Source organism: Neorhizobium sp. DAR64872/K0K18 (assembly GCF_050500175.1).
GTDB classification, from domain to species: domain Bacteria; phylum Pseudomonadota; class Alphaproteobacteria; order Rhizobiales; family Rhizobiaceae; genus Neorhizobium; species Neorhizobium soli.
The window spans coordinates 116903-232245 of record NZ_CP191445.1 but is presented as its reverse complement, the minus strand read 5'-3'; the positions used below and the strand labels follow the sequence as shown (position 1 = coordinate 232245).

Below are 115343 nucleotides of genomic sequence, written 5' to 3'. Positions count from 1 at the left end.
GTGATGATGATCGGCGATGGCGTGAATGACGCGCCTGCCCTTGCTGCAGCGAATATCGGACTTGCCATGGGTGCGCATGGCTCAGCTGCCGCCATCGAGTCGGCCGATGCGGTTCTGTTGGTCGAGAGGCTCGACAGGATTGTGGAGGGCATCGCGATTGCGCACGCCTGTCGACGGATCGCGCTACAGAGTGTTTTTGCGGGCATCGGTCTATCGGTAGGCGCGATGATCCTCGCCGCAGCGGGGTATTTGACGCCGGTGCAAGGAGCACTGTTTCAGGAAATCATCGATATCGCCGTCATCCTCAACGCCCTGCGTGCCCTAAGAATCCGACCTTCCGCCTCGCGTCTGTCATAACGCGATTGGCGTCGCGCCTGTCTATTCTACCGCCACTGCTTGGTTTGGCTTGGATCGACGACCCGATCTACAGAGGCGGCAGTTCTCAGCTGCTCTCACCTTCAATCAGGTCCATGGGCCATACCAAACGTTTGACGGCATCAGGGTAGTGCAGCTTGTATTCCGGCATGACAGATAACAGACCCTCGGCAAGGCTTATGCCGAGATCGCGAAGAGAAAGACTGAAGCAGGTCAGGCTTGGTTTGAGAAACTGGGCCTGCGGGCTCTGCCGACCGATGATGGCGATGTCCTTGCCGGGCATCAGCCCGACCTCTTCCAGCCCACGGTAGAGCCCGGTCACCAACGTCTCGTTGACAAGGACAACAGCCGTCGGACGGGTTTCGCAGTCCATGATCTGACGAGCCACGCCATAGCCACCCGTTTCGCTCGGCGTGGCACGAAAAATGTGCTCCGGCGAAAGCGACAGATTGTGTCGGGCAAGAACCTCCTGGGATCGGTGAACGAACAGATGGCCGAGGTTCAGATCACCATTCGGCCAGATCAGGCCGATGTGCCGGTGACCGCTTTTCACAAGCCGCTCGATGGCGACCTCCGCCATGCCCTCGAAATCCAGATCGATCCAAGGCTGGCCGACATCGGTCTGGCTTCGCCCCAAGGTGATGAAGGGAATATTGTGGCGAGCGAGCAGTTCAAAACGCGCATCGTGGAGACGGGTGGCAGAGAGAATGACAGCATCCGCGAAGCCACGCGCGACGACGCGCTGAAGATAGGCGTCCGGGTCTTGGTCGGATGAACACAGCAGCGCGACGAGATCGAGCTTGTGACGGGCAAGGACGGTTTGCACGCCGTCAAAGACACTCATAAAGAACGTGTCGCCCTGGCCGGTAATTTCGGGTCCCGTCTGCATCATGAAGCCGATGACGCCTGTCGACCCCTTGCGCAGAGAACGCCCCGACTGGTTGGCGACATAGCCCAGTCTAGTGGCCGCTTCGAGAACCCGGCGCCGCGTCTCTTCATTCACGTCCGCCTTTCCGTTCAAGGCGCGGGACACAGTTCCTATTGATATATCTAGATAATTTGCCAGCTGGCGAATGCCCTTCATGAACTGCCTTTCCGCGGACCCGAATGCGTCGCCCAAAACAATATTGACAAATTCTGGCTCCTGTCCATACTACCGTAAACGTTTACGGAAAATCGGAAGAGGAGTTTCGATTTCCGTAAGGAGGAGGATACCAGTGACATACAATGCTGTTTTGTGTGGATGCGGAGCTATGGCCAAAGGCTGGCTCCGGGCGGTGCGGGACACGCCCCACATCAAAGATGCCATAGAAATCGTTGGCCTCGTTGATCTCGACCGAGCGACAGCTGAGGCGCTTGCAACCGAATTCAACCTTCAACAAGCGGTTATCGGGACGGATCTGGAAGTTGTTCTCGCGGAGACCAGGCCAGACATCCTGTTGGATGTCGTCATCCCCAACGCTCGCCATTCGGTGGTCAGCGCCGGCCTCGCCCATGGCTGCCACGTCTTAAGCGAAAAGCCGATGGCAACCTCCATGGAGGAAGCGCAGGATCTGCGCCGTGCCGCCAGCGCAGCGGGTCGTATTCATGCCGTCGTTCAGAACCGACGTTTCATTGCAGGCGTCCGCCGCATGCGTCGTCTGGTCGAAAGCGGCGCGATCGGCGAGGTCACGGGCATTCATTCCGATTTCTTCCTCGGCCCACATTTCGGTGGCTTTCGAGAAGAGATGGAGAATGTCCTGCTCCTCGACATGGCGATCCATACGTTTGATGCAGCGCGTTTCGTGTCCGGCAAGGCGCCCCTCTCGGTCTATTGCGTTGAAACCAATCCGACCGGCTCATGGTACGCCCATGGCGCTGCGGCCAATGCGATTTTCCGTTTCTCGGACGATGTGGTCTTTACCTATCGAGGTTCCTGGTGTGCCGAAGGCGAGCGCACCAGCTGGGAAAGCGCGTGGCGCATTGTCGGCTCGAAAGGCATGCTGACCTGGGATGGCGAAGATACGTTTAGGGCTGCCGTTGCCGGGAACGATCCCGGCCTCCTCCCGGGCTTTACGTCAATCGACGTCCCTGCCCCTGCCAGAGACGAGGAAACCCACGGCCACGCCAGCGTGATCGCCGATTTCCTCGATGCCATCAGCACCGGGCGCGAACCCGAAACAGTCAACCACGACAATATCAAAAGTCTGGCCATGGTGCTTGGCGCCATCGAAAGCGCCAAGTCGGGCCAATCCGTCGACATTTCAGCATAGGGACCGTGACATTGATCAACCAGCAGGAAAAATCCATTCGCATCGGCACCATGGTCAGCGCCTCGAAGGGGCAGGCTGCAGAACGCATTTCGCAGATCGCCGACATGGGGTTTGAAAGTTTCGAGCCCTTTTTCTGGCAGACGACCAATGGTCAGGACATTGCCGAGCTCGGCAAGCGCTGCCGCGAGGCGATTGGAGATCGCGACATTACGATGTCGACACTTGGCATGTTCGGTAACCCGCTCGAAGAGACCGACATGGACCTTCAGACGTTGCAGGGTTGGAAGGATTGCATCGACAACGCCCACCATTTTGGAGCGACGTGCGTTGCCGGCTTTACCGGCCGCATCCGCAACAAGCCCCTGCCCGACAGCCTTCCACGTTACAAGCAGATTTGGAGTGAGCTGGCCAAGCGGGCGGCGGACAAGGGTGTGAAAATCGCTTTTGAGAACTGCGCCATGGACGGCAACTGGGCGACGGGCGACTGGAATATCGCTCACAATCCGGATGCCTGGGAGCTGATGTTCAACGAGACCCCCGATGACAATATCGGGCTTGAGTGGGAACCCTGCCATCAGATGGTCTACCTCATCGACCCACTGCCGCAGATCCGCAAATGGGCTTCGAAGATCTTTCACGTCCACGGCAAGGATGCGACCATTCGGTGGGACGTCATTCGCGAACATGGCATTTTCGGCAAACATCCGTTCGTTTTGATGCGCACACCCGGTTTCGGCGACAGCAACTGGACGGACATCATCTCCGAGCTGCGACTGGCGGGCTGGTCCGGCTCCATCGACATCGAAGGCTGGCACGACCCGGTCTATCGGGATGGGCTGGAGATGACCGGACAGGTTCACGGTCTCAATCACCTGAAACAGGCGCGCGGCGGCGATTTCGTCGTCGACCCGGTTTAGATCGTTCAATGTTGGCGCGGCAAGGAGGAGGCCGCGCCGCGCGAAAGTGCATTCCGGAGAACCACAAAGGAGGACAAATTGGGTATCCGAACATATACGATCGCCATCGCTACGGCGTTTGCAGCAACTGCATCGCTCTTTGCGCTCAGCGCTCAGGCAGAAGACGTCAAGCTGACGCTATGGTCGCTCGACCGAGACATTCAGCCCGCCCCCAATCTCATCAAGGAATTCAACGCGCAGAAGAACGGCATCCTGATCGAATATCGCCAGATTCAGTTCGACGATGTGGTCAGCGAGGCGATGCGAGCCTATTCGACCGGTAAAGCACCTGACATTATCGCAATCGACAATCCAAATCATGCCATGTTTGCGTCCCGCAAGGCATTTCTGGACCTCACCGACATGATTGCCGGTTCAAGCACGATCAAGCCGGAAAACTACTTTCCCGGCCCGCTCGCCTCCGCCACCTGGGACGGAAAATATTACGGCGTGCCGAAAGCGACCAATACGATCGCGCTTTATTACAACAAGGACCTGTTCAAGGCCGCTGGTCTGGATCCGGAAAAGCCGCCGCAGACCTGGGACGAGTTGCTCGAGACCGCCAAGAAGCTGACCGACCCATCCAAGAATGTTTACGGCATCACCTTCTCGGCCAAAGCCAATGAGGAAGGCACGTTCCAGTTCCTGCCCTGGGCACAGATGGGCGGCGCCACCTACAAGTCCATCAACAGTGATGGGGCTGTCCGGGCGCTGACGATCTGGAAGCAATTGCTCGACGGCAAAATGACATCTCCGGACACGTTGACGCGCAGCCAGTGGGATTCCACGGCAACCTTCAATGCGGGCAATGCGGCGATGGCGATATCCGGACCTTGGGAAATCGACCGCATGGTGACCGATGCCAAGTTTGACTGGGGAACCGCGCTCTTGCCGGTGCCGCAGGAAGGTGCCGAGCGCTCTTCCGCTATGGGCGACTACAACTGGGCGATTTTCTCCAATACCAAACATCCGGAAGAGGCGTTCAAGGCGCTTGAGTTTTTCGCCTCCAAAGACGTCACCATGTACAAGGATTTCGGCCAGATCCCTGCCCGTTCCGACCTGCCGATCCCGCCGACCGGAAATGCGCTCAAGGATGCGGCCCTCAAGACCTTCGTGGAACAGCTGAAATATGCCAAGCCACGCGGCCCTTCGCCAGAATGGCCGAAGATTTCCAAGGCAATTCAGGATGCCGTCCAGGCGGCGCTGACCGGACAGATGGAGCCTAAGGCCGCGCTCGATCAGGCTGCAGAGAAGATCAAGCTTATCGAAGGCTGAGGCAGGACTGCCTTTCTCAGGAGCCGATGGCACTCGTGCCATCCACCTTTTCCTCCCGGAAGGAGCTGTCTCGTTCGTCAAGAGCGGACAGCTCCACACCGGATCTTATGGGGTTTCCATGAAAAGGATACTTTCCAGCATCACGGACGGCCGCGGCTTCGACATTGGCCTGGTCGGAGTTCCCTTTGCCTTCCTGTTCATTCTTGCGGGCTTGCCCCTGCTCTACAATATCCTGATGAGCTTTCAGGAAGTGGACATGTTCAGCCTGGGAAGCATCATCAGGCCATTCGTCGGCTTCAAGAACTACATCGATCTGTTCAAGCAGCCCGAAACCCTGCCCATTCTCTTCAACACCGTCATTTTCGTGGTCGGCTCGATCGCTGGCCAGTTTCTCATCGGGTTTGGCCTTGCACTGTTTTTCTGGGTCAACTTTCCGGGATCATCGTGGCTTCGTGGATTGTTTCTGGTCTCTTGGGTCATGCCGGGTCTGGTCGTCGGTGCGATCTGGAACTGGATACTCTCGGGGGACTTTGGCGTCCTGAACTTCTTTCTGCGTGAAAGCGGCCTGATCGACAGCAATATCTTCTGGCGCTCAGACCCCAATTTCTCGCTCTGGGCGGTCGTGCTCGCCAATATCTGGCTTGGTACATCGTTCAATATGATCCTTCTGTCCGTCGGTCTTTCCGCCATACCCGGCGATCTCTATGAAGCAGCCGAGCTGGACGGTGCAAACGCCTGGCAGCGCTTCTGGACCATCACATTGCCCATGATGCGCTCCACCATCGGTGCGATCATTTCGCTCGGGCTTATCTTCACACTGCAACAGTTCGATCTGTTCGCGGCAATCACGGATGGCGGGCCGAACAACTCATCCAATGTCGCCCAATACTGGGCCTGGGACCTCTCCTTCCGGCAATACGACTTTGGCAAAGGCGCGACGATCTCGGTCATCATGACTGTGTTCGTGATGTTTGCGGCTATCGTCTATGTGCGCTCGACCCGTCATGAGGTGCGCGGATGACTGAAACCAACCGAAACCGCCTGATGCTCGCCATCGCCATCATCATGGCGGCGATCTACCTGTTTCCGCTCTACTGGATGTACGTCACGGCTCTCAAAACGGGCTCTGAGATGTTTGCCACCCCGCCCAGCTTCTGGCCATCGACAGCGCAGTGGAGCACCTTCGCGTATGTCTGGGAAAGCCGGAACATGGGGCGCTACCTTTGGAACTCAACGCTGATCGCCTTTGGATCGGTGGCGCTCATCGCCGTTCTCGGTACCGGCTGTGCCTATGTACTGGCGCGGTACCGTAACCGCTGGGTGGATGTGGGCCTGTTCCTCATTCTGATGCTGCAGGTTCTGCCCGCATCGCTGATGATCACGCCGATCTTCGTCGGGTTCTCCCAAGTCGGCTTGCTGGACTACCCGCGCTTTGCCGTCATCCTGGCGATAGCGGCAAAGAGCATGCCGTTCTTCGTGGTCCTCGTGCGGGCGACATTCATGGCTGTGCCGATGGAGCTTGAGGAGGCCGCATTGGTCGATGGCAACTCGCGCATCGGTGCCTTCTTCAACATCGTGCTCCCGCTTGCCCGCAACGGTATTCTTGTCAGCGCCATCCTCATCTTCATGCAGGCATTCGGCGAGTTCGTCTATTCGAAGTCGATGATCCAGAACATCGAATTGCAGCCCGCAAGTGTCGGTCTCAACTCGTTCATGGGCCCAAACACCAGCGAATGGAACAACATCATGGCGTACGCAACGATGTACGTAACCCCGATCCTTGCCATCTTCGTCCTTCTGCAGCGCCGCATCGTTTCCGGCCTCACATCGGGAGCTCTCAAATGACCAATCAAATCGAATTGTCGGGTGTCAACAAATATTACGGTGCCTATCACGCGCTGAAGAACATCGACCTCACTATTCGCAAAGGCGCTTTCGTCGCCCTGGTGGGACCGTCCGGATGTGGCAAATCAACGCTTCTGCGCGCCCTCGCAGGGCTTGAATCGATTTCCGAAGGAAACCTGGTTATTGCCGGCGACCGCATGAACAACGTACCACCCCGCAAGCGGGATCTGGCCATGGTGTTCCAGTCCTATGCGCTTTACCCGCATATGACGGTTGAGGAAAACCTCACTTATAGCCTGCGCATTCGCGGCACCAAGAAGGCAGAAGCGAAGAAGGCGGCAGACGACGTGGCCGCCATTACCGGCCTGTCGGACCTGCTGCATCGCTATCCCCGCGAACTCTCGGGCGGACAGCGACAGCGTGTCGCGATGAGCCGGGCCATTATCCGCAATCCCAAGGCCTTTCTGTTTGATGAGCCACTGTCCAACCTCGACGCCGCCCTGCGTGTCCATATGCGCAAGGAAATCAGGGCACTGCATGACCGGCTTGGCGCGACCTCGGTCTATGTCACGCACGACCAGATCGAAGCGATGACAATGGCTGATCACGTCGTGGTCATGCGCCAGGGCGTGATCGAGCAACAGGGCCAGCCGCTTGAACTCTATGACCGACCGGTCAACCGTTTCGTTGCCGGATTTATAGGATCGCCGGCCATGAATTTCATTCCGGCAACGACAGGACCGGATGGAAGAAGCCTCATCCTGGATCTTGGCCGGCCACAGACGATCGGTCTCGACAGAACCATTCCGGCCAATCGAAATCTTGTCGTCGGTCTGCGGCCCGAACATCTTACCATCGCCGAAGACGGCAAGGGTTTGTTGGAAGCACCAGTGGCCTTGGTCGAGTCGACAGGGTCAACGACCTTCGTCACAACGGCAACGACGCCCGCATGTGTCGTCGTCGTAAACGGACGCGTTCCAATAACCGGCGGTCAAACCGTCGGATTGAATTTCCTGCAGGAACACATTCATCTGTTCGATGCGGAAACGGACAGTCGGATTGAATGATTGATGCCTATGGCGACAAGCGTAACCACGCTCTTGAGCCGGGTGGCCGCGTCCGACGGCTTGCAGAAATCGTTCTGGCCGGTTTTGCTGAGCGCAGCTGGCACCGTTGTTTTTCCGCTGCGGCTTTCTTCTCCGCATTTTCCCCTTGCGGTCCGCCAATTCTGACCCGCCACACCCCCATGTTCATGGCTGGCGCGGTTTGGGAATTTGCTCAATAATCCTTTCTGGCCAAGCCGAGGCCTGAAAGCGAGTGTTATCTTGAACACCCAAACGGAGAGAGCCGGACCTATATCCGTTGTCATCGTCGAGGACGATGGACCAACACGTCAGCGTATCGCTGACGGCCTGTCCGACGCTTCCGCATTTTCGGTTCTTCAGGCGGGAACGCTCTCGGAGGCGCGCCAAGTGCTGGGGTCTGGTTATCCTGATGTGCTTCTGACTGACCTCCAGCTACCCGATGGCCATGGCATGGACCTGATCCGCGACGTCCGGCAGCATAGCCAGACCACCGAGATCTTGGTCATCTCCATCCTGGGCGATGAAGAAAGCGTCATTTCGGCTATTTTACTCGGTGCCAACGGCTATCTGCTGAAGGACGCTCTGCTGACCGACATCGCCGACACGGTGCGCGATCTTATGCGGGGCCACTCGCCAATCTCGGCCTCGATTGCCCGTTTCATCGTCAAACGGACGCAAGGCGTCAAGGATCCCGTCGTCGGGACGGACTTGAATACCGCCAAGCTGACAGCGCGCGAAATCGACATTCTGTGGGGCATCGCAAAGGGTTTCAGCTACGCCGACATCGCGGATTATCTGGGTATTTCACGCCAGACCGTTCCCGGCTACATAAAGAACATCTATCGCAAGCTCGAGGTGAATACCCGCGGTGAGGCCGTATTCGAAGCCTTGCAGCAGGGCTTGATAAAGCTTTAGGATGAAAGCTGCCGCTCACCAAGTTAGAAGGATGGCTCGACCGCGTGGCAGGATCGGCTGGCTGCTGCTGTACCTGGCGCTTCAACCTGTCATCATCGTCCTTTGCATTCTGGCCCGCCAAATCGGCCCGCCCTTGCCTCCTGCGGTCTATAAACTGAGCGGCGTTGAGCTCCAGGACGCGACAGACCAATTCCGTTCTGTGGACCTCCCGGACTTTCGCCCCGTCTCCGAAGATGCGACCTCCTCTGCGATTTATCGCGTCTCACTCGAACGACCGACCACGCAGAAAGATGTGGCATGGAGCATTTTCGTGCCGCGCTTTACCACGGGCGTACAATTCGAGGTTAACGGCTCAATGATCCACGATACGCACCGGAATGTTATGAGCCGCAGACCCGACCGCAATACGTCCGCCATAGCGACGATTCCGGAAAGCCTGCTGCATGAGGGGCGCAATGAGCTGATCATTCACCTCGTCACATGGGGGCCGGTCGGCGGCTATCTGGACAGCGTTTATGCCGGTCCGGACAAGGTCCTCAGACCGGTTCACGATCAGCGGTCAATCATGTTCGAGACCCTGCCCCTCATCCTCGTTGCCGGACAGGCGACATTAGGAGCGATCCTCGGCCTGATCTGGATCAACCGCCGGAACGATCGCAGCTATGGGCTGCTTGCGCTCGCCATGCTGATCGGTTTTTTTCAGTATTTCGTCTCGATGCCAGCATCACCACAGACGCTCGGCCTCGTCGGCGCTGCCGTTGTTACGCAAGCGCCGCTGGTTCTGCACTTCATCGTACGCTTCATCGACATGCCGCCACCGCGTTGGCTTCATCTCACATTCGTACCCGGCATTATCATTGCCTTGGCGGGCCTTACGGGACAGCATGATTTACTTCACGCAATCTTCCTGCCGCTAGGGCCACCAACGATTGCTCTCTGCGCCGCCGTTGCTTGCGTGCTCTTGGGCAACGCAGCTCTGCGCGGAAACCGAAAGGCGCTGATAATGGCGCCTGTATTCTCAGTCATGCTGGGATGCGCCATGAACGATATCCTGACGGTCAGCCGGCTCCTTCCGGGTGAACGGATCTTTATCGGCTGGTTCGGTTATTCGATCGTCCTGATCGTCATCGGAGTCTGGCTGACCTGGCGTTTCGTCCAAGCTTTGAATGATGCCGACAGTTTCGCCGACCGGTTGGTGAAGCAAGTGTCGGAGGCCGAGGTCAAGCTCAGGGCAAGTTTTTCCCGCGAAGAAGAACGCGCAAGGGCGGCGGCTTTGGCCTCGGAGCGGACGCGATTGATGCGGGACCTGCATGACGGGTTGGGCGGGCAACTCGTCAGCATCGTCGCTCTTGCCGAACAGCCGAGAGATACAACGAATACAATCGGAGATGCCGCTCGCGCTGCGCTGCGCGATCTTCGTCTGGTCATCAACGCAATGGAAGAGATCGATGGCGACCTCATGCTTGCCCTTGGTTCTTGGAGGGAGCGGATATCAGGCCAGTTGCGCGCCCACGACATGCAGCTCGTTTGGAGCGTACAGTCGTCACACGGACTTCCCGTCTATCCAGGCCTGCGTCCAAGGCACGTTATCCAGGTTATCAGGCTGCTTGACGAAGCTGTCACCAATGCGATCAAACACTCGGGCGCATCGATCGTGACGATCATGATCGAGACCATAGCTGGCCCCGACGGCGACGCGAGGGGCCAGATCTCCGTCAGGGACAACGGTTGCGGCTTTGCGGTCGATGCGGTGAATGGGGCGGGGACGGTGCAGGGCCGGGGCTTGCTCAACATGAAAAAGCGCGCAGCCCTCTGCGATGTGACCCTGTCCGTTACAAGCGCACCGCTCGGCACGACGGTCTCGCTGCTGCTACCCGCCGACTTCCCCGAAGCCGCCCTAGGGGGCTGATGCCAGCGGGGAGCGCGCGGATAAGGTCATAGGAACCGAGCGCGGAGACACTTCCATCGCCTGGACTATCTGATGCCGAGACGGTTCCTCGGGCCACCACGATTGACCGGCGCTACACCGAGACCGGGTGCGCGAACGCCCGGCCTGCGGACACAGCCAACCGGCAAGCCCGGAGCAGTACAATAGATCGCGGTCCTTGCCACGGGACGCGCCACGCAACCAAGCGGAACCCCCGGCGCCGTGCAGTAGACGACCACCGCGGCCGGGGGGCGCACCACGCAGCCTTTTGGGACGCCGACGGCGTTGCAATACACGACGGCCGCCGCCGGCGCGGCCGTGAAAATTGGCGCTGCCAGCACGGCAAGATAGGTAAGGGCCAATGCGGCCTTGAAACCATTTGGGCGATGTTTCATGGCGAATGTCTCCCGGATTCTAAACTGCGCCGACGGATACCGGCTTGCCCCCATCATGCCCGTTTCCGGTGCCGCGAATACGCCATGAACATGGGGTGGATGCGCATCTTAAACGCACCTAATGGTTGAAACTATCGGTTGCTCGCCAGGCCGGTTTGCCCGGCGAGCCGTAGTTTCTCTGCAAGTGCGAACGGGACTGGCACGATGGACGTCTCCGCGACTGCAACAGGCCCGTCCCCGGCCCCCGATCAGTCTGTCGTCAACGTCGCGGACTGGATCGTCAGTGCAGAGCAGGTCGTCGATCGTCTCGAGACGGCGTTGGTGGACACGGCGCTCGCCCTGCCACATCTTGATCGGGAACTGTTATGGGCGGGCACGGTGTCCATGACCTCGGCGCCCAGGGTTCTCGCCCTCAGCCTTGGCGCCGGCGGTGTCGTCATGCTGATTTTTCTGCTGAGCAGTTACGGGCTGAGAGGCCGACGCGAGGCTGCCGCGCGCGAACGCGTCCCATTCCTCGCCGTCTTGAAACGGACGGCCTGGAGCCTTGTGCCGTTGCTGGCCGCCATCGCGGTGGGGCGCGCAATAGCCGTTCGACTGCTGAGCGCCGATCCGCTCGGGGATGGTTTTGCCAGGGAGTTTCTCGTTTCCGTCATCTACTGGCTGTCTGCCATTACCTTTCTCGGCATTGTCTTTTCGCCCCGCACTCCTCAATTGCGGCTTCTGCCGCTGGACGAGAGCGGCGCGGAAAAAGGACTTAGGCGAAGCGCCGTGATCCTGGCGTGCGGATACCTGATGGTGTGCCTTCTGGCAGCAGCCGCCCGCGTCGGCATGCCGCCGAACTCGGTGCGGCTGCTGGCGATACTCGGCGCGTTTGCCATGACGGCGGCGGCTCTTCGATTGCTGCATCTTCTGCGCCGGCACGGCCTGACGCCGCGGCTACACATGGTCGCCGCCTGGATGATCCTGCTGGTGTCAGGCTTGTGGATATGGGGCTGGCTGATGCAGCAGTTTGACCTGTACCAGGGGATCAAGGGAACAACGATCGCCCTTATGCTGGCGCTGGCCTTCGATCGCTCGATCGCCCTCTCGATCCAGCTGTCGCGCAAGCCCGAGGTGATGCGTCGACTGTTCGTGGTGCGGGTGGTGATCGATGCCTTGGCGGCAGCTGTCATCCTCAGGCTGATCGTCGAGTACTGGCTGGTCGGCACGCTTGCGGTCATCCCGCAACAGGATTGGCCGCGATACTCTCGGCAGATCAATTTTTCGCTTATGGTGCTGGTGCTCGCTGCCGTGCTCGCCGCGGTTACCCACGCATGGGTAGAGTCGCGCATGATGCCGAAGGAGGCTCTCACCTCGCTGGAAGACGCGGAGTTGCACCTTGCGCGTATGACAACGGTTCTGCCGATCCTTCGTGTGGTCTTGCTGGGGCTCATCGGATCGATTTTCTCGCTGGTGACCCTGTCGGTTTTAGGGGTCGACACCACTCCCATCATAGCCGGCGCCGGCATTTTGGGTCTAGCCATCAGTCTCGGGTCCCAGGCGTTGGTGAAGGACGTAATATCGGGCATTTTCTGGATGCTGGACGATGCTTTCCGGCTCGGCGAAGAGATTGAGATCGACTCCACTCCCGGCAGGGTGGAGCAGATACTGATCCGCAGTCTCAGACTGCGCGGCTTGGATGACAGGCTGCATACAATTCCCTACGGCCAGATCGAGACCGTTGTCAGCCGCAGTCGCGGACTCGTCCTCGCTCGGGTGAGCCAGAGACTGGAGAACGAAACGGACGCCGTCGGGCACGCGCGGTTACTGCGGTTGGCGGCGTCGACCCTTCGAAGCGAAACCAGGCTTCAGGCCGATATCGTCGGCAAGATCGCCATCAGCCCGCCTGAAGCCCATCTGCAGACCAGGGAGCTGGTGTTGAGCTTCAATTTGGCGCGTGCCGCAGCGGTGACCGCCATTCCCCTGATCCGCTCTCTGCTGCTTGAAGTGATCGAAGCCTCCGGCTTCGATCTCGCGCCAGATGGCGTCCATGTCTCCCTTGCTGAAAGGCGCGCCACGGCAGCCCCGGTGGCTGGCACACTGGACGAGGTGCAGACCCCATGAACATGGGATGGCTTCACTGCAGCCTTTGGTTGATCGTGCCGTCCAGCATCGCAGGGACATTGACCAGTCCCTTGGAGCAGGTCCTGCGGCCTCGTCGCGAAGAATTGGTCCGGATTAGTTGATGCTGGCAGTTCCGCAACTGAAGAATGGACTGCTGACCGCGTCCGCCCGGCAGGAGGCTCCCGACACAGGGATCAACCTGGCGGATATCGCAACACTCAAAGGAGATCGAAATGGCAAACGTTAAGCTGATCACCCCTGTTCTGATCGTCTTCGGGGGGCTCGCCGTCGCTTCGAGCGGCTATGCGCAACAGGAGGCCTTCATGACCGCAGACAAGAACGCCGACACGATGCTGGACCAACCCGAATTCAAGGTTTTCATCGACACGATGGCCGCGTCCGGAAAGCCGATAGCCCTCAAGGTCAAGCAGGCCGGTCGCTACAACCTGGCGTTTGGCCGGATCGACAAGGACAAGAACGGACTCCTGACGCCGAACGAGTTGCAGTCGCTGAAATAGCTGCCGCTCCCTGAGCAGGCCTGCCACGACATGCGCAAGGGAAGGATCTTTCCATGAAACATGCACTGTTGCCCCTGGTGGCCGCAGCTCTGCTGATTGGCTGGGTCGGGCAGACCTGCGCCCAGGCCGAGAAGCGGAAAGTCATGGTCGAGGCACCTACCCTCGTCGAGGTGACGCTGTACCTGGAGACGACAGGAACGTTCCGCGCGGTCAACCAGGTTGACCTCGTCGCCCGAGTCTCCGGTACGCTCGAGAAAGTGAACTTCAATGACGGCGACACCGTGCGAAAAGGTGACGTCGTCTTTCTCATAGAGCCCGAACCCTATCGCATCAGCCTCGCAGCTGCCGAGGCAGAACTGCGTCAGCAACAGGCCAACCTGCAACAGGCCGTCTCAAACGCGGCCCGGCAGGAAGGACTTTCTGCCAAGCAGGTCGTATCACAAAGCGCAAATGAATCGGCCGTGGCACAGCGACTGGCAGCCGAGGCACAGGTCGAAGCAGCCAAGACCAAGGTGCGAAGTGCTGACATTAACCTCAGCTACACGGAAGTGAAGGCGCCCTTCGCCGGTATCCTATCCGCACGCGCGGCCGATCTCGGCGCCTTTATCAATCCCGCATCGGCTCCGAAGCTCGCATCGCTGGTCGTACCGGACCCGCTCCACGTAATCTTTTCGGCCGATGAGCGGCAGGTAATCGCCATTCGCCGCGCGATGGCTGAGCGCCATATAGACCTGAGGAGCCTCGGGGCGATCCGAGTTGAAGCCGGTCTTCAGGGTGACGCGACCTACCCTTACAGTGGATATCTCGACTACATCGCCCCCGAGCTGGACAGCGCGACTGGAACCATGACCCTTCGCGGCGTCATTGCCAACACGCAACGCCTGCTATCGCCGGGCATGTTTGCCCGCGTCCGAGTCCCGATCGTCACGCGCAAGGCATTGACCGTGCCGGAAGCCGCGATCGGCAATTCCCAGTTGGGCCGAACGCTTCAAATCGTCGATGCCGAAGGCAGGGTCGCAACCGTCAAGGTCGCGCTCGGAGAAAAAACCGCCGGTGGCCGACGGGAAGTTGTCCACGGCGTAAGGGAGGGCGACCGCGTGATCGTCAAGGGCGGGGCTGGGTTGCGTGCCAGAGAAGTCGTCGAAGTCGTGACGGCACTCGATTGATCTGCTTACAGAAACAGGGAATGCCCCAGGATGGCCAGGTTCTTTATCGATAGACCGGTGCTTGCGAACGTGATCGCGCTCCTGACCGTCATACTCGGTCTGGTGGCGCTGGTCGGCCTGCCTGTCGCACAATATCCGAATGTCGTACCGCCCTCGGTGCAGGTGACGGCACGCTATCCCGGCGCCAACGCCGAGACGATCGTCCAGGATGTGGCATTGCCGATCGAGCAAAAGGTCAATGGAGTTGAGGGCATGCTCTACATGCAATCGACCTCCACCAGTGACGGCACCTACGCACTCACCGTGACCTTTGCGATCGGCACCGATCCCGACGCGGCGCAGATCCTGGTGCAGAACCGTGTGGCGAGTGCGACGCCTTCCCTTCCGGATGCCGTACAGGCACAAGGCGTGCAGACGGCCAAGCGCTCGACGGCTATTCTGGCGATTGTAGCACTCACCTCCGACAACCCGGATCATGACAGCCTGTTCATGACCAATTATGCAACCATCAACCTGATCGATCAGATCGCTCGCATCCCCGGCGTCGGTAGTGTTTCGGTTTTCGGCGCCGGCAACTATGCGGTGCGCATCTGGATGGATCCGGACCTGATGGCGGCACGCGGTCTCATGCCGTCAGATGTGAACAACGCGATCCGTCAGCAAAGCCGCACATCGTCCGCCGGCCAGCTTGGCCTTCCACCAGTGCCGGAGGGACGCGATTTCCAGTACACGCTGAAGCTCGACTCCAAGCTCGCCAATGTAGCGGCCTTCGAAGACATCGTCCTGCGCGCAAATGACAATGGTGATCTTGTGCGCCTGCGCGACGTGGCACGGGTAGAGCTGGGTGCTCAGCAATACAGCCAGGATTTCAGTCTCGATGGAAAGCCGGCGGCAGGCCTCGCACTCTTTCTGTTGCCCGAGGCCAATGCGCTCGACGTCGTAGCGGCGGTCAAGGCAAAACTGGAGGTCATGTCGACCGACTTCCCCGAAGGGCTTCGCCACTCCGTGCCGTTCGACACGACGCTGTTCGTCAAGGCCGCCATCGATGATGTCTACCACACCCTGGTGGAAGCCGCGTTCCTCGTGCTGGTTGTCATCCTCATCTTCCTGCAGGATTGGCGCGCGATGCTGGTGCCTGCCACCACGGTGCCTGTCACCATCATCGGCGCCTTCGGCGCATTGGCCTTGTTCGGTTTCTCCATCAATCTTTCCACCCTGTTCGCCATCATCCTTGCCATCGGCATCGTGGTTGACGATGCAATCATCGTGGTCGAGGCCGCTGCTCGCCATCTCGATGATGGAAAAACGCCAAGGGAGGCGGCGGCGCTTGCCATGGACGAGTTGATGGGCCCGATCATCGGCATCACACTTGTGCTGCTTGCCGTGTTCCTCCCGGCCTCCTTTCTGCCTGGCCTCAGTGGCGAAATGTATCGCCAGTTCTCGCTGGTCATTGCCGCCACGGCCCTGATCAGCGCGGTCAACGCCGTGACCCTGAAGCCGACCCAATGCGCCCTATGGCTGAAACCACATGCCCTGAAGCCGCGCAAGAACATCGTCTACCGCGGTTTCAACGCAAGTTACGACGCCGTCGAACGGGTCTATGCAGTGCTGGTGAGGATCATGGCCCGTTTCAGTGTGACAGTCTCGCTGGTGGCACTGCTGTTGGTCGCGCTCTCGCTCTCCCTGCTGACACAGGTGCCGACGGCCTTCCTGCCGATCGAGGATCAGGGGTATTTTCTGGTATCTGTCCAGTTGCCCGAGGGCGCGTCGCTCGAGCGCACCCGCCGCGCAATCGAAAACCTACGCGGGCGGGTCGAGAAGCTGGATGCCGTTGAAACGGCGGTCGCAATCAGCGGCATTTCCGCCCTCAACAACAATGCCAGCATTTCCAACGCGGGTGTCCTCTACTTGATCCTCAAGGACTGGAGCCTTCGACAACAGGGAGATGACCTGTTGTCGCTCTACACATCCCTGCGGAGCCTGACTGCCGATCTCCCGGACGGACAGGCGCTCGTGCTTCCGCCGCCTCCGATCCAGGGTATCGGCAACGCGGCGGGCTTCACCATGCAGGTAGAGGCCCGTGACGGCGCCTTCGACTATGCGGCTTTGGAAGAAGTGGCGGCCAGCATCGCCCGTGCAGCAGGGTCTGATCCGACATTCCGCGAAGCCTTCAGTCCGTTCCGTGCCGACGCCCCCCAATTTGCCGTCTCGATTGACCGAAGCAAGGCTCAGCGCGCCGAGATCGATGTCGGCGGGGCCTACGACGCTGTCAGCCAGTACATCGGATCGTCCTATTCCGGCCAGATCAACCTCTTCGGCCGCATTTTCCAGGTTTACCTGCAGGCAGACGCCTCGAGGCGCGCCGAAGTCGCCGACCTGGAGCGGATCAGGCTGCGCGGCGCCTCCGGCCAGATGGTGCCCCTGGGTTCGATCGGAGATGTGAAGCTGGCCACCGGGCCTGCGCTGATCAGCCTCTACAATCTCTATCCATCCGCTCAAATCATCGGCTCGCAGGCGCAAGGCTATTCGACCGGCCAGGCGCTCGATGCACTCGACGGGATCGCAAAGTCGCTGCTGCCTCACAGTTTCGAACGGGAATGGACGGCTGTGTCCTACCAGGAACGAGAACTCGGCGGACAGATTTATCTGGTCTACGGCCTGAGCCTGCTTCTAGTCTATTTCGTTCTGGCTGGCCAATATGAGAGCTGGTACGCACCAATCAGCGTCATCGCGACCGTCCCGCTCGCGCTGATCGGAACGGCTACGACGCTGCTGTCGCTCAATGCCGCCGTCAACCTCTACACGCAGATCGGTCTGGTGTTGCTGGTGGCACTGTCGGCCAAAAACGCGATCCTGATCGTTGAAACCGCGCGGCATCTGCGGCTGCATGACGGCGCAGAGACCGTGGATGCGGCCATAAGGGCTGCGATCACGCGGCTTCGACCGATCCTGATGACGTCGATCGCCTTCATCCTCGGCGTCGTGCCGCTCGTGCTGCAGACCGGGCCGGGAGCGAGCGCGCAAAAGTCGATCGGGCTCGCGGTTCTGACCGGCATGATGGGCTCAACCTGCCTGACCGTCGTTTTCGTACCGTCGCTCTTCGTCGTCATGCAGAGAATGGAAGAGCGCTTCAAACGTCGCGTTCCAGTTTCAAGCTAACTCCGGTGCTCGTTGCGCTTAGGACAAAGTCACATACTGAATTCGCCTTTGACTATTTTTAGCGACGACAGAAGACAAACGACCGGAAGCCCTCCACCGGTACGGCGAAGAACTAAAGATCACCCCTTCTGAATGCCAGAATGTGGAAGGAATGCTTGAATGCCCGGCCCTGATAGCACCAAGGTTTAGAAAATGGCCGGTTCGACGGGAGACGGACCTTGGCCTAAGCAATCGTAAGAGAAGCATGTTAGCCCTCGTACGCACGAGCGTTTTCAGAAATCGGCCACCTCGCGAATGATGGTCATTACTTCGTCTATCAAGCGTGGCGCATGGTCGCGCTTGTAGAACGCGAAATACTGGACCGGCGGCAGCTTTGGCCAGACATCGACGATCTTCAGTTCTCCGGCGCTGAGCATTGGGGTAAAGTAGTTTTTCGGCAGGTGGCTGAGACCCAGGCCATAGGTCGTCAGCTTGGCGACCATCCCGAGGCTGTTGCATGACAGGACCTTCTGGATGTTGAAGCCGTTTTCGGCAAACCAGTCGCGGTAGAGCAACGTCAGAGCGGAATTGTCCGGCTGACCGATGAATGGCAGTTCCGAAACATCCTGGGCTGAAAGCGTGCCCTCCTTCACGACGAAGCCCGGTGCCGCCATCCAGACATTCTCGACTTGGCCGATCTGGCGCGATTCGATTGTCGGGCTGGAAAACGGACCGGGCATCAAGGCGATGTCAATCTCGTTGCGGTCAAGCCGTTCATACAGCCGAACGCCGCCGTCGATTTCCGGCTCGATCTTCACCTTCGGGAAATGCGTCCTGACCGACTGTATCAATGCGGGAAGCCAGGTGAGGCCAATAATGTCCGTCGCACCGATCCGCAGGCGTCCGTCGAACTGAGAGACGTCCGTCAGCGTCTTGGTGATGCGCTCGTGCAGCGCCATCATCTCCTGCGCCTGCGTCAAAAGCCGCTCGCCGATTTGCGTCAGATGCAGCGATTTTCCGTCCCGGTGAAAAAGACGGGTACCGACGCTGCTTTCCAGTTCGCCCACGCGCTTGGCAATCGTCGACTGGGTGAGGATCAGGCGCTTGGACGCCTCGGTGAAGCTTCCGCAGGCAGCCGTTGCGCAGAAGGCTTCAAGCTGCTTCAGAGTATACACGCCGCGGCCTCCCCGGTTCAGACGGGCTGCCTAGTGTTGCCCCTTTATGTCGGAGAGGAAGCGCTGTACCCGTGGATGTTCGCGATTATTAAAGAACATCTCGGGTGTCGTATCAACGACGGTCCGACCCTGGTCCATGAAAATCACGCGATCGCCGACATCTCTTGCGAAACCCATTTCGTGCGTGACACAGACCATAGTCATGCCTTCGCTTGCAAGCGACTTCATCACCGCCAGCACCTCGCCGACCATTTCCGGATCGAGCGCACTTGTTGGTTCGTCAAACAGGATTACCGGAGGGCGAAGCGCCAAAGCACGAGCAATGGCGACGCGCTGCTGTTGTCCGCCTGACAGAAAGCCGGGGAAGCTTCCCGCCTTTTCGGAGAGCCCGACGCGGTCGAGAAGCTTACGAGCGAACTCCTCCGCCTCGGCGCGCGGCCGCTTCTGGATCTTGATCGGCGCGAAGGTAATGTTGTCCAGAACGCTCATATGCGGGAAGAGGTTAAACTGCTGGAAAACGAAGCCCACGCGCTGGCGCAACTGGTTGAGATCCGTCTTTGGGCCATGGACGTCCACCCCGTCGAGGAGAATGCGTCCATCCTGGATCGGCTCCAGACTGTTGATCGTGCGTATCAGCGTCGACTTGCCTGAACCCGAGGGACCACAGACCACGACAACCTGGCCTTTCGGTATCTGGAAAGAAACGTCGGTCAGCACTTGATGAGTGCCGTACCATTTGTTGACCTTGTCGAACGAGACCATGGCAGTGCTGATATCGATGTCGCTCATGCGAGGCCTCTCCTGCGGCGGATGGATGTTTCAAGCGCCGTCAGCCCGCGGGTGAGCAGGAAGCAGACGATGAAGTAAGTAATAGCGAGAATGGTGAAGACTTGCAGCGGCTTCGTCAGAAGCAGACCGTTCACCTGGTTGGCCGCAAAGGTCAGTTCGTTGACAGCGATGACATAGCCGAGCGACGTTTCCTTGATGGTGGAGATGAACTGGCTGGTCATGCTTGGCAATACGTTGAACAGCGCCTGAGGCAGCACAATGCTGCGGATAGTCAGGCCATAGCCCGCTCCCAGCGATCGGGATGCCTCGAACTGCCCCTTGGGAAGAGCAGCGATCCCCGAACGCACGACCTCGGACAGATAGGCGGCTTCGTAGATGGTTAGCGCGCAGACCATGGTCCAAAATCCGCTGGCCGCATAACCGGTCGCGATCGGAATGACGAAGTAGCACCAGAAAATGAGCATCAACAGTGGGATGCCGCGCACGATGTTGACGACGAATGCGCTCATCAGGCGCAGCCAGCGGAAGGCTGACAGGCGTGACAGTGCCAGGCCGATGGCGAGCGGGAAGGACAGGAGAATGCTGATGACCGCCACAATCAGCGTCATCGCTAGACCGCCGAGCGGCCCGTTCGGATACTGCCCGACCAGGAAGCTCAGCCAGTACTCGCGGATGATATCAAGCATGGGAAGCGTCCTTCTCACCGATGCGGGTCCGCTTTTCCAGCCACGAGCCGAAAGCCATGATCAACAGGGTTCCGATAAGGTAGAGGAGGGTGGCAATACCGAAGACGGTGAATGTCTTGAAGGTCAGGTTTTCGATCTCGCGCGTCTTGTACGTGAGTTCGGCCACGCCAATAGCCATGGCGACGCTGGTGTTTTTGAACAGCAGCAGGGCGCGTCCGACGAGCGGCGGCAGCGAAATGCGCAATGCCTGTGGTACGACGATGTAGCGCATGGTCTGCATGTAGCTGCAGCCGAGCGACCGTGCCGCCTCGAATTGGGTGTGCGGAATGGCGCGGAGGCCGCTTCGAATGTCCTCGGCGAGATAGGCGGAATTGCCGAGTGCCAGCGCAATGGCTGCGAAACAAAATTCGGCATTGTGGTCGTAGAGCCAGTAGCGCAGGCCCTCCGGCAACAATTCCGGCATGCCGAAATACCAGAACATGACCTGCACGAGCAGCGGCACATTGCGATGATAGGCGACAAACGCATCAACGATCCATCGGCAGGTCGCGATCTCGGTTGCTCTGACCAGCACGAGTGCGAGCCCAATGGTGAAAGCCATCAACCAGCACACCGCAAACAGCAGGATGGTGGTCTTCAGCCCCCAAAGCAGTTGCTGGATCTGATCAGCCGTAAGTAGGTCCATTCTCGCCTCACGCAAAGCCAGGTCGCGTTCCTTGCCAAAGGAGCGCAACCTGCCGGTTGACCTCGATTATTCGGCGGCGATCGGGCCGATGGTGAAGGAGCGCTTCAGCTTGTAGTCCGTCGCGTCGCCGAACCACTTGTCGTAGATCTTTTGTCCCTCGCCAGAGGATTCGGCCTCGTCGAGGGCGCTGTTCACTGCCTTCAGGAGGCCGAGTTCACCCTTCTTGATCCCGAGACCCCATGGCTCATCGACAACGGCCTTGTCGAGGATGCGGGTCGGCGAACCGTCCGGGCTCTGGTTGACGAGGCGTACCAGCACCAGTTCCGAAGCGAACTGCGCATCGACCTTGCGTTGCTGCAGCGACAGGAAGGCGGCCGGGCTATCGGCGTAGCCGATGACGCGGGCATTCGGCAGGCGCTCCTGGATCACCCTTTCGGAGCTGGACCCCTTGGTTGCGCCGATCCTCTTTTCGGCGAGATCCTCGATTGTTTTGATGTCGCTGTCTGCTCGTACCAGAAGCTTCTGCGGCGTCGTGTAGTAGCGATGGCTGAACTCGATTTGTTCGGCGCGATCCTTCGACCAGCCGAGGTTGGCGGCAACGATATCCACGCGACCGCTCTGCAGTTCCGGGATGCGGGCTGCGACGGCGAGTAGCTTGTACTCGACCTTTACCCCCAGCTTGTCGGCGACATACTTGCAGACGTCGACGTCGTAGCCGACCAGCGTGCGTGTCGCGTTGTCCTGAAAGCTGAACGGCTGCGAGGTGCCAAGCGTCCCGCACACCATCGTTCCGCGTGCTTTGATGTCTTCGAGTTGGTCCGCCTTCGCGGCAACTGCCGAAAAAGCAATGGGCAGAGCGATCGCAAGGCTGGCAAGAATTTTCATTGTCATTATTCCCTCTCTTTTTATTTTTAGAGCCGACTTTTTGGGCCGGGTGGTTGGTCTTTCGTCATTCAGACAGTGCAGAGCACACCGCCCTGATAGCTTCACACCCCTCGCGCACGTCGTCGATGGCAGAGGCGAAGGAGAGGCGAAATGTGCCGGGCACGCCGTAGGAGCCCCCGTCGAGCAGAGCAACCCCGGTTTCCTTTAGAATATACTGAACAAGTTCGGCATCGCTGTTGATCACGGTGCCGTCGGGTGCGGTCTTGCCGATCAACGCCGTACAATCCGGAAAGATATAGAAGCCGCCATCTGGCGAGACGGCTTGAAGGCCAGGCGCGGTCGATAGAATTGCCAGAGCGGCATCGCGACGCTTTTGGAACGAAGTCGCGAAAGCGGCGACGCAGTCCTGCGGGCCGGTCAATGCTGCGAGAGCGGCGGCCTGGCTGATCGAGCAGGCCCCCGATGTGCTCTGCGACTGGACCACGGCCATCGCCTTGATCAGATCCTTCGGACCTGCGCCGTAGCCGATGCGCCATCCAGTCATGGCATAGGCTTTGGAAACCCCGTTCACCACCAGGATGCGCTCGGCGAGATCCGGGGCCACCTGGAGAATGTGCGGCGCAGGGCGGCCGTTGAAGGTGAGCCGCGCATAGATATCATCGGTCATCACCCAGACATTCGGGTTGGCGCGCAGGACCTCTGCCAAGGCCAGCAGTTCCGCCTCGTCGTAGACGGCACCCGACGGATTGCTCGGGGCATTCATCATCAGCCACTTCGTCTTGGGCGTGATTGCTCTCGCCAGGGCTTGCGGATCGATCTTGTACCGGCGGGTTGCATCGGTCGACAGGACAACGGGCGTGCCGCCGGCAAGTTCGACCATGTCCGGATAGGAGACCCAGTAAGGGGCCGGGATGATGACCTCGTCACCGGTCTCCAGCGATGACATCAGCGCATTGTAGAGAACCTGCTTGGCACCGGTGCTGACGATAATCTGGTCGACGGGGTAGCTGACGCCAGTGTCGAGGATCAGGCGATCGGCGACTGCCTGGCGGAGCGGCATCGTTCCCTGCGACAGCGGATACCTGGTCTCACCACATTCCATGGCCTCGACCGCAGCCCTACGGATATGGGCCGGGGTATCAAAATCGGGCTCGCCGATCGTCAGGTCGATAATGCGACGTCCCTCTTCGCGCAGGCGATTGAGGACAATGCGGGCGGCGACGCTGGGCGACAGCTTCACCTGCCGCATCCGCTGAGCAACAATGGTCATGCGTAGTCCTCGGCAAGCTTTGCAAGTGCCGGGACAAGCCACGGCTTTTGATAGGTCCCGGCGGCAATCATTGTCATCCGTTTCTGTTCGCTGGCCTCCGTCGCTTGGGCCATCGCCAGCACCTCGGCTGCATGGCTTGCCGGTATGGACAGCAGACCATCCAGATCGCCTATGATCACGTCACCTGCCTGCACCACGAGACCACCGACTGCGACTGGAACATTCAACTCGCCGGGGCCGTCCTTGAACGGGCCGCGATGAGAAAGTCCGCGCGCAAAGCACGGGAATTTCTCGCGCTCGAATGCTTCCGCGTCGCGAACCATGCCATCGATGACAAAGCCGGCAATTCCGCGCGCCTGCGCCTGCTTCAGCATCAGTTCTCCGACTAGAGCATTGGCTGTGCAGCCGCCACCGTCCACGACGATGATATCGCCCGGCTGCGCGGAGGCGATTGCCTGGTGAATGAGGAGATTGTCACCAGGGCGTGTTTTTACCGTCAGCGCTGTGCCCGCCATGCGCTGATTTGTACCGTGGATGGCAGTGAGTTCTCGGGAGCCGTAGAGACGACCCATGCAATCACTCGCCTGAGCCACGCCGATACTAAGAAAGGCGTCGATGACGTTGCGGGGTACGGGAGCGCCTGTGCGCTCCAGCATTCTGAATCCGATTTTGGTCAAAGCATCCTCGTCTTGTTGAGAATGCCAAGGAACTAATTTCCTGAAAGATCGTCAAACGATATGATTTCGCGAATAAGCACGAAGGAAATTCGCGCAGACGAGCATGAGACGTAATGAAGATGGATTTTCAAGAGTTATGCCATGCAGACGACTGATGTTGCGACGTCGGAGCAGTTACGGGGTAACGGTTCATGTAATTCCTCTGAACGCAGTTGCGCTGCAGGCTTTCCTAAAGACGTTACCCTGTTTTGGCGTGTGGCCGGCCATACCCACCCTTGGTGGGGTCCGAACCTACTCGCATCTGGTCTACAACTTGTCCTGTAGAACTTCCTGCTGACCGGACAAGGCTAGCCCTTCGCTGCTTTCTAACACCGGATGAGCGCTTCTTGTTGGTTGCAATTTGAAACTCACACACCCACGGATCACGTATCCTCACAACGAAATATCCTGGAAATCCTGGATAGCTCCGCAAGCGCCTTCTCCAGAGGTCTTGGCCTACCGTCACCCTGGACCCCGACCTCCATCCCCTCACCGACCATTCGCCTTTCTCCATTCGGCGAAGATCGACAAATTGTTCTCGTCCGTGGCGGGATACAGGCCGATGATCGTGTGGCCGGCCTTGACCCGTTCGGCGACAAAATCCTCGTAGGCCGTCATCTCGACCGCCTCGTCTGCGATGTCATCGGCGATTTCCAGCGGGATGATGATGACACTGTCGTCGTCGCCGACCACGATATCGCCCGGGAATACGGCGACGTCGCCGCAGCCGATCGGCACGTTGATGTCGATCGCTTCGTGCAGGGTGAGGTTTGTCGGGCTGGAGGGTCGGTGATGATAGGCGGGGATGTCCAGTTCGCCGATTACCATCGCGTCACGAAAGCCGCCATCGGTCACGACCCCTGCCCCGCCGCGCACCATCAGCCGGGTGATCAGGATATCGCCGGCCGACGCTGCACGGGCGTCCTTTCGGCTGTCCATCACAAGCACGTGGCCCTGCGGGCAGGTCTCGATCGCGTGGCGCTGCGGATGCTGAGGGTTGCGAAACACCGTCATCGGATTGCGGTCCTCGCGCGCCGGCATGTAGCGTAACGTGAAGGCGGGCCCGACCATATTTCGACCCTTCGGCTTAACCGGCCGCACGTCCTGAATTGTCTGGTTCCTGAGGCCACGCTTGTAGAGCGCCGAGCAGAGCGTCGCGACGGAGACGCCAATCAGTTTGTCACGGGTTGCGGGGTTCATAGTCTCTCCTTGATGCTTGCTCAATTGATCGCCGGCTCGGTCACCTTGGCGCCGAAGTCCGTCTTCAGGAAGTCGAAGTCGCAGCCCTTGTCGGCCTGCTCGATATGTTTGGTGAACATGAAGCCGTAGCCCCGTTCATAGCGCGGTTCCGGCGCCACCCAGGCGGCGCGACGAGCGTCGAGCTCGTCGCCGGAGACCAGCATGTTGAGGCTGCGCTCCGGAATATCGAGTTCCACCATGTCACCGGTTTTCAGCAGTGCCAGCGGACCGCCGACAAAGGCTTCAGGCGAAGCATGCAACACGCAGGCGCCGAAACTCGTGCCCGACATGCGGGCATCGGAAATGCGGACCATATCGCGCAGTCCAAGCTTCAGAAGCGCCTTCGGCATCGGGATCATGCCCCATTCCGGCATGCCCGGCCCGCCTTGAGGCCCGGCATTGCGCAGGACCAGCACGGTTTCCGGCGTCAGCGGATAATCCGGGTCGTCGATGATCGTCTTCAGTTCGGCATAGCTGTCCGCCACCAGTGCCGGGCCACGGTGCTTGTGGAATTTCGGATCGCAGGCGGCGGGCTTGATCACCGCTCCATCCGGGCAAAGGTTGCCCTTCAGCACGGCGAGAGACCCTTCATGATAGACCGGATTGTCGAGCGGCCGAATGACGTCCTCGTTGTAGATCTTCACCTGATCCAGCCCTTCGGTCAGCGGCAGGCCGGTGACGGTGATCGCCGTCGGATCGAGCTTGTCGCCCAGTTGCTTCATCAGTGCCCTCAGGCCGCCGGCATAAAAGAAGTCTTCCATCAGATAGGTGCTGCCGGATGGGCGGATATTGGCAATGACGGGCGTGGTGCGGCCGATCCGGTCAAGGTCGTCGAGTTCGAGCGGAATGCCGGCCCGGCGCGCCATGGCGATCAGGTGAATGATCGCATTGGTCGAACACCCCGTCGCCATCGCGATCGTCACGGCATTGTTCACGGCAGCCGGCGTGATCACCTTGTCCGGCGTCAGATCCTCCCACACCATCTCGACGATGCGACGCCCGCAGGTGGCCGACATGCGCTGGTGGTTGGCATCTGCAGCCGGAATGGAAGAGGCGTTCGGCAGCGTCAGCCCCATGCCTTCGGCAATCGCCGTCATCGTGGAGGCCGTGCCCATCGTCATGCAGTGCCCATAGCTTCGGGCGATACCGCCCTCGATCCCCTGCCATTCCTCCTTGGAAATCGTGCCTGCCCGTCGCTCGTCCCAGTATTTGAACCCGTCCGTGCCGGAGCCCAGCGCCTTGCCGGCATAATTGCCGCGCAGCATCGGTCCGGCCGGCAGATAGATAAAGGGAACGCCCATCGATACCGCGCCCATCACCAGGCCGGGCGTGGTCTTGTCACAGCCACCCATCAGCACGGCGCCGTCGACGGGGTGCGAGCGGAGTAGCTCTTCCGTCTCCATGGCCAGCATGTTGCGATAAAGCATCGTGGTCGGCTTGACGAAATTTTCAGACAGCGACAGCGCAGGCAGCTCCATCGGGAAACCGCCCGCCTGCAGCACGCCGCGCTTTACCCATTCCACACGCTCGCGAAAATGCATGTGGCAGGGCTGCGCATCCGACCAGGTGTTAATGATCGCGATGATCGGCCGGCCTTCCCAGTCCTCCGGGGCATAGCCCATCTGCATCGTTCGCGACCGATGTCCGAACGACCGCTGGTCATCGGGCATCATCCAGCGCGCCGAGCGTAGTTCTTCGTAAGTCTTCCTGCCTGCCATTCCAAACTCCCGTGCCGCGAGGGCACTCTCCAAGATCAAGATGATCGCTTATTCGGTAAACGCCTCTTCGCGTTTGCGGCTGATGCTCGGCGCCAGAACGAGCGCGAGAACGGCGACGGCGAAGATCAGCAGCGACAGGCTGAGCGGGCTGCGCACGAAGATCGACGGATCGCCCTGGCTGATCAGCATCGCGCGACGCAGGTTTTCCTCCAGCATCGGTCCGAGAATGAAACCGAGAAGCAGCGGCGCCGGCTCGAAGCGCATCTTGCTGAGCGCGAAACCGATGACGGTGAAGCCTGCCATGACGAAGACGTCGAACACGCTGTTGTTGATGCTGTAGGCGCCGATGCAGCAGAAGCCGATGATGGCCGGAAACAGCAAATGATAGGGGACCGTCAGCATCCGCACCCAGAGCCCGATCAGGGGCAGGTTGAGGATCACAAGCATCAGATTGCCCGACCACATCGAGACGATCATGCCCCAGAACAGTTCCGGCTCGTCGGAGATCACGTTCGGGCCGGGTGTAATGCCCTGGATGATCATTGCGCCCACCATCAGCGCCATCACCGGGTTGCCGGGAATGCCGAGCGTCAACATGGGGATGAACGAGGTTTGCGCGCCGGCATTGTTGGCCGCTTCCGGCGCAGCCACACCCTCGATCGCCCCTTTGCCGAATTCGGCGCGGTTCGGAGAGATCCGTTTTTCCACCGCGTAAGAGGCAAACGACGCAAGCATCGCCCCGCCACCCGGCAGCACGCCAAGGAAGGAGCCGAGTGCCGTGCCGCGCAGGACCGGCGCGATGATGCGCTTGAAATCCTCCTTGGTCAGCATCAGGCCGGTTACCTTCTTGATGCCTACCGAGCGTTCCTGCTCGCTTTCCAGATTGCGCAGGATTTCGCAGATGCCGAATATACCCATGCTGACGGCGACGAAATTCAGTCCGTCATAGAGTTCCGGAATGTCGAAGACATAGCGCGGCGTTCCGCTCTCGACGTCTGTCCCGACCGTGCCGAGGATAAGTCCGAACACGATCATCGCGAATGCCTTGAGCAGCGATCCGCTGGCAAGCGCCACGGACGCGACGAGGCCGAGAACCATCAGCGAGAAATATTCCGCCGGCCCGAAATTGAGGGCGACTGCGGCAAGCGGCGGTGCTGCGACCGCAAGCAGGATCGTCGCGACCGTGCCGGCGAAGAAGGATCCGAGAGCTGCGGTCGCAAGCGCTGCTCCGGCGCGACCGTTTCGGGCCATTTGGTAACCGTCGATCGCGGTGACGACGGACGAGCTTTCGCCCGGAAGGTTGATGAGCACCGCCGTCGTCGAGCCGCCATACTGGGCGCCGTAGAAAATACCGGCGAGCATAATGAGGGCGGATTCGGGCGGCAGTCCGAAGGTGATCGGCAAAAGCATGGCGATCGTGGCCGTTGGCCCGAGCCCGGGCAGCACGCCGATTGCGGTGCCCAAGAGACAGCCGACAAACCCATAGAACAGGTTCATCGGCATGAAGGCGGTCGAGGCGCCGAGCCAGAGGTTAGAAAAGAGATCCATATGCAATCCAATCCGGTTTCGTCGGCTGCCCTAAGGCATCAGATGCGAGCGTCAGATGAGTTCGCCGATGAAGGGAACCCATGGGCCGAAGGCGCTGACAGGAAGCGAAAGGAGTTTTGTGAAAAGCAGAGAGGAACAGACCGCGAGAAACAGCCCCAGCAGGATCGAGTGCCGCCAGTTTGCGTATCGGCTTGCGGTCGCGACCCCGACGATCATGAGGGACATCGTAGGCGCAAGACCAAGGCCCGAGAGCAACAGGCCGAAGCCGACCGGCGCCGCAATCACCAGGGCATAGGCCTTCCAGTTCCAGACCTCCGGCTCGCTCGCCTCGACGCCGACCATCAGTGCCTGCACGATGATCAGCCCACCGATCCCGATCAGGAGCAGGCTCAGCATGATCGGGAAATAGCCGGGGCCCATCTGAAACGAGGTGCCGACTGCGAGCTCGCGGCCGAACCAGATGAACAGAAGTCCGGCGCAAATCATCGTCACGCCGCCGACGAAGTCGCGGCCGTTTCTAATTTTCAGCATGGCTTGATACTCAGGTGTGAAAGATGTGCCGGCCGGAGACTAGACCCGGCCGGCAGATTGTCTCACTGCAGCGGCACGTTGGCGGCCTTGATGACTTCGGCCCACTTCGCCGTTTCCTTGTCGATGAAGGCCTGGAACTCGGCCGACGTATTGCCGACAGGTGTCACGCCCATCGCTTCGAGCTTTGCCTTCATCGCGGGATCGGCAACGATCGCCTGCACTTCCTTGCTGAGCTTTTCGACGATTTCCGGCGGCGTGCCGGGAGGAGCAAAGAGCCCGTGCCAGGAGGTCGCCTCAAAGCCTGGGATGACGCTTGCCATGGTCGGCACGTCAGCGAGCAGATTGGCCTTTTCCAGGCTGGTGACGGCCAGCGCCTTCACCTTGCCGGCCTTTACCTGCTGGGCGGCAGTGGGAATATTGTCGAACATCATATCCACATGTCCGGCGACAACGTCCAGGATGGCCTGGCTGCTACCCTTGTAGGGGACATGCGTGATCTTGATGCCGGTCTTTGTCGCGAGCAGCTCACCTGCAAGGTGAATCGATGTGCCGACACCTGACGAAGCGTAGGTATGTTTGCCCGGCTCCGTTTTCAGGAACGCGACGAGTTCCTCGACAGTGTTCGCCTTGATCTTGTCCGGGTTGACGACGAGCACGTTCGGCAGGCTGGCGATCAGCGAAATCGGCGCAAAGCCCTTTTCCCGGTCGTAAGGGAGGTTTTTGTAAAGTGTCTGGTTGATCGCGTTCGAGCTGACTGTGCCCATGCCGATCGTGTAGCCATCCGGCTTGGAGCGGGCGAGATCGCCAAGGCCGATATTGCCGCCGGCGCCTGGCTTGTTCTCAACAATGAAACGCTGGCCCAACCGCTTGTCGAGTTCTTCCGCGACGAGGCGGCCGAATGTGTCGGTATTGCCGCCGGCCGCAAAGGGAACGACGACGGTCACGGTCTTGGTCGGATAGTCCTGCGCACGGCCAGCCGTCATGCCGACTGCTGAAATCACGGCCGTAGCGGCCGCCAACGTCATGAAACGCTTGAGGTTCATAGTACTTCCTCCACTTATCCGGCATCTAGCCGGTCCCATTTAACCACTCTTCGAAACCCTCCTCCCGAAGAAATGGTAGCGCTTTCATTCTATCGCCAAAATCCACGACCGCAACCTCCAAGGCAAATTTTTAAAGTTCTTTAAATCAATGCTTTGTGCTTCTAGCAGCAGGATTTTCTCCACGCCCACTTGATTAGTTCTGAAATGAAAGCGTAACTCATTTTGACGGGGACACTCACGATGACAGACGATTTCAATATCAAGCGCATGACGAGCAACAGCCCGGTGACACTTGCCGATATCGCGAAGCTCGCAGGGGTCTCGCCTGTCACCGTGTCGCGTGCTATCAACACGCCCGCTCTGGTCAAACCGCGGACGCTGGAGGCGATCGAGAAAGTCATTGCGAGGACGGGCTATGTGCCCAATCTTCTCGCGGGCGGCCTCGCCTCCCGAAGGACAAGGCTCATCGCCGCGATCGTTCCCTCTGTTGCCAGCACCATCTTTGCCGAAACAATCGAGGGCCTCAATGCCGAACTGGTCTCTGCCGGTTATCAGCTGCTGCTCGGCCTTTCCGGCTATGAGCCAGCGCGCGAACTGGAACTGACCCGCGCCATTCTTGCCCGCCGGCCCGATGGCGTGATCCTTACCGGCATCACACATCTCAAGGAAACCCGCGCGATGCTGACGGGCGCCGGCCTGCCAATCGTCGAGATCTGGGATTCGACACCTTCGCCACTCGATACCGCCGTCGGGTTTTCGCATGCCGCCGTCGGTGCACTGGTTGCCGACCATCTTCTCATCCGGGGATATGACCGTTACGCACAGGTTGGCGCCAACGATCCGCGCGCCGTCCAGCGCCGCGACGGTTTCGTCAGCCGCCTGAGAGGCGTCGCCGATGTCGAACTGCCGGACCTGGAAATGAATTCGCCCTCCACCTTCCGCGACGGAAGGCTGGCGATGGCACAACTTCTCGATCGCGGAAAGGGAACTCTCGGGGTATTCTGCTCGTCGGACGTGGTTGCCCATGGAGCACTGGCGGAAGCTTACGCCCGCGGATGCCGCATGCCGGACGAACTTGCCATCGTCGGGTTCGGTGATTTCGACTTTGCGCCTCACACCCACCCGCCGCTGACCACCGTGCGCATCGATCGCCGCGATATCGGAACCAAAGCAGCCCAGTCGATCCTTAGAAAAATTGCTGGCGACAAGAATGTGGAAGCGATGATCAATATCGATTTCCACATCGTCGTCCGAGGAACCGCCTGAGCCTCAGGCCCGCTTGCCGAACTCCGCCGTGCCGCGTGTCCAGTGGGCAGCCTGTTCCGAAAGCGTGATCCCGAGGCCCGGACGGTTTGGTACCAGCATGCGCCCATCTCGGATCTCGAGCCGTTCGTTGAACAGCGGATCGAGCCAGTCGAAATGCTCTACCCACGGCTCCAGCTCATAGGCTGCGGCAAGATGCAGGTGAATTTCCATAGCGAAATGCGGGGCGAGCTGGAGTTTTTTCGCCTCCGCCAGCGCGCAGATCTTCAGAAACGGCGTGATGCCACCCACTCTCGGGGCGTCCGGCTGGATGAAATCGACCGAATTGTTCTGGATCAGCGCCACATGCTCCAGCACACTCGTCAGCATCTCACCGGTCGCGATGGGCGTATCAAGCTGGGCTGCAAGTGCCGCATGCCCCTCGACGTCATAGGCATCCAGCGGCTCCTCGATCCAGGTCAGGTGATAGGGCTCCATCAGGCGGCCGAAGCGCATGGCGGTCGGGCGGTCCCATTGCTGGTTGGCATCGACCATCATCGCCGCCCGCTCGCCGATACGCTCGTGCACGGCCGCCACACGTTTCAGATCGTTCGCCATATCCGGCTGGCCGACCTTGATCTTGATACCGCCGATACCCGCCGCGATCGACTGCTCGACATTCTCGAGAACCTCCTCGATCGGAGAAGAGAGAAATCCACCGGACGTATTGTAACACTGCACGCTATCGCGATGCGCACCCAGCAGCTTTGCGAGGGGCAGCCCGGCGCGCTTGGCCTTAAGGTCCCACAGCGCCACGTCGAAGGCCGCGATCGCCTGCACCGCAAGCCCGCTGCGCCCAACCGATGCCCCCGCCCAGCACAGCTTATTCCACAGCTTGCCTATATCGTTCGGATCCTCGCCGATCAGCACATTGGCGATTTCCTTGGCATGCTCGTACTGGCCAGGACCTCCGGCGCGCTTGGAATAGCTGAAGCCTATACCGGAATGGCCATGCTTCGTCTCGATCTCGGCAAACAGGAACGCCACTTCGGTGAGCGGGCGTTGCCGCCCGGTCAGCACCTTCGCGTCGCTGATCGGCGTCTTCAGCGGCAGGAAGACCGAAGACAGCTTGATCCAGGCAATGCTATCCGCCTCAACAACGGCTTGCGATACAGTCTTCTTTTCCATTTGCGCGTCCATGTCTCCGAACCCTCCTGTCCTGCGCCCGCAAGGAGCGTCCTTCTTGACGAATACGCGTCCGATCAATTTAAGTCCAAACCGAAGATTGTTGCTCAGCGATACAGGAATTGAATAGATGCTCGATATGGTTCAGGTGAAATCCTTCGTCGCCGTCGCGTCGGAACTCAATTTCAGCCGCGCCGCGAGGCAGTTGAACATGACCCAGCCGCCACTCAGCCGGCAGATCAGATTGCTGGAACAGCAACTCGACGTGACGCTCTTCGAGCGCAACAGCCGGCGCGTCACGCTGACCCCGGCGGGCCTCGCGTTTCTAGCCGAAGCGCAAAAGCTTCTGGCACAAGGCGATGCAGCGATAACGGCAACACGCCGCGCCGCCCGCGGCAGCGCCGGCTCCATCCGGATCGCTTTCGTCGGCGCCGCAACCTACGGCTTTCTGCCGCACTTCATATCAGCCGCCCGGACGCTTACGCCGCAGATCGAACTCGACCTGGTACAGATGGAAACGGCCGAACAGTTGCAGGCGATCAATCGCGGCGATGTCGACCTCGGCTTCTCCCGCCCGCTTTCCGGCGCGCATCAACTGCAGAGCCTGTGCGTTGTGCAGGAGCCGATGATGCTTGCCATCCCGCGGGCTCACCCGCTGGCGTCGAGGCGAAGGCCCCCGCTCGAGACGCTGAACGGCGAACCGATCATCATGTTCTCACCCCAGGCCCGCTATCTACACGAAAAGCTCGCCGCATTGATGACCGACAACAACATCACGCCCCACATCGTCCAGAGCATGACGCATTCACAGGCCATCCTGTCGCTGGTCAGCGCCGGCATCGGCCTCGCCATCGTCCCCGCGGCAACCCGCCACGCATGCTTCGACAACGTCGTCTTCCGCCCGCTCGACCTCAGGCAAGAATGCATCGCGGAACTGCATGCCATATGGAGCAGCGAAAACCGCAATCCCCTATTGCCGGAGATTCGCGCTCTTGTTGGAAGCTCCGCAGTGCGTGATCTCTCCAGCTAGATCTGCAGAGGCAGCCGGCGCTCGATTTGGGGAGCATGCCTCGCCAATCCAGTCCTCGGACGAGTCTTGGATCGTTAATCGGGCCTCGTGCTGCCTGACTCCACTCTTCATGGCCGAGTGCCCCAGAATAGCTGAGCGCAGCATCAGGCGTCAGCGCTGCATGACTGCAGCACGGTTCCGGTCCGGACCTTCAATATCTCAGTCGTTGCTTACAGCAGTCCGAACGTCTTCAGCGTTTCGCCGATGCGGGCGTCCTGATCCGCATTCGGCAGCAGTGCCGGCTGGCGGCTGGCGCCGACGGAGGGGTCCTGCAGGTAGAGCGCGCGCTTGACCATGGCCGGCGGGAAGCCGTGGGCGTAGAGATCGGTGCGGAAAGCGGTGTAGATGTCCTGCTGACGTTCGGCTTCTGCGATATCGCCTGAATTGAATCCGCCGACGATGCCGGCCAAGGCGTCAGGCATAGCGTTTCCGAGACCGGAAATGCAGCCCGCAGCGCCGTTCTGCAGCGCCCAGAGCACCAGATGGTCGGGACCGGAATAGACTTCGAAACCGTCGACGTCCTTGGAGACCTGAAGATAGGCGGCGAGCGTTTCCTGCGCGCCACCGGAATCCTTGATGCCCGCGATATTACCGTGGGTCGCCAGTTTGCGGGCGGTTTCCGGCTCGATATGGTTCTGGGTACGGGCGGGAATGTCATAGAGATAGACCGGGGTGTCGACCGCATCAGCGACCGTCGAGAAGTGGCGGACCAAGCCATCCTGCGTGCAGGCGATGAAGAACGGCGTGATGACGGCGATGCCGGTCACGCCGATCCGGTCGAATTCCCTAGCAAGCTGCAGCGTCTCGAATGTCGCGGGCATGCCGGCATTGACGATGACATCGACCTTGCCGCCGACTTCATCGACCACTTCCTCGAGCAGTTTGATCTTTTCGCCGTGGGTCAGCGCCGAAAAATCGCCGTTGGTGCCGGCGCACATGATGTTGTTGCCGGCCGCGACCTGGCGGCGCACCTGAGCGCGCGTGGCCTCGTAATTGATGGTCTCGTCGTCGTTGAAGCATGTCACGATCGCGACGAAGGCTTTCTTGGTCATTATTCTACTCCGGGATCAAATCTGGGAAACGCGTGCGAGGCGCGCATTGCGGTTTGCGGCCTGCACATCCGGATCCGGATCGAGGCTCGCGGCAAGAAGCGCCTGCGTATAGGGCATTTGCGGATTGTCGAAGACCTGCGCGACAGTGCCGAACTCGACGACCTCGCCCTTCTGCATGACCATCACGTAATCGGCGAAATCGCGCACCAGCGGCAGGTCGTGGGCGATGAAAATAAAGGCGATGCCCATCTTCTTGCGCAACCCGTCGAGCAGCCGGATCACCTGCGCCTGGACAGACACGTCGAGCGCCGACACGGCCTCGTCGCAGACGATCAGTTGCGGCTCGAGTGCAAGGGCGCGGGCAATGGCGATGCGCTGGCGCTGACCGCCGGAAAACTGGTGCGGATAGCGCCCCATATGCTCAGGCGACAGGCCGACCTGATCGAGCAGTTCGGCGGCACGCTCCCGCCATTTGGCTTTGGGCAGGATTTCCGGGTGGATGACCCAGGCCTCGGAGATCAGCTGATAGACCGTCATGCGCGGATTGAGCGACTGCGTCGGGTCCTGAAAGACCATCTGCAGATCGCGGCGCAGCTTGAACAGGTCGCCCGGCGACATCGTGAAGAGGTCCTTGCCCTTCCAGCGCGCAGTGCCGCCATCTGGCTCTTCGAGGCGCAACAGGACGCGGGCAAGCGTCGATTTTCCCGACCCGCTTTCGCCAACGACGGCGACGGTTTCACCGGGCTTCAGCTCGAAGGACACGCCCTTGAGCGCTTCGAATCCCCCATAGAACTTGCGGACATCCTTGACGCTGAGGATCGATGCGCCGTGTTCGTCCGGCTCGTGCATGTCGCCCTTGCCGGGGGCGGCGGCGATCAGCTTCTTGGTGTAGGCGTGCTGAGGGTTGCGGTAGACGTCGCGCACCGTGCCGCTTTCGACAAGCTGGCCCTTTTCCATGACGACGACGCGGTCGGCGACCTCAGAGACGACGCCGAGATCGTGGGTGATGATCAGAACACCCATTCCCGTTTCGCGCTGCAATTCCTTCAAAAGTGCCAGCACTTCCGCCTGCACGGTGACATCGAGCGCGGTGGTCGGCTCATCGGCAATCAGCAGGTCGGGTTTGAGCGCCAGCGCCATGGCGATCATGACGCGCTGACGCTGGCCGCCGGAAAACTCGTGCGGATATTTGTCGAGCGCAGCTTCAGGATCCGGCAGCGCCACGCGCTTGAAGAGACGCAAGGCTTCGGCCTGCGCCTGTGTGGTGCTGATGCCGTGGGTTTTTAGCGCCTCGCGCATCTGCCAGCCGACGCTATAGACCGGGTTGAGGTGGCTGAGCGGATCCTGAAAAATCATCGCGATGCGCCGGCCGTTGACCGCGCGGCGAGCCTCCCCCGACATTTTCAAGAGATTCTTGCCGTCGAGCAGGATCTCGCCGGACGTGATCTTGCCCGGCGGCATGTCGATCAGGTTCATGATCGCCGCCGACGATACCGATTTGCCAGAACCGCTTTCGCCGAGGATGGCGAGCGTTTCGCCACGGTCGAGATAGTAGGAAATGTTGCGCACGGCGTGGACGGTGCCGGACACGGTGTGAAAGTCGACGGAGAGATCGCGGACCTCGAGAAGATGATCAGCCATGTTTCGATCCTTTCATTTCCAGGCGCCAGCGCTGAACCGGGTCGAGCGCAATCCGCAGCCAGTTGGACAGAAGGTTGAGCGAAAGCGTGGTCAGAATGATTGCAAGACCGGGCCAGAAGGACAGCCACCAGGCATTGGTCAGGTATTGGCGCCCCTGGGCAATCATCAGGCCCCAGGTGATTTCCGGCGGCTGGATGCCGATGCCGAGGAAGGAAAGCGCGCTTTCCGCCAGCATCACATAGGCAAAATCGAGCGTGGCAAGCGTCATCAGCGTCGGAAAGACGACGGGCAGGATGTGTCGGAAGAGTATGCGCTTGGACGATGCGCCCATGACGCGGGCGGCCTGCACGAACATGCGGCTCTTAATTTCGAGAACTTCCGCTCGGGTGGTGCGCAGATAGACCGGGATACGGGTGATCGACAGGACCAGCATCAGGTTGAGGATCGATGAGCCGAGAATATAAAGCACGATCACCGCAACCAGCAGCGACGGGAAGGACATGATGACGTCGGCGATACGCATGATGATCTGGCTGGTCCGCTCCGACGCGAAGCCGGCGATCAGGCCAAGCAGCGTGCCGATGACAGCGGAGATCAGCACGGCGCCGGCCGCGACCATGATCGTGTTTTGCGTGGCGACAATGATGCGCGGCCAGAGCGGGCGACCCAGCGCATCGGCTCCGAGCCACATAAACCAGTCGCGGCTGAAATCGAACGGTGCCAGATTGCGGCCGCGAAGGTTCTGCTTGGTCGCGAGATCATCGAGAAGGGTCGGGCCGATGATCGCCATCACAATGACGAACACCAGAAATATCGCGGCGCAGAGCGCGAACTTGTCGGCCCACAGCATACGCGCCATGCGGACGAAGAAGCCCGGCTCGGCGGCGATGGTATTGTCGGGCGTGGGGGATGGGACGGCCATTGTCATGTCGATCCTCAGTAGCGGATGCGTGGATCAAGCAGAGCGTAGGCAAGATCGATCACGAGGTTCATGAGGAAGATGGCGAAAGCGGTGACAAGGATCGCCGCCAGCACGACGTTGAAGTCTCGCTGCAGGATGCTGTCGATCATGAGCTTGCCGACGCCCGGGAAACCGAAGATAGTTTCGACGATGACCGCGCCGTTGAGAAGGCTGGCAGCCTGATCGCCGATCACTGTTATGACCGGCAGCATGGCGTTGCGCAGGGCGTGGATAAAGATGATCGGCCCGGATTTGACGCCCTTGGCGCGAGCCGTCTTCACATAGGCCGAAGACAGCGCTGAAATCATCGAGCCGCGCACCACCTGCACGATGATACCGAATGGGCGCACGAACAGCACGCAGATCGGCAGGATCCAGTGCGAGAGCGTACCCGTGCCGGAGGTTGGCAGCCAGGACAGCTGGATGGCAAACACCACGATTGCGACGATCGCGAGCCAGAAATCCGGGACGGAAGCACCGATCAGCGACACCATCGAGGAAAACCGGTCGAAGAAGCCGCCAGTGCGAAACGCAGCAAGCGAGCCGACGACGATCGCCGCGATGGTGACCAGCGTCATGGTGATGACGGCAAGCCACAGCGTCCAAGTGAAGGCTTCGAGCACGACATCGAGCGCCGGGCGCGCCTTGCGCAGGCTTTCGCCGAGATCGCCGGTCACGACATTGCCGACATACTGGCCGAACTGCACGAGAAGCGGCTGATCGAGGCCGTGCAGTGCACGGAACTCGGCCTTCATTTCGGCCGATGCTTCGACGGGGAGAAAAAGGGAAGCCGGGTCGCCTGTCAGGCGCGACAGGAAGAACACCATGACCAGCAGCCCGACGAGCGAGATGAGGCTGGCAAAGGCGCGCTTGCGAACGAAAGTGAGCATGGTGACCTCGATCTTGCTGGAATGGACGGCGGCAGGAGCGCCGCCCATTTCACTTCGATTGGGACGATCAAAATACGTCCTCGGAGTATGGTCCGCGTTAGTTCTTGATGCCGATCTCGGAGAGCTGCAGCATCGAGTTGGTAGCAATGCTTGGCTTGAAATCGAGACGTTCGGACACGCGGGAATAACCAACCATGTGGAAGAGCAGAACGTCAGCGACGAGATCGTCGTGGACGTAGGCGATCAGCTCCGACCACAACTTTGCACGTTCATCACCAGTGGCAGCGGAGGCGCGGGACACGAGGTCATCGACCTTCGGATCGGAATAACCCGACTGGGTGCCCTTCGAGTCGTATTTGAAGAACATGGTGAAGGACGGATCACCCTTGGAATTGTCGTGCATGGCGGCAACGATCTGCGGACCGCGACCTTCCTTGAACGGCTTCGAGTAGTAAACCTCGTGCTCGGCTACTTCGACAAACCGGAGGTCGATCTTGAAGCCGACATCCTGCAACTGAGCCTGGATGGCTTCCATGATTTCCGTCACGTTCGGGAAATTGGCCGTCCGCGCGACGACGGTGATCGGCGTGTCGACTGCAACACCGTCAGCTTTTGCCTCATCGAGCAGCTTCTTCGCCTCGTCCGGATCATACGGGAAAACTTTCACATCCGGGTTCCAGCCGAGTGTCGTCGGCGGCACAAGCGCCGTTGCGAGAACCGCGTCCTGCGGCACTAGTGTGCCGATAAAGGCCTCCCGGTCGATGGCGAGGTTCAGCGCCTTGCGGACGCGGACATCATTGAGCGGCGCGATATTGCCATCGATGCGAAGATAGACGGTTTCGCTGTCGAGATAGGAGAAGTCCGTCTTCTCGTTGGTCGCTTCAACCTGCGAGATCGATGGAGCAAGGTCGGCTTCGCCGGTCTGAACCATGGCGGCGCGCACGGCCGGATCGGAACGGAAGAGATAGGTTGCCTTGGTAACGGCGGGCTTCTTGCCCCAGTAATTGTCACGCGCGTCGAGCACGATCTGCTGGCCCGGCGTCCAGTTGGACAGTTTGTACGGGCCGGTGCCGACGGGCTCGCGGATGAATTCCAGAGGCGTGCCCTCGGGAACGATGGTGACGAGCGAGAGCAACAGCGGCAGGATCGGCTGAACCGGATCGACCTTGAAATCGATGGTGGTGTCGTCGACGATCTTCACGTCGAACTTCATGCCGCCGAAGTAACGGCGGGATTCGCAGATGTTCTTGTCGCTGAAAATACGATCGAAGCTGTATTTGACGTCCTTGGCGCCGAAGGCTTTGCCGTCGGAGAATGTCACGCCCTGGCGGAGATGGAAGCGCCAGGTGCCGTCGCCGGTCTGCTCCCACTTTTCAGCAAGTCGCGGCATCACGCCCTGCTTGCCGCGCACATCGAGCTCGGTCAGCGTTTCGCTGACATTCTCCATGATGACGCGGCCGATATTGGAGCGCGTCGCCATGCAGGGCTCAAGCAGGTCGGCTTCCTCAGGCAAGACGATTTTGATGTCGCTCGACGCAGCCTGCGCCGGAGAAAAACCGGTACCAAGTGCAAGGACAGAGCACAGAAAGGCTCCAAATAGATGCGAAGTTTTCATGTCATTCTCCTCCCTCTAGCTGCGGATCGCACTGGTCAGTGCTCATCTTGCGATGGTCTCCCGACTGTGCGCTTCAGGCATTCCTCCGTGTGGCCCTGTGCGTCGGTCGGGATGCCTCCGTCCGTTTCGTCGCCATAAGCGGGCTGACGCAGACCATCTGATGTCTGACCAAGTTTGTCAAATTAATTATTCCGCTATAGGATTTGGACAAACTTTCGTGAGGATAAATCCATTTATTATCATGATGATGAGGCTGAAGAACTGGCCTCAATCTTCAAATTTCAACGTCCTTCAAACTTGACAACTTTGTTATTTTGGTGATTTTCACGGTGGCCAGAGGAGACGCCGATGACGCCTGAACAGATTGCAACCGTCATGACCGGCACGGTGAAAGCCGTCGGAAATGGACGACACGAGGCCACACTGGCTTCACCGATGATCCAGAACCACGCCTCGTTCCTGCACCTTGCCGAAGACGGCGCGCTGATCTGCGCCTGGTTCGGCGGCACGCTGGAAGGCAAGTCGGATATCTCGATCTTTGCTTCCGTTCTGGCGCCGGGGTCTGACACATGGGGCGAGCCGCAGCGGTTGAGTTTCGACCCCGCCCATTCCGAACAGAACCCGGTTCTGTTTGCGGCACCTGAAGGCGGCCTGCTCCTGTTCCACACGTCTCAGCCTTCGGGCAATCAGGACGAATGCCGTATCCGCATGGCGGAGGTAAATCGCGATGCCGGTGACGCGACCAAACTAACGGTCAGCGATGGACGCTATCTCGATTTGCCGCGCGGCTGCTTCGTTCGAGCACCGCTGACCGTTCGCGACGATGGAGCCTGGCTATTGCCGATCTTCCGCTGCATCCAGCGTCCCGGCCAGAAATGGAACGGCAGCCATGATCGCGCAGCCCTCGGCATTTCCGAAGATCACGGCAAAACCTGGCGTCTGGACGATCTCGAGCAGTCGACCGGCTGCGTCCATATGAGCCCGGTGTCCATCGGAGACAACAAATACGCCGCCGTGTTCCGCCGCAGGCAGGCCGATTTCGTCTTTCGCGCCGAGAGTGCCGACGGCGGGCGTACATGGTCCGCGCCCGAAGCGACCGACGTTCCCAACAACAATTCATCGATCGCCGCAACCCGCCTGCAGGATGGCCGTATCGCGATGATCTGCAACCCGACCAATGCGGACATGTCCGCAGACCGCCGTGCCTCGCTCTACGACGAGCTGGGTGAAGACGACGACCGACCGGATGCCAATCCGGATGGTGGGTGCGTGCCGATCTGGGGTGTGCCCCGTGCGCCGGTTGCCGTCTGCATTTCCGACGACGGAGCAAAAAGCTTCACGCAGCGGATCATCATCGAGGATGGTCCCGGCACCTGCCTGTCGAATAATTCGGTCGACGGTCACAACAAGGAAATGTCCTATCCGTCGCTGCTTGAGGGTAACGACGGTAGTCTTCATGTCGCCTACACCTATTACAGGCGCGCCATCAAATACGTTCGTCTGGCGCCAGGCTGGGCCAGTTCAGCAGCGGGAGAACAAGCATGAGCAATATCATCGGCATCACCATGGGTGACCCCTGCGGCGTCGGACCTGAAATCACGGTGCGGGCGCTGGCCGAAATGAGCGACGCGGATCGTGCGGTCACGCGCATCTATGGAAACCTGCCGACGCTGGAAGCCGCCCGCAAGGCGCTGAACGTCGAGATCGATCTTGCGGCCTATGTCGTTGACCTGCCGATCGAAGGGGCACCGCTACCCTGGGGCCAGCTTTCACCGGTCGCCGGAGATGCGGCATTCCGCTTTATCGAAAAGGCCGTGCGCGATTCCGAAGCCGGCGTGATCGGCTGCATCGTGACCGCCCCAATCAACAAGGAAGCCCTCAACCTTGCCGGCCATCATTACGACGGCCATACCGGCATGCTGCGCAGCCTGACGAAATCGGCAGCCGCCTATATGCTGCTCGCTTCGGAAAAGCTGAAGGTCATCCACGTTTCCACCCATGTTTCGCTGCAGGAAGCGATCCGCCGCGCAACCACGGAACGGGTGCTGGCCACCATCAAGGCCGGCAACAATCACCTGAAGCGCACCGGTTACGAGCGTCCACGCATCGCGGTCGCGGGTATCAATCCGCACTGCGGTGAAAACGGCCTGTTCGGCACCGAGGATGACGACCAGATCGCGCCGGCCGTGGCTGCCGCCCGCGCCGAAGGCATCGACGCCTATGGCCCGATCTCGGCAGACACCGTGTTCCACCGTGCCTATTCCGGCGGCTTCGACTTGGTCGTCGCGCAATACCACGATCAGGGCCATATCCCGATCAAGCTCGTCGCTTTCGATACGGCCGTAAACGTCTCCGTCGATCTTACCATCGACCGCACGTCCGTCGACCACGGCACAGCCTTTGACATCGCCGGCAAGGGCATCGCCAACCACGGCAACATGCTGTCGGCCATCGCCTATGCCCGCAAACTGGTAGCCGGCGGCAAGGGAGAGCAGACATGAGCAGCGCTCCATTAATCGTCTTGCATCAACCAAAACGACTTGTCATCGGCGCCGGTAGCGTCGGCGAGGTCAGCATCTGGGCTGGAGCGGTTTCCTCCACGCTGGTAATCGCAACACCGATTACAGCCGGCTTCATCGACCGACTGAAACTGCCGGGCAAGGTTACCCTGTTCGACGCCATTCCAGGCGAGCCGGAGATCGAAACGCTTGATGCCGCACTGGCGGCAGCGCGCGCCGCAAAGCCGGATCTCGTCGTCGGCCTCGGCGGCGGTTCCGTCATGGACGTCGCCAAGCTTGTCGCGGCCCTTTGGGATAGCGAGCAGACCCTGTCCGATGTCGCAGGACCCAACAAAGTGGCGGGGCGCAGCACGCGCCTGGCGCAGGTTGCCACCACGGCTGGAACAGGCTCCGAAGCCGGCATCCGCTCGCTGATCACCGATCCCGTAAAGGGCGCGAAGATTGCCGTCGAATCCCCTCACCTGATCGCCGATCTTGCAGTGCTAGACCCGGAACTCACCTACTCGGTTCCGCCGGCGGTCACCGCTGCAACCGGAGTCGATGCGATGGCGCATTGCGTCGAGGCCTTCACCAGCAAGCGTTCGCATCCGATGATCGACGGTTTTGCGCGCATGGGCATTCACCTCGTCGGCAAGTTCTTGGGCCGCGCGGTCAAGGACGGCGCAGATCGTGAGGCCCGCGAAGGGCTGATGCTGGCGTCCTATTACGGCGGCATCTGCCTCGGGCCTGTCAATACCGCGGCAGGCCATGCCATCGCCTATCCGCTCGGCACGCTGCTGCATCTGCCGCATGGACTGGCCAATGCCATCGTGTTTCCCCACGTCTTGGCGTTCAACGCGCCAGTGGCAAAGGACAAGACTGCGGAAGTAGCACAGGCGCTGGGGCTAGGCCAAAATCTCTCGCAGGCCGACCTGTCCGCGCAGGCCTATGGCTTCTGTGCTGATCTCGGCATCGAGATGTCATTGGCAAAACATGGCGCGACCGAAGCCGATCTTCCGCGCTTTGCCGCAGATGCGCATGCCATCCGTCGCCTCATGGACAACAACCCGGCCGATATGAGCGTGGATGACGTTCTGGCGATCTATCGCGCGAGCTTCTGAGAACCTCGCTCCAGTGAAAAAGGCGGTGCCGCCAAGCACCGCCTTTTGCGTACTATACCGAAGTCAAATCGCTCGCGATCCTCAAGATCGAGCCTACAGATGCGACGACTGAAAGAGCCTCTCCCGCGACCCCTTCAGATGCTCGAACATCAGACGGCGCGCTTCTTCCTCATTGCTGTTGGCGATCGCTGTTGCAATGGCCTCATGCTCGCCAAACACGCGCGACAGGCCGGACGCTTCGCGCTTGATCGAGGCGCCGTGGAATTTCATGCCGACGGCAATATGATCCTTCAGGGCCTCCATGGCGGTGGTAAAATAATTGTTCTGCGCGGCGCGGGCGATGGCGAGGTGGAACTGAAAGTCGGCATCCTCGCGGTGTGACTGGCGGTTCGTGGCATCGCGCAGCAGTTCCAGCGCCTGGCGGATCGCCTTCAGACTGTCGGCATCGTGACGGGCGGCAGCGGCAGCGGCGGCAGCCGGCTCCATCGTCAGGCGAAACTCGTAACAGTTGAGAAGGTCGGCTACGTTTTCCAGCTGGCCGAAACCGAGCGGATTGCGAAGCCCGACCGAGCGGACGAAACTGCCGGCACCACGCCGCGAATAGATCAGGCTCTGGTCGCGCAGGCGTTTCAGCGCTTCGCGGATGACGGGTCGGGAAACCTCGAATTCGGCGGCCAGATCGTGTTCCGTCGGCAGGCGCTCGTCGGGCTTGTAGGCACCGGACTTGATTGCGCGCAGCATCCGCTCGAACACGATATCCGCAAGGCCCTTGCGGGCGGTTCCCGTTTCCAGTCCCATCGTCAACCTGCCTTTCGCAGGACCATGTCTGCAATTTGCTTCAACGTATGGGGATGACCGAAGCCACCCGATTTTGCAATAATGCAGCGCCCTTGTGCCGACGCAAGACCAAGACCCGGCAGGCATTCGCCATGCAGACGCAGCCTCGACAGGCCCAGCCGACGCAGCACCGCCTCGGCCGTCGCTCCACCGGAGAGAAGCAGCGTTCCGTCGTAACCGGCAAGGTTCTCGTGCACGCCGTCAGCCAGAGCTTCCGCCACAAGCTGCGCATCGACCTTTTCCTCACCCGGCGTCGCGTGCACCAGCGTCAGATCAGGTCTTGTCCCACTTTCCGCGTCCAGCCGGCCGTTCGGCGCAGGCAGATATGTCAGGCTGTGGCCGTTGCGCAGGGCATCGATCTGCGCAAGCGTGATCGGATCGCGCGATCCGATGACAAATGTGATCGGACCGGACGGGATGGTCGCTGCCTGCGCATCGACCTTGTTCGTCATGCGACGGGCGAGCGCTTCTGCAAGACCGCGAGCGCCGATCAGCAGATCGGTCCCGTTGTGTTCAGCGACGTCGAGCGCAACGTCCATGTCGGCGGCTGAGCTAGCGTCAGGGATATGGGCACGAGCTGTGTGCGCACCGAGCCTGTCGGCGATCACGATCGGAGCGTCGATACCGAAGCCTGTGACACATCCGTTCGCAACGACCCGACCGAACTCTGGTATCCCGGGCGCAACGAGGGCATGGGTGAAAGGGATGGCGTCCAGTTCGGCAACGATATTCCCCTTGAGGCGGGAATCGACCTTCTTGAACAGCCGCATTCCCGGCGGCAGCAAGGCGATTGTCGCAGCCGTGGCGGCACGTGCTTCGCCGGCACTTGTTTCGCGGGTGTTGAGGTTGATGGACAGAACGTCGGGGCGATCGGCGACGATCCTAGTAATTGAATCAAGGTTGAGCGCCACGTCGGTGCGAATACCTCGCCCGGCAAAAGGCGCCGCCGAGTCGAGCGCACCGGTCAGGTCGTCCGCAAGAATGACTAACATACGCCTCCACCTACTTATGTTGTAAGCTTTATACCACGGAAAAGTGCTTATAAGTCAACATGGGTATGGAGTGAAATGACAAATGTATGGCCACCGTCGACCGCGACGTGACTGGGCCAGCTGACGCGCTGCTCGACTTTTTCGTCGACATTGCGAATCTTGGCGAGCGTCTTCGTCCGGAGCATTCCTACAGCCTCAGCTTGCTATCTGTCGCACAGGATTGCCAGATCGAGGCAGGCTTGGATCGCGTCCATTCGAGACACGGTCGATCGGTTTAGGAGCCGTCAGCCGTCACGCGGCTGCTTTACATAACACTGATGCTCCTGGCTGACTGCCCGCCTCAGCAGGACACCGAGAGAGCATGGTGCGCGATCCGCCACCCAACAAGGCAAGCGCAAACCGCTGCGATCAGCACTAAAGGCCTATGCTTCGCATCTTTGACGGAGTTCAGTCACTCTTTTCACATGGCATTGATAAATACAATATTCTTGAACCTTATGAATAATTGATGACTGCTTTTGGCCGATTTTAATCTTAGACTCTAGTTGACTCGATAGAATACTAATCTAAACTTTTGTTTCTGATCGTTCTCTGTGGAGGAGTTTTGATGCAATATCTTGATGACGACATCGTAAATCTTCGGCGACCCGACGGTTCGGAAGCCCAGTACTACTGGGGTGATGGCTGCAATGTCCTGTCTGAGCCAGAGGGCAAAAAAGAGGTTGAGATCGTCGGTCTCCGGGGAGTTGTAGACCGAGGATTTATCGATGGGCGGGCTCGACTTCGGTCGGATGCATTGCTCCGTCTGTCGATGGTCGACGTCCAGCAAGGCGATGGCCTGATCATCGAAACGCCGAGCGGTAAAGTGATCTTCATCGACGGCGGCGACAACCAGCTCTTTGCTCGGCATGCCAATGCGCGATTTCCGAAAACAAGCGATGACGATCCACTGATTGTCGATCTCATTCTCATCACGCACGGTGACGCCGACCATTTTGATGGCCTTACCGAACTGCGAAAGTCGGAAACCGATACGAGACCTCAAAAGCGGATATTTGTCGCCCCGAAGCGGATTTTTCACAATGGCATCGTGAAACGCCCGCTGAAGAAGCTTACCGGCGAACGCCGAAAAGAAACCGAGATGTTCGGCAGGACCGTAGAGGCAGATGGAAGGGTATTCATTGTCGACCTCGTGGACGATCAAGCTACCGTCCCGGAAGTTGACAGAAACGGGAAGTTCAACACTTGGGTCGAGACCCTCGAAGCGTGGGGATCACGCGTCGAACGCGCAACCGGGAAGCCGATTGAGAAGCGGCGTCTTGATCACACAAGTGTAGGTGCCTTCGACTTTCTCGCCGCCGACAATATCTCGGTGGAGCTTCTTGGCCCCATTACCGATATTATCGACAAGGATGTCGGCTTGCGGTTTTTGGGTGAACCACCGGACGATGCAAATCTCATGTTAGGGACTGTCGCCGCCAAGGTTGGCTCTCCCTCCGCGTCTCATACGATCAACGGACATTCGATCAACTTCCGTCTCCGCTACGGCAACGTTCGGTTTCTTTTTACCGGCGACATGAACCAGGAGGCCGGGCAACGGTTGCGAGAGGCGCTACCCGGTGCAGCCGTCCGCGCGGAAATCCTGAAGGCGCCTCACCATGGGTCCGCCGACTTCGACATGGAGTTTCTCAAGGAGGTCTCTCCGGTCGTGTCGTTGATTTCGTCAGGAGACGAGAGCGAAGCTAAGGAATACATTCACCCACGCGCCACTCTTATAGCAGCTCTTGGAAAAGCCGGGCGAACAACACCTTCCATCATATTCTGCACTGAGCTCGCGGCTTTTTTCAAGGTCCTTGGCTCTGTGAATGACCCCAAGGATGCCGCGAGGAAGGTGTTCGCTTTTGAGCGAACCAATTTCGGTATCTCTCACGTTAGGACAGATGGTGAGCGGGTGCTCGCTTTCACTCACTCAGGCAAGAAACTTATGAACGAGGCGTATCGATTTACGGTCTCGGCCACAGGCGAGATTTCGTTCGCAGCAAAAGCCGTGAGGCGGGCGGCGCCAAAGCTTTAGGCTAAACTGCCGCAGGCACGCGGCGCGTTGGCTTGCCCTGTCATTTTGACTGATCCACTCGCAAACGGAGGACGTCAGACTTTACAGAAACTGTCGTTCTCAAGCCGATCAACCAACCTGCAATTGTCACGACACTGCTATTCGATGAATTCTAACTGTGGGAGCCCTGACATGCCGCTGAAAAACTACGCCGTCCTGAAGGGACGTCCGACGAACAACCGCCTCGCAACAGGCGCAAATCCCCACTATCAGGTTTTGGTATCCGAAAACGGAACCATGCATCGCATTGCGATCAATGTCAGATCACAGGACGGGAGCGAAGTACAGTTCTTGGTCCGCTCGGCCTTTGAGCATCCGATCACGGAAAAGATTGCGGCGTTGTCCGAGGGGCTTCACCGCGCAGCAAGCGTTCCAGATGGCATCGCTCTCGACTTCATTCGGAGCAATCTCATGCAGCCTTGGGAGCTAAAGCCCTTGCCGCTTTCAGCCACAGGGCCAGACAACGACCTGAACGAAAAGATCGACGCTTATGTGCAGCGCGCCATGTCCGATGAAGAGTCTTGGATCTATGCATTTGGCGAAACCTGGGGTCCAGAACCCGACAAAGCGGACAAGTATTTCGGTTTCAAGCCAGGTCGCGGCATTCATGATATCCATATGAACCAGGGTAACCCGCCCGGTAAATTCGCGAGCGACAACGGCAGATTCCAAGATGGTGCGCTGATTTTCGAATTCCCGAACGAAAACCAGTGGGTGGCGATCTTCCTCAAGTTTCAGACGCAAGCTTGGCATTCCGACGACGATAGCGCCGATCCGATCGTCCCGGCCAATCCAGATCACGATGGTGAGCCACATACGCCGGTAGATCGCGACCGAATTCCGCCGTTTGACGTTCCTGATGGACTGGTGCGGATCATCGCAGCACTTGTCAACGACGTGCGCACCCCCGAACGCGAGACCGTCACCCTACTGAATACGGCCGACGTTGCCGTTCAGCTCGATGGATGGATGATCAAGGATAAGCAGAAGAATACGATGACGCTGTCCGGCACGATCGCTGCTGGCGCGACCATGAGCATCGAGATCAAGTCACCAGCCGCTTTGTCTAACAAGGGAGGGATCATAACTCTGTTGAACGTCGATGGCGTCAAGGTGCATGGCGTTTCATACACCAAGGGTCAGGCGCGCCAACCTGGGCGAACCATTCCATTTCAGCCGTGACCAAACTTTACCACAGAGAAGCGCTATCGCGACATCCGCTTCCGAGCCTTCAAGTTGAACGGACGAGAACCATCGACCTGCCGTCAGAACATCCGTCCCTTTATGGTCTTGCTATCGCGTGTACGATGCCCTCGACCGTCCAAGGTGCGTAAGGACCGCACCGCCAACATCCTTAGCCGCCAGTCGATGGAGGCTCTTCATGCTCAACCAGCGTGAATTTCTCCTTGCCGGTCCAGATGAGCACGTCCGTGTAATAGGTCATCAGCCATGCCAGCATCGCTTCACTGACTGCAATTAAGATCGGGTTTCCGGTGATCTGCGCGATGCGCGTGTGAAACTGCATATCTGCTGCGATAAACTCCTCGGCTTTTCCCATGGATCGGCGTTGGTGTTCGATGATGTCAGAGTTCAGCGCTTTTGAATGTGAGGAAGCTGGCGATGGTGGAAGAGCAACGCTCGCTCCGTTTGCGACGGGACGGCTTATGTTGACGAGCCGTCCTGCCGCCCCGACTTGACCTTACCCCAAGATGGAGGGCTCCAAGGCGGTGGAGCACTCGACCACGAACATACTTACCGCGTTGGAGGGACCGCACTTCGACGGCCACCTCGGCACCGTCCATCGGCGAGCGCTGTTCAATAATACTCAACTCGCCCAAAAACTAAGCGCACAGCAAATTGCTCAAAAATAGCCTTGACGAAATGTCATGACGTTATACTCTATCGCCATGAGCTGGAATGATACCGATCTTGAAGAAAGCCCGATACCACGCTGGTCGCAGATTGCGGACCGGTTGCGGACGGACATCGAGAGCGGCAGTTTCAAGCCTGGCGATGTTCTGCCGGGGGAAGCGGAGATCAACAAGCGCTTCGGTGTCAGCCGGAGTACCTCACGGGCAGCTCTGGACTATCTGGAAACCGAAGGTCTCATCAAGCGACGCTCCGGCGTCGGGTCGATCGTCATCGAACCGCGTGTCGAGCGTCCGTTGAACCAGATCTCCTCGTTTTCGGAAGACATGCGTCGGCGCGGTCTGACACCCGGCTATCGAACACGATCCGTCAAGGTCGTGTCCGCCAGTGCGGCAATCGCTTTGGAGCTACAACTCCAGCCCGGCGACGACGTGGTGGAGATCGACAGGACGATGCTGGCGGACGGCATGCCGCTTGCAACCTCGATCACATATCTGCGCCCGCAACTGTTCAAGAAGTCGGGTATTCCGACGATCGAGGAACTGGATAGCGGCTCGCTTTACGAAAGACTGCGGCGCGACGACATCGTTTTCGCCGGTGGCGACGAACGCATCGAAGCCGCAATGGCCGACACCATGACGGCCCGCATCCTCAACGTCCGGCAGCCGGCGGTCGTGCTGATCTGCCACCGAACCTCCTGGATGCCCGACAGGCAGCCAGTGGAATACGTCGTTCTGCACTATCTCGCAGAACGCTACAGCTTCCACGTGAAGCTCATCAAAGCCTGACAGCTCGAAAGGCTGATCGCAACACAGGAGCCCGCGGCTTGGTCGGGGGCTCTGCCGGCTATCCGTGCCGTTTCGGCAGCCGTCGATACTCACAACATTCGTATCCATCTGTCCCGACGGGCTTCCCGGCGCAGGACAGGTGCGTCCCGAAGAATACTGAACACAGGACAACAATAATAATCGCCAGAGAAGGAACATGACGTTGACGACTATACGCAGCTCGTTTCTGGGCCTAGCAGCCCTCTCCCTGTCTCTTTTGCCCGTCGCAGCTTCCGCTCAGACGCCCGAAAAAGGCGGCACGCTGAACATCGGCGTCGTCTCGGATCCCGTGACGCTGGATCCCGCCTTCTTCGCCTCCTATTTCGAGCTTTACGAGCAATACCTGATTTACGAACCCCTGCTGACCATGACGCCGGATCTCAAGGTCGTCCCGGGCATTGCCAGTTACAAACAGGTCGATGACCTCACCTACACGTTCGAGATCAAGCCGGGCGTGACGTTCCAGGACGGAACCCCTTACGACGCTGCAGCCGCGAAGTTCAATCTCGACCGCATGCTGGACCAAAAGACCGGTTCGCCACGTCGTTCGGATCTCGGCCCGATCGCATCGGTTGAGGTTACGGGGCCGCTTGCTTTCACCGTCAAGTTCTCTCAGCCCTACGCGCAATTTCCCTTGGTGATGACGAACCGTGCGGGCCTTTTCGTCTCGCCGACCGCGCTGCAGAAACTCGGTCCTGATTTCGCGACCAAGGGGGTTGGTGCCGGACCTTTCAAGCTCGATAGCTGGACCAAAAACGGTCAGATGGTGCTCTCTGCCTTCGACGGCTATCACAAGGGACGTGCCCCCCTCGACAAGGTCATCATTCGACCAATCCCTGACGAAACGCTGCGCACGGCCGGCCTGAAAAGTGGCGATCTCCAACTGGTCGACATCGTCCCGCCGCAGAGCCTGGCGCAGATCAAGACCGATCCATCTGTCAATGTGGCCGACATTCCGGGCCTCGGCTTCAATGCCTTCTCGATCAACAATACCAAGCCCCCCTTCAACGATATGAAGGTCCGTCAGGCGCTGCTGTATTCCGTCGACAAGGACGTCGTGAACAAGGTGGCCTACTTCAATACGGGTTCGTCTGCCTTTGGCCCCGTTCCACCACCGATCACCTGGGCGTTCGATCCGAACTTCAAGCCCTACAAGCGTGACGTTGCAAAGGCCAAACAACTGCTAGCCGAGGCCGGCCATCCGGACGGTGTGCCGTTCGCGATCACCGTCGTCGCCTCGCCCCTGCAGCTCCGCGTCGCACAGATCATCCAGGCGCAGGCGCAGGAAGCCGGCTTCAAGGTCTCGGTTCGTCAGGTTGACGCGACAAGCCTGATCTCGGTCCTTCAGAAGAAGGACTTTGATATCTCCTGGTCGCCCTGGACCGGTCGCCCGGACCCGGATGGCAACATGTACAACTGGTTCACCAAAGGCGGTCCGAACAACTTCTCGGGCTACAGCAATGATGACGTCGACAGCCTGATGAAAAAGGCCCGTGTCAGCGCCGACCAGTCCGAACGCGCTACGATGTACAGGCAGGCACAGCAGATGATTTCCGACGACGCCGGAATGCTGTTCCTGCATTTTGACTCGACGCTGCAGGGCTCGACCAAGAAGCTTCACTGGACCCCTTACCCGGACACCGCCTTCCGCCTCGGAGACGCGTGGCTGCAGAAGTGATCCCTCCCGCTCTCCTTTAACTTCACGACACACCGTCGCGCGCCCTGCTGCGTCGCGACGGTGCCAAAAGACTGCAAAAGCAAAAAGGCAACCAGATGAGTGATACACCAAAGGCAAAACCGGTCTTCCGCGTGAAGCCAAATGCCATCGAGCAGATTTTCGGCCGCCGCAAGGCCGTCATCGGCGTGATCCATTCCCTCGCTCTTCCAGGCTCACCGGATTATGACGGTCAGCCGATGTCCGAGATTGTCGATTTTGCCGTTGCCGAGGCAGAGCGTTACAAGACCGGCGGCGTCGATGGACTGATCGTCGAGAACCACGGCGACATCCCGTTCGCCAAGCCGAACAATCTCGGCCCGGAAACCGCCGCTTCGATGGCTGTCATGACTGATGCGGTGCGTCGCGCAACCGGCATCCCGGTCGGCGTCAATGTTCTGGCCAACGGCGCGATCCAGGCGATCGCCGTCGCCAAGGCCGCTGGCGCCGCCTTCGTGCGCGTCAACCAGTGGTCCAATGCCTATGTCGCAAACGAAGGCCTGATGGACGGACCTGCCGGCGAAGCTGCGCGCTACCGTGCGTACCTCCGCGCCCGCGACATCAAGATCTTCGCCGACGTGCACGTCAAGCACGGCGCCCATGCGATCACCGGCGACCGCACCATCCAGGAACTTGCCCGCGACAACGAATTCTTCGACGCCGACGTAGCGATCGCCACAGGCCAGCGCACCGGCGATTCCGCCACCATGGAAGAGCTCCAGACCATCGATAGCGGCACGTCGCTTCCCGTCGCCGTCGGCTCCGGCGTCACGCCAGACAATGTCGGCGATATATTTTCGGTCGCAGACGCCGTCATCGTCGCAAGCTACCTGAAACGCGATGGCGTCTGGTGGAACCCGGTCGATCCCGAGCGCCTGAACGTCTTTATGCAGGCCGTCAAGAAGGCAAGGAGCTGACCGCGCGTGGCTAAGGTCCTTGTACTCGGCAATGCCGGGCTCGATATCAGCCTGCAGATGCCACGCCTGCCCGAGCGGGGCGAAACTCTGCTCGGCGACGGTGCCATGCGTGCGCCTGGCGGCAAGGGCCTTAATCAGGCGGTCGTTGCCGCCCGCGCGGGGGCCGATACGCGCTTTGCCGGCCCGATCGGCAATGACGGCATGGGCGAGGAGATCATCCGAATCCTCGGTGCCGAACAAAACCTGGTCTTCGAACCGCAGCGGTCGGAAGGCTCAAGCGATTTTTCGCTCCTGATGGTCTTGCCCGATGGCGAAAACAGCATCGTCACCGCCGGCGCCTGTGCCGCCGCCTTCTCTCAAGAAGCCGCGTCCCGCTTCGCCGCCAAGACTGAGGCAGGCGATCTCTTCCTTGCCCAGGGAAATCTGACGCAGGAGACGACACTTGCCGGGTTCAAGGCCGCACGCGACCGCGGCGCCTATACGGTCTTCAACCCGGCCCCGATCTGGTGGGATGCCACGCCGCTGCTTGCCCATTGCGATATTCTTGTTATCAACCGTGGTGAAGCCGAGGCCATCAGTGGCCTGAATGATCCAATCGCTGCGGCCGCAAGGCTTCACGAACGAGGCGCAAAAACCACCATCATCACGCTCGGTGGCGACGGCTGTCTGGTGCACTCGAGCGGCACCACTCGGCACCACGAAGCGATTGCCGTCAAGGTCAGGGACACGACCGGCTGCGGCGACACGTTTTGCGGCGCGCTGTGCGCGACCCTCTCGCTCGGCCATTCGTTGGAGAAGGCGATCGCCTATGCCCAATCTGCTGCATCCATCACGGCCACGCGTCCCGGCGCCTTCCGCGCACTGCCCAGCCCTGCCGAACTCTCCGCCCTTTGCAAAACGGAGGCCTGACGTGATGGCGCAAACAGAACAGAACCTTCTTCTGGACATCGATCGCATGTCCGTGGCCCTCGGTCCGCCGGGCAAGCGAGTTCGGATCGTGAGGGATGTTTCGCTGGAAATTGCCCCTGGCCGCATCACTTGCGTTGTCGGAGAGTCAGGATCCGGCAAGAGCGTTTTCGCCATGTCGCTGATGCGGCTCATGTCGGACGATATTTCGGAAATGACGGCAGAGAAGGCGCTGTTCGAAGGCAACGATCTCAAGACACTCACCGAACGCCACATGCTCAAGCTGCGCGGCAGCCGCATGGCGATGATCTTTCAGGAGCCGATGACCAGTCTCAATCCGGTCTTTACAATCGGGGACCAGATTGCCGAGGCGGTCCAACTTCATCAGAACGTATCTGCTGCCGAAGCCCGGGAAAAAGCGCTCGCGGCTTTGCAGAGCGTTCATATTCCTGCCGCCGAGCGCAGGCTCGATGCCTATCCACACGAGCTGTCAGGCGGCATGCGCCAGCGCGTGATGATCGCCATGGCGCTGGCCTGCGAACCGTCGCTGCTGATCGCCGACGAGCCGACGACGGCGCTCGACGTGACCATTCAGGCGCAGATCCTTGCCTTGCTGATGGAGCTTCGGGAGCGCTCCGGCATGGGCATCCTGTTCATCACCCACAATCTTGGCGTGGTTTCGGAAATCGCCGACGACGTGGCGGTCATGTATGCCGGCCGCATCGTCGAAAGGGCGCCGGCCGCCTCTCTGTTTACCGATGCCCAGCACCCTTATACGCTCGCCCTCCTGGCAGCGATGCCGCATCTGGGCGCGACGGTGGAACGCCTCGAGCCTATCCTCGGCCGCATGCCGCCGCCCTGGGAGGAGGAGCTCGGCTGCCGTTTCGCGCCGCGCTGTCCGTTTGCGGCACCCGAATGCGCCAAGCTCCCGCCACTGCGCGAGATTGGCGTCGACCACCATGTCGCCTGCTGGCGCGCGCCCGTGGAGGACCTGGCATGACGCCACTGCTCGCCGCCGAAAATTTGGTGAAATCGTTTTCCGTCTCCACCGGCTGGGGAAAGCCCAAGCGCTTTTATGCGGTCGACACTGTCAGCATTTCGGTCGAGCGTGGCCGCACGCTTGCGGTCGTCGGTGAATCCGGCTGCGGCAAGAGCACGGTCGGCTCCCTGCTGCTGCGCCTTCAGGATCCCGACAGCGGCAGCATCCGTCTCGACGGCGAGGATGCCATGGCTCTCGACAGCAATGGCCTTCGCCGCTTTCGTCGGCGGGTTCAGGTCGTCTTTCAGGATCCCTTTGCATCGCTCGATCCTCGCGAACGCATTCGCGAGGTCCTGGTCCGCCCCATGCTGCTGCATCGGCTTTGCGACAGGCCGGAAGCATTGAAGCGCGCCGCCGCCCTGATGGAAGCGGTCGGTCTGTCCGCTGAACAGCTGGACCGCTTCCCTCACCAGTTTTCCGGCGGCCAGAGGCAGCGCATCGCGATCGCCCGGGCGCTGTCGGTGCAGCCGGATCTGATTATCTGCGATGAGCCGGTGTCAGCGCTGGATGTTTCCGTGCAAGCGCAGGTCGTCAACCTTCTGCAGGACCTGCAGCGCGATACCGGCGTCGCCTTCATCTTCATCTCGCACGATCTCGCCGTCGTTCGCCATCTGGCCCACGATGTCGCGGTCATGTATTCGGGCCGGATCGTCGAGCAGGCGCCGACCCGCGAACTCTTCGACAATCCCAAGCATCCCTATACCCGGGCGCTTCTGGCCGCCGCACCCCGCGTCGAGATCCAGAGAAAATCGCATGTGCTTCTGACAGGCGAGCCACCCGATCCGACCAACCGCATCGCCGGTTGCCGGTTCGCCGCGCGCTGTCCCTATGTGCAGGACCGATGCACGCAGGAGGAGCCGCCACTCGTGCCGGTGGATGCGGCCCACCTGTCGGCCTGTTTCTTCGCCACGACGCTTCCGCAGGTCGAGACGCTCCCAGACACCCTGCCGGGCACATCCGCCTCTGCCCGCATGGCCGCCTATCGCCGCGCCCGTGACCGCCAAACGCAACAGGTTGAGGAGATCTGACATGAAGCTGATCGTCACCCGCGTTCTCTCGGTCATTCCGGTCCTCTTCGGCCTCTGCGTGCTCTCCTACACGCTGCTCGCGATGATCCCCGGAGATCCGATCACCGCCATGCTCGGCATGGATGCCACGCCGGAAGCGATCGCCGCGCTGCGCGCAAAATTTGCTCTAGACGAGCCCTTGCCGCTCCGGTTCATCTCCTGGTTCGGGCATCTTCTGATCGGCGATCTCGGTCGTTCCATCCAGTCGGGCCGACCGGTCCTCAGCATGGTCATGACCGCCATGGTGCCGACCATGCAGCTCGGCTTAGCGGCGCTTTTGATCTCGCTGGTCATCGCCATTCCGGCCGGAGTGATTTCCGCAGCACGCCGCAACAGCGTCGCCGATTATAGCGTCTCGCTGATTTCGCTGGCAGGCCTTTCGCTGCCAAGCTTCTGGCTGGCGATCCTGCTTGTCCTCTTCCTGTCGATCCGTCTGCAGATTTTCCCCTCCTCCGGCTATGTGCCTATCGGGGGAGATCCCGTTGGCGCTTTACGCCACATCACCCTGCCGGCGATCACGCTCGGTGTCGCCATGGCCGCGTCGACCATGCGCATGACCCGCGCCGCCATGCTGGACGTGCTGAATGCGGACTATATCCGGACGGCGCGCGCCAAGGGCCTGCCCTTTCGACGTGTGGTCTGGAAACATGCGCTGCGCAACGCCCTGATCCCGGTAACGACGCTGGTCGGCCTGCAGCTCGGCCAGTTGATGGGCGGCGTTGTGGTAACGGAGACGGTGTTCGCTTGGCCGGGCATCGGCAAGCTGACGGTCGATGCGATCTTCGCGCGTGACTATCCCGTTGTGCAAGGTGCCATCCTGGCATCCGCCGTACTCTTCGTCTTCATCAATCTTGCCACCGACCTTCTTTACGCGACGCTCGATCCCAGACTGAGGAAACGTGCATGACCACAGCTCCCGCATCTCCCTCGTTGATACGCCGTCTTGTGGAAGACAGCCGCAGTGCCTTCGGCATGGCGCTGGTCAGCATCCTTGTCCTGGCTGCCGTGTTCGGACCGGTCTTGTCCTCCTATGCGCCTGACGCTGCCGATTTCATGGCGACGCTTGCCCCACCGTCCGCCGATCATTTTCTCGGTACCGACGATCTCGGTCGCGACGTGCTGTCGCGTATCCTGTCCGGTGCACGGGTATCGCTGCTTGTCGGCGTGATCAGCGTCGGTGGCGCGGTTTTTGTCGGCCTGCCGATCGGCCTTGTTGCTGGCTACCTGGGTGGCAGAACAGATGCGGTTATGATGCGCTGCATGGACGTTCTACTGGCCTTTCCGGGCATCCTGCTGGCACTCGGCATCACAGCGGCGCTTGGCGCGTCGCTTACCAACACGATCATCGCGATCGCCGTCATCAACACGCCGACCATCGCCCGGGTGACCCGCGCCCAGACCATGTTGGTCTCCAGCCTCGATTACGTGAAGGCGAACCGGGCGCTCGGCTTTAGCAATCTGACGATCATGACCCGCAGCGTTTTGCCCAATGCCCTGTCGCCCGTCCTGGTCCAGGCATCGCTGCTGCTTGCCTCGTCGATCATCACGGAGTCCTATCTTTCCTTCCTCGGTCTTGGCGTCCAGCCGCCGACCCCGACCTGGGGCAGCATGCTGCGTGATGCGATCAGCTTTATCGACCAGGCAACCTGGCTCGCCTGGTTTCCGGGTGCTGCAATCTTCCTGACTGTGCTCGGCTTCAACATCTTCGGCGATGGTTTACGCGACCGTCTCGATCCGCGCGACTGAGCCGATGCCACTGGACCCGCCATCTTCCACCTCGCTCAAGGTGCAACCGACGCCACCAAGAGCGATATTTCAACTCCTCACGAGGACCGGTAAGACATGACTAAGAAAGTGCTTCTCGTCGGCGAAAGCTGGATCAGCTCCGCCACCCATTACAAGGGCTTCGACCAGTTCGGCAGCGTCACCTTCCACCTCGGCGCCGAGCCGCTGGTCAAGGCGCTCGATGGCAGCGAGTACGAATTGACCTATATGCCGGCCCATGACGCGGTCGAGAAATTCCCCTTCGAGATGGCCGGGCTCGACGCCTACGATGCGATCATCCTCTCGGATATCGGCGCCAACTCGCTGCTGCTGCCGCCGGCCGTATGGCTGCATTCCAAGACCGTGCCCAACCGGCTGAAGCTCATCAAGGCCTGGGTGGAAAAGGGCGGAGGACTGCTGATGGTCGGCGGATATTTCTCGTTCCAGGGCATCGACGGCAAGGCACGCTGGCGCCGCACGGCCGTAGAGGACACGCTGCCCGTCACCTGCCTGCCCTACGACGATCGGGTTGAAATACCCGAGGGTTCGACCGCCGTCGTCCTCAAGCCCGACCATCCGGTGATGGCCGGCCTTAGCGGCGAATGGCCTCTGCTTCTGGGCGTCAACGAGGTGGAGGTGCGCGACCGCGCCGATGTGGACGTGCTCGCCCGCCTGCCCGAAGACCAAGGCGGCCATCCGCTGCTGGTGACCGGCACCCATGGCGAAGGCCGCACCGTGGCGTGGACTTCGGACATCGGCCCTCATTGGCTTTCGCCGGCTTTCTGCGAATGGGAAGGTTACGCTAGGCTCTGGAAAAACATCCTCGGCTGGATGACCGAAACACGCTGACGGCAGCGCACGACGAAACACGCGGCTGGCCGGATGCGAGACCACCGGCCGGCCGCCGATACCCAATCTTCGCAGATCAGGAGCAGATGCCATGACATCGCGCGATTTTTTCAAGCCGGGACGCTCGGTCGCCATTTCGGACCGCGGCATGGCTGCGACCTCCCATCCCCAGGCGACCTTGGCGGCGGTCGATATCCTGCGCGCCGGCGGCAATGCGGTCGATGCGGCGGTGGCGGCGGTGGCGCTGCAATCGGTGATCGACCCGCTGATTACCGGCATCGGCGGCGATTGCTTTGCTCTCTATTCACCGGCCGGCGGAACGCCAGTCGCGCTCAACGGATCCGGCCGTGCACCCCAGAAGGCCGAGCTAGCCTATTTCATCGACAAAGGCTTCTCCTCCATCCCCGACGATAGCGCACATGCCGTAACCGTACCCGGCGCAGTGGATGCCTGGTGCCGGCTGATCGAAAGCCATGGTAGCCTCGGGATGAACCGTGTTCTGGCCGCAGCGATTGCCGCTGCCGAGGACGGCTATTGCATCACCCCACGCGTCGCGCTCGATTGGGCGCGCTACAGCCCCCGCGTCGGTAAGTTCCCAGGCTCCGCAAGCTACTTCCTGCCGAACGGCAAGGCGCCGGTGACCGGCCAGCGGATGACCAACCCGGCGCTGGCCGCCACCCTGCGCGCCATAGCGACGGGCGGCCGCGACGCCTTCTACAAGGGCCTGGTGGCCGAGGAGATCGTCGGCCTGTTGCAGTCGCTAGGTGGCTTGCACGAGGAAAGTGACTTCTCCAGTTTCGCCGCCTTTGAAACCGCACCCATCTCGGCCAAATATCGGGGCCGGGATGTGCTGGAATGCCGGCCAAACGGCCAGGGGCTTGCCGCTTTGATGATTGCGCGCATCCTCGACGGCTTCGACCTGCGCGATCCGACGCTGTCGGAGGCAGACCGCATCCATCTTCTCGCCGAAGCATCGAAGGCAGCCTATGCCTGGCGTGACCAGGTGATCTCCGATCCCGCCCATATGACGGCCGACGTCGATGCCATCCTGTCGGATCGCTCGATAGACGCGATCCGCTCGAAGATCAGCCTTGAAAAGGCCGCTCCGGCTGGCACTTGGGAAGGTCCGACGCATAAGGACACCGTCTACGTGACCGTGGTCGACCGCGACGGCAACGCCGTCTCGCTGATCAACTCCATCTTCTTCGCATTTGGCAGCGGCATCTACGCGCCACGCTCCGGCGTGCTGCTGCAGAACCGCGGCGCGGGCTTCGTGGTCAGACAAGGCCACCCCAACGCCATCGGCCCCGGCAAGCTGCCCTTCCACACGATCATCCCCGGCATGCTGGCCGAGGGCGGCAAGACGCGCATGACCTTCGGGGTCATGGGCGGGCAATACCAGGCGGTCGGCCATTGCCATCTGCTGAGCCAAATCCTCGATCGAGACATGGATCCGCAGCAGGCGAGCGACCAGCCGCGTAGTTTCTATTTCGATGGCAAGCTCAGTCTCGAGCCAACCATTTCCGACGACGTGCGGATGGATCTGGAACGTCGCGGCCACACAACCGTCTGGGCGGACGAACCGATCGGCGGTGCGCAGGCAATCTACATCGACCACGAGCGGGGCGTTCTGCTGGGAGCCACCGACCACCGCAAGGACGGCATCGCGCTCGGTTATTAAGCGACAGCCTGGATTATCGTTCGGCGCTGGACACCATGCCAAGCGCGACATCGGCCAGTTCCGCGGTCTGTACGACCAGGCGATCCGCTCCCGCGCTCTCCAGTTCGGCTTGCTCACCGTAGCCCCAGAGCACACCCGCAGCCCGCATGCCGTTGGCATGGGCGCCGGTGACATCGTATTTTCGATCGCCGATCATGACACAACGATCCGCGTCAAGCTCATGCTGCTGGATGATGTGCGCAATCAGTTCAGGCTTATGGTCGATGTCGCCGGCCGGGGTCGATCCATAAATACCGGTGAACAGAGCATCTAGGCCTTTGTCTTCCAGTATGCGGCGCGCAAACGTTTCGCGCTTGGATGTCGCGAGGAAAAGCCTGGCTTCTTTCTTCATCCTGGAAAGAGCTTCCGGGATACCGTCATAGACCTCACTCAGAAGAAGGCCTCGCGACCCGTAGTCCTGCCGGTAGGCATCGACCCCTTCGGTGACCCGGTCGTCGCCGAACTGTCCGAGCAGGTACCGCATGACGTCCTCGATCGGCGGGCCAATGATCGACCTGATGTCCATGGCAGGATCAGTATCATGTCCAAGGGAACGAAGGGCTGCCCTGCAACTCGACAGAATTCCGGGTTCCGACGCGATTAGAGTTCCATCCAGATCTAGCAGGATTGCAGGTGCGGCGGCATACGGCATGAAAACGCTTTCATTGGACAGGTCATACAGCAGCACCAATCGGTATGCCGTTGAATAAGACAAATATAGTCTTTCCCAACGGTCTCAATTTAATTTTGCGGAGATCTCGTCACAGCCCAACATTCGCACTCCTTGACAGGAAGCAAACCGTCGTCCTCGCCTCTCGAAGAGCTAGCCTTTCGAAAATCCGCGACGTCAAAACCTCAACCATGCGCTGCAACAAAAACCGCGCTGGCGTCGCTGACGATCGACACATGGTCGAAGGCCGCCTGCCCGGCGGCTTTGCAATCGGCGCGCAGAATGGCGGTAACGATCCGGTCATGCTCATCGTATGACTTCGAGAGCCTCCCGGTCAGACGGAACTGCGCGCGGCGAAATGGCGCCAGCCTTGCCCTGGTCTGTGTTGCCAATTCGAGAAGGTGATCGTTGTGAGCTCCTCGGTAAAGCCTGTTGTGGAATTCGGTGTTGTAAGCGGAATAGTCCTCCGGCGAGCCCGAATGCACGAGATGTATCGAACTGCGATGTTCGATATCCAAGCCACGTCGCTCGTCGACCGTCATGCGCTCGGCAGAGAGCCTGGCACAGATGCCTTCCAGTTCCGCCATAGCCTCGAACATCGAGTGAAGGCGGGCCTGTGTCACGTTCATCACGACGGCGCTGCGATTGGGCTCCCTGCCAACGAGGTTCATGGCACCGAGTTCCCGCAGTGCTTCCCGGACGGGTGTTCTGGAAACCTCAAAGCGAGCAGCAAGCGAAAGCTCGTCAAGCCTTTCGCCAGGCAGCATCTCGCCGGTCACGATCATATCGGCAATGGCTCTCACCATCTGCTCCACAGTCGTTCCGGCCCGGACTAATCTTCTTCGCTTCACCTCAGTCACGACACTCTCGGCGCTTTAGACGTAGTGCATACAGATGCAGTTCGTGTTCCGCCATGTCAACGCTTTCCTCAATGCATTGAACTTAAATGCTTTTCGTCCAGACATCCTTGATAGCGCTGGGAGTGCATCTCGGTTCCCCGAATATTTTTCATACAGTGACGCTAAAATCAGCACGCTCGTCCAAAACTGCATGCAGTTTTGTCAGTTCTTGTTGGCAGTTCAAACGGCATCAGCGTTTTCAATGACTTACAAAGTGGCACGCCTGTTGCTTGCTGTCCCTTGTCCAATAGCGAACGGCCGAGCGCCGCGAGGGAGAATGACGATGACGAAACTCCTTTCCATGAACCGCCGGAATTTTCTGCAGGTGTCTGCGGCCGGACTTGCCGCAAGCGCACTTCCCGGTCTCACGCCGACAACGGCATTGGCGCAGACCGCGCTGACGGTCGGCTTCATCTATGTCGGACCGAAGGATGACTACGGTTACAATCAGGCCCATGCCGAAGGTGCTGCGGTCATCAAGGCCATGCCGGGTGTCACGCTCGTCGAAGAGGAAAACGTGCCCGAGACCGTCGATGTCCAGAAGACGATGGAATCGATGATCAACCTCGATGGCGCGTCGTTGGTTTTCCCGACGTCGTTCGGCTATTTCGATCCCCACATGCTGGCTATGGCAGCGAAGTATCCCGACACCCAGTTCCGCCATTGCGGTGGCCTGTGGCAGGCGGGCAAGCACCCGGCCAATACGGGATCCTATTTCGGCTACATCCATCAGGGTCAATATTTGAACGGCGTTGCCGCCGGGAACGCGACCAAGAGCAAGAAGATCGGGTTCGTCGCGGCGAAGCCCATCCCGCAGGTGGTTCAGAACGTCAATGCATTCCTGCTCGGGGCTCGTTCCGTCGACCCGACCATCACCTGCCAGGTGATCTTCACGGGTGAGTGGTCGCTCGCCATCAAGGAAGCCGAAGCCACCAACGCGCTGGTCGATCAGGGGGTGGATGTCATCACCTGCCACGTCGACAGCCCGAAGGTCGTTGTCGAGACCGCCGCCGGCCGCGGCGCGTTCGTTTGCGGTTATCACGCCGACCAGAGCCCGCTTGCGCCAGAGAAATACCTGACCGGTGCCGAATGGGCCTGGGGCAACGTCTATACCGATTTCATCAAGAAGGCCCAGGCCGGAGAAAAGCTCGGGAACTTCGTTCGTGGTGGACTGAAGGACGGCTTCGTCAAGATGAGCCCGCTCGGTCCCGGTGTATCGGAGAAAGGCCGCAAGATGTTCGATGCGGCGCTTGCCGAGGCCATGACCGGCAAGCTTTCCGTGTTCAAGGGTCCCCTCAAGGACAACAAAGGCAATGCCGTGATCGCGGCCGACAAGGCCTATGCGGAGGACGCGATCGATCTCGAAAGCATGGCCTACCTCGTCGAGGGCGTCGTCGGCTCCACCTCCTGAAAAAAGAAGGGAGAAGCGTCATGACAGTTCAAGCAAACGATCCAGCCCTGTCGTTGAATGCCGGCGGAAGAACCACTCTCCGCCCGCTTCTGGAATGGCTGGCGCGGCGGGCGGAGCCTGTCGTGATCGGGTCTGCTGCCATTCTGGCGGGCCTCATGCTCTTCTCCCTCTTCATCCTCGCGATTGGCAAATCGCCGGTCGCGCTCTTCCAGCTCATGTATACCGGCGGTTTCGGCAGCTGGTTTTCGCTGCAAAACAGCCTGTCGCGCGCAGCCCCCCTCCTCCTCACAGCACTCTGCGTGGCGCTGCCGGCGCGGCTGGGCCTCGTCATCATCGGCGGAGAAGGCGCGCTGGTGCTCGGCGGCGTCGCGGCAGCGGCGGTTGCCGCACCGCTGACCGGCATCCTTCCTCCCTATCCGGCGCTCATCGCCATGGCGCTCGCGTCCATGATCGTCGGCGGCATCTGGATCGGTGCGGTCGGGTTTCTGCGGCACTATCGCGGCGTCAACGAAACGATCTCGTCGCTGCTTCTGGCCTATATCGCGATCGCGCTGATGAACCAGCTCGTGGAAGGACCGTTGCGGGATCCGGCTAGCCTGAACAAGCCCTCCACCATGCCGCTGCCACCAGGATATATGATCGGCGATATCCCCGGAATGGATGTTCACTGGGGCCTCGTCATCAGCATCATAGCCTGCGTCGGCTCCTGGATCCTGATCGAGATGACGAGCTACGGCTTTGCCGCTCGGATGGCCGGCGGAAATGTACGCGCCGCACAGATCCAGGGCTTGCCGGTCGGTCGACTGATCGTCGGCTTCACGGCGATCGCCGGCACATTCGCCGGGCTTGCCGGCATGCTGGAGGTGGCGGCCGTGCAGGGCAGTGCGAACGGCTCGATTGCGGCAGGTTACGGCTACACCGGCATTCTCGTGGCATTTCTGGCGCGCCACAATCCACTGGCAATCATCCCGATCGCGTTTCTGCTCGGAGGGCTCGAGGCATCCGGCGGCCTGATCCAGCGCCGGATGGGACTGCCTGATGCGACCGTCGTTGCGCTGCAGGGCACGCTCTTCATCGTCATCCTCTTCTGCGAGACCTTTTACGGCAGGTTCAAGGTCTTCAATCCCGACCTCTGGAAAAGGAGAACGTGATGGACGAGACAAACATTGGTCTCTGGGGCGTGCCGCTTGCGATCCTCGCCGGGGCAATCCGGGTCTCTACTCCCTTCATTTTCGTCTCGCTGGGCGAGGCCATTACTGAGCGTTCCGGACGCATCAATCTCGGATTGGAAGGCACGCTCGTTTTCGGTGCCATGACGGCCTACGCCGTCGCCGTCCTCACCGGTTCGCCATGGCTCGGTGTGCTCGCGGCCATGGCGGCAGGAGCGGTCTTCGGGCTCATTCATGGCTTTATCTGCCGCTTCCCGCGTGTCAACGACATCGCGATCGGCATTGCCATGATGCAGTTCGGGCTCGGGTTCGCCTTCTTCCTCGGCAAGCCCTTCATCCAGCCTTCCGCGCCAAAGCTGCCGTCCATCCCGCTCGGCAACTGGTCGTCCTATCCGCAGGTCCAGGCGGCGCTGAATATCAATGTCCTCTTCTTCATCGGCTTTGCCCTTTCTCTCTTTCTGTTCTGGGCCTTCCGCAATACCCGTCCCGGCCTCATCCTGCGCGTCGTCGGGGACTCCACCGATGCGGCCCGCGCGATGGGCATCAACCCGGACCGCGTGCGGTTGCTTGCCACCGCGCTCGGTGGATCGCTGGCGGCTGTCGGCGGAGCCTATCTCTCGCTCTACTATCCCGGCTCCTGGAACGAGGGCATTTCCTCCGGCCAGGGCCTCATGGCCGTGGCGCTCGTGATCTTTGCCCGCTGGAACCCGATCCACTGCTTCCTCGCCGCCCTTCTCTTCGGCGGGACAGGCGCGCTTGGACCGGCGCTGCAATCGGTGGGCGTGACGCAGGGCTACTACCTCTTCTACGCGGCGCCTTACGTGCTGACGCTTGCCATACTGATTGCCACATCCTCGCCCCACCGCGCGCTTTCCGGCGCGCCGGGCGCGCTTTCCCTGACGAAATGATAGGAGTTGCGACATGAATGGCTTAGGCGGCCTCAACAAATCCGAACACGGCGTCGGTATCGGTCTCGTGCAGCTGCAATTGCCGGTGACAGTGACGAAAGCGGACCTTGCCCGCCAGACGCAGGTGATCGTCGATCTCGTCGCGAAGGCGCGGCGCAACCAGCCCGGCATGGATCTCGTCGTCTTCCCAGAATATGCGCTGCACGGTCTCTCGATGGACATCAATCCTGAGATCATGTGCTCGCTGGACGGGCCGGAGGTCGCTGCGTTCAAGCAAGCCTGCCGCAAAAATGCGATCTGGGGCTGCTTCTCGATCATGGAACTGAACCCGGGCGGCATGCCCTACAATTCCGGCATCGTCATCGACGACCAGGGTGAGCTGAAGCTCTATTATCGCAAAATGCATCCCTGGGTGCCGGTCGAGCCCTGGGAACCCGGCGATCTCGGCATACCTGTCATCGACGGGCCCAAGGGCGCAAAGCTCGCACTGATCATCTGCCATGACGGCATGTTCCCGGAGATGGCGCGCGAATGCGCCTACAAGGGCGCCGAGATCATGATCCGGACGGCAGGCTATACGGCCCCGATCCGCGAGGCCTGGTGCTTTACCAACCAGTCGAATGCCTTCTGCAATCTCATGGTCACCGCCAATGTCTGCATGTGCGGCTCGGACGGCACGTTCGACAGCATGGGTGAAGGCATGATCTGCAATTTCGACGGCTCGGTCATTGCACACGGGACGTCCGGGCGGCCGAACGAGATCATCACAGCGGAAGTCCGTCCGGATCTTGTGCGCGAGGCGCGGCGCGGCTGGGGCGTGGAAAACAATATCTACCAGTTCGGCCATCGCGGCTACGTCGCAGTCGAAGGCGGCGCCGGCGATGCGCCCTACAGCTACATGCACGACCTGATCGCCGGCAAATATCAGCTGCCCTGGGAGAACGAGGTCAAGGTCACCGACGGCACCTCATGCGGTTTCGACAAGCCGTCGCGCCGTTATGGCGAAACCCTCAAGCCGGCAGCGGAATAGGAGAGACATCATGGATGCGATGGTCGAAACAACTGGCAGCTATATCGGTGCCGATCCCTATCCGTGGCCGTATAACGGCAAGCTGCGGCCCGACAATACCGCCCTTATCATCATCGACATGCAGACGGACTTCTGCGGCAAGGGCGGTTATGTCGACCATATGGGGTACGACCTGTCGCTGGTGCAGGCGCCGATCGAGCCGATCAGATCGGTGCTCGCGGCCATGCGTGCCAAGGGCTACCACATCATCCACACCCGTGAAGGCCACCGTCCGGATCTGGCCGACCTTCCCGCCAACAAGCGCTGGCGATCGCAGCGCATCGGCGCTGGCATCGGCGATCCCGGCCCCTGCGGCCGCATCCTGACCCGCGGCGAGCCGGGCTGGGACATCATCCCGGAACTCTATCCGACCGAGGGCGAAACGATCATCGACAAGCCCGGCAAGGGTTCTTTCTGCGCGACGGATCTGGAGCTGATCCTCCACCAGAAGCGCATCGAGAACATCATTCTGACAGGCATCACCACAGATGTCTGCGTATCGACGACTATGCGTGAGGCCAACGATCGCGGCTTCGAATGCCTGCTTCTGGAGGATTGCTGCGGCGCGACCGATTACGGCAACCACCTTGCTGCGATCAAGATGGTCAAGATGCAGGGCGGCGTCTTCGGCGCGGTCGCAAATTCGAAAATGCTGATCGAGGCGCTGCCGTGATGATGGCTGCCGTCACCAAGACGAGGCGTGCTCATGTCTTTCGGGTCGCGGCGAGCGGTCCGGACGATGTATCGGGCGTGGAAGCCCTGTTCGCGGCAGGGCTGAAGCCGGAAAACGTCGTTGCGATCCTTGGGAAGACGGAGGGCAACGGATGCGTCAACGACTTCACGCGCGGCTTTGCCACCGCGAGTTTCGAGGCGCTGTTTGCACGCCACGGCGTCGAGGGCGTCTCGCTGGTGATGTCCGGTGGCACCGAAGGAGCCCTTTCGCCGCACTGGACCGTGTTTGCGCGCGAGGATTCAAGTGATGACGCCGCAGGTGGAGGTGAGCCCGCTCTTGGCATCGGCACATCCAGAACGCCCCACCTCCCATTCCATCATCTCGGGCGTCGTGAGCAGGCGCTTCTGGTCGCAGAAGGCGTACGCGTCGCAATGGCGGATGCAGGCATCGACGATCCGGCGGACGTGCATTTCGTCCAGATCAAATGCCCGCTCCTAACGCTTGCCCGCATTGCCGAAGCGGACGCCGCAGGCCACACCGTCACAACGCGCGAAACACTCAAATCCATGGGACTTTCGCGCGGAGCCTCGGCGCTGGGCGTCGCGATCGCACTCGGCGAAGTGGATGCCGCAACGATCACCGATGATGTCATCGGCTCCCGCCACGATCTCTTTTCAAGTCGCGCATCCGCCTCTGCTGGCGTCGAACTGACCGATCACGAGATCATCGTGCTTGGCATGAGCCGAGCCTGGAGCGGGCCGCTTGCGATCGATCACGCCGTCATGGCGAGCGCCATCGACACTGCTTCTGTGCACAACGCCCGTGCGCGCCTGCCGGAAAAAGCGACGATTGCCGCTGTACTGGCCAAGGCGGAACCCGACCCCTCCGGCATGGTCGGTTGTCGGCGTCACACGATGCTTGACGATTCCGACATTGCCGGCACCCGCCATGCCCGCGCTTTTGTCGGCGGCGTGCTCGCGGGCGTCTTCGGCATAACCGATCTCTATGTCTCTGGTGGCGCCGAGCATCAGGGACCGCCCGGTGGCGGACCTGTCGCCATCATCGTCGAAAAGGAGAGATGAAGTGAGCATTGTTCGCGATACCCCTCTTCCGGAGCGTGGCAAGGCTGCCAGCATCGAAACGTTTGGAATGACCATGCGGTTCGGCACATTTACTGCGCTCGATGGCGTTTCGATCAGCGTTCCCGCCGGTTCCTTTCATGCACTTCTCGGCGAAAACGGCGCCGGCAAATCGACCCTGGTCAAATGCATCATGGGCTTTTACCACGCGACGTCGGGCTCGCTTTCGGTCGACGGACGCGAAGTCGCGATCGCGTCTCCACGGGATGCGGCCACCCACAGGCTGGGTATGGTCTACCAGCATTTCACCCTAGTCCCATCGCTCACCGGGGCCGAGAACCTCGTGATCAGCCGGGCGGAAGTGCCGGCCGTGATCAACTGGGTGATGGAGCGCCGCGAACTCGCTGAATTCATGGAGCGTATGCCGTTCCGGATCCCGCTCGACCGACCGGTAAGCGAGCTTGCCGCCGGCGAGAAACAGAAGCTTGAAATCGTCAAGCAGCTCTATCTCGGTCGGTCTTTCCTCATTCTCGACGAGCCGACATCGGTTCTGACTCCCGCCGAAGCCGACGAGATGCTAGGCCTCGTGCGCGGCATGACGGAGAGCGGCGGACTGACCGTGCTGATGATATCCCACAAGTTTCACGAGATCACCAAATTCGCCGACGACGTCTCGATCCTGCGTCGCGGCAAGCTAGTCGGGACGGGAAAGGTCAGTGACCTCTCGACCGCCGACATGGCAGCGATGATGATCGGCAATGTGAAGCTCGCTGAACTGGACAGCCGCGCGCCTGTCAACCAATCTGCGGAAACGGTGCTCAGGCTCAGCAACGTCAGGGCGCCGGATCGATCTGGGCTGAGGACGATCGAGATCGACGACCTCTCGGTCCGCGAAGGCGAGATCGTCGGGATCGCCGGCATATCCGGCAACGGACAAAAGGAATTTGCCGAGATCCTGTCCGGTCAGCGACCTCTCAGCGCCGGCAGCATCGAGGTCAATGGTTCGGCCTATGGGGCGACCCGTGCCGAAACGCGGGCGAACAACGTGCGTTTCATTCCCGAAGAGCCGCTGCAGAATGCATGCGCACCACGGATGACTGTCAGCGAGAACCTGTCCTTCCGAACCTTCGACCTCAAGGCCGATGGCCGGGATGCACTCTGGCTTTCCAAGGCCGGCATGAAGCAACGGGCAACCGCGCTCATTTCTGATTTCAAGGTGAAGACCGCGTCGTCGTCATCGCCGATCGCGGCGCTTTCCGGCGGCAATGTACAGCGTGCCGTGCTTGCCCGCGAACTGACAGGCGAAGTCGATCTGCTGATCGTTTCCAACCCCTGTTTCGGGCTGGATTTTTCGGCCGTTGCGGAAATCCGTGCTCGCATCATGAAGGCGCGCAATGCGGGAACGGCCGTGTTGCTGCTTTCTGAAGACTTGGACGAACTTCTCGAAATGTCCGACCGCATCATCGTCATTTCCGAGGGACGGCTGGTCTACGAGACGCCGGCTCGCGGCGCCGATATCGGCGTGATCGGGGCACATATGGCGGGGCACCACTGATGTCGATGATCAAGGCCGAACCGTTCGATTTCCCAACACGACCTGCCGAAATGGCGCTTGTTGTCATCGATATGCAGCGCGATTTCGCCGAAGCAGGTGGCTTCGGCGCAAGCCTTGGCAACGACGTCTCTCGCATCACCCGGATCGTGCCGGATGTGAAGCGGCTCATCGAAGGCTTTCGCGCCGCGGGCCTGCCCGTCATCCACACGATGGAATGCCACAGACCCGATCTGTCGGACCTGCCGCCGGCCAAGCGTGATCGCGGCAACCCCGCGCTTCGGATCGGCGACGAAGGGCCGATGGGCCGCGTGCTGATTGCGGGAGAACCGGGCACGGCAATCCTGCCCGAACTCGCGCCGATCGCCGGCGAAGTGGTGATCGAAAAGCCCGGCAAGGGCGCTTTCTATGCGACGGCACTCGGCGAAATCCTTACGCAGAAGGGCATTACTCAGCTCGTCTTTGCCGGCGTGACCACCGAGGTCTGCGTTCAGACGACCATGCGTGAAGCAAACGACCGCGGCTATGAATGCCTGCTCTGCGAGGAGGCGACCGAGAGCTATTTCCCAGAATTCAAGGCCGCCGCCATTGCCATGATCCGCGCCCAGGGCGCGATCGTCGGCTGGACGGCGCATATCGACGACATCCTGAAAGGACTGCCCCATGCCTGAAACGACACGCGCCATGCTGACGTCTGGAGGCTGGAAGGACCTGGACTTCGGACCGTTCCGCAAAGACGTGACCATCCACTGGATCAGACCGTTCGAGGACGACCAGCCCGGCGTGGCGCTCCTGAAATATCAGCCGGGAGCATCCGTGCCGCGCCACCTCCATGAGGGGCTCGAAACCATCCTCGTTCTCGACGGCGTGCAATCGGATGAAGCGGGCGATTACAGTGAGGGCAGTTACGTGGTCAACGCTGCCGGGACCGAGCATTCGGTCTGGAGCAAGGAAGGATGTGTGGTGCTGATCCAGTGGGACCGGCCCGTGAAGATACTTGAAGAGAGCATGGCATGACCTTATCCACCTCCCCAGATCTACCCGCATTCGACATCGCCTCACTCTCGAATTTCTATCGCAACGGCGGCACCGTCACCGAGATCGTCGAGCGCGTTTTTGCCCGCATTGTTGAGGTCAATGACCCCGGTATCTTTATCCACCTGGGCAATAGAGCCGAGATCCTGGCGGAAGCGGAAAAGCTCGGCGCCTTCGATCCCGCAAAGCCGCTGTTCGGCATACCCTTTGCGGTAAAAGACAATATCGACGTCGCGGGCATGCCGACCACCGCCGCCTGCCCCGACTACGCCTACACGCCGGAAAAAGATGCGACCATCGTGCGCCTGCTGAAAGAGGCGGGAGCGCTGGTCATCGGCAAGACCAATCTCGACCAATTCGCCACCGGCCTTGTCGGCCTGCGCTCGCCCTACCCGGTCCCGAAGAATGCCATTGACCCGACACTCGTGCCGGGCGGCTCATCGTCAGGATCGGCCGTTGCCACCGCACACGGTATCGTCTCGTTCGCGCTAGGAACGGACACGGCGGGTTCCGGGCGCATTCCGGCCGGCCTCAACAATATCGTCGGCTTGAAACCAAGCCTTGGCGCCTTTTCCACCACGGGGGTCATTCCCGCGTGCCGGACGCTGGATTGCGTTTCGGTCTTCGCGTTGACGGTGGAGGACGCCTGGACCGTGTTTTCCGTCGCAGCCCGACCGGATGAGACCGACGCCTATTCGAGGGCGATCCCGACCACAGGCTATCGCGCGGCGCCTCCCGTGCTGACGATCGGCGTTCCCGCAGCGGCCGACCTGAGGTTCTTCGGCGACGCGTCGATGGAAGCGGCCTACGCACAGGCCCTCGCCGCACTGACGGGCCTCGGACACAAGCTCGTCGAAATTCCCTTTGCCGATTTCTACGAGGTAGCGGACCTGCTTTACGAAGGCGCCTGGGTTGCAGAACGCTACGCAGCCGTGAAGGACTTCTTCGATGCGCATGAGGACACGTTCCATCCGGTAACGCGCAGCATCTATGGCGGAGCGAAAGCCCTCTCGGCGGCCGATGCTTTCAACGGCCTTTATGCGCTGCAGGCGCTGAAGAAGAAACTCGCGCCGGTCATCGGTTCCGTCGATCTGTTCTGCGTGCCCACGGCACCGCGCCATTTCACGGTCGCGGAGCTGGAAGCCGAACCGATCCGGGAGAATTCCCGCCTCGGCACCTATACGAATTTCGTCAATCTGCTCGATATGTGCGGCATCGCCGTCCCGACCGGCAAGCGACCGGATGGCCTGCCGGCAAGCGTCACCCTTCTAGCGCCGGCCGGCAAGGACGGGCTGACAGCGACGCTTGCCCGCGATCTTCACGCCGCGAGCGGGCTGACGCTCAGCGCAACGGGCTGGCCGCTACCGGCTCCGACCGAGGCACCGCCTGTGGTAACGGCAGATGATCTGATCGATCTGGTCGTGGTCGGCGCGCATCTTTCGGGAATGCCGCTCAACCAACAGCTCATCGCGCTCGATGGAAAATTTTCACGAACGGCGCGGACTTCCGGAGACTACCGCCTTTACGCCCTCGCCGGCACCGTTCCCGCCAAGCCGGGCATGCTGAAAGTGGCCCAGGGACAGGGTAGCGAAATCGAAGTCGAGATCTGGCGCCTGCCCCCCGCAGCCTTCGGCCGTTTTGTCGCGGCCATCCCCTCACCTCTCGGGATCGGCACGATCTCGCTTTCGGACGGAACGTCGGCAAAGGGGTTCCTCTGCGAACAGATCGCGCTCGAGACAGGCGCAAACGACATTAGCCGATACGGAGGCTGGCGCGCCTATTGCAAAAGCGGCTGATTGGTGGTTGCGTGTGGTCTCGACCTAACCTCGATCTGCTTCTAACCTGACAGCACTCGATCCGACATAGCCGCAGACGGCTTCGGTGACATGAACGCCCGCTGCAGCTTGGCGGCCGATAATCGCATCACGCAGGTCGTCAACATGAAGAAGGGCATTCACGTCATGATCGCGACAGCTTTGAATCAGAGATCAAAGGACGCCTAACCATATCAGAAGTCTCGCAAAATCGAACCGATGGCGCCGACGGAAACTAGACGGATCGGATGACGCCCTTTGTGAAAATGAAACAACCAAAGGGCCTGTCATCCGTAGTCGCGACAACAGCGAATGCGCGAGCCGCAACGTCGTAAAACTTCGTCCTCTCGACGGGCTCGAAGTTAACCTGCCGCTCCTCCGTGTCGTTTACTATCTTTTCGACATCGTGATGAACCGACGCGGCGTATCCCAGGTCTCCGTCAGGGACCATTTTAACTACGGGTTTTTCGAGAAAGTCGTCGACCGGCATCAGCTTCAATATATCGGTGATGATTGAAACGAGCGGCACTCCCACAATCGGTAAGACACGTTGATGACGAGAATAAGCTGGGTAGTTGGCATCAACCACAGCCAGACAATCACCGTGCCCCATTGCTGCGAGTGCCCACAGCACATCCGGGCTCAAATGCTTTGGGATGTTCTTCAACATTGTCATACGAGTTCCGTTATAGCTGATAGAGTTGTATCGTTGGTGTGATGGCCAAGGCTATCTGCGGCACAAGCTGTCAAAAAAATCGATGAGTAGCAACGAAATCCGTGTCTTGTGTTCGGCATACGTGTTGACGCTCCAACGTTATCCTCGTCGTAAAGCGTCTATCGTCAGCCGCTGCACCGTGGCAAGACAGTCCCGCATCGAGGTCAGGCAATCCACGAATACGCGTCGCCTTAACCGTGATGCCGACGTGCAGCGGGATCGGGGATCGGCACCGCAGCCATCAACGCCCGCGTATACTCGTCCTTCGGCTGTTCGAAGACGTCTCGGCGGCTGCCCATCTCGACGATCGACCCGCCGCGCATCACCGCGACATTGTGGGACATGCGCTCGATCACTGCCATGTCGTGGCTGATGAACAGATAGGCGATCCCCATCGTCTCCTGCAATTCCAGCATCAGGTCCAGCACGCGCGCCCGCACGGAGACGTCGAGCGCCGCAACGCTTTCGTCGGCGACGATGAGCTTGGGTTCGAGAGCCAGCGCCCGGGCGATGCAGATGCGCTGGCGCTGGCCGCCTGAAAACTCGTGCGGATACCGGCTGGCAGCCTCCGGCGGCAGCCCGACGCGGCGAAGCAGGTCTGCGACCCGGTCCTTCCGCTCGGTTCTGTTGCCGATACCGTGGATGACCAAGGGTTCGGCGATCGCCCGACCGACAGCCATGCGCGGATCGAGCGAGGCATAGGGATCCTGGAAGATCATCTGCGCCGACCGGCGCACCGCCTGCATATCGCGCTGGCTAAGCATGCCGATCTCACGGCCGTCGATCATCACATGGCCGGTGAAGGGAATGAGGCCGAGGACCGCTTTTCCGGTGGTCGATTTGCCCGATCCGCTTTCGCCGACCAGACCCAGCGTCTCGCCGGGCAGGATATCGAAGGCGACGTCGCTGACCGCATTCACAGGCGGCTTGCCCTTGAAAATCCGGCCGGCGACGCTGCCATAGCTGACGCCGAGATCGCGGACATTGAGGACAGGCGACCGATCCGGCGCGGGAAGCGGCTGTTTCGGCTCGGCCGAGACACGCGGCGGACCGTCGGTTCCCGCATGCGCACCAAGGATCGGCACGGCGGCCAGCAATTGCTGCGTATAGGCCGCCTGCGGCCGGTGGAAGATATTGATGACACCGCCCTGCTCGACGATGCGGCCGTTCTGCAGGATGACGACGCGGTCGGCCATTTCCGCCACAACACCCATGTCGTGAGTAATCATGATGATCGAGGTGTCGAACTCGCGCTTCAATTCGCGCATCAGCTTCAGGATCTGCGCCTGTACCGTCACGTCGAGCGCGGTCGTCGGCTCGTCGGCGATCAGCACTTTTGGCCGGCAGGACAGCGCCATGGCGATCATCACCCGCTGCCGCATGCCGCCGGAAAGCTCGTGCGGAAATTGCTTCATTCGGCGCGCCGGTTCGGTCATATGCACCGCGTCGAGCATCTGCAGCGCCACGGCGTCGGCATTGTCGCGGCCCTGATGCTCGCGGATCGCTTCGGTCAGCTGCGCGCCGATCGAGATCACGGGATTGAGCGACGTCATCGGCTCCTGGAAGATCATCGCGATATCGCCGCCCCGCACCGCGCGCATCGCCCGATCGGAAAGCGATGTCAGGTCGCGATCGCCGAGCAGGATCTTACCCGCGGTCACCGTCAGCGAGGCCTTCGGCAACAGTCCCATGATCGACAGTGAGGTGACGGATTTACCCGACCCGGATTCGCCGGCGATGCAGAGCGTTTCGCCCGCCGCCAGATCGAAACTCACGTTTCGCAGAACGGGCTTGCGCCCCTCGGGCGTTCGCGCATCGACATCGAGATCGCGGACGCTGAGGATCGGCATTGCAGCTGTGGCGGAATGCTCGTTCACGCGAAGACGATCCGCGGGAAGTAGAACGACACCACCCAGTTCGGCGCATCGACGATCTCGCTGATCCTGAGATCGCCGCAGACGGAGCAGAGCATATAGGCATCGACCGGGTTCAAGCCGTGTTCGACGGTCAACAGATCGATCATCCGCATGACGCTTTCTCGCGCACCGGTCATCAGGTCCGGCCCGATGCCGGTCGTGACTTCGTATCCGGCGCCGTCGAGATGGCGGGTCACCGGCTCGGTAACCGTAAAGCGCGGCGACTGGAGCTTCGCATCCTTGACCAGCTCGATCGTCGCCTCGACATTCATCTGGCTTTCGATCGCCGTGCCGCAAACTTCGCCGTCGCCCTGGGCTGCATGCGTATCGCCGATCGAGAACAGCGCACCCTCAACTTCAACCGGCAGGTAGAGCGTGACGCCAGCCGACAGGTCGCGGATATCGAGATTGCCCCCGACCCGGCGCGGCGGCACCACCGAATGGGTGCCCGGTTCGGCAGGAGCGACACCGATCGTCCCAGCAAACGGCTTCAGCGGCACCCGTCCGCCGGGGCCAAACAGCGACGGCGCCATGGTAGCGGTATCATAGGTCCAGACATGCAGCGCCGGGTCCTTGAACTGGTCGGCCAGAAGACCGAAGCCCGGAATGTTGGCCGTCCAGCCGACGCCTGACGGAATGAACTTGCGCAGCGTGACCTTCAGCGCATCGCCCGGCTTTGCGCCCTCCACATAAACAGGTCCGGAAACCGGATTGATCTTGCCGAAATCGAGACCGTTCAGCGTCTCCAGCGTCGCATCACGCCCGAGCTGGCCGCCGGAGGAATCCAGGCACTCGAAATGGATCGTCTCGCCCGGTTTCGCGACCACTGCCGGTTCGAAATCCTTATTCCAGCCGAAATTATGCTGAGCGCGATGAATGGTGTGGGTACAGGCTATGCACATGGGGTCTCTCCCTTCATTCTTATCGAAACCCTCCCGGCTTCCTGGCCGGGAGGGTAACTGCGAGAAGGCTTACTGCTTCACGAAGATCGCGTCGTAATTGATGACGCGGGTCGGATCGATGTAGATGTTGTCGGCTCCGCCCATGCGCAGCGACTTGGCGACGACGCGGCGCTCGTTGATCACAGGCACCCATGGCGCATCGGCCATGATGTCCGTGAAGACCTTGCCCCAGGTAGCGGTACGCTCGGCAGCCTTTGCCGGATCGGACATCGAATCGGCCGCAACGGCGCGTGCATCAAGATCCTTGTTGCAGTACCAGGACCAGTTCCAGCCGCCCTGTACCGCGCCGGCGCAGCCGAGGATCGGACCGTAGAAGTTCGAGGCGTCCGGGAAGTCGGCGATCCAGGCCATGCCGCCCGACCAGATCATCGGCGCTTCGCCTTCCGTGCCGCCGGCAGCAATCACGTTCGCCTGGGCAAGCGCCCGGATTTCGGCCTTGACGCCGATCGCTGCCAGATCCTGCTGGATCGCCTGGGCAATGCGCGGCTGCGGATCGGTATTCGTCGAGTAGAGCACCGTCTCGAAACCGTCGGCAAAGCCCGCTTCCGCAAGCAGCGCCTTGGCTTTGGCAACGTCGTAGGCATAACCCGTAAACGACTTGTCGTAACCGGGCATCAGCGGCGGCAGCGGCTGGTTGGCGGGCGTGGCGCGGCCGTTGAGGATACGCGCGACCCGCTCCTTGTTGACCGCCATGTTGAGAGCCTGACGCACCTTGACGTTGTCGAACGGCTTCATCTTGGTGTTGAGCGTGATGTAGCCGGTATGCAGCTGCGCGCCGTCGACAATGATCTGAGCGCCGTCGGGCGAGTTCTTGATTTCCAGGAACTTTGCCGGCGGGATGCCGTCACCGGCGATATCGACCTCGCCTTTCTGTAGACGCAGCAATGCGACGAGAGGTTCCTGGCCAACCTCCACGGTGAACTTGTCGATATGCGGCACGTTCTTGACGTAATAGGCCGGGTTCTTCTCGAACACGAGACGCTGACCGATCGTCCATTCCTTCAGAGTGAACGTACCGGAGCCGACAGGGCTCTTGCCGAAATCACCACCGGCTGCCTCGACGGCTTCCTTCGGCACGACCGAGGCGAAGTTGATGGCGAGCACGTGCAGGAAGGTCGCATCCGGACGCGACAATTTGAACACGACCGTGCCGGCATCCGGCGTCTCGATGCCCGACAATGTCGTCGATTTGCCGCCCGTTACGTCCTCGAAGCCATTGATGGCGCCGAAGAAGCCGGCACCGGGGCCTTGCGTCTTCGGATCGACGGCACGCTCGATCGAGTATTTGACGTCGGAGGCGACGACTTCGCGACCGTTCGAGAATTTTACGCCCTTGCGGAGCTTGAACGTGTAGGTCAGCCCGTCCGGAGCGACCTCAAAGCTTTCGGCGAGCGACGGCACCGGGTTCGGCGTGCCCGGCTCGTAATCCATCAGGCGCGAATAAAGGCTCTTGATCATCGACCAGTTGACCCAGTCGTAACCGATCGCCGGATCGAGCGTGGTGATGTCGTCCTTGTAGGTGACGACGATATCGCCGCCCTGCTGCGGTGCGCCCTGCGCCATGGCGGACATGGTGCCCACGGGGGCGATTGCCACCATGGTTGCCACGGTTGTGTTTCGAAGCCAGCGTTTGAACATGTCGTTCCCCTTTTTGTTGCTGTCAGCGGGTTCTAATGCGCGGGTCGATGACCGGCGCGATGAGGTCTGCAACGAGGTTGCCGAGAATGATGGCGAGCGCAGAGGTGAGCGTCACGCCCATGATGATCGGAATATCCACCTGCTGGATCGCCTGCCAGGCAAGCTGGCCGATGCCCGGCCAGCCATAGACGGCCTCGACCACCACAACGCCGCCCATGAATTGGCCGATATCGATGCCGATCATCGCGATGACAGGCAGCACCGCATTGGGCAGCGCATGGCGCAAGGTGATGCGGCGCGACGACAACCCTTTGGCGCGCGCCGTGCGAACGTAATCCTGGTTCAGCACGTCGATCATTGCCGAGCGGACCATGCGGGCATACCAGCCGGCACCGAGCACGCCGAGCGTGGCGGCCGGCAGAACCACATGGGAGAACGTGCCGTAGCCGCTCATCGGAAACCAGCCGAGCGTCGCGGCAAACACATAAAGCAGCAGCAGCGCCACCACGAATTGCGGCGCCGACACGCCGACAAAGGATGCCATCATCACCAACCGGTCGACGAACCCGCCGCGGCGGACTGCTGCGATTGTTCCAAGGGTCAGACCGAGCACCACTTCAACGACGATGCCGGAAAACATCAGCGTCAGGGTGGCAGGCAGTCGCGCCATGATCAGCGTCGCGACTTCGGTCTTCTGCGCATAGGAGCGACCGAGATTGCCCTGCAGCAGGTTGGAGAGATAGGACCAGAACTGCACCGGCAACGACTGGTCGAGGCCGAGTTCGCGGCGGATGTTGGCGACCGTCTGCGCCGTTGCGCTGCGGCCGGCAATCATCCGGGCCGGATCCGCCGGCAGGGCGTAGAGCAGCACAAAGGTGATCGCCGCGACCCCGAGCAGGATCAGCGCCATCTGCACCACGCGCCGGAGAAAGAGCATCGCCATCAGCCTCGCCCCCGCTGCGTCGGATCGAGAATGTCGCGAAGGGCGTCACCGACGAGGTTGAAGGAGAGTGCCGTCAAAAGGATGATCGCGCCGGGGAAAAACACCAGCCACGGTGCCGCCTGGAAATAGCTCTGGCTCTCGAAGATGATATTGCCCCAGGACGGCTGCGGCGGCTGCACGCCGATCCCGAGGAAGGACAGCGTCGCTTCCAGAAGCACGGTCGTCGCGATGCCGAGCGTGCCCCAGACGATCGCCGTCGGCATCAGATGCGGCAGAATATGCAGGAACAGGATCCGCCCGTGGCCCGCACCGAGCGAGCGTTCGGCCATGATAAAGTCGCGCTCCACCAGCCCGCGGGTTTCGGTATAGACGATGCGGGCGACCTGCACCCAGTTGACCAGCGCGATCACCATCGCGACGATCCAGAGGCTCGGGCGAAGCAGGGCGGCCAGCACGATCGCCAGCAGCAACGCCGGAAACGCCATCATCAGATCGGTAAAGCGCATCAACAGCGTGCCGAAGAAGCCGCGCACGTAACCTGCGACGATGCCGACGAATAGTCCGATCGTGACCGCCACGCCATTGGCGACGAGCCCGATGATCAGCGAGGTCCGGGCACCGTAGAGAAGACGCGAGAACAGATCCCGGCCCAGCGTATCGGTGCCGAGCAGGAACGGTCCGCCCGGCGGCAGCGGCGCACCCTCCAGCGAAAGCCCGTCGAACATCTGGTTGTCAGGATCGAACGGCGCGATCATCGGCGCGGCGAGCGCTGCAATGACGACAGTGAGGACGATGAGAATGCCGAATAACGCGACCGGCTGCCTCAGAAGCTCTTTCATCACCCGCATCAGATTGCCTCCGGGAGCGGTTCGGCGCCGGCGACGATAAAGGCAGCGATCTGCTCCATCGGCAACCGGCGGCGCATCGCGCATTCGCGCAGCGTCCGATAGGCCTGATCCTCGCCGATTGCATGCGAGACCATCAGACGCTCGACCGCCGCATAGACCAGCGGCCTCAGGCGCGAGCGCTCCTCCAGATGCCGGATGCGATCCTGTGCTTCCTCGCGCTCCTGCTGGATGGACAGCGCCATGACGAGCGCGGGATAGACGGCGGAACTGGCGACGGGCTTTGCGATGATGGCGCCCGCCCCTTGCGACAGCGCCCAGGCAATGCGACCGGGCGCTTCCGATCCGAGCAGTGCCACGACGGGGCGAAGCGGTGCCTGCCTGTCGAACGGCAGGAGATCGTCCCAGCCCTGGTCCGCATCGACCATGATGATGTCGGGCAGATCGCTCGAAGACAGCGGCGCCCACTGGACATTTTCTTCGACACCGAGGAGGCGAAGCTGGCGCACGAGCTTTTCGGTATTGCCGTCCTCGCGGTGGAGAATCGTCACCTTTGAGCCGGCGAAAGTCGGGGTCTGCCTCATGACACCACCCGCAGTCTCGGCTGCAGACGATTGCCGCCGGTGAGATAAGGATCTGCCGCAAGCGGCGGCCGCGAAGCGATCACGTCGAAACTGTTGGAACTGTTGATGCGGCCGAGATGGAAGGGCAGCGCCGCATGGTTGGTTTCCGCATCGATGGCAAGCGGCCCAAACAGGCTCGGCCAGGGCTGGCGGCTGAGCTGCTGCCGCACGGCCCGCGGATCGTCGGTTTTAGCAGCTGCAATCGCCGCAAGCGCTAGTTTGACCGCCGTATAGGCGCTCGCAAAGACACTCGAAACCCTGCGCTCGCCGAACCTCGCATGAACATTCTGCTTGAAGCGCGCATTTTCAGACGTCGCCAGCGTATCGAAATAGGAGGCAGCGCAAAGCTGCCCGGTGGCAGCGCCCGGCGCGATATCGCCAAGCTCGCATTCCATCAGATCGCAGCTGACGACCGGGCAGACCTCGGGCCGAAATGCGGGATCCCTGTCAGCCAGCGCCCGCATGGCGGCCAGAAACGCATAGCTGGACGGCCCGATAAGATTGTTCAAAATGAAGCTCGGACGCCGCTGCTCGATCTCCGCGATGATCCGTTCGACGGCGGTTTCATCAAGCGGCAGGTAACGCTCACCGAGAACCTCGCCGCCGGCATTGCCCACCAGCTCGCGCGCCAACCGGTTCATTTCCCAGCCCCAGACATAGTTGGCGCCGACCAGATAGGGCCGCTTGCCATAGCGCGGGATGAGATACTCGAACAGCGGCAGGAGATGCTGGTTCGGACAGCCGCCGAGATAGATGACGCTCTCATTGGCCTCGAACCCCTCGTAGGGGCACATGTACCAGAGAAGACCGTCGTGCTTTTCGATCAGAGGCAGGACTTCCTTGCGGGCAGCCGAAGTGATGGTGCCGACGATGTGGCGGCATCCCTGCCGCAGCAGGTTGCGGGCCCCGTCGAGATAGGCGGCAAGATCCGCATGGGGATCGAAGAACACGGCATCGACGCCGCCATCAGACGCGTCGCCGAATTCGGCAATCGCGAGATCGGCACCGTCGCGCGCGTCCCGCCCCATCGACCCATAGGGTCCGGTTGTCGAAAAGAGAATGCCAATCCTGATCGGGTCGCTCATGCGGGTGCACCAAAACCAAAAAAACCCACAACGCAGATCCCGCACGGGGCGGGGCGATGTGAGGCGAAACTGCCTGGAGACAATCGAAGTCATGTGATGCGGCGGCGCATGCCTATTCCGCGAGCTTGAGTAAAATACAGGCAGCACTGCGTTGTCAAGTGCGACGGGTCTTCGACTTCGACTGTGTTGCGTCCCCAAATTCGGACGTGAAGGTCACATTGTGACCCGCAAGCGGCTCTTCCGGCTTTATCGAGGAGAGTGACTGACGGGCGCAAGCGCGGCGGTCGGAAGCGAGCGATAGGCATACGAACACCGATGCTGATCCCGCTTGCCGCCAACGATCGCTGGTCGCTGGACCTCATGTCGAATCAGCAACGCCGATCGGCAGGTTCCAGGTCTAACGATCGTCGATGATCGCACCAGAGAATGTCCGAGCGTGGTCATGTCGCTCTCCGGCTTGCAGGTTGCCTGTGAACGGGGTCAGTTCGTCGGGAAGCTTGGCAAACGAGGGTTGATTGTCAGCGACAACGTAGCGAGTTTACCAGCGATGCGCTCCCGCAATGGACGCACAGGATCAAGCAGCGATGGCACTACATCGCGCCGGGTAAGCCATTCCAGAACGCTTTATCAAAAGTTTCAATGCGCCGGCCGCGAGATCATCTCTCGAATGAGGCGTCTTCTCGTCACTGACCGAGGTTCCATCAGCTCTCTTGAGCTGGCGCAATGACCACAACGACCATTGCCCACACTCGGGCCTCGGTTGGCTAACACCGGCGGAGTTTTTATCGGATCATCAACCCGCCAGGTGATGAGGTACTGTAGAGCCAGGGTGGCTTCGCCCGCAACCCGCCGCTACCGCCCGGGATACAGCAACCCAAACCCCAGGAGCGAAATTAAACTGGTCGCCATCAAAGTCTATCGGCAATCCTGACGAGATGAGCGACGGATGTCGCCTTCATCTTCTGCATCATATGGCCTCTGTGAAGCTTCACCGTCGGCTCCGCTAGTTGCAGTTCGGCTGCGATCTGCTTGTTCAGCTTGCCGGCGATCACCAACGTCATGATCTGTCGCTCGCGTGGCGTCAGTGTCTGGTATCTCGACGTAGTGGCAGCTCTCGCTGTGCTTTCCTCTCGACGAGCTGCGTCTTCCGCGATCGCGCGATTGACTGCTTCCAGGAGGTCCTGCTCCCGAACCGGCTTGCTGAGAACATCGATGGCACCCGCTTTCATCGCTCGGACCGCCATGGGCACGTCCACATGGGCGCTGATCAGGACGATGGACCGGCGAACACTGCTCCTTGCCAGTTCCTCTTGAAACTCAAGCCCGCTCTGGCCAGGAAGACGGATGTCTAGGACAATACAGCCAGCCTTTTCGGGGTCGTCAGCCGCGATGAACTCTCTCACTGAGCCGTGAGTTTCAGCACTGAGGCCCACAGACTCAAACAGTCCCTTGAGTGCGTCGCGGACGCTCCGATCGTCGTCTATGACGATGACGGTGGGTCGCTTGTTCTTTCTGTCATCGATCAACGGTCGTGTCCTCATACCTGGAAAGCGTGAAGCTCAACGAGGCTCCTCCAAGAAGGTTGGCCGTGGCCCGGATGCGCCCTCCGTGGGCCTCCACGATGGAGCGGCAGATGGAAAGCCCCATGCCTATTCCGTCCGACTTCGTGGTATAGAACGCCTCGAATACCCGATCGAGTTGCTCCGCCGGTATTCCCACCCCGGTATCCGAAACGCTCACCTCGACCTCGCCTTCGCGCAGCGTGCACGCAATGCGGATCAGTGCCTCCGCAGCATCGGGCGTCGCCTCGGCGCTGTTCATGATCAGGTTCAGAAGAACCTGCTGTAGCTGGGTCCGATCTCCGAAGACTTCGACAGGTTCCGGAGGAAGATCCGCGACCACCTGCAGGCCCCGCGACTGCAGCTCTTCCCGAAGAAGGAAAAGCACATCGCGCAGGGTCCTCTTGAAGTCCGTTCTCTCCATTCGCACGGGTGACCTCTGTGCCATGGCACGTATGCTGGCAACGATCTCGCCGGCACGGTGACCGTCATGCACGACCCGCTCGGCGGCCAATCTAGCCTGCTTGAGATCCACGAGCCCGTCCTGAAGCCATCTCAGGCAGGTCCCGGCGTTGGTAACGATTGCAAAGAGCGGCTGATTGATCTCGTGCGCTATTGATACCGCTAGTTCGCCAATGGTGGTCATTCGGGTAACCTGTGCAAGGTTACTTTGGCTCTGACGCAGGGACTCTTCAGCCCGCTTGCGATCCTCGATATCTACCACGACGCCATACCACCGCACGACATCTCCATCCGCGTCGAGCAGTGGATTCTGTTGCAGGTTGAACCACCTGTACTCGCCATCGGCGCGTCTGATGCGGGCATCCACTGGACGCCCCTGCCTTGTTGCGATGATGTCCTCCCAGGTCATGCGCATACGGTCGACATCGTCGGGATGGAACATACGGTAGAAGCCGTACCCGACAATCTCCTCGAAAGGCAGACCGACGAAATCGATCAGGTTCTGGTTCCAGTACTCAAGCTGTCCGTCTGGCGTGCAGGACCAAGCCATGGCAGGGATCGTGTTGATGATGAGGTTGAGCTTGCGTTCGCTCTCCCTCAGCGCGGCCTCGCTCTCTCGAAGAGCATTCTCCGCGTACTGCAGGTTCTCGATGTCGATGTTGACCCCAAACCAGCGTACAAGGCCATTCGCATCCGTAAGCTTGCGACCGGAAAAATAGAACCAGCGGTACCGTCCATCCGCACCACGGATACGGCCCTTTAACTGCGTAAAGTCGGAATGCTCAAGGTCCCGTTTCCAGATCTCCACCATCTCCGGGATGTCATCGGGATGATAGAGGTTCAAAAACCCCCATTCGAGGATTTGATCGGCCGGCAGACCGGCATAGTCCAGCCAACTCTGATTGACGAAGTCAGCACTTCCGTCGGGCCGCGCCGACCAGACGAGGACAGGAAGCGAGTCGATAATAAGTCTAAGGTTCTCTTCGCTGGCCGCGAGTGCCGACTTTGTCTGCTCGAGTTCATCCTCGGCCTTTTTGCGATCCTCTATATCGAGAACGACGCCGTACCATTTCACGACGTTGCCCTCGATATCGAGATTTGGCTTTTGCCGGAGGCTGCATCTGCGAAAACGCCCGTCGGCCCGCCGGATCCGTCCATCGACTTCACGGACGTTCTTTGTCGCCATGATGTCGTGCCATTCCGACGCGAGGCGCGCCACGTCGTCGGGGTGGAATAAACGGTAGAAGTTCTCCCCTGCAATCGCTGCCAAGGGCAGCCCGATAAACTCAAGGAAATGCTGATTTGCGAAATCGAGCATCCCTTCGGACGTTGCTGACCATGCCATTGCCGGGATCAGGTCGATGATCGCATCGGCATTCCCCTGTTTTTGCAAGTCCATCTCTCGGCTCGTGCGCTTCGTCGGAGACTGGAAAGCTAAGCTTTTTTCTAGCGGAGCGTTAGGCCAGATTGATAGACGAAGGTCTAGGTTCGCAGTGCTTTCGTCTAGTTTCGCCTGACCAAGATCCAAATTGAGGCCGGGCCGGATCTAACCTACTCATAGCGTTAACCGGGGACAACGAAGCCTAAGCTCGGACAGCCAGATGATGCGCACCATCATCGAAGGCCTCGGGAACTGCATGCGAAGAAATTCACCCTGCCGGACGTAGCCGAAGGCTGCGAACGTCTTTGGCCAATCTGGAGGAATGTCATGCCTCAACTTTCGCGTCGTGCCTTTGCCAGCGCCCTGCCTATCGGCCTCATCGGGGGAAGCCTGCTGGGTGGGACCCTGCTGCCAAACTCCCCCGCCAGCGCGGCAACACAAACGGCTGGCAGGACGCCTCTATCCGTCACCCCGTCCGCTCAGATCCGCATAGGGCGGTTTACCGTGACTGCCCTGACAGACGGGTATGCAGATATGCCGTATGATTACTTCCCAGGACGCGCGGCGCCCGAGGTGCAGAAGATGGCCAGCGCACAATCCACTGCGCGACCGAGCGGGGTCCGCTTCCTCTTTAACCAGTATCTCGTGGAGGATGGCGAACGCCGCATTCTGATAGACGCCGGTGCGGCAGGTTCGATCGGGCAGACCGGTCGTTTGCCACAGGCCCTTGTCACGCTCGGCCTGCAACCCAGCCAGATCGACGCCGTGATTGTGACGCATATGCATCAGGATCACATGGGCGGCTTGGTTTTAGGAGGCAAGAACAACTACCCTGAGGCAGAGGTCTACATCGACCGTCGCGACGTCTCGCACTGGACCAACCCTGCCAAGCGTGCGGGAGCGCCCGACTACCTTCAGACCAGCTTCAAGATGGCAGAAGAGGTCGTACGGCTTTATCCGAGGCTCCAGGCAATTGACGGGGAGCGGGAGATCATGCCGGGAATTACGATTGTCGATCTGACGGGTCATACCCCCGGCCACGTAGGCGTGCGGGTCGAAGACGGCGGTGAAAGCCTGATCATGGTTTCGGACATGGTTTTCCCGGTCGTGCACCCGGTCGCAACTGACGTCTTCTTCCTGTTCGAACAGGATCAGGCCGCAGCCAAAGCAATGCGTGATCGCTTCTTTCCGCGTGCCGCGTCTGAGGGCGCGCTGATTGCGGCGACGCACATGCCTTTCCCTGGACTCGGCCGTATCGTCGCCGATAACGGGGCGTTGCGTTGGCAGGTGGCAGACTGGGCGTTCCAGGATTAGATCACTCACTCGGAAAGACCGGCACCGACGATCATGCATTCCGGTTGGAGGAGCTGTGAGATGCCCCAATCTGAATGACTATCCCTTCCGACTTTCACGCCGAAGAGCCGTCGAGAAGGTCAAGTGACGCAGACAGATGCAGCCGCCGCGACCCCGCGAGGGTCGCGCTGAAGCGCCGACGACCTCCTCTTCCAACGGCTGCTTGGTCGTCGGCCAGACGCTCATCCCGGTACCGAACTCGGGCTTTATTTTAGGCCACACCTGCTCTTTGGTCTTGAACGGGCCGCAAGGAGCTGCCGTGGAATGTCCATCACCAAATCCCTCGCTCCCAGCGCAGGAAGACGCCATAGAAGCCATGGCGTTCCTCGATCTGCATAGGGTGGCACCAAGTCGCCTTCGCAAAGAGGAGCATTTCGACTGCATTTCCATCAACGGAGGCTGTGCGATCTCGCTCCCGGATGCACCTGTGATCGGCCTTAATCGTGTTCTGGGGATAGCTTGGTCGAGGATCTGGAAACGGGGTATGATTGGCTGCGCCGAAAGTCAGGAACCGCTACCTGCAGCTGAATTTGGACACAGCGTCTGACGAGGTAAGAGACCGGGTCCGATCGAAACATCTTCTCGAAGATGGGCTCGGCTGGACGAAGCTTACACGCAGCGCGAACGCAGGCACCATCCCGGGGGCCAGCCGGGTCCAGACGCGAATGGTACAGTTCGAACAGGCCCCGCTGTTCGGATCGATAATGTGCGAAGGTTTCGGTTTCCCGCCAACCTTGGCAGAACTCTGGTCCGCCATTGTCGGTAAGGATGGTTGGTCGTGCTTCTTTGCGTTGGATGATCGAACGCCGGTAGGAACTGGCGCCATGTACGCGTCCGGCACCCACGCCAACACGATCGTCCCGCTGGCTTGCCCGAGATCGTTAGAACCTGCGCCGCGAACTTCGGCCGTTCACCGGCTGAATTGAAAAGCATGAGACCGTCGGAAACCTCAATGATCCGGACCTCATCACACCCGCAGCGCGCCGGGGGTGAGGCCGTCTTCCCGGCGCATGATGGCCGTCAGGTGGCTTTGGCTGGAGAAGCCGCAGGTAAGTGCGATCTCTGCCAGGGGCAGCGGCCCGTTGACGATCAGTGCACGGGCCTCGTCGAGGCGAAGTCGGGTGAAGTACTGGTGCGGGCTCGTTCCCGTTCGACGCCTGAACGAGCGAAGCAGCTGGCTCGACGAAAGCCCGACCAGCGAGGCCAGGTCCTCGAGCCTGACACCCAGTGTGAGATGCGCCTGCATGTGATCGCGCACCTGTCGGAACTGCCGATCAGACAGCCCACCCAGATCCTTCTGGGGCCGGGCTACGCCGTATTGCCGGATGAGGTGGATGCCAAGCAGGTTGAGAAGCGAGTTCGAGCTCGAGGCCGGCCATCGTGCCATGCGTGCCTGAACGCAGTTCGTCGCGCAGCATGCCACCGATCAACCCGACACGCCGGTCGACGACCGGCAAGGCATCTGCGACGACGGTTGCGGCCGGCAGATCGAGGTCGGACTGGGCGAGACCGTCGAGCCATGGCTGCGACAGCGAGAATGCCGCCACTTCCTTGGGCTCATGCCAGCGCGCCCAGTAGTCTGCGCCTGCCGGAACGATTTCACAGCATCCGCTCGCAGCCGAGGCGGTGCGGATCCGCGTCCCGCCAAGGCGTGACTCGCGGTTGCTGAAGGGCTTGAACGACAAGAGCACGAGATGATGGGGGATCGACTGGCTGATCTCGCCTGCGTTCCGCCGGTTCCACGCCGCCGTCCCGAAATCGGACCGGACGAGCCGACCCCAGTTCGGCACCGGCGTGTCGGCAGTGGCGACATGCGGTACTTCGGGCGGAATGGCATCTGACATGGCTGTCTCCCGTCCAGCGTGCGGATTTACTAACAACGATGCGCGTATCCTGAAAGCCGCACCCCCTCCATGTCGCCTATTCCTTGGTCATCAACAAGGAGAAAGACAATGACGACCAGCGACATGATCAAAAACAACGACGGCCAGGTTGCAGTGGTGATGGGTGCAACGCGCAACCAGGGTCGGGCCTATGCCGTCATGCTGGCGCGCAACGGCTGCCGCGGCGTGGCCGTCCACTATCACGGCGAGGCCTCCCGCGGCGAAGCGGAAGAAACTGCCGCCGAGATCAAGCATCACGGTGCCGAGCCCCTTCTGTTCAGCGCCGACCTGACCCAGGTCGCCGATGTCGCAAGATTGTTCGACGCGGTCGACAAGACGTTCGGCCAGCTCGACATCGTGGTGAACACGGTCGGCAAGGTGGTCAAGAAGCCATTTGTCGAGATCACCGAGGCCGACTTCGACCAGAGCTTCGCAATCAACAGCAAGGCGGCGTTCTTCTGCATGCAGGAAGCCGCAAAAAGGATCGCCGACAACGGCCGTATCATCAACATCGGCACGACGCTGCAGGCGGCAACGACCGGGCTATACGCGATCTATGCGGGCTCCAAGGCGCCGCTCGAACACTTCACGCGCGCGCTTGCCAAAGAGATCGGCCACCGGGGCATCACCGTCAACACCGTAGCACCCGGCCCGCTCAACACCTCCTTCTTCTACCCGGTGGAAAGCGCGGAATCGAAGGCCTTCCTCTCCGGCATGAGCCCGCAGAACCGGCTGGGCGAAATCGACGAGATCACGCCGCTGATCGAGTTCCTGGTCAGCCCAGGCGGCAGTTGGGTCACCGCGCAGACCCTCTTCATCAACGGCGGCTTCATCGCCCGCTGATCCCTCGACTGCACACAACAAGGCTGACGGCCCATCGATCAGGACGTCAGCCGGCATCCAACCCGCCTGAGGCACCGCGAACTCGATCAGGTGTGGCCCGCTAGCGCGACCCATCCTATCTTTTGGTCTGCATGCCCGCGACGAACCACATGGTCGGTTCATCAGCAGCGTTGGGATCAGGCGGCCGTTCTTGCTATGTCGCAAATGCTCAGAGTAACTGCCTTAAGCAGCTGTTCGAATACCTACGGGTGCAGGAGCAGCAATGCACATCCATTGATCTGTTACATACCGTAAATTTTGGGCGACTGGCCCTATACTCTGGAGGTATGCCGCCATCAGAGAGATTGGCACCTTGGGGAGAGAGAGATGCATCCGGCCGAAACGTTCGAACTGGTTTTCACCCTGCTTCTCGCGATCCTCGCCCTGCACTGGTTTGCCGAACGCGCCAAGCTTCCGCCGTCTGTCGCCCTTCTCGTCGGCGGCGGGGCCCTGGCCTTCCTTCCCGGACTGCCGGTGATCGAGCTGGATCCCGAGCTGGTTCTCGTGCTTTTCCTGCCGCCGCTCCTGATGGACGGGGCCTATTATACCGCGCTTGCCGCCTTCCGCCGCCACAGCGCCGGCATTCTGTCGCTGGCCATCGGCGCGGTCGTCTTCACCACCCTGGTGGTGGGACTTGTTGTTCACTGGCTGGTCCCGGCGCTGCCCTGGGCCGCCTGTTTCGCCCTTGGCGCCATTGTTTCGCCACCGGATGCCGTCTCGGCACGGGCGGTTCTGCAGCGCGTGAAGCTTCCCCGCAGGCTGACAACGCTTCTCGAGGGTGAAAGCCTCCTGAACGACGCCAGCGGCTTGGTGCTTTTCCGCTTCGCTGTCGCGGCAGCCCTGACGGGAAGTTTTGATGCCGTGGATGCGAGCCTCGAGTTCGGCTTCCTGGCGATTGGCGGCGTCATGGTCGGCGCCGTCGTGGGTGGGGCCTGGACCTTCCTCCTCCGACGGCTGGGCGACGAGACCCTGATGATCCTTGCCTCCCTGATCCTCGGCTGGGCCGCCTATCTGGCTGGCGAAGCGATCCACGTCTCGGGCGTCATCTCCACAGTCACTGCGGGCCTGGTTTTCGGCTGGTACCAGCACGTCGTCTTTACCGCGAGCGTTCGCATCCGCGCCGGCGCCTTCTGGCACGTCATGGTGTTCCTGATGGAGGCCATGATCTTCATCCTCATCGGTCTTTCGCTGCGCGGCGTGCTGGAGCGCGTCGGGGGATTCGAGACTGTCCTTGCCACCATGGCGGTTCCGGTCGTGGGCGTGATCGTCGCGATGACGCTGGCGCGCTTCGTCTGGATCTTCGGCTGCGACGCCGTTCTGGCGCTGCTCAACCGGCTCGGATTTCCCATCGACGACCCGCTCGGCCCGAGGGCCGCGACGGTGATGAGTTGGGCGGGCATGCGTGGCGTGGTCACCCTCGCTGTTGCCCTGACCGTCCCCGAAACCATGCCAGGTCGCGACCTCATGCTGGTCGCAGCTTTCGCCGCCATTCTCGTCACTGTTCTTCTCCAGGGGACGACGCTTGGGCTGGTTATCCGCGCGGCGAACCTGTCTGATCGGGGCGTGCGCCCGGCATTGAGCCGTGCACAGGCGGAAGCGGCGGTCGCAGCAGCCCAGCTCGTCGCCGTCCGGTCGCAGGCCTATACCGACGACGGAACGCTTGCCCACCCGCGATTGCTCGAGGGCTTCCAGCGGCGCGCCGACCAGGCATTCCAGAACGCGGACGACGAAGACACTTTCGTAGACGAGATCACGGCCCACTACGACCTCGTCCTCGAGGCGGTAAGGGCCGGCCGGGCCGAACTCGTGCGCCTTCATCGCGCCCACCAGATCAGTGACGAAACGCTGCATGACCTGGAGCGGGACCTCGATCTGGAAGAGCTATCGGCGACAGCCGCGAAATCCCTCTGACATGACGCTTGCGGCGTTTACCTCTGTCCAACGTGCTGGACTTAGCGTCCTGCTCGTGTCCCTTCTGATGCCGGAGCCCATGACTCAAAACGATCGCATCACCGGCGATCGACTGCAAATGAAGGAACTATGGTTTTGGAAATCGGAATTGACAGTTTTGCGGCAACCGTCAAGGGTGTCAGCGACATGGATCGCATGGGTTTCCTGCTCGACGAGATCGAGATGGCCGATACGTCCGGCCTCGACGTGTTCGGCATTGGTGAGCACCACCGCAGCGACTATCTCGACAGCGCACCGGCCGTCATCCTTGCCGCCGCCGCCGCGCGGACGAAGTCGATCCGGCTGACCAGCGCGGTAACGGTGCTTGGCGCCGCAGATCCCGTCCGCGTCTTCCAGGAGTTCGCGACGCTGGACCTCATCTCGCGGGGACGGGCTGAAATCGTCGTCGGTCGGGGATCCTCGATCGAGGCCTATCCGCTGTTCGGTCTCGACCTCAACGACTACGATGCCCTGTCGGAGGAAAAGCTGGAACTGCTGCTCGCCCTGCGCGACGAGACCAATGTGACATGGTCCGGCCGGTTTCGGGCGCCACTCGACGGCCAGGGTGTCTACCCTCGTCCTGCCCAGCCAAAGATGCCCATATGGCTCGGGGTTGGCGGCACGCCGCAATCCTTCGCGCGTGCCGGTATCCTTGGTCTTCCGCTGATGGTGGCGATTATCGGCGGGGAATTCCGGCGGTTTCGATCGCTGGTCAATCTCTACCGGGAGGCCGGAGCACGCGCCGGGCACGCGCCCGAAGCACTGCGCGTCGGCATTCATGCGCTCGGCTTCGTGGCCGAGACGGACCGCGAGGCGGAGGATCGCTTCTTCCCCGGCTGGCAGGCGATGTTCACCAAGATCGGCCTCGAGCGTGGCTGGGCACCGTCGACGCGCGCGCAGTTCGACAACCTGGTTCGGCCCGGCGGCGCGTTCCTCGTCGGTGATCCCGATACGGTGGCGGCAAAGATCCGGCAGACGTCCGAAGACCTCGGCGGCATCGACCGGCTGACGTTCCAGATGAGCTCCGCGGCAAGCGACCAGCCGGCGATGCTGCGGTCGATCGAAATGCTCGGCCGCGAGGTGAAGCCACGCCTCTCGGCCTGAGCTAAAGGTCGTTTCTCAAAGCGACTGTTGCCGAGGCGGCCTTTCCGTATGCGCCGGAGGACAAGGCGATGAAAACGCGGGTTCCGACCTACTGAGCCAAAAGGCGCCTGGTCCGTCGGTTATCCGCACGCTTTGCAGGCGGCGTTCAGCCTGAAACTCGGTACCTTTGCGCAAAGTGCGCGAAGGCCGAAACCTGTTTTTCCAGGAAGTGACGCGTGTCGGCGTCGGTCAGTTCCAGCGTTTCGCTGTGCACCTTGGCTGCGACATGCCCGATCATGACCTCCGGCTTGTTGAGAACGGCGGCATCCAGATAAACGAGGATCTGTCGGAGATGGTACTGAGCCCGGGCGCCGCCGAGCATGCCGGCTGACGCCGTCTGGATGGCCACCGGCTTGCCGGAAAACGGCTGGTTCGGCAGCCGTGAAAGCCAGTCCAGCGCGTTCTTGATGCCACCCGGGACCGAGTAGTTGTACTCGGGCGTGACGATGATTACGCCGTCGGCGAGACGGATCGCCTCACCCATCGCCGTCACCTCCGCGGGGAACCCTGCCGCCTGCACATCCTCGTCGTAGAGCGGGAACGTGCCGACCGAGCCGAGTGCCGTGATGGTCACGCCCTCGGGGGCGAGAGACGGCAGGGCGCGAGCGATTGCAGCATTGTAGGATTTATGACGCAGGCTTCCGAGAAGGGTCACGAAGTGCAGCGGCTTAGGTTCAAACATGAAGGCTCCAAATGAGAATGCTGACGAAAAGGCGGATCAAACGGGATCAGAATCCAAATTGACCACTTTCGGCAGCTCGATGATGAGATAGTCGAGAAACGCACGCACCGATGGCAGCACGTAATCCCGGAACGGCAGGACGGCGGTGATCTCCGCCTTGCCGGCCAGCCATTCCGGCATGACCCTTTGCAATCTGCCCTCAAGCACGTCTTCCCGGCAGATGTAACCGGGAAGCGCCGCGATCCCGATGCCGTCTGCCGCAGCCTGTTTCAGCATGATCAGGTCGTTGCCCGCCATTCGTGGCTGGACGGGAAGCACCCGGTCGCCGATCACGGGATGGCTGAGCTTCCACACCGTTGCCTGCCCGGGACGGTGCATCGCCAGAAGGTCATGCTCCGATAGGTCGTCCGGTGTCTTCGGTTCGCCGCGACGCTCGATATAGCTCGGCGCTGCGAAAATGAACCAGGGCGCCGGAGAGAGCGTCCGCTGCACCAGGGCCGAATCGGTCATCTGCCCCTCGTGAGCCCGGATCGCGAGATCGAAGGCGCCGCCGATGATGTCCGTCTGCTCGTCGCCCGTGTGCTGGACTAGCTGGATTTTCGGGTGGTCGATCGCGAACTGCGGTATGATCTGCCGCAGGACATAGACCGAGGTCGCGATTGCCGTCGTGAACTTGATAACCCCCGTCGGCTCCTCCAGCCTCTGGCGCACCGCGTTCTCGGCGATGTCGGCGTTTTGAAGCATGACAAGCGCGTGGCGATAGAAGAGAGTGCCCGCTTCGGTCAGCGTCTGCACCCGTGACGTTCGATTGATCAGCCGGACGCCGAGGGCGGCTTCAAGCTGCTGCAACCGATGGCTGAGTGTCGACTTCGCAACGCCCGTGCTGCGGCTTGCAGCTGTCAGGCCGCCGCTGTCGACGACCTGGACGAAGGTACGGAAATCATTGAGGTCGAGCACGGGTTCAGTCCCTTTACGAGATCGGCGCAAAGACCGCCAAAGGCCGTTTGTTGATGGGCCAATTCCAAGGAGACCACGACAAGCATTAGAGAGACGCCCTGACAAGCGCAACCCCGAGATGATCGGCCAGCCCTCTAGATGCCGCCGCAAACGCCGAGAGGTTGATCCCCATCACCACCTCCGAATCGATCCCATCCACCGGGACGAACGACGCCTCGAAGCGGATGCTGGCTTCATCGGCGCTCTCGCCGGGACGAACCAGGATCTGGTTCGTCTGGGCGCTGACCGGGATGGGAAACGTCACCATCTGGTAGGTGAGATGACGCGCCCCGTCATCACTGGATATCAGCAGCTCGCGGACAGTCGTCCCGTCGGTCGTGACCAGCTCCCGTTCTCCGTCGGCGAGCAGACGGCTTTCACGCGCAATCGGGTTCCACGAGGCGACCGCTGCGAAATCGCGAACGACGGACCAGATCCGTTCCGGGCTTGCGGCAAGGGTCGCGGTATAGGCAGCGACATAGCTCTTGCTCATACCCGTGCTCCACCGTTGGCCAGAACATGCTGCCCCGTCAGCCAGCGTGCCTGGTCGGAAGCTAGGAAGGCGACGACATCGGCGATCTCGTCGGGTTCGCCAAGGCGTCCGAGTGGCGACCCGGCCGCAATCCGGTCACGCTCTTCCTGCGGCGCATCCTTGATGAACTCGGTGTTGGTTGCGCCGGGCATGACCGAGTTGACGGTAATCCCGCGGTGACCCAGCTCTATCGCCAGAACCTCGACGATCAGCTTCGATCCGGCCTTCGAGGCCGCGTGCAGGCCCATGCCCTGTGCCGTGAACGCGGTGGTCGAGGTCGAGATGTCGATAATCCTTCCGCCGTCCCGCACCCGCTTGGCCGCTTTCTGGAGCACGAAGAACGAGCCCTTGGCATTGAGACCAAAAATTCGGTCAAAATCCTCTTCCTTCACGTCGACGACCGGCACGCCGATGAACGGCAGCCCGGCATTGGCGACCACGATGTCGAGGCCGCCGAAGGCCGTATCGACCTCGTCAAACAGCCGCCGGATATCCGCCATATCGGCCACATCGGCCTGGAAGGGACGCGCCACGCCGCCGGCCTCCTCGACGGCCCGCACCGCTTCCGCCGCTTCCTCCGGACGGCTGCGATAATTGATCGCGACCGTTGCGCCCTCGCGGCCGAGCCGTTCGCCGATCGCCCGGCCGATGCCGCGCGATGCTCCGGTGATCAGCGCCACCTTGCCTTTAAGAGATGTCATGAGAATGCTCCTTCGTATGTGGGCGATGATGGGCGAGACCGTCGGCTTGACCGTTCGGTCCGATCGATCAGGCGAGGATGCGCGCGGCGATCCGCTCGGCGACCATGATGGTGGTGACGTTGGTCGGAACCGATGGGATGTCTGGCAGGATGGAGGCGTCGACGACGCGGAGGTTCTCGATGCCACGCACGTGCCCGAAGGCATCGACGACGGCGGTCTCGTCGGTGTCTGTCCCCATCGGAACCGTCGAGGTCGGATGCTGGTAAGCCGCGATGTTGGCGATGATATTGGCGCGCAGGTCCGCGTCGCTTTGCACGGCATCGCCGGGCGCCATCTCGTGATCGACCATGCCCGCGAAAGGAGCGGTTCTGCCGATTTCGCGGGACAGCTTGACCGCCTCCACCATCCTGTCGAGATCGCTCGGGTCGTCGAAGAAATTGTAGTGGATGCGCGGCGCAACGCGCGGATCGCGCGAGGCCAGGCGGAAGCTGCCGACCGACTTTGGCAGCGTCACCGCAGCCGCGAGAATGATCGCGCCGCCCGTCGGGCTCGCCTTCGGGTCGATGAAGTGGGTCGCGGATACCTGAAGGTCGAGATCGCCGCCGGTTGCGGACGATGAGCCCGTCCAGACAAGCGCACCGGCTGCGGGGCTCATGGCCCTGTTGGCGGCCTTCAGGGCGTAGACGTTGTAGAAGAACGGGTGGTCCTGGAGACGGGATCCGACCGGCAGATCCGCCAGAACAGGGATCTCCAGCGCGCGGAGATCGCCGGCAGGCCCGATGCCGGAGCGCAGCAGCATGGCCGGGCTTCCGAACGCCCCGCCCGACAGGATGATCTCGCCGCCGGTCAAAACCTCTCCCGTCACCAGCCGGACGCCCGAGGCCCGATTGCCGCTGAAGACAACGTGATCCACTTCTGTCTCGCCGCGGATGGTGAGGTTCGGGCGGGCGCGAACCTCCTCGGTGAGATAGACGATGCCGGTATTCATCCTCCTCTCGTCGACGACGTTGAGCGGATAGGCCCCTGCCCCGTCCGCAGCCGCGCTGTTAAAATCCGAAACGTCAGCCAGACCCAAGGCCCACGCGGCGTGAACGAAGCCGCGAGAGGACGCGGTCAGTTCCTCGAGGGTTCGCTGCCGGACCGGAAAGGGGCCGGATCGACCATGCAGGGTATCGTCGCCGGTCGGGGTGTTTTCCAAAGCCTTGTAAGCGGCCGACACATCGTTCCAGGACCAACCTTCGATCCCGCGCGCCGCCCAGCGTGCGAAGTCGGACGGCCGTGCCCGCATGGCGACCGTACCATTGACGGCGGAACTGCCACCGACGACCCTGCCCCGCGGCAATGGAATGTCATGGCCGAGCTTTGTCGTGTCGTCGCTGTGATAGTGCCAATCGAAATCCGGAGTCCCCACAGTGCCGGCATCGGTCAGGCTCTGCGGATAGGCGCTCGGCTCAAAATTAGGCCCCGCTTCCATTAACAGTACGGTGCGATGAGGATCGGCGCTGAGGCGCGTCGCAAGCACCGCTCCGGCGGACCCGCCTCCCACGATGATCACGTCGACCGGTGGCGCTTCGGCATGGGCGTGCGCCAGGCCGATCAGGACAGCGCCCGTTGCTTTGCCGCTTCCAGCCATGAAACGTCTCCTCGTCATCGCCACTTGCGTGAAATTGTCCCTGATGGAGCGCTATGAGCGCTGCAGGCAAGGCTTCACCTCTGTGTCAGGGAAGTAGCGAATACGGGATTGTGCGAACAGCGGGCCCATCCCGGAAGCTACGTTCAACAGGATGGACGATGCACACCGACGACGTGACGACGCCACGAAGCTAGGCCAACTGTCTAAACTGAGCGATGCAGTGCTTGACGACCGAATTTGACGCGCAAGGCGGAGGCATTTCCGCTGCCGGTCAGAAGCGGTAGATTCTTACCCGGTGCGACAGGCAGGCGCTGTTCGCCTCCATTTCAGTTGGAGCGTCCTCGGGATCGCTTAGGTCTACGCGACCTCAAATGTAACCTTGGCGTATGCGCCACCGTCAGGATTGTTTCCGACCTCCAAGCGGGCATTGTGGCCTTCCGCAATCGCTTTGACGATCGTCAGACCAAGCCCTGAACCGCTTGTGCCACGACCGCTGAGCCTCTCGCTTCTCCAGAACATGTCGAAAGAGGAGTGCTGCGCATAGTCTGGTAGTCCTGGACCCTTGTCCTGGACAGAAATGAACGACCGCCCCGTGTCATCCACCCCGGTATGAACATCGATCGGCCCGAAATTGCCCGCGTATCGCCGTGCGTTTTCCAGAAGAGCGAGGATAGCCTGGCGGAAACGGTCCGGATCGATCATTGCCGGTGCGGGCGCAAGGTAGGTTCGGAAATTGACATCACCGCCTGCGGAGATCTGGAACAGGGTCACCGTCTCCGAAGCATGCAAGGCCAGGTCGGTCGCCGTGGTCGCGGTCACAAAGTCGATCGTGCCCGCCAGTGAGAGCGTGTTCAGCTGGTCCACCAGCCGCGACATGCCCCGTGTCTGCGCCAAGAGCGCACGCAACTGGTCTTCGCTGGCGGGAATGACGCCGTCAGTCATGCCTTGCAGATTGCCCTGCAGCACCGTCAGTGGTGTGCGCAGTTCGTGGGCCACCGCGCGCGTGTTGAATTTCAGGCGGGTCTCCAATGCAAGCAACTCGCTCGCCATGCGATTGATGGTGATCGCAAGCGTTTCGACTTCCTTGGTTGCGCCCGGTTCGACCGTGACCTGAAAATCGCCCTGCCGGATCTTTTCGGCTGCGGCCGTCAGGCGGGTGAGCGGCGCGACGAGCCTGTAGGCCAGGACGACGCCAATGCCGCTGCTAAACACGATCAGCAGAAATCCGAAACCTAAAACACCCTCGACAGGGGACGCCTCGGTCGCCTCTTCCAGTGTCGGATAGAGCGGCGCGAGTGCCGCGAGATCGCTCGGTGCGGGGATCTCGCCATTGTTGATGCTGACCCAGGCACGTTTCGCATCGGGGGGCAGCGCGTCCAGTGCCGATAATTCGGCATGATCGATATACCAGTCGGTCAGGATATAGAGGAGCGCGATGGTCATCAGTTGAATGACGGAAACCAGAGCCGCCGTCAGTGTTGATAGAGCCGGTCTAGACACCTGTCGACCTCGCGAAACGATAGCCTATCCCGCGCACGGCAACGATAAAGCCGTCCAGGCCGCAACTCGCCAGCTTTCGCCTGAGGTTGGCGATATGCGTATCGACGGTTCGATCGAGCGCATCGCTTTCGGGCATGCACGCGTCCAGCAAGGATGCTCTTTCGAAGGTCTTAAACGGCGACCGGACGAAACAAACGAGAAGGCGAAACTCCGTTGCGGTCAGCGGCAGTTCGACCCGGCCTTTGTCCGTCGAGGCAATCGCGATGTGGGCCTCCAGCTGAACCTCGACCCCGTCGTGCCGGACAACCTCATGAGCGCCAACGCCTCTGGTGCGCTTGAGGACAGCGCCCACCCGCGCCACGACTTCCTGCGGGTTGAACGGTTTGGTGACATAGTCATCGGCGCCGAGCTTCAGGTCGAGCAACTTGTCGGTACTGTCATCCATCGCCGACAGGAAGATGACCGGCACGCTGGAATTTGCCCGGACCCTCGCCAGAAGATCGAAGCCATCGATGTCAGGCAGGCCGATATCGAGCAGGATCAGGTCGGGCTGTAATCTCTGGACATGGGTGAGAGCCGTAAGCCCTGTCGAAGCCATTACCGTCCTGTAGCCGGCTCTTGCGAGATATTTTTCAATAAGGGAAGCAATCTCTTGGTCGTCCTCGACGACCAGCACGAGCGATGAGATCATCGTCAAACTCTCTGACTTTGACATGCTCTTCTCCGGTTCTCGGTCAAATCTTGATAATCCGGCGAGAGAACGTGGTCCTCACAGAGGAACCACCCATGGACGCAACTGATCTCAACCACGTTCAAAAAGCAAATCCGAAGACCGTTGAAGACGAAGCACACCGTTTGCTTCCAGAGGCGCTTATGCTTCTGGGTTTTGTATCGCTGATCTTTGCAACTGTGCCGGAAATCGACCTGATCGTCAGTCGTTATTTCTGGGATCCCATCGCGGGCTTCGCTTTCGAGGAAAACAGTTTCCTCATTGCGTTTCGTGACCTCAACAGGCTTCTGCCTTGGGTCGTGATCGGGTTTGCAATCGTGCTTTTGCTTGCAAGTCCTTTCCTCAGGAACCCGAAATACTCAGCCGCACCGCATAAGTTGTTATTCGTGCTGACGTTCTTTGCAGCAGGTCCGGGGCTGGGCGTTCAAGTCATCAAGATGCTGGTCGGGAGAGCGCGTCCAAGAGCACTCGACGAATTCGGCGGCAGTGCGATCTTTACCCCTCCGTGGCAGCTCACCGACCAATGCGTCAGGAATTGTTCCTTCATCTCGGGAGAGGCCGCAAGCGCCTTTGCGCTGCTCACACTTGTCGTGTTCGTCACCCCCAGACACCGGACAACTTATCTCGCAGCGGTCGGCATTGTCGCGGCAGCCTTCTCATTCAACCGAGTGATGTTCGGAGGCCACTTCCTCTCGGACGTGGTGATTGCCTGGAATGTGATGTTCGTTCTGGCCGTGCTCCTCTGGCAATTGTTTTCTCAAAACGCACCTCAGATCGACGCATTATTCAAGAGAGATCCGTGCCGAACGTGAGTCTTCGTCGAAATCGCAACAGAGCGTGCGGCCCACCGTCGTCATGGCGCGCTGGATAAGGCCATCGCGACGTCATGCCTAAGAAACTCGTGGAGTGCTCTTCCGGATAAATAGACAACTTGGATGGGAGACCTGTCGGCAAGAAGGCTGGAGTCAGCCGGACGGACGGCTCATCAAGGTTCACTCAGACACACTCTCGACTGGAGCTAGGTCGAGCCAAAATCAGATCGTGCGCCGGACTGATCGCCTCCGCACAGATGGAGGTTCTCGATGTGATGGAGCAGCAGTTGGCCGCAGTTGCGCAGAACAATTCGTCGCCATGATCGCTGCCAGCAAAATCGACATAAAACACAAACTCGAAAAGAGAAGTTTACCGGAAATTCGCAAGGTTCAGTGATTCCGGGTGCCGAGCGCACAGAGGCTCATAATTTGCCCCCTGAACACAATCAGATCCCTCAATCAAACAATGGATCAAATCCAGTAAACTGTTGCAAGCACTCCTTTATTTGCTGCGCATCCGGCTGACCCAAAAGAGTCTGAAAAATTGCCCGCGGATTCGCCGGCCCTTCGTACGGCTCAAAGGTTTTCCTTGAGTAGAATTTCGATGCGGATCTTTTCCTGTGCGGCGAGCGGCTCGCGGGCATCCGAGCGGGCGCGCATGATGCGAATTGCACTGCGCACCGCATGGCCCGGATCCTGTGCGATCACGGCATCGATACGGTCGTCCCGGAGCGCCTGTTCGGTGAAGGGAGTTCGCTCGTGGACAACCACGGCAATGGTGCCGAGATCGACGTTTCCGGCAGCAGCCAGGATCGGCACGCGAGCCTCTGCGCTCAGCACATAGATTCCAGAGACATCGCGATTGCCGGCCAACACGCGGGCCATTACCTGCCGGCTGCGTGCCTCGTCGGCGTGGGTTTCAATGGAAGGCAGACAGGTCAGATGCGGAAAGGCGCTGTTGATCACGTGGTCGAAGCCAAGGCGGCGCTGGATGCTGTCGAGCGACTGCATGGTTTCCGCGATCACCATGACCTTTCCCGGTTGGGGACCTGCCAGCATGCCCATCAGCTTGCCCGCAGTCGCACCCGCCGCAAAGTTGTCGATGCCGACGAAATCAGCCTCTGGCAGCTTTTCCTGACCGGACAGGAATTGCACCACCTTGATGTTGCGCTGGAGAAGCCGCGCCATGGCGTCACGCACCTGAGGCGATTCAGGCGCCATGACAGCCACGCCATCGACCTCCTCCTTGTCGAGGCTGGAGAGCAGCTTTGCCACACCGTGCGCATCGTCGATCCCGATCTGGCGATACGCAATCTCGGTGAGGTCGCCCTTGAGCGCATCAGTCAGCTCTTCAACGTGCCGCAGGAGCTCCTTGAGGTATAGATCGCCGCTTGCCGGAAGCAGGAAGAGAAAACGGTACACCTTGTTGCGGGCAAGGCTGACAGCCGCCGGATTTCGAACGAAGCCGATCCGCTCGATTGCGTCATTGACCAGCCGGGCGGCCTTCAGGCTCACATTCGGTCGTTCGTTCAAGACACGATCGACCGTTGCAAGGCTGACGCCTGCAGCCTCGGCCAGATCCTTCGCTGTTGGACGCATGACGACTTCCCATGATTTCCGCCTTCCAGAGCTTTCCTTCAAAACATCAGCAAACGCAAGAATTGATGTGCGCACCTCAAAAATCACTTGCTTTGAGGTGCGCACATCAATTAGCCTCCATCTGGGTTCGGGAGAGGCATCCATTACACCCCGTTCCGCTGGAGGAGGCCGGCCAGAGATTAGGGTCCGGAGCCGGCATTTGGCCCGCAAGGGCGTTTCGCCATCCGCAGGAGACCGGACGGCGCTGGGAGGATGACATGATGAAATCGCTTTACGTGAAAGGTCTGCTTACTGCCGGAACGGTCGCCTGTTCGATGGGTTTCGGCACTATGATGGCGCATGCCGACGAAAAAGAACTGACGCTTTGCTGGGCAGCATGGGACCCGGCAAACGCACTCGTCGAACTCAGCAAGGGCTTCGAGGCGTCGTCCGGCATCAAGATGAAATTCGAGTTCGTCCCGTGGCCGAACTTCGCCGACCGCATGCTCAACGAACTCAACTCGGGCGGAAAGCTCTGCGATCTGATGATCGGCGACAGCCAGTGGATCGGCGGCGCCGCCGAGAACGGTTGGTATGTGAAGCTCAACGAGTTCTTCGACAAGGAAGGCATCAAGATGGATGCCTTCGTTCCGGCAACCGTCACGGGTTATTCCGAATGGCCGAAGAACACCCCGAACTACTGGTCGCTGCCAGCCTTCGGGGACGTGGTCGGCTGGACCTACCGCAAGGACTGGTTCGAGCGGCCCGAAATTAAGACAGCCTTCAAGGATAAGTTCGGTCGCGACCTGACGCCGCCCGCAACCTTCGACGAACTGAAGCAGGTCGCCGAATTCTTCCAGGGCCGCAAGATCGACGGCAAGACTGTCTACGGCGCCTCGATCTATACCGAACGTGGCTCGGAAGGCATCACGATGGGCGTGATGGACGTGCTTTACAGCTATGGCTTCAAGTACGAAAATCCGAAAAAACCATATGATATGAAAGGCTTTGTCGATTCCGAGGGCGCCGTGAAGGGCCTCGAATTCTACAAGTCCCTCTATGATTGCTGCGTCGCACCGGGCACATCCAACACCTACATGGGCGAAGGCATCGACGCCTACAAATCGGGCCAGGTCGCCATGCAGATGAACTTCGCCTTTACCTGGCCGGGGTTCGAGGCTGATCCGAATGTCGGGGGCGGAAAGACTGGTTATCTCGTCAATCCCGCAGGGCCCGGTGGCGAGAAGTTCGCCCAGCTCGGCGGCCAGGGCATTTCGGTCGTCGCCAATACAGACAACATGGACGGCGCACTGGGCTACATCAAATGGTTCGCCCAGAAGGATGTACAGGACAAATGGTGGTCCATGGGCGGCTTCTCGTGCCTTCGCGCCGTTGTCGAAGACCCGAACTTTACCAAGAGCCAGCCCTATGCACAGACCTTCCTCGACAGCATGGCGATCGTGAAGGACTTCTGGGCCGAGCCGTCCTATGCGACGCTGCTGCAGGCATCGCAGAAGCGGTTCCACGACTATGTCGTCGCTGGCAATGGCACCGCGAAGGAAGCTCTGGACGGGTTGATTGCCGACTGGACGGAAACGTTCGAGGACGAAGGCAAGCTCTGACACAAGAAGATCTTGGCTCCTGGATCTGATCCTGGCGCAGTGTCTCTAATCTTTCCCCCGGTAATGCCGGGGGAAAGCCAAAGCCAAGCGTTGCCGCCTGCACATCTTTAGAAACCCAGCCTGCCGGCACAACCCGAGCTTTGCCTTGTTGCCTCACCGGCCACGGCACCGCATGCGGTTGCCCTTTGGAAACGCCACACGGATCCGGACGATGACCGACACACCCGCAGACCGCCTCGCCCGTGCGACGCCACAACCGGTTGCCAGACGCATCCGGGGCTTAAGCGACAGGGCCATCGCCTGGATCTTCGTAGCACCCACGATCTTCCTGCTTCTGTCGGTCAACATATCTCCGCTGATCTGGACGATCCGCCTGTCCTTCACGAACTTTGCCGCGAACAAGCCGAACGCGGAGGTGAAATGGGTCGGATTGCGCAACTACACGCGCATCCTCACCGACGCCGACACCTGGGCGAACATGCAGACGACCGCCCATTTCCTCATCTGGACGATCACCTTCCAGGTGCTGATCGGCTTCTCCCTGGCATGGCTGATCAACCGCAAGTTCAAGGGCAACGACCTGGTGACGACGCTGATCGTCATCCCGATGATGCTCTCGCCCGCCGTGGTCGGCAACTTCTGGACCTTCCTCTACCAGCCGCAGATCGGCCTCGTGAACTACGCCGTCGAATTCCTGACCGGCATTCCCGCCGACAGCTTCTCGATGCTTGGCCCCGGCGGCTGGGCGCGCTGGGCGATCGTGATTGTCGACACCTGGATGTGGACGCCCTTCGTCATGCTGATCTGCCTCGCCGGGCTGCGCTCCATCCCCGATTACATCTATGAAGCAGCGGAAGTCGACCGCGCATCGAAGTGGCGGCAGTTCTGGACGATCACGCTGCCGATGGCACTGCCATTCCTGATGCTTGCAGTCCTGTTCCGCGGCATCGAGAACTTCCGGATGTTCGACCTCGTGGTCCTCCTTACCGGCGGCGGGCCGGGGGACGAGACGCTGCTCGCCTCGATCGACCTCAAGCGCGAGGCCTTCGAGAAATGGCGGACCGGCTATTCCAGCGCCTATGCAATTGTCCTGTTCGTCACGGTATTCGGCCTCGCCTCCATCTACGTGATGGCCCTGAACAAGGTTAAGGAACGATGAGCGCCCATTCCGTCACCGAACCGTCGCCCGCCTCGAAGTGGATTGCCGGCATCCTGGTCGGACTTTATGCGGTGATCACGCTGATCCCGCTCATCTGGATCATTTCGACGAGCTTCAAGTCCGGCCCGGATTCGATCAGCTATCCGCCGAAGGTCGTCTTCCAGCCGACGCTGGAAGGCTACGTAAACCTCTTCACGACACAGTCGCGCGCCTCGGTGGAAGACCTCGCCAAACTGCCCGCACCCACCACGTGGTATGACAAGATCACACGGGAAAGGGGCATGATCATTTCGGGGCCGTCGCGCTTCGGGCAACGATTCCTGAACTCGGTCATCATCGGCTTTGGCTCGACATTCCTGTCGATCTTCCTCGGAACGCTGGCCGCCTATGCCTTCAGCCGCTTCAAGGTGCCTCTCAAGGATGACCTCCTGTTCTTCATCCTGTCGACCCGCATGATGCCTCCAATCGCCGTCGCGATCCCGATTTACCTGATGTTCCGTCAACTGGGGCTTTCGGATACGCACCTCGGGATGATCCTGCTTTATACGGCGGTCAACCTTTCGTTGTCGGTCTGGCTGCTCAAGGGATTTATTGACGAAATCCCGCGCGAATACGAAGAAGCGGCACTGATCGATGGCTACACCCGCTTCCAGGCCTTCTACAAGGTCGTCCTGCCGCAGGCGGCAACAGGCATCGCCTCGACCGCGATCTTCTGCCTGATCTTCGCCTGGAACGAATATGCTTTCGCAGTCCTGCTGACGAGTGGCAATGCCCAGACGGCGCCCCCCTTCATCCCGACCATCCTGTCGGTTGGCGGCGGTATCGACTGGCCGGCCGTTGCGGCTGCAGCGACACTGTTCCTGCTGCCCGTGATTATCTTCACCGTGCTGCTGCGCAAGCATCTGCTGCGCGGCATCACCTTCGGAGCCGTGCGCAAATGATCAACTTCCTTGCCCGCCTGCGCCGGTTCCGGCGATCCGAATGGGAGATGTTCGCCTCGGCACTGATCGCGCTCGGCGTGGTCATGCTCATGCAGCCGCTTTCTCTGACACTCTTTACCTTCTCCTTTCCGGTGACGCTGATCGGAACCGTCATGTTCATCGTCGTCAGTCATTTTCCGGAGTAGATCATGGCCCAGATTCGCGTTGAAAACCTGCGCAAGGACTTCGGAGCCTTCAATGCGGTGAAGTCGTCCTCCTTCACCGTCGAGGATGGAGAGTTCTTCATGCTGCTCGGCCCGTCCGGCTGCGGCAAGACGACGACGCTGCGGATGATGGCCGGCCTGGAACTGCCGACCAGTGGCGAGATCTATATCGGCGGCGAAGAGGTCGGCATGAAGCGCGCGAGCGAGCGCGACATCGCCTTCGTCTTTCAGATGTTTGCGCTTTATCCGCACATGAACGTGCGCAAGAACATCTCCTATCCCCTGGTCAGCCAGGGGATATCGCGCTCCGAAGTCGATCGCCGCGTATCGGAAGTCGTCCGCATCCTGCAGATTGAATCCATCCTCGACAAACCGGTCGGCGGGCTTTCGGGCGGCGACCGCCAACGCGTCGCACTCGGCCGCGCGATCGTGCGCCAGCCGAAGGCCTTCTTCATGGACGAGCCCCTCGGCGCGCTCGATGCGGAGTTCCGCGAGCATATGGCAGAGGAGCTGCGCGCCCTGCACGACCGCATGGGGGCGACCACCGTTTATGTCACCCACGACCAGCTGGAAGCCATGCAGATGGGCGACAAGATTGTCGTCATGAACCATGGCGTGATCGAACAATTCGGCAAGCCCCAGCAGATCTATGACTGGCCGGCAACCAAGTTCGTGGCGAAATTCATCGGCTCGCCGCCGATGTCGTTCCTGGAATTCGAAGGTGCGATCGACGACGGGGGCAACGCGGTGACGATCGGTGGATCCCGCATCGAGGTTCCCAAATCCCGCGAAGGCCGCAAGGGTGCGCTCACGCTCGGCGTCAGGCCGGAACACGTCCACCTGTCGGACGCAGCCGGTCTTCGCGGACGGGTGGCCGCCGTCGAATATCTCGGCACCACACAGATCGTCACGATCGAGACGGCCCATGGCGAGATCAAGGCGCGGACGGCGTCGAGCGATGCCATCAGGACGGACGTTCCCGTCGGGCTTGAATTCGATCGCCGCTCACTCACCCTGTTTGATCCAGAGAGCGGAAAGGCACTGGTGTCCGAGGCCAATGAAGGAGTCCTCGCCCGTGGCTGAAGTCGTTCTCTCCAGCATCCGCAAGTCGTTTGGCGCCACCCGCGCGCTCGACGACGTGACGATGACCGTACCGGACGGCGCATTCGTGGTGCTTCTCGGTCCGACCGGAGCCGGCAAAACCACGCTGCTGCGCTTGGTATCGGGCCTCGACACGCAGGACAGCGGCGACATCAGGATTGGCGGACAGTCCATGGCGGGGCTGACGCCCGCACAGCGCAATGTCGCCATGGTCTTCCAGCAATATTCCCTCTACCCGCACATGACCGTGCGGCAGAACCTCGAATTTCCGCTGAAATCGCCGCTGTTGCGCACGCCGCAGGCGGTGATCGACCAGAAGGTGAAGGCAATCGCCGAGGTCCTGCAGATCGCCCACAAGCTGGACAACCGGGCAACGGCCCTTTCGGGCGGCGAGATGCAGCGCGTGTCGATCGGCCGGGCGCTGGTCCGCAATCCGCAGATCTATCTCATGGATGAGCCGCTGAGCTCGCTCGATGCGAAACTCCGCGCCGACCTTCGGGTCGAACTGAAGAACATCCAGGCCCGGTCCGGCGCCACCTTCCTCTACGTGACGCATGACCAGATCGAGGCGATGACCATGGCAACCCATGTCGGCGTGCTCAAGGAAGGACGCCTCATGCAGTTCGGTTCGCCGCGCGAGATCTACGAGGCGCCGGTCAGCATCTATGCCGCGACCCGGCTAGGCCAGCCGCGCATCAACGTGCTCCCCGCACACCTCTTCCCCGGAGCATCGGCGGGGGCCCATACGATTGGGCTTCGGCCCGAGCATATTCTCCAGGGAGAAGGGCAGGAAGCCAAGGTGGTCCGGGTGGAGCATCTCGGCGATCAGACGCGTCTTCATCTCATACTTGGGGAATATCCGATCATCACCGTCACCGATGCCCACACCGCCCTCAAGGGCGGCGACATCATCAAAATCCAGCCGCACCAGCCGATCTATTTCGATGCGGCCGGAATGCGTCTCGTCTAAGGGAGGGTCTCATGTCTCAATTCCTCAACAGCCGCGAAAATGCCGTCACCGAGGCGATCGATGGCATGCTCATGGCCTCGGCTGGAGCGCTGAGCCGCCTCGACGGCTATCCGCACATCCGCGTCGTGTTGCGATCCGACTGGGACAAATCGAAGGTCGCGATTGTCTCGGGCGGCGGATCCGGCCATGAGCCGGCCCATGCCGGTTTCGTCGGACGCGGCATGCTGACAGCCGCCGTCTGTGGTGATGTCTTCGCTTCGCCGAGCGTTGACGCTATCCTGACCGCAATCCTCGCGGTGACTGGCCCGCTCGGTTGCCTGCTGATCGTCAAGAACTATACAGGCGACCGGCTGAACTTCGGCCTTGCGGCCGAACGCGCCCGTGCCTTTGGGCTGAATGTCGGCATGGTGATCGTGGACGATGACATCGCGCTCCCCGATCTGCCGCAGTCCCGCGGTGTGGCGGGCACGCTCTTCGTCCACAAGATCGCCGGTGCGATGGCGGAAAACGGCGCAAGTCTTGATGACGTCATCGACACTGCGCGGCGGGTGATCGCCAATACCCGCTCGATCGGCATTGCACTCGACACCTGTACCGTGCCGGGCTCGCCGAAGGAAAAACGCATTCCCGAAGGTCACGCCGAACTCGGCCTTGGCATCCACGGTGAGGCGGGTGTGGAGCAGATCGAGTATGACGGCGTGCGCGGCGCCGTGGCCGCCATGGTGGACCGGCTTGCGGCGGGCATGGAGGACAAGCCGCATGTCGTACTTGTCAACAATCTCGGCGGCACCTCCGTGCTGGAAATGGCCGTGGTCGTCAACGAACTGGTTCAATCGGCGATCGGCGCGCGCCTCTCGCATATCGTCGGGCCTGCTGCGATGATGACCTCGCTCGACATGCAGGGCTTTTCGATTTCCGTATTGCCGGCGGAAAAGGCCGATCTCGACTTGCTGGCCAAGCCGGTCGGCCTTGCAGCATGGCCAGGCGTGACGGCGATGCGACCCGTCAACGTCATCGCCCTGCCCGATGGACTGACCCCGATCGCGCCGCTTGCCTCGCAGCATCTGCCCACCCGTCAATTCCTCACAGAGTGCTGCAAGCTCCTGATCGAGGCGGAAAAAGACCTTAACGCGCTCGATGCCAAATCCGGCGACGGTGACACCGGCTCGACCCTTGCAAGCGCCGCGCGTGCCCTGATCGAGGCCCTCGATAGGCTACCGCTTGCAGATCACACCCAGCTCTTTCGCGCCATGGGCCAGGAACTCAGCCAGACCATGGGCGGCTCTTCCGGCGTCTTGCTCGCCATCTTCTTTGCCGCGGCAGGCGATGGGGCCTCGAGTGGTCTTGGCATGCGCGACGCGCTCAAAGCCGGCCTTGCCCGCATGCAGGAAATCGGCGGCGCAGAGCTCGGCGACCGCACCATGGTCGATGCGCTCTCGCCTGCACTGGACGCCTATGACAAGGGTTTTGCAGCAGCGGCCAGTGCAGCCCGCGCCGGCGCCAACCTGACCGCAACCTATCTCAGCGCACGCGCAGGCCGGGCGGCTTACCTGAATGCCCGGCAGCTCGAAGGTCACATCGACCCCGGCGCGGAGGCAGTCGCGCGTCTCTTCGAGTTTCTCTCCCTTCGACATAGCAGGTCGGAGGACAAACCCGCGGACTGACGGCGGGGATCGGCGCGGCGGGAGCCATCCTGGGCGAGGTCCGCCGCAACGCAAAACACCCGCAGCTTAGAGCTACGGGTGCTTTTTGATGATTTGGTTGCGGGGGCCTGATGGCGCAGCGATCTGAAAACTCGACCGCCTTAAACCCAAAGGAACCGTCGACTCGGTACTTACGCGGTTTGCAGAGTGGGTGTGCCGGCAGCTCCGCTCTTTACTGGGCACCGCGAAACCTGGATTTGAGGATGTCGCGCTATCGGTGTTCGGACGCTTTGGGTGTGAGGAAAGCAAGAAGTCTGTTGGTAGAACCGACAACTCCGGGGTAAGTGAGGATGCAGTTTCCAATAGGCAGGCTCTTTTCGGGAGGCTTGCTACCTGCATCGGCCTGCAATAATCCCTGTACTCCCGCTCCGGCTTCGAGGCATTAATGACGCTACCAAGCAATGAATCAATCGAAGAGCTCGTCGCTTTGTCGATGTTGCAACAAGCACGTACATTTGCCGAGGCCTACGGCGGGCAGTCGCGCCTATGGCAGCGGCCCTATGCAGAGGCGCGGCCTCGTGTCGCTTCATCGATCGCATCGGTATGGATGACGGCCTATCCCCCTTCGGTAATCCCGTTGCCCGGCGAATCCGTTCTCAAGACCCTTGGCGACGCACATCTGTGGTCAGCCCTTTCGGCGATCGGCGTACGCGGTATTCACACGGGACCGATGAAACGTGCCGGCAGTATGAAAGACGGCGTCTACAGCCCGACGATCGACGGCAATTTCGACAGAATAAGCTTCGACATCGATCCGACTTTCGGCACGAACGAGGAATTCGTTGCCATCAGCCGCATGGCGGCGGCACACAACGCCATTGTCATTGACGATGTCATTCCTTCACACACGGGCAAGGGTCCGGATTTTCGGCTCGCCGAAATGAATCATTCGACCTACCCTGGTCTCTATCACATGGTCGAAATTCCAGAGGAAGAATGGCAGCGTCTTCCGGACGTGCCTGAGGGCCGGGAGGCGGTCAACCTGCCTGCCGATACCGTTGACTACCTGAGGGATCGTGGCTTGATTGTCGGCCAGCTCCAGCGGGTCATTTTCTTCGAGCCCGGCGTCAAAGAGACGGACTGGAGTGCGACCGGCCCTATTACCGGCGTCGACGGCAAGGAGCGCCGCTGGGTTTACCTGCACTACTTCAAGGAGGGGCAGCCGAGCCTGAACTGGCTGGATCCATCATTTGCCGCGCAACAGATGATCATCGGCGATGCGTTGCATTCGATCGACCAGATGGGCGCCCGTGGCCTGCGGTTGGACGCGAATGGATTTCTCGGCGTCGAGCGCCGAGTGGAGGGGCCGGCATGGTCGGAAAGCCATCCGCTTTCCGTGACGGGCAACGCACTGCTCGCTGGCATGATCCGCAAGGCCGGCGGGTTTTCGTTTCAGGAGCTTAACCTGACGATCGATGATATTGCCGCGATGTCGAAGGGTGGAGCGGATCTGTCCTACGATTTTATCACGCGCCCGGCCTATCATCACGCGCTGTTGACAGGCAATACCGAGTTCTTGCGCATGATGCTGCGGATGGTCCATGAATTTGGCATCGATCCTGCGTCGCTTATTCATGCGCTTCAGAATCACGATGAACTGACGACGGAACTCGTGCATTTCTGGACATTGCATGCAGACGATATTTACACCTTTGCCGGCCAGACTTGGCAGGGGCGTACGCTGCGCATGCATATTCGCGACGTAATACGCGAGCGCCTTTCGGGACCTAACGCCCCCTATAACCTTCCCTTTGTCACGAACGGAATCGCCTGCACGACAGCGAGCGTCATTGCCGCAGCCCTCGACATTGCCGACCTGGAAAGCATCGATGACGAGACGACAAAGCTGATCCAGAAAATTCACCTTCTGCTGGTGATGTACAACGCTTTTCAGCCGGGCGTATTCGCGCTTTCCGGATGGGATCTGGTCGGCGCTTTGCCATTAACGCCGGCTCAGGTGCAGCACCTGATGGCCGACGGCGACACCCGCTGGATCGAACGCGGCGCCTATGATCTGACGGGTCAGAACTCTGGCGAGGAGTTTTCCGCCGACGGCATGCCGCGTGCCCGCGCCCTATACGGCCCGATCAGCGAGCAGCTCGCGCAGCCGGACTCGTTTGCCTCGCAGCTCAAACGCCTGCTGGCCGTTCGGGAAGCTTATGGGATCGCGGCCAGTCGACAAGTCTCGATACCTGATACCACCGCCCCAGGTTTGCTCATCATGGTCCACGAACTTCCGGATCTACGAGGCACGCAGGTGACCGCCCTGAATTTCAGCTCCTCGGCGATCTCCGAAGTCGTGATCTTGCAGAACGTCAGGCCAGGACCTGTCGTCGACATGATTGCGGAGTCAATCGAAGGCGACCTTACAGAAGATGGCGCATTGACTATCAATCTGGAGCCCTACGAGGGTCTATCCCTCAGAGTTGTTGGAACGCTCCCGACGCTCTAAATGTCACGCGCATATCTCTGCAAATAGCCGCGTTTTTGCGTTCGCTAGTGGGTCTACAACCCGCTTGCGAACGTGATGCTTGACGGGATTTTGCACGGCTTGGCCGGCGGTGATCCAACGATACGGGATCTCTGACGCCTACACCTGCTGTCGAGTAACAACCAATCGCAGGACCACGCGGGCGACATTACGCTGCCTCCATGCATCACATCACATGGACGGCGCGAAAGCGCTCGGGATGCTGCTCCTGGCGGCATGGACCGGCACGTCGATGCGTTGTCCTGTGGTCCGGTCGTAGAGGTGCAGTGCCTCTGGCGGCAGGGTCAGCGCGACCGGCCTGCCTTCCAGTGGCTGGTCGCCCGGTGGCAGGGTCGCCGCGATCTCCCGGTCGCCAAGGGTGCAATAGGCGACGCGCGAGCCACCCAGTTCCTCGACAAAGTCGACCGTCGCCGGAAGGCCTGTCCCGGCAGTTTCACTCAGCAGGAGGTTTTCGGGCCTGACGCCGACGGTGACCGGAGTGCCTTCGGCAAGGCTTGTCCGGCCGATGCCGACCCCGCCAGTTGGCGCATCGATGACGAGAGCACCGCCTGCCCCGATGGCGGCCGGGAAAAGGTTCATGGCCGGCGCCCCCATGAACCCGGCGACGAAGACCGAGGCCGGCTTTCGGTAGACCTCGGCGGGCGATCCGATCTGCTCGACGCGACCGGCATTCATCACGATCAGCGTGTCGGCAAGCGTCATCGCTTCGACCTGATCATGCGTCACGAACACCGACGTCGCCTTGAGGCGCTTGTGCAGCTTCTTGATCTCGATGCGCATCTGGACGCGCAGCAGTGCATCGAGATTGGACAGCGGTTCGTCGAACAGGAAGACGTCGGGTTCGCGCACCATCGCGCGGCCCATGGCCACGCGTTGCCGCTGCCCGCCGGAGAGCTGCGCCGGGCGCCGGTCGAGATACTCCGTCAGGTTCAGGATCCTCGCCACAGCCTCGACCTTGCTGTCGCGCTCGGGCCGCGGCAGCTTGGCGATCCGAAGCGGATAGGCAATGTTCTGGCGCACGGTCATGTGCGGATAGAGCGCGTAGTTCTGGAACACCATGGCACAGCCACGATCGGCCGGCTCGATGTCGTTCATCACCATTTCACCGATGGAGATCGTGCCTGACGTCACCTCCTCCAGTCCCGCGATCATGCGCAGGAGGGTCGACTTGCCGCAGCCCGACGGACCGACGATGACGACGAAATGGCCATCGGGGATGGTGATATCGACGCCATGCAGGACCGGCTTGCCGTCATAGGATTTTTTCAGGTTTGAGAGTGTCAGATCAGCCATCAGATGTCTCCCGGACGACGGTTGTGCAGGTGTGCAATCGTGGACGTGTCGCGGCCGATGCCTGCGAGAATGGGTCTGCCGCGCATCAGCGGATACCGGATTTCATGAAGGACTGGACGACCTGGCGCTGCAGGACGACGTAAATGACGAGGACCGGGAGGCTTGCGAGCGTCGAGGCGGCCATCAGTGGTCCCCACTGGTTGCCCTCGGCCGTCATGAACATCTGGATGCCGATCTGGATGACGGAATTTTCGGCCGTGCGGCTGAGCAGCAGTGGCCAGAAGTACTCGTTCCAGGTCGAGATGAAGATGAGGATTGCAAGCGAGGCGATCGTGCCGCGCAGATTGGGCACCATCACCTCCCAGAGAATCCGCCAGTTGCGTGCGCCGTCCATACGCGCCGCCTCGATGACTTCCCGGGGGAAGCTGCGCATGGCCTGGGCAAGAAGCAGGATTGCAAGCGCCGAGACAAGGTTCGGCAGAATCAGCGCCACGATGCTATCGAGCAGACCCATCTGGGCAATCAGCAGATAATTCGGGATCATCACCACCTGAAAGGGTACCAGCCAGGTCAGCGCCACGGCGCTATACACCAGCTTGTCGAGCGCGAATGTCCAGCGGGCGAAGGCGAAGGCGGCAAGAAGCCCGGTCAGAAGCTGAAAGGCCGTGGACACGACGGAAAAGACCAGCGTGTTGACCAGCATGCGGCCGATCGGGATGGCCTCCAGAGCCTGCCGGTAATTGTCGAGCGACATGCTCGTCGGCCATAGGCTCGTCTCGAACATGGCATTGGCGGGACGCAGCGAACTGGCCAGCATCCAGTAGACCGGGAAAAGGCACAGGATCGACAGAAGGACCATGAGGACGTGCCCGGCCGCTGTGTCGAGGCCGTATTTGTCCGAGATGCGACGAAGCGGGCGCGCCATCGGGCGGGGCGCGTGCAGGACGTCAGTTGTCATGGAAAGTATACCTGTCGATCAGGCGGAAGAGCACAAAGGCCACTGCGCCGAAGCCGAGGAAAAGGATGACGGCCGCAGCCGAGCCCCAGCCCACCGACATGGTGGAGAAGCCGAAATCCCAAAGGAGATAGTAGATGTTGGAGGTGGAGCCGAGCGGGCCGCCGCCTGTCAGCACGTTGATATAGGTGAAACTCCACTGCGCGCCGAGCAGGATCGTCATGACGACCAGAAACAGGGCCGTGGAACTGAGCAGCGGCAGGCGGATGTCGCGGATGATCTCCCATTTGCTGGCGCCGTCCATGCGCGCGGCCTCCACCAGGGAGGGGTTGATGTTGGCATTGGCGGCAGACAGGATCAGCGTCGAAAACCCGATCAGCTTCCAGCCGGTGATCAGGATGACGGTCCAGATGGCGGTGTTGGGATCGGAGAGGAACTTCACGGGCTTGAAGCCGATGCCCTGGAGCATCTGGTTGACTAGGCCGTAGCCGGGATCGAGCAGCCAGCGCCAGACGGCGGCGGCCACCACCGGCGCGATGATCATCGGCACGAAGATGATGGCGCGGTAGATGTTGCGCGAGCGCTCGGGAAGGTCATGAGTATAGATGGCGATCGCCAGCGGGATCAGCACGGCCAGCGGCAAAAGACCGAAAATGTAGATCCCGGTATTGCGCAGCGACTGCCAGAATTTGGGCAGGGCAAAGATGCGCGTGTAGTTGTTCCAGCCGACATAGATCTGCGGCGAATTGGGCAGCATGTTCCACTGGTAGAAGCTCAGACGCAGCGCATCGACAAGCGGCCAGTAGATCCAAACCACAAGCAGGATGATGGCCGGGGACAGGTAGAGCCAGGGTGCCCAGCGCGACTGGGTCATCCGTCTGCGGCGGGTCGGTGCTTGTGTGGCCAAGGCCATTCTACGCTCCAGTGGGTTTGCAAGGCGTTGGCCTTTTCCGTCGGTCCGGTCGTGGCAAAAGCGCGCGACGGGTGTGTTACGCGCACAGACGGTCCGTCAGCGCGTCGATCTCTGCTGCGTTAAGACCGATACGTTCGAGATAGGCCGCGATCCCGCCATGCGCCGCATCGAGACAGGCGAGGAAGGCTTCCATCGTCACGGCATCGCTGGCGAGCATCCGCTCCACATGGTCGGCATCGATCCCTGCCGCAAGCGAACGGGCGCGAAGCTGCGCGATCAGGCCCTCAGCGGAGGCCGTGAGCGCATAGTCGGCCACGATGTCGGCATGCGAGACGCCGGCGGTGGCCAGAAGCATGGCAGCGACGACGCCGGTACGGTCCTTGCCGGCCGTGCAGTGGAACAGCACCATCCCCGGCCGGGCTTGCCCGATGGCGCGAAAGACCGTGGCGAACTGCGCGCCACAATGATCCAGCGCGCTGCAATAGCGCTCCGCCATGTCGAAGGGCTGCCGCACCATTGCGATCGGCGCCAGCGCGTCGAAGAGCACGATATTGCGGTAGGACACCGTCTCGTGGCCGATGAAGGGGTGGCTGGTGACCGCAGTCTCGTGCGGCCCGCGCAGGTCGATCACGAGCGAGAGATCATCGGCGACAAGCGTCGCCAGGCTGTCGCTCGTCAGCGGGTGCAGCGCTTCACCGCGCAGGATCCGGCGCCATTGCGTGGTGCCGCCGGCCTGCCGATTGTACCCGCCGAGATCGCGGATGTTGTGGGTGTCGGGCAGCGTCCAGTGACGCATGGCGGCCTCCTGCTGTGCTTCGGTCTGTTTGTCTTGGTACAATTTGGGGGCGCGCGTCGTCGCGGATGCAACGCCCCACTCGCGCGTGGTCAGGGCATCAGCGCCTGGGCATTGGCTTGCGCCTCGGTCAGGGTCTTCACCACGTCATTGGGACCGAGCACGGCCTCCGAGACGGCTTCCTTCATCATCGCTTCGGCCTGGCGATAGTTCGGGCCGGGGAAGGCGACATTGGGGGTTAGACGCGACAGCTGTTCGAGGTTCGGACGGATCAGCGGGTGCGTCGCTGTCCA

Annotated in this window: 104 protein-coding genes and 1 pseudogene (2 of these 105 running past the window's edge); 55 read left to right on the top strand and 50 right to left on the bottom strand. The window is 60.8% G+C overall.

Annotation, left to right across the window (positions count from 1 at the left end; translation table 11 throughout):
* Window positions 1-357: the 3' portion of a heavy metal translocating P-type ATPase gene (locus tag ACQY1P_RS01080; protein WP_430253524.1), read on the top strand. 1494 nt of this gene lie to the left of the window's left edge; 357 of the gene's 1851 nt are visible here — the last part of the coding sequence; the start codon falls outside the window, past its left edge; the stop codon is at window positions 355-357.
* 85 nt (window positions 358-442) lie between these two features.
* Here the strand turns inward: ACQY1P_RS01080 and ACQY1P_RS01075 are convergent, their stop codons facing one another.
* Window positions 443-1459: a LacI family DNA-binding transcriptional regulator gene (locus tag ACQY1P_RS01075; RefSeq protein WP_062577848.1), complete on the bottom strand. Its 1017-nt coding sequence runs from the start codon at window positions 1457-1459 to the stop codon at window positions 443-445.
* Between the two features lie 133 nt (window positions 1460-1592).
* Between ACQY1P_RS01075 and ACQY1P_RS01070 the strand changes: the two genes are divergently transcribed.
* The 9 genes from ACQY1P_RS01070 to ACQY1P_RS01030 all read left to right on the top strand — a co-directional run bounded on the left by ACQY1P_RS01070 (window position 1593) and on the right by ACQY1P_RS01030 (window position 10612).
* A complete protein-coding gene (locus tag ACQY1P_RS01070) occupies window positions 1593-2627 on the top strand; it encodes a Gfo/Idh/MocA family protein (protein ID WP_174197920.1) in 1035 nt (344 codons plus the stop codon).
* 50 nt (window positions 2628-2677) lie between these two features.
* Entirely contained in the window at window positions 2678-3544 is an 867-nt protein-coding gene (locus ACQY1P_RS01065) for a sugar phosphate isomerase/epimerase family protein (protein ID WP_197978140.1), read from the top strand.
* A gap of 78 nt (window positions 3545-3622) precedes the next feature.
* The gene (locus ACQY1P_RS01060) at window positions 3623-4858 is read left to right on the top strand and encodes an ABC transporter substrate-binding protein (RefSeq protein ID WP_430253522.1); all 1236 of its coding nucleotides are present in this window, start codon (window positions 3623-3625) and stop codon (window positions 4856-4858) included.
* Window positions 4859-4976: 118 nt separating this feature from the next.
* Window positions 4977-5879 carry a carbohydrate ABC transporter permease gene (locus tag ACQY1P_RS01055; RefSeq protein ID WP_062459955.1) on the top strand — a complete coding sequence of 301 codons (903 nt, stop codon included), beginning with the start codon at window positions 4977-4979 and terminating at the stop codon, window positions 5877-5879.
* A complete protein-coding gene (locus tag ACQY1P_RS01050) occupies window positions 5876-6703 on the top strand; it encodes a carbohydrate ABC transporter permease (RefSeq protein WP_062577842.1) in 828 nt (275 codons plus the stop codon). The genes ACQY1P_RS01055 and ACQY1P_RS01050 overlap by 4 nt, the downstream gene beginning before the upstream one ends.
* Window positions 6700-7770 carry an ABC transporter ATP-binding protein gene (locus ACQY1P_RS01045; RefSeq protein ID WP_430253520.1) on the top strand — a complete coding sequence of 357 codons (1071 nt, stop codon included), beginning with the start codon at window positions 6700-6702 and terminating at the stop codon, window positions 7768-7770. The genes ACQY1P_RS01050 and ACQY1P_RS01045 overlap by 4 nt, the downstream gene beginning before the upstream one ends.
* Window positions 7767-7988, top strand: a complete 222-nt coding sequence (locus tag ACQY1P_RS01040; protein WP_162728381.1) for a hypothetical protein — start codon at window positions 7767-7769, stop codon at window positions 7986-7988. Before ACQY1P_RS01045 ends, ACQY1P_RS01040 begins: the two co-directional genes overlap by 4 nt.
* Before the next feature lie 40 nt (window positions 7989-8028).
* Window positions 8029-8703 (top strand): response regulator, encoded by a 675-nt coding sequence (locus ACQY1P_RS01035; RefSeq protein WP_062459961.1) that lies wholly within the window; start codon window positions 8029-8031, stop codon window positions 8701-8703.
* Window positions 8704-9085: 382 nt separating this feature from the next.
* Complete coding sequence (locus ACQY1P_RS01030; RefSeq protein ID WP_430253518.1) at window positions 9086-10612, top strand: sensor histidine kinase; 1527 nt, start codon at window positions 9086-9088, stop codon at window positions 10610-10612.
* Window positions 10613-10677: 65 nt separating this feature from the next.
* On the opposite strand, the gene ACQY1P_RS01025 is transcribed toward ACQY1P_RS01030, so the two are convergent.
* Window positions 10678-11025 (bottom strand): hypothetical protein, encoded by a 348-nt coding sequence (locus tag ACQY1P_RS01025; protein WP_082476433.1) that lies wholly within the window; start codon window positions 11023-11025, stop codon window positions 10678-10680.
* A gap of 321 nt (window positions 11026-11346) precedes the next feature.
* On the opposite strand from ACQY1P_RS01025, the gene ACQY1P_RS01020 reads away from it, so the two are divergent.
* The 4 genes from ACQY1P_RS01020 to ACQY1P_RS01005 all read left to right on the top strand — a co-directional run bounded on the left by ACQY1P_RS01020 (window position 11347) and on the right by ACQY1P_RS01005 (window position 17971).
* The gene (locus tag ACQY1P_RS01020) at window positions 11347-13128 is read left to right on the top strand and encodes a mechanosensitive ion channel family protein (protein ID WP_430253880.1); all 1782 of its coding nucleotides are present in this window, start codon (window positions 11347-11349) and stop codon (window positions 13126-13128) included.
* 233 nt (window positions 13129-13361) lie between these two features.
* Window positions 13362-13646 carry an EF-hand domain-containing protein gene (locus ACQY1P_RS01015; RefSeq protein ID WP_113111390.1) on the top strand — a complete coding sequence of 95 codons (285 nt, stop codon included), beginning with the start codon at window positions 13362-13364 and terminating at the stop codon, window positions 13644-13646.
* 53 nt (window positions 13647-13699) lie between these two features.
* Complete coding sequence (locus ACQY1P_RS01010) at window positions 13700-14812, top strand: efflux RND transporter periplasmic adaptor subunit (RefSeq protein ID WP_430253516.1); 1113 nt, start codon at window positions 13700-13702, stop codon at window positions 14810-14812.
* Window positions 14813-14842: 30 nt separating this feature from the next.
* Window positions 14843-17971, top strand: coding sequence for an efflux RND transporter permease subunit (locus ACQY1P_RS01005; RefSeq protein ID WP_430253514.1), 3129 nt, complete (start codon window positions 14843-14845; stop codon window positions 17969-17971).
* 272 nt (window positions 17972-18243) lie between these two features.
* On the opposite strand, the gene ACQY1P_RS01000 is transcribed toward ACQY1P_RS01005, so the two are convergent.
* The 12 genes from ACQY1P_RS01000 to ACQY1P_RS00945 form a co-directional block, all read right to left on the bottom strand.
* Window positions 18244-19125, bottom strand: coding sequence for a LysR family transcriptional regulator (locus ACQY1P_RS01000; protein ID WP_113166346.1), 882 nt, complete (start codon window positions 19123-19125; stop codon window positions 18244-18246).
* Window positions 19126-19155: 30 nt separating this feature from the next.
* Window positions 19156-19914, bottom strand: coding sequence for an amino acid ABC transporter ATP-binding protein (locus ACQY1P_RS00995; protein ID WP_274598281.1), 759 nt, complete (start codon window positions 19912-19914; stop codon window positions 19156-19158).
* On the bottom strand, window positions 19911-20600 hold the full coding sequence (locus tag ACQY1P_RS00990) for an amino acid ABC transporter permease (RefSeq protein WP_192087430.1): 690 nt from the start codon (window positions 20598-20600) through the stop codon (window positions 19911-19913). The genes ACQY1P_RS00995 and ACQY1P_RS00990 overlap by 4 nt, the downstream gene beginning before the upstream one ends.
* Window positions 20593-21285: an amino acid ABC transporter permease gene (locus ACQY1P_RS00985; protein ID WP_430253512.1), complete on the bottom strand. Its 693-nt coding sequence runs from the start codon at window positions 21283-21285 to the stop codon at window positions 20593-20595. The genes ACQY1P_RS00990 and ACQY1P_RS00985 overlap by 8 nt, the downstream gene beginning before the upstream one ends.
* Before the next feature lie 66 nt (window positions 21286-21351).
* Window positions 21352-22176: an ABC transporter substrate-binding protein gene (locus ACQY1P_RS00980; protein ID WP_430253510.1), complete on the bottom strand. Its 825-nt coding sequence runs from the start codon at window positions 22174-22176 to the stop codon at window positions 21352-21354.
* A 58-nt stretch (window positions 22177-22234) separates the two neighbouring features.
* Window positions 22235-23440 (bottom strand): aminotransferase class I/II-fold pyridoxal phosphate-dependent enzyme, encoded by a 1206-nt coding sequence (locus tag ACQY1P_RS00975; protein WP_430253508.1) that lies wholly within the window; start codon window positions 23438-23440, stop codon window positions 22235-22237.
* Window positions 23437-24117, bottom strand: coding sequence for an RraA family protein (locus tag ACQY1P_RS00970; protein WP_430253506.1), 681 nt, complete (start codon window positions 24115-24117; stop codon window positions 23437-23439). The genes ACQY1P_RS00975 and ACQY1P_RS00970 overlap by 4 nt, the downstream gene beginning before the upstream one ends.
* 528 nt (window positions 24118-24645) lie before the next feature.
* Entirely contained in the window at window positions 24646-25356 is a 711-nt protein-coding gene (locus tag ACQY1P_RS00965; RefSeq protein ID WP_430253504.1) for a ribonuclease activity regulator RraA, read from the bottom strand.
* A gap of 20 nt (window positions 25357-25376) precedes the next feature.
* On the bottom strand, window positions 25377-27113 hold the full coding sequence (araD, locus tag ACQY1P_RS00960) for an L-arabinonate dehydratase (RefSeq protein ID WP_430253502.1): 1737 nt from the start codon (window positions 27111-27113) through the stop codon (window positions 25377-25379).
* A 48-nt stretch (window positions 27114-27161) separates the two neighbouring features.
* Window positions 27162-28661: a tripartite tricarboxylate transporter permease gene (locus tag ACQY1P_RS00955; protein WP_430253500.1), complete on the bottom strand. Its 1500-nt coding sequence runs from the start codon at window positions 28659-28661 to the stop codon at window positions 27162-27164.
* Window positions 28662-28712: 51 nt separating this feature from the next.
* Window positions 28713-29192 carry a tripartite tricarboxylate transporter TctB family protein gene (locus ACQY1P_RS00950; protein ID WP_430253498.1) on the bottom strand — a complete coding sequence of 160 codons (480 nt, stop codon included), beginning with the start codon at window positions 29190-29192 and terminating at the stop codon, window positions 28713-28715.
* Window positions 29193-29254: 62 nt separating this feature from the next.
* Complete coding sequence (locus ACQY1P_RS00945; RefSeq protein ID WP_092662788.1) at window positions 29255-30235, bottom strand: Bug family tripartite tricarboxylate transporter substrate binding protein; 981 nt, start codon at window positions 30233-30235, stop codon at window positions 29255-29257.
* Between the two features lie 240 nt (window positions 30236-30475).
* Between ACQY1P_RS00945 and ACQY1P_RS00940 the strand changes: the two genes are divergently transcribed.
* Window positions 30476-31501, top strand: coding sequence for a LacI family DNA-binding transcriptional regulator (locus ACQY1P_RS00940; RefSeq protein ID WP_430253496.1), 1026 nt, complete (start codon window positions 30476-30478; stop codon window positions 31499-31501).
* A gap of 3 nt (window positions 31502-31504) precedes the next feature.
* Here ACQY1P_RS00940 and ACQY1P_RS00935 read toward each other — a convergent pair whose 3' ends face one another.
* Window positions 31505-32665 carry an L-talarate/galactarate dehydratase gene (locus ACQY1P_RS00935; protein WP_430253494.1) on the bottom strand — a complete coding sequence of 387 codons (1161 nt, stop codon included), beginning with the start codon at window positions 32663-32665 and terminating at the stop codon, window positions 31505-31507.
* Window positions 32666-32792: 127 nt separating this feature from the next.
* Here ACQY1P_RS00935 and ACQY1P_RS00930 point away from each other — a divergent pair, with 127 nt between their 5' ends.
* The gene (locus ACQY1P_RS00930) at window positions 32793-33692 is read left to right on the top strand and encodes a LysR family transcriptional regulator (RefSeq protein WP_430253492.1); all 900 of its coding nucleotides are present in this window, start codon (window positions 32793-32795) and stop codon (window positions 33690-33692) included.
* A 209-nt stretch (window positions 33693-33901) separates the two neighbouring features.
* Here the strand turns inward: ACQY1P_RS00930 and ACQY1P_RS00925 are convergent, their stop codons facing one another.
* From ACQY1P_RS00925 to ACQY1P_RS00905, 5 genes are all read right to left on the bottom strand, one after another.
* On the bottom strand, window positions 33902-34783 hold the full coding sequence (locus tag ACQY1P_RS00925; protein WP_184655886.1) for a dihydrodipicolinate synthase family protein: 882 nt from the start codon (window positions 34781-34783) through the stop codon (window positions 33902-33904).
* A gap of 15 nt (window positions 34784-34798) precedes the next feature.
* Entirely contained in the window at window positions 34799-36424 is a 1626-nt protein-coding gene (locus ACQY1P_RS00920; protein ID WP_430253491.1) for an ABC transporter ATP-binding protein, read from the bottom strand.
* The gene (locus tag ACQY1P_RS00915; protein WP_430253489.1) at window positions 36417-37346 is read right to left on the bottom strand and encodes an ABC transporter permease; all 930 of its coding nucleotides are present in this window, start codon (window positions 37344-37346) and stop codon (window positions 36417-36419) included. Before ACQY1P_RS00915 ends, ACQY1P_RS00920 begins: the two co-directional genes overlap by 8 nt.
* 14 nt (window positions 37347-37360) lie before the next feature.
* Window positions 37361-38275: an ABC transporter permease gene (locus ACQY1P_RS00910; protein ID WP_092663432.1), complete on the bottom strand. Its 915-nt coding sequence runs from the start codon at window positions 38273-38275 to the stop codon at window positions 37361-37363.
* Window positions 38276-38372: 97 nt separating this feature from the next.
* On the bottom strand, window positions 38373-39890 hold the full coding sequence (locus ACQY1P_RS00905; RefSeq protein ID WP_430253487.1) for an ABC transporter substrate-binding protein: 1518 nt from the start codon (window positions 39888-39890) through the stop codon (window positions 38373-38375).
* A gap of 348 nt (window positions 39891-40238) precedes the next feature.
* On the opposite strand from ACQY1P_RS00905, the gene ACQY1P_RS00900 reads away from it, so the two are divergent.
* The 3 genes from ACQY1P_RS00900 to ACQY1P_RS00890 are packed head-to-tail and all read left to right on the top strand — an operon-like array spanning window position 40239 to window position 43509.
* Complete coding sequence (locus tag ACQY1P_RS00900; protein ID WP_430253485.1) at window positions 40239-41435, top strand: sialidase family protein; 1197 nt, start codon at window positions 40239-40241, stop codon at window positions 41433-41435.
* Window positions 41432-42391, top strand: coding sequence for a 4-hydroxythreonine-4-phosphate dehydrogenase PdxA (gene pdxA / locus ACQY1P_RS00895; protein ID WP_062459984.1), 960 nt, complete (start codon window positions 41432-41434; stop codon window positions 42389-42391). The genes ACQY1P_RS00900 and pdxA overlap by 4 nt, the downstream gene beginning before the upstream one ends.
* Window positions 42388-43509, top strand: coding sequence for an iron-containing alcohol dehydrogenase (locus tag ACQY1P_RS00890; RefSeq protein ID WP_430253483.1), 1122 nt, complete (start codon window positions 42388-42390; stop codon window positions 43507-43509). Before pdxA ends, ACQY1P_RS00890 begins: the two co-directional genes overlap by 4 nt.
* A gap of 93 nt (window positions 43510-43602) precedes the next feature.
* Here ACQY1P_RS00890 and ACQY1P_RS00885 read toward each other — a convergent pair whose 3' ends face one another.
* Complete coding sequence (locus ACQY1P_RS00885) at window positions 43603-44307, bottom strand: FadR/GntR family transcriptional regulator (RefSeq protein ID WP_113111381.1); 705 nt, start codon at window positions 44305-44307, stop codon at window positions 43603-43605.
* A 2-nt stretch (window positions 44308-44309) separates the two neighbouring features.
* On the bottom strand, window positions 44310-45338 hold the full coding sequence (locus ACQY1P_RS00880; RefSeq protein ID WP_430253481.1) for a four-carbon acid sugar kinase family protein: 1029 nt from the start codon (window positions 45336-45338) through the stop codon (window positions 44310-44312).
* 607 nt (window positions 45339-45945) lie between these two features.
* On the opposite strand from ACQY1P_RS00880, the gene ACQY1P_RS00875 reads away from it, so the two are divergent.
* Together ACQY1P_RS00875 and ACQY1P_RS00870 are read left to right on the top strand one after the other, a co-directional pair.
* The gene (locus ACQY1P_RS00875; protein ID WP_430253479.1) at window positions 45946-47412 is read left to right on the top strand and encodes a ComEC/Rec2 family competence protein; all 1467 of its coding nucleotides are present in this window, start codon (window positions 45946-45948) and stop codon (window positions 47410-47412) included.
* A gap of 171 nt (window positions 47413-47583) precedes the next feature.
* Window positions 47584-48633 carry a DUF2278 family protein gene (locus ACQY1P_RS00870; RefSeq protein ID WP_430253477.1) on the top strand — a complete coding sequence of 350 codons (1050 nt, stop codon included), beginning with the start codon at window positions 47584-47586 and terminating at the stop codon, window positions 48631-48633.
* Between the two features lie 111 nt (window positions 48634-48744).
* Here ACQY1P_RS00870 and ACQY1P_RS00865 read toward each other — a convergent pair.
* Window positions 48745-49036 (bottom strand): annotated as a pseudogene (locus ACQY1P_RS00865) (FCD domain-containing protein); the annotation flags it as partial.
* 301 nt (window positions 49037-49337) lie between these two features.
* Here ACQY1P_RS00865 and ACQY1P_RS00860 point away from each other — a divergent pair.
* The 10 genes from ACQY1P_RS00860 to ggt all read left to right on the top strand — a co-directional run bounded on the left by ACQY1P_RS00860 (window position 49338) and on the right by ggt (window position 60084).
* Window positions 49338-50108 carry a GntR family transcriptional regulator gene (locus tag ACQY1P_RS00860; RefSeq protein ID WP_192087449.1) on the top strand — a complete coding sequence of 257 codons (771 nt, stop codon included), beginning with the start codon at window positions 49338-49340 and terminating at the stop codon, window positions 50106-50108.
* Window positions 50109-50304: 196 nt separating this feature from the next.
* Window positions 50305-51825: an ABC transporter substrate-binding protein gene (locus ACQY1P_RS00855; protein WP_430253475.1), complete on the top strand. Its 1521-nt coding sequence runs from the start codon at window positions 50305-50307 to the stop codon at window positions 51823-51825.
* 95 nt (window positions 51826-51920) lie between these two features.
* Window positions 51921-52778 carry a BtpA/SgcQ family protein gene (locus ACQY1P_RS00850; RefSeq protein ID WP_174197800.1) on the top strand — a complete coding sequence of 286 codons (858 nt, stop codon included), beginning with the start codon at window positions 51921-51923 and terminating at the stop codon, window positions 52776-52778.
* Between the two features lie 6 nt (window positions 52779-52784).
* Window positions 52785-53687, top strand: a complete 903-nt coding sequence (locus ACQY1P_RS00845; RefSeq protein ID WP_430253473.1) for a ribokinase — start codon at window positions 52785-52787, stop codon at window positions 53685-53687.
* Between the two features lie 4 nt (window positions 53688-53691).
* On the top strand, window positions 53692-54684 hold the full coding sequence (locus ACQY1P_RS00840) for an ABC transporter ATP-binding protein (protein ID WP_430253471.1): 993 nt from the start codon (window positions 53692-53694) through the stop codon (window positions 54682-54684).
* Entirely contained in the window at window positions 54681-55751 is a 1071-nt protein-coding gene (locus ACQY1P_RS00835; protein WP_430253469.1) for an ABC transporter ATP-binding protein, read from the top strand. Before ACQY1P_RS00840 ends, ACQY1P_RS00835 begins: the two co-directional genes overlap by 4 nt.
* 1 nt (window position 55752) lies before the next feature.
* A complete protein-coding gene (locus ACQY1P_RS00830; protein WP_430253467.1) occupies window positions 55753-56697 on the top strand; it encodes an ABC transporter permease in 945 nt (314 codons plus the stop codon).
* Complete coding sequence (locus ACQY1P_RS00825; RefSeq protein WP_430253465.1) at window positions 56694-57536, top strand: ABC transporter permease; 843 nt, start codon at window positions 56694-56696, stop codon at window positions 57534-57536. Before ACQY1P_RS00830 ends, ACQY1P_RS00825 begins: the two co-directional genes overlap by 4 nt.
* A gap of 96 nt (window positions 57537-57632) precedes the next feature.
* Window positions 57633-58403: a glutamine amidotransferase gene (locus tag ACQY1P_RS00820; protein WP_113111371.1), complete on the top strand. Its 771-nt coding sequence runs from the start codon at window positions 57633-57635 to the stop codon at window positions 58401-58403.
* Between the two features lie 91 nt (window positions 58404-58494).
* A complete protein-coding gene (gene ggt / locus ACQY1P_RS00815) occupies window positions 58495-60084 on the top strand; it encodes a gamma-glutamyltransferase (protein ID WP_430253463.1) in 1590 nt (529 codons plus the stop codon).
* Window positions 60085-60097: 13 nt separating this feature from the next.
* Here the strand turns inward: ggt and ACQY1P_RS00810 are convergent, their stop codons facing one another.
* Window positions 60098-60775, bottom strand: coding sequence for an HAD hydrolase-like protein (locus ACQY1P_RS00810; protein WP_062460515.1), 678 nt, complete (start codon window positions 60773-60775; stop codon window positions 60098-60100).
* A 203-nt stretch (window positions 60776-60978) separates the two neighbouring features.
* A complete protein-coding gene (locus ACQY1P_RS00805) occupies window positions 60979-61653 on the bottom strand; it encodes a GntR family transcriptional regulator (protein ID WP_430253461.1) in 675 nt (224 codons plus the stop codon).
* Window positions 61654-61975: 322 nt separating this feature from the next.
* Here ACQY1P_RS00805 and ACQY1P_RS00800 point away from each other — a divergent pair, with 322 nt between their 5' ends.
* From ACQY1P_RS00800 to atzF, 10 genes are read left to right on the top strand one after another with little or no spacing between them, the layout of a single operon-like run.
* A complete protein-coding gene (locus tag ACQY1P_RS00800; RefSeq protein WP_430253459.1) occupies window positions 61976-63103 on the top strand; it encodes a BMP family ABC transporter substrate-binding protein in 1128 nt (375 codons plus the stop codon).
* Between the two features lie 20 nt (window positions 63104-63123).
* Complete coding sequence (locus ACQY1P_RS00795; RefSeq protein WP_430253457.1) at window positions 63124-64254, top strand: ABC transporter permease; 1131 nt, start codon at window positions 63124-63126, stop codon at window positions 64252-64254.
* Entirely contained in the window at window positions 64254-65180 is a 927-nt protein-coding gene (locus ACQY1P_RS00790; RefSeq protein WP_430253455.1) for an ABC transporter permease, read from the top strand. Before ACQY1P_RS00795 ends, ACQY1P_RS00790 begins: the two co-directional genes overlap by 1 nt.
* A 13-nt stretch (window positions 65181-65193) precedes the next feature.
* Window positions 65194-66210 (top strand): formamidase, encoded by a 1017-nt coding sequence (locus tag ACQY1P_RS00785; RefSeq protein ID WP_062460026.1) that lies wholly within the window; start codon window positions 65194-65196, stop codon window positions 66208-66210.
* 10 nt (window positions 66211-66220) lie between these two features.
* Window positions 66221-66922, top strand: a complete 702-nt coding sequence (gene biuH, locus ACQY1P_RS00780; RefSeq protein ID WP_430253453.1) for a biuret amidohydrolase — start codon at window positions 66221-66223, stop codon at window positions 66920-66922.
* 2 nt (window positions 66923-66924) lie between these two features.
* Complete coding sequence (locus ACQY1P_RS00775; RefSeq protein ID WP_430253878.1) at window positions 66925-68004, top strand: ring-opening amidohydrolase; 1080 nt, start codon at window positions 66925-66927, stop codon at window positions 68002-68004.
* Between the two features lies 1 nt (window position 68005).
* Entirely contained in the window at window positions 68006-69556 is a 1551-nt protein-coding gene (locus ACQY1P_RS00770) for an ABC transporter ATP-binding protein (protein WP_430253451.1), read from the top strand.
* Window positions 69556-70224, top strand: coding sequence for a cysteine hydrolase family protein (locus ACQY1P_RS00765; RefSeq protein ID WP_430253449.1), 669 nt, complete (start codon window positions 69556-69558; stop codon window positions 70222-70224). Before ACQY1P_RS00770 ends, ACQY1P_RS00765 begins: the two co-directional genes overlap by 1 nt.
* Window positions 70217-70570 (top strand): cupin domain-containing protein, encoded by a 354-nt coding sequence (locus ACQY1P_RS00760; protein WP_430253447.1) that lies wholly within the window; start codon window positions 70217-70219, stop codon window positions 70568-70570. The genes ACQY1P_RS00765 and ACQY1P_RS00760 overlap by 8 nt, the downstream gene beginning before the upstream one ends.
* On the top strand, window positions 70567-72384 hold the full coding sequence (gene atzF, locus ACQY1P_RS00755; RefSeq protein WP_430253445.1) for an allophanate hydrolase: 1818 nt from the start codon (window positions 70567-70569) through the stop codon (window positions 72382-72384). The genes ACQY1P_RS00760 and atzF overlap by 4 nt, the downstream gene beginning before the upstream one ends.
* Window positions 72385-72637: 253 nt before the next feature.
* Here atzF and ACQY1P_RS00750 read toward each other — a convergent pair whose 3' ends face one another.
* The 8 genes from ACQY1P_RS00750 to ACQY1P_RS00715 all read right to left on the bottom strand — a co-directional run bounded on the left by ACQY1P_RS00750 (window position 72638) and on the right by ACQY1P_RS00715 (window position 81129).
* Entirely contained in the window at window positions 72638-73072 is a 435-nt protein-coding gene (locus tag ACQY1P_RS00750; RefSeq protein ID WP_430253443.1) for an RbsD/FucU family protein, read from the bottom strand.
* 236 nt (window positions 73073-73308) lie between these two features.
* Window positions 73309-74967 (bottom strand): ABC transporter ATP-binding protein, encoded by a 1659-nt coding sequence (locus tag ACQY1P_RS00745; RefSeq protein ID WP_430253876.1) that lies wholly within the window; start codon window positions 74965-74967, stop codon window positions 73309-73311.
* Window positions 74968-74990: 23 nt separating this feature from the next.
* Window positions 74991-75935, bottom strand: coding sequence for an acetamidase/formamidase family protein (locus tag ACQY1P_RS00740; RefSeq protein ID WP_113111358.1), 945 nt, complete (start codon window positions 75933-75935; stop codon window positions 74991-74993).
* 69 nt (window positions 75936-76004) lie between these two features.
* Complete coding sequence (locus ACQY1P_RS00735; RefSeq protein WP_192087466.1) at window positions 76005-77633, bottom strand: ABC transporter substrate-binding protein; 1629 nt, start codon at window positions 77631-77633, stop codon at window positions 76005-76007.
* A 22-nt stretch (window positions 77634-77655) separates the two neighbouring features.
* Window positions 77656-78576, bottom strand: coding sequence for an ABC transporter permease (locus tag ACQY1P_RS00730; RefSeq protein ID WP_430253441.1), 921 nt, complete (start codon window positions 78574-78576; stop codon window positions 77656-77658).
* Window positions 78576-79424: an ABC transporter permease gene (locus ACQY1P_RS00725; protein WP_062460046.1), complete on the bottom strand. Its 849-nt coding sequence runs from the start codon at window positions 79422-79424 to the stop codon at window positions 78576-78578. Before ACQY1P_RS00725 ends, ACQY1P_RS00730 begins: the two co-directional genes overlap by 1 nt.
* On the bottom strand, window positions 79424-80005 hold the full coding sequence (locus ACQY1P_RS00720; protein ID WP_062460048.1) for an ANTAR domain-containing response regulator: 582 nt from the start codon (window positions 80003-80005) through the stop codon (window positions 79424-79426). The genes ACQY1P_RS00725 and ACQY1P_RS00720 overlap by 1 nt, the downstream gene beginning before the upstream one ends.
* Window positions 80002-81129, bottom strand: a complete 1128-nt coding sequence (locus ACQY1P_RS00715) for a transporter substrate-binding protein (RefSeq protein ID WP_430253439.1) — start codon at window positions 81127-81129, stop codon at window positions 80002-80004. Before ACQY1P_RS00715 ends, ACQY1P_RS00720 begins: the two co-directional genes overlap by 4 nt.
* Window positions 81130-81815: 686 nt before the next feature.
* Between ACQY1P_RS00715 and ACQY1P_RS00710 the strand changes: the two genes are divergently transcribed.
* Window positions 81816-81938 (top strand): hypothetical protein, encoded by a 123-nt coding sequence (locus tag ACQY1P_RS00710; protein WP_113111353.1) that lies wholly within the window; start codon window positions 81816-81818, stop codon window positions 81936-81938.
* 99 nt (window positions 81939-82037) lie between these two features.
* Here the strand turns inward: ACQY1P_RS00710 and ACQY1P_RS00705 are convergent, their stop codons facing one another.
* Entirely contained in the window at window positions 82038-82655 is a 618-nt protein-coding gene (locus ACQY1P_RS00705; protein WP_062460050.1) for a response regulator transcription factor, read from the bottom strand.
* Entirely contained in the window at window positions 82645-84549 is a 1905-nt protein-coding gene (locus tag ACQY1P_RS00700; RefSeq protein ID WP_192087522.1) for a PAS domain-containing sensor histidine kinase, read from the bottom strand. The genes ACQY1P_RS00705 and ACQY1P_RS00700 overlap by 11 nt, the downstream gene beginning before the upstream one ends.
* Window positions 84550-84858: 309 nt before the next feature.
* Between ACQY1P_RS00700 and ACQY1P_RS00695 the strand changes: the two genes are divergently transcribed.
* Window positions 84859-85845 carry an MBL fold metallo-hydrolase gene (locus tag ACQY1P_RS00695; protein WP_430253437.1) on the top strand — a complete coding sequence of 329 codons (987 nt, stop codon included), beginning with the start codon at window positions 84859-84861 and terminating at the stop codon, window positions 85843-85845.
* Between the two features lie 1006 nt (window positions 85846-86851).
* Here the strand turns inward: ACQY1P_RS00695 and ACQY1P_RS00690 are convergent.
* Both ACQY1P_RS00690 and ACQY1P_RS00685 read right to left on the bottom strand, forming a co-directional pair.
* A complete protein-coding gene (locus ACQY1P_RS00690) occupies window positions 86852-87130 on the bottom strand; it encodes a helix-turn-helix transcriptional regulator (protein WP_246454116.1) in 279 nt (92 codons plus the stop codon).
* A 28-nt stretch (window positions 87131-87158) separates the two neighbouring features.
* On the bottom strand, window positions 87159-87728 hold the full coding sequence (locus tag ACQY1P_RS00685) for a hypothetical protein (protein WP_430253435.1): 570 nt from the start codon (window positions 87726-87728) through the stop codon (window positions 87159-87161).
* Between the two features lie 108 nt (window positions 87729-87836).
* Here ACQY1P_RS00685 and ACQY1P_RS00680 point away from each other — a divergent pair, with 108 nt between their 5' ends.
* The 3 genes from ACQY1P_RS00680 (at window position 87837) to ACQY1P_RS00670 (ending at window position 91703) form a co-directional block, all read left to right on the top strand.
* The gene (locus ACQY1P_RS00680; RefSeq protein WP_200943518.1) at window positions 87837-88610 is read left to right on the top strand and encodes an SDR family oxidoreductase; all 774 of its coding nucleotides are present in this window, start codon (window positions 87837-87839) and stop codon (window positions 88608-88610) included.
* Window positions 88611-88976: 366 nt separating this feature from the next.
* On the top strand, window positions 88977-90560 hold the full coding sequence (locus ACQY1P_RS00675) for a Na+/H+ antiporter (protein ID WP_430253434.1): 1584 nt from the start codon (window positions 88977-88979) through the stop codon (window positions 90558-90560).
* 135 nt (window positions 90561-90695) lie between these two features.
* Complete coding sequence (locus ACQY1P_RS00670) at window positions 90696-91703, top strand: Atu2307/SP_0267 family LLM class monooxygenase (RefSeq protein ID WP_430249672.1); 1008 nt, start codon at window positions 90696-90698, stop codon at window positions 91701-91703.
* A gap of 145 nt (window positions 91704-91848) precedes the next feature.
* Here the strand turns inward: ACQY1P_RS00670 and ACQY1P_RS00665 are convergent, their stop codons facing one another.
* The 7 genes from ACQY1P_RS00665 to ACQY1P_RS00635 all read right to left on the bottom strand — a co-directional run bounded on the left by ACQY1P_RS00665 (window position 91849) and on the right by ACQY1P_RS00635 (window position 98477).
* A complete protein-coding gene (locus ACQY1P_RS00665; RefSeq protein WP_430253432.1) occupies window positions 91849-92424 on the bottom strand; it encodes an NADPH-dependent FMN reductase in 576 nt (191 codons plus the stop codon).
* A gap of 36 nt (window positions 92425-92460) precedes the next feature.
* Window positions 92461-93381, bottom strand: a complete 921-nt coding sequence (locus ACQY1P_RS00660; protein WP_192087242.1) for a LysR substrate-binding domain-containing protein — start codon at window positions 93379-93381, stop codon at window positions 92461-92463.
* 85 nt (window positions 93382-93466) lie between these two features.
* Window positions 93467-93913, bottom strand: a complete 447-nt coding sequence (locus tag ACQY1P_RS00655) for an SRPBCC family protein (protein WP_430253430.1) — start codon at window positions 93911-93913, stop codon at window positions 93467-93469.
* Window positions 93910-94653 (bottom strand): SDR family oxidoreductase, encoded by a 744-nt coding sequence (locus ACQY1P_RS00650; RefSeq protein WP_430253428.1) that lies wholly within the window; start codon window positions 94651-94653, stop codon window positions 93910-93912. The genes ACQY1P_RS00655 and ACQY1P_RS00650 overlap by 4 nt, the downstream gene beginning before the upstream one ends.
* A gap of 67 nt (window positions 94654-94720) precedes the next feature.
* Window positions 94721-96286 (bottom strand): GMC family oxidoreductase, encoded by a 1566-nt coding sequence (locus ACQY1P_RS00645; protein WP_430253426.1) that lies wholly within the window; start codon window positions 96284-96286, stop codon window positions 94721-94723.
* 357 nt (window positions 96287-96643) lie between these two features.
* Window positions 96644-97786 carry a sensor histidine kinase gene (locus ACQY1P_RS00640; protein WP_430253424.1) on the bottom strand — a complete coding sequence of 381 codons (1143 nt, stop codon included), beginning with the start codon at window positions 97784-97786 and terminating at the stop codon, window positions 96644-96646.
* Window positions 97779-98477: a response regulator transcription factor gene (locus ACQY1P_RS00635; RefSeq protein WP_430253873.1), complete on the bottom strand. Its 699-nt coding sequence runs from the start codon at window positions 98475-98477 to the stop codon at window positions 97779-97781. Before ACQY1P_RS00635 ends, ACQY1P_RS00640 begins: the two co-directional genes overlap by 8 nt.
* A 95-nt stretch (window positions 98478-98572) precedes the next feature.
* On the opposite strand from ACQY1P_RS00635, the gene ACQY1P_RS00630 reads away from it, so the two are divergent.
* Window positions 98573-99328, top strand: coding sequence for a phosphatase PAP2 family protein (locus tag ACQY1P_RS00630; RefSeq protein ID WP_430253422.1), 756 nt, complete (start codon window positions 98573-98575; stop codon window positions 99326-99328).
* Between the two features lie 576 nt (window positions 99329-99904).
* On the opposite strand, the gene ACQY1P_RS00625 is transcribed toward ACQY1P_RS00630, so the two are convergent.
* Window positions 99905-100927 (bottom strand): LacI family DNA-binding transcriptional regulator, encoded by a 1023-nt coding sequence (locus tag ACQY1P_RS00625; protein WP_430253420.1) that lies wholly within the window; start codon window positions 100925-100927, stop codon window positions 99905-99907.
* A gap of 314 nt (window positions 100928-101241) precedes the next feature.
* On the opposite strand from ACQY1P_RS00625, the gene ACQY1P_RS00620 reads away from it, so the two are divergent.
* The 8 genes from ACQY1P_RS00620 to treS all read left to right on the top strand — a co-directional run bounded on the left by ACQY1P_RS00620 (window position 101242) and on the right by treS (window position 111057).
* Window positions 101242-102528 carry an ABC transporter substrate-binding protein gene (locus tag ACQY1P_RS00620; protein ID WP_430253871.1) on the top strand — a complete coding sequence of 429 codons (1287 nt, stop codon included), beginning with the start codon at window positions 101242-101244 and terminating at the stop codon, window positions 102526-102528.
* A gap of 211 nt (window positions 102529-102739) precedes the next feature.
* Window positions 102740-103687: a carbohydrate ABC transporter permease gene (locus ACQY1P_RS00615; RefSeq protein WP_430253418.1), complete on the top strand. Its 948-nt coding sequence runs from the start codon at window positions 102740-102742 to the stop codon at window positions 103685-103687.
* Complete coding sequence (locus ACQY1P_RS00610) at window positions 103684-104628, top strand: carbohydrate ABC transporter permease (RefSeq protein ID WP_113111338.1); 945 nt, start codon at window positions 103684-103686, stop codon at window positions 104626-104628. The genes ACQY1P_RS00615 and ACQY1P_RS00610 overlap by 4 nt, the downstream gene beginning before the upstream one ends.
* Window positions 104625-104813 carry a hypothetical protein gene (locus tag ACQY1P_RS00605; RefSeq protein ID WP_113111337.1) on the top strand — a complete coding sequence of 63 codons (189 nt, stop codon included), beginning with the start codon at window positions 104625-104627 and terminating at the stop codon, window positions 104811-104813. Before ACQY1P_RS00610 ends, ACQY1P_RS00605 begins: the two co-directional genes overlap by 4 nt.
* A 3-nt stretch (window positions 104814-104816) precedes the next feature.
* A complete protein-coding gene (locus ACQY1P_RS00600; RefSeq protein ID WP_113111336.1) occupies window positions 104817-105914 on the top strand; it encodes an ABC transporter ATP-binding protein in 1098 nt (365 codons plus the stop codon).
* Window positions 105907-106902 (top strand): ABC transporter ATP-binding protein, encoded by a 996-nt coding sequence (locus ACQY1P_RS00595; RefSeq protein ID WP_430253415.1) that lies wholly within the window; start codon window positions 105907-105909, stop codon window positions 106900-106902. The genes ACQY1P_RS00600 and ACQY1P_RS00595 overlap by 8 nt, the downstream gene beginning before the upstream one ends.
* Window positions 106903-106913: 11 nt before the next feature.
* Window positions 106914-108566 (top strand): dihydroxyacetone kinase subunit DhaK, encoded by a 1653-nt coding sequence (locus tag ACQY1P_RS00590; RefSeq protein WP_430253413.1) that lies wholly within the window; start codon window positions 106914-106916, stop codon window positions 108564-108566.
* Between the two features lie 424 nt (window positions 108567-108990).
* Window positions 108991-111057 carry a maltose alpha-D-glucosyltransferase gene (gene treS, locus ACQY1P_RS00585; RefSeq protein WP_062577695.1) on the top strand — a complete coding sequence of 689 codons (2067 nt, stop codon included), beginning with the start codon at window positions 108991-108993 and terminating at the stop codon, window positions 111055-111057.
* 210 nt (window positions 111058-111267) lie between these two features.
* On the opposite strand, the gene ACQY1P_RS00580 is transcribed toward treS, so the two are convergent.
* The 5 genes from ACQY1P_RS00580 to ACQY1P_RS00560 form a co-directional block, all read right to left on the bottom strand.
* Complete coding sequence (locus ACQY1P_RS00580; RefSeq protein WP_325265725.1) at window positions 111268-112389, bottom strand: sn-glycerol-3-phosphate ABC transporter ATP-binding protein UgpC; 1122 nt, start codon at window positions 112387-112389, stop codon at window positions 111268-111270.
* An 85-nt stretch (window positions 112390-112474) separates the two neighbouring features.
* Window positions 112475-113347, bottom strand: a complete 873-nt coding sequence (locus ACQY1P_RS00575) for a carbohydrate ABC transporter permease (protein WP_430253411.1) — start codon at window positions 113345-113347, stop codon at window positions 112475-112477.
* Window positions 113337-114257, bottom strand: coding sequence for a carbohydrate ABC transporter permease (locus ACQY1P_RS00570; RefSeq protein ID WP_174197838.1), 921 nt, complete (start codon window positions 114255-114257; stop codon window positions 113337-113339). Before ACQY1P_RS00570 ends, ACQY1P_RS00575 begins: the two co-directional genes overlap by 11 nt.
* A 76-nt stretch (window positions 114258-114333) precedes the next feature.
* The gene (locus ACQY1P_RS00565; protein ID WP_430253409.1) at window positions 114334-115053 is read right to left on the bottom strand and encodes a tyrosine-protein phosphatase; all 720 of its coding nucleotides are present in this window, start codon (window positions 115051-115053) and stop codon (window positions 114334-114336) included.
* Window positions 115054-115142: 89 nt separating this feature from the next.
* Window positions 115143-115343, bottom strand: the end of a protein-coding gene (locus ACQY1P_RS00560) for an ABC transporter substrate-binding protein (protein ID WP_430253407.1). The gene runs 1098 nt beyond the window's last position; only the last 201 of its 1299 coding nucleotides appear in the window; the start codon falls outside the window, past its right edge; the stop codon is at window positions 115143-115145.

Excerpts from the sequence above, each read along its gene's own strand:
- ACQY1P_RS00725 (WP_062460046.1), bottom strand. The coding sequence starts at position 79,424 with ATGCGGGTGATGAAAGAGCTTCTGAGGCAGCCGGTCGCGTTATTCGGC.
- ACQY1P_RS00965 (WP_430253504.1), bottom strand. The coding sequence starts at position 25,356 with ATGAACCCCGCAACCCGTGACAAACTGATTGGCGTCTCCGTCGCGACG.
- ACQY1P_RS00955 (WP_430253500.1), bottom strand. The coding sequence starts at position 28,661 with ATGGATCTCTTTTCTAACCTCTGGCTCGGCGCCTCGACCGCCTTCATG.
- ACQY1P_RS00610 (WP_113111338.1), top strand. The coding sequence starts at position 103,684 with ATGAGCGCCCATTCCGTCACCGAACCGTCGCCCGCCTCGAAGTGGATT.
- ACQY1P_RS00995 (WP_274598281.1), bottom strand. The coding sequence starts at position 19,914 with ATGAGCGACATCGATATCAGCACTGCCATGGTCTCGTTCGACAAGGTC.
- ACQY1P_RS00940 (WP_430253496.1), top strand. The coding sequence starts at position 30,476 with ATGACAGACGATTTCAATATCAAGCGCATGACGAGCAACAGCCCGGTG.
- ACQY1P_RS00820 (WP_113111371.1), top strand. The coding sequence starts at position 57,633 with ATGACTAAGAAAGTGCTTCTCGTCGGCGAAAGCTGGATCAGCTCCGCC.
- ACQY1P_RS01030 (WP_430253518.1), top strand. The coding sequence starts at position 9,086 with ATGAGCCGCAGACCCGACCGCAATACGTCCGCCATAGCGACGATTCCG.
- ACQY1P_RS00810 (WP_062460515.1), bottom strand. The coding sequence starts at position 60,775 with ATGCCGTATGCCGCCGCACCTGCAATCCTGCTAGATCTGGATGGAACT.
- atzF (WP_430253445.1), top strand. The coding sequence starts at position 70,567 with ATGACCTTATCCACCTCCCCAGATCTACCCGCATTCGACATCGCCTCA.
- ACQY1P_RS00715 (WP_430253439.1), bottom strand. The coding sequence starts at position 81,129 with ATGAGCGACCCGATCAGGATTGGCATTCTCTTTTCGACAACCGGACCC.
- ACQY1P_RS00650 (WP_430253428.1), bottom strand. The coding sequence starts at position 94,653 with ATGACATCTCTTAAAGGCAAGGTGGCGCTGATCACCGGAGCATCGCGC.
- ACQY1P_RS00590 (WP_430253413.1), top strand. The coding sequence starts at position 106,914 with ATGTCTCAATTCCTCAACAGCCGCGAAAATGCCGTCACCGAGGCGATC.
- ACQY1P_RS01055 (WP_062459955.1), top strand. The coding sequence starts at position 4,977 with ATGAAAAGGATACTTTCCAGCATCACGGACGGCCGCGGCTTCGACATT.
- ACQY1P_RS00675 (WP_430253434.1), top strand. The coding sequence starts at position 88,977 with ATGCATCCGGCCGAAACGTTCGAACTGGTTTTCACCCTGCTTCTCGCG.
- ACQY1P_RS00790 (WP_430253455.1), top strand. The coding sequence starts at position 64,254 with ATGGACGAGACAAACATTGGTCTCTGGGGCGTGCCGCTTGCGATCCTC.
- ACQY1P_RS00690 (WP_246454116.1), bottom strand. The coding sequence starts at position 87,130 with ATGCAGGCGCATCTCACACTGGGTGTCAGGCTCGAGGACCTGGCCTCG.
- ACQY1P_RS00775 (WP_430253878.1), top strand. The coding sequence starts at position 66,925 with ATGGCTGCCGTCACCAAGACGAGGCGTGCTCATGTCTTTCGGGTCGCG.
- ACQY1P_RS00830 (WP_430253467.1), top strand. The coding sequence starts at position 55,753 with ATGAAGCTGATCGTCACCCGCGTTCTCTCGGTCATTCCGGTCCTCTTC.
- ACQY1P_RS00720 (WP_062460048.1), bottom strand. The coding sequence starts at position 80,005 with ATGAGGCAGACCCCGACTTTCGCCGGCTCAAAGGTGACGATTCTCCAC.
- ACQY1P_RS00645 (WP_430253426.1), bottom strand. The coding sequence starts at position 96,286 with ATGGCTGGAAGCGGCAAAGCAACGGGCGCTGTCCTGATCGGCCTGGCG.
- ACQY1P_RS00835 (WP_430253469.1), top strand. The coding sequence starts at position 54,681 with ATGACGCCACTGCTCGCCGCCGAAAATTTGGTGAAATCGTTTTCCGTC.
- ACQY1P_RS01040 (WP_162728381.1), top strand. The coding sequence starts at position 7,767 with ATGATTGATGCCTATGGCGACAAGCGTAACCACGCTCTTGAGCCGGGT.
- ACQY1P_RS00570 (WP_174197838.1), bottom strand. The coding sequence starts at position 114,257 with ATGGCCTTGGCCACACAAGCACCGACCCGCCGCAGACGGATGACCCAG.
- ACQY1P_RS00765 (WP_430253449.1), top strand. The coding sequence starts at position 69,556 with ATGTCGATGATCAAGGCCGAACCGTTCGATTTCCCAACACGACCTGCC.
- ACQY1P_RS00580 (WP_325265725.1), bottom strand. The coding sequence starts at position 112,389 with ATGGCTGATCTGACACTCTCAAACCTGAAAAAATCCTATGACGGCAAG.
- ACQY1P_RS00730 (WP_430253441.1), bottom strand. The coding sequence starts at position 78,576 with ATGGCGATGCTCTTTCTCCGGCGCGTGGTGCAGATGGCGCTGATCCTG.
- pdxA (WP_062459984.1), top strand. The coding sequence starts at position 41,432 with ATGAGCAATATCATCGGCATCACCATGGGTGACCCCTGCGGCGTCGGA.
- araD (WP_430253502.1), bottom strand. The coding sequence starts at position 27,113 with ATGGCAGGCAGGAAGACTTACGAAGAACTACGCTCGGCGCGCTGGATG.
- ACQY1P_RS00860 (WP_192087449.1), top strand. The coding sequence starts at position 49,338 with ATGACGTTATACTCTATCGCCATGAGCTGGAATGATACCGATCTTGAA.
- ACQY1P_RS00620 (WP_430253871.1), top strand. The coding sequence starts at position 101,242 with ATGGGTTTCGGCACTATGATGGCGCATGCCGACGAAAAAGAACTGACG.
- ACQY1P_RS00735 (WP_192087466.1), bottom strand. The coding sequence starts at position 77,633 with ATGTTCAAACGCTGGCTTCGAAACACAACCGTGGCAACCATGGTGGCA.
- ACQY1P_RS00935 (WP_430253494.1), bottom strand. The coding sequence starts at position 32,665 with ATGGAAAAGAAGACTGTATCGCAAGCCGTTGTTGAGGCGGATAGCATT.
- ACQY1P_RS00980 (WP_430253510.1), bottom strand. The coding sequence starts at position 22,176 with ATGACAATGAAAATTCTTGCCAGCCTTGCGATCGCTCTGCCCATTGCT.
- ACQY1P_RS00905 (WP_430253487.1), bottom strand. The coding sequence starts at position 39,890 with ATGAAAACTTCGCATCTATTTGGAGCCTTTCTGTGCTCTGTCCTTGCA.
- ACQY1P_RS00740 (WP_113111358.1), bottom strand. The coding sequence starts at position 75,935 with ATGTGCATAGCCTGTACCCACACCATTCATCGCGCTCAGCATAATTTC.
- ACQY1P_RS00655 (WP_430253430.1), bottom strand. The coding sequence starts at position 93,913 with ATGAGCAAGAGCTATGTCGCTGCCTATACCGCGACCCTTGCCGCAAGC.
- ACQY1P_RS00910 (WP_092663432.1), bottom strand. The coding sequence starts at position 38,275 with ATGCTCACTTTCGTTCGCAAGCGCGCCTTTGCCAGCCTCATCTCGCTC.
- ACQY1P_RS01015 (WP_113111390.1), top strand. The coding sequence starts at position 13,362 with ATGGCAAACGTTAAGCTGATCACCCCTGTTCTGATCGTCTTCGGGGGG.
- ACQY1P_RS00945 (WP_092662788.1), bottom strand. The coding sequence starts at position 30,235 with ATGAACCTCAAGCGTTTCATGACGTTGGCGGCCGCTACGGCCGTGATT.
- ACQY1P_RS00950 (WP_430253498.1), bottom strand. The coding sequence starts at position 29,192 with ATGCTGAAAATTAGAAACGGCCGCGACTTCGTCGGCGGCGTGACGATG.
- ACQY1P_RS00630 (WP_430253422.1), top strand. The coding sequence starts at position 98,573 with ATGGACGCAACTGATCTCAACCACGTTCAAAAAGCAAATCCGAAGACC.
- ACQY1P_RS00605 (WP_113111337.1), top strand. The coding sequence starts at position 104,625 with ATGATCAACTTCCTTGCCCGCCTGCGCCGGTTCCGGCGATCCGAATGG.
- ACQY1P_RS00625 (WP_430253420.1), bottom strand. The coding sequence starts at position 100,927 with ATGCGTCCAACAGCGAAGGATCTGGCCGAGGCTGCAGGCGTCAGCCTT.
- ACQY1P_RS01075 (WP_062577848.1), bottom strand. The coding sequence starts at position 1,459 with ATGAAGGGCATTCGCCAGCTGGCAAATTATCTAGATATATCAATAGGA.
- ACQY1P_RS00900 (WP_430253485.1), top strand. The coding sequence starts at position 40,239 with ATGACGCCTGAACAGATTGCAACCGTCATGACCGGCACGGTGAAAGCC.
- ACQY1P_RS00925 (WP_184655886.1), bottom strand. The coding sequence starts at position 34,783 with ATGACCAAGAAAGCCTTCGTCGCGATCGTGACATGCTTCAACGACGAC.
- ACQY1P_RS00615 (WP_430253418.1), top strand. The coding sequence starts at position 102,740 with ATGACCGACACACCCGCAGACCGCCTCGCCCGTGCGACGCCACAACCG.
- ACQY1P_RS00695 (WP_430253437.1), top strand. The coding sequence starts at position 84,859 with ATGCCTCAACTTTCGCGTCGTGCCTTTGCCAGCGCCCTGCCTATCGGC.
- ACQY1P_RS00635 (WP_430253873.1), bottom strand. The coding sequence starts at position 98,477 with ATGATCTCATCGCTCGTGCTGGTCGTCGAGGACGACCAAGAGATTGCT.
- ACQY1P_RS00745 (WP_430253876.1), bottom strand. The coding sequence starts at position 74,967 with ATGCCGATCCTCAGCGTCCGCGATCTCGATGTCGATGCGCGAACGCCC.
- ACQY1P_RS01050 (WP_062577842.1), top strand. The coding sequence starts at position 5,876 with ATGACTGAAACCAACCGAAACCGCCTGATGCTCGCCATCGCCATCATC.
- ACQY1P_RS00800 (WP_430253459.1), top strand. The coding sequence starts at position 61,976 with ATGACGAAACTCCTTTCCATGAACCGCCGGAATTTTCTGCAGGTGTCT.
- ACQY1P_RS00760 (WP_430253447.1), top strand. The coding sequence starts at position 70,217 with ATGCCTGAAACGACACGCGCCATGCTGACGTCTGGAGGCTGGAAGGAC.
- ACQY1P_RS00665 (WP_430253432.1), bottom strand. The coding sequence starts at position 92,424 with ATGTTTGAACCTAAGCCGCTGCACTTCGTGACCCTTCTCGGAAGCCTG.
- ACQY1P_RS00870 (WP_430253477.1), top strand. The coding sequence starts at position 47,584 with ATGCCGCTGAAAAACTACGCCGTCCTGAAGGGACGTCCGACGAACAAC.
- ggt (WP_430253463.1), top strand. The coding sequence starts at position 58,495 with ATGACATCGCGCGATTTTTTCAAGCCGGGACGCTCGGTCGCCATTTCG.
- ACQY1P_RS00930 (WP_430253492.1), top strand. The coding sequence starts at position 32,793 with ATGCTCGATATGGTTCAGGTGAAATCCTTCGTCGCCGTCGCGTCGGAA.
- ACQY1P_RS00785 (WP_062460026.1), top strand. The coding sequence starts at position 65,194 with ATGAATGGCTTAGGCGGCCTCAACAAATCCGAACACGGCGTCGGTATC.
- ACQY1P_RS00990 (WP_192087430.1), bottom strand. The coding sequence starts at position 20,600 with ATGCTTGATATCATCCGCGAGTACTGGCTGAGCTTCCTGGTCGGGCAG.
- ACQY1P_RS00875 (WP_430253479.1), top strand. The coding sequence starts at position 45,946 with ATGCAATATCTTGATGACGACATCGTAAATCTTCGGCGACCCGACGGT.
- ACQY1P_RS00565 (WP_430253409.1), bottom strand. The coding sequence starts at position 115,053 with ATGCGTCACTGGACGCTGCCCGACACCCACAACATCCGCGATCTCGGC.
- ACQY1P_RS00700 (WP_192087522.1), bottom strand. The coding sequence starts at position 84,549 with ATGGACTTGCAAAAACAGGGGAATGCCGATGCGATCATCGACCTGATC.
- ACQY1P_RS01045 (WP_430253520.1), top strand. The coding sequence starts at position 6,700 with ATGACCAATCAAATCGAATTGTCGGGTGTCAACAAATATTACGGTGCC.
- ACQY1P_RS01010 (WP_430253516.1), top strand. The coding sequence starts at position 13,700 with ATGAAACATGCACTGTTGCCCCTGGTGGCCGCAGCTCTGCTGATTGGC.
- ACQY1P_RS01025 (WP_082476433.1), bottom strand. The coding sequence starts at position 11,025 with ATGAAACATCGCCCAAATGGTTTCAAGGCCGCATTGGCCCTTACCTAT.
- ACQY1P_RS01005 (WP_430253514.1), top strand. The coding sequence starts at position 14,843 with ATGGCCAGGTTCTTTATCGATAGACCGGTGCTTGCGAACGTGATCGCG.
- ACQY1P_RS00600 (WP_113111336.1), top strand. The coding sequence starts at position 104,817 with ATGGCCCAGATTCGCGTTGAAAACCTGCGCAAGGACTTCGGAGCCTTC.
- ACQY1P_RS00985 (WP_430253512.1), bottom strand. The coding sequence starts at position 21,285 with ATGGACCTACTTACGGCTGATCAGATCCAGCAACTGCTTTGGGGGCTG.
- ACQY1P_RS00855 (WP_430253475.1), top strand. The coding sequence starts at position 50,305 with ATGACGTTGACGACTATACGCAGCTCGTTTCTGGGCCTAGCAGCCCTC.
- ACQY1P_RS00890 (WP_430253483.1), top strand. The coding sequence starts at position 42,388 with ATGAGCAGCGCTCCATTAATCGTCTTGCATCAACCAAAACGACTTGTC.
- ACQY1P_RS00975 (WP_430253508.1), bottom strand. The coding sequence starts at position 23,440 with ATGACCATTGTTGCTCAGCGGATGCGGCAGGTGAAGCTGTCGCCCAGC.
- ACQY1P_RS00575 (WP_430253411.1), bottom strand. The coding sequence starts at position 113,347 with ATGACAACTGACGTCCTGCACGCGCCCCGCCCGATGGCGCGCCCGCTT.
- ACQY1P_RS00685 (WP_430253435.1), bottom strand. The coding sequence starts at position 87,728 with ATGTCAGATGCCATTCCGCCCGAAGTACCGCATGTCGCCACTGCCGAC.
- treS (WP_062577695.1), top strand. The coding sequence starts at position 108,991 with ATGACGCTACCAAGCAATGAATCAATCGAAGAGCTCGTCGCTTTGTCG.
- ACQY1P_RS00850 (WP_174197800.1), top strand. The coding sequence starts at position 51,921 with ATGAGTGATACACCAAAGGCAAAACCGGTCTTCCGCGTGAAGCCAAAT.
- ACQY1P_RS00750 (WP_430253443.1), bottom strand. The coding sequence starts at position 73,072 with ATGTTGAAGAACATCCCAAAGCATTTGAGCCCGGATGTGCTGTGGGCA.
- ACQY1P_RS00880 (WP_430253481.1), bottom strand. The coding sequence starts at position 45,338 with ATGTTAGTCATTCTTGCGGACGACCTGACCGGTGCGCTCGACTCGGCG.
- ACQY1P_RS00680 (WP_200943518.1), top strand. The coding sequence starts at position 87,837 with ATGACGACCAGCGACATGATCAAAAACAACGACGGCCAGGTTGCAGTG.
- ACQY1P_RS00795 (WP_430253457.1), top strand. The coding sequence starts at position 63,124 with ATGACAGTTCAAGCAAACGATCCAGCCCTGTCGTTGAATGCCGGCGGA.
- ACQY1P_RS00825 (WP_430253465.1), top strand. The coding sequence starts at position 56,694 with ATGACCACAGCTCCCGCATCTCCCTCGTTGATACGCCGTCTTGTGGAA.
- biuH (WP_430253453.1), top strand. The coding sequence starts at position 66,221 with ATGGATGCGATGGTCGAAACAACTGGCAGCTATATCGGTGCCGATCCC.
- ACQY1P_RS01065 (WP_197978140.1), top strand. The coding sequence starts at position 2,678 with ATGGTCAGCGCCTCGAAGGGGCAGGCTGCAGAACGCATTTCGCAGATC.
- ACQY1P_RS00915 (WP_430253489.1), bottom strand. The coding sequence starts at position 37,346 with ATGGCCGTCCCATCCCCCACGCCCGACAATACCATCGCCGCCGAGCCG.
- ACQY1P_RS00885 (WP_113111381.1), bottom strand. The coding sequence starts at position 44,307 with ATGGGACTGGAAACGGGAACCGCCCGCAAGGGCCTTGCGGATATCGTG.
- ACQY1P_RS00840 (WP_430253471.1), top strand. The coding sequence starts at position 53,692 with ATGGCGCAAACAGAACAGAACCTTCTTCTGGACATCGATCGCATGTCC.
- ACQY1P_RS00920 (WP_430253491.1), bottom strand. The coding sequence starts at position 36,424 with ATGGCTGATCATCTTCTCGAGGTCCGCGATCTCTCCGTCGACTTTCAC.